107 protein-coding genes, 2 tRNA genes, 1 pseudogene and 2 riboswitches (1 of these 112 running past the window's edge) are annotated in these 115,343 nt (G+C 49.3%); of the genes and pseudogenes, 16 read left to right on the forward strand and 94 right to left on the reverse strand.

Going from position 1 to position 115,343, the window contains the following annotated elements; translation table 11 throughout:
* Nucleotides 1-200 precede the first annotated feature (200 nt).
* The 3 genes from VGK02_04415 to VGK02_04425 all read right to left on the reverse strand — a co-directional run bounded on the left by VGK02_04415 (nt 201) and on the right by VGK02_04425 (nt 3,397).
* Nucleotides 201-1,253 (reverse strand): flippase-like domain-containing protein, encoded by a 1,053-nt coding sequence (locus VGK02_04415; GenBank protein ID HEY3374291.1) that lies wholly within the window; start codon nt 1,251-1,253, stop codon nt 201-203.
* A 143-nt stretch (nt 1,254-1,396) separates the two neighbouring features.
* Complete coding sequence (locus VGK02_04420; GenBank protein HEY3374292.1) at nt 1,397-1,831, reverse strand: ferritin-like domain-containing protein; 435 nt, start codon at nt 1,829-1,831, stop codon at nt 1,397-1,399.
* A 123-nt stretch (nt 1,832-1,954) separates the two neighbouring features.
* On the reverse strand, nt 1,955-3,397 hold the full coding sequence (locus tag VGK02_04425; protein HEY3374293.1) for an HD domain-containing phosphohydrolase: 1,443 nt from the start codon (nt 3,395-3,397) through the stop codon (nt 1,955-1,957).
* A gap of 224 nt (nt 3,398-3,621) precedes the next feature.
* Here VGK02_04425 and VGK02_04430 point away from each other — a divergent pair, with 224 nt between their 5' ends.
* A complete protein-coding gene (locus VGK02_04430) occupies nt 3,622-5,541 on the forward strand; it encodes a SpoIIE family protein phosphatase (GenBank protein HEY3374294.1) in 1,920 nt (639 codons plus the stop codon).
* A 57-nt stretch (nt 5,542-5,598) separates the two neighbouring features.
* Here VGK02_04430 and VGK02_04435 read toward each other — a convergent pair whose 3' ends face one another.
* From VGK02_04435 to VGK02_04445, 3 genes are all read right to left on the reverse strand, one after another.
* Nucleotides 5,599-7,419 (reverse strand): APC family permease, encoded by a 1,821-nt coding sequence (locus tag VGK02_04435; protein HEY3374295.1) that lies wholly within the window; start codon nt 7,417-7,419, stop codon nt 5,599-5,601.
* 241 nt (nt 7,420-7,660) lie between these two features.
* Nucleotides 7,661-7,737, reverse strand: a tRNA-Glu gene (locus VGK02_04440).
* Nucleotides 7,738-8,042: 305 nt separating this feature from the next.
* Nucleotides 8,043-8,486 carry a hypothetical protein gene (locus tag VGK02_04445; protein HEY3374296.1) on the reverse strand — a complete coding sequence of 148 codons (444 nt, stop codon included), beginning with the start codon at nt 8,484-8,486 and terminating at the stop codon, nt 8,043-8,045.
* A 1,126-nt stretch (nt 8,487-9,612) separates the two neighbouring features.
* Here VGK02_04445 and VGK02_04450 point away from each other — a divergent pair.
* From VGK02_04450 to VGK02_04460, 3 genes are all read left to right on the forward strand, one after another.
* Nucleotides 9,613-9,957 (forward strand): general stress protein, encoded by a 345-nt coding sequence (locus VGK02_04450; GenBank protein ID HEY3374297.1) that lies wholly within the window; start codon nt 9,613-9,615, stop codon nt 9,955-9,957.
* Nucleotides 9,958-10,082: 125 nt separating this feature from the next.
* On the forward strand, nt 10,083-10,736 hold the full coding sequence (locus VGK02_04455) for a class E sortase (protein ID HEY3374298.1): 654 nt from the start codon (nt 10,083-10,085) through the stop codon (nt 10,734-10,736).
* Nucleotides 10,737-10,846: 110 nt separating this feature from the next.
* Complete coding sequence (locus tag VGK02_04460; GenBank protein ID HEY3374299.1) at nt 10,847-11,224, forward strand: hypothetical protein; 378 nt, start codon at nt 10,847-10,849, stop codon at nt 11,222-11,224.
* Nucleotides 11,225-11,287: 63 nt separating this feature from the next.
* On the opposite strand, the gene VGK02_04465 is transcribed toward VGK02_04460, so the two are convergent.
* Nucleotides 11,288-11,773 (reverse strand): GNAT family N-acetyltransferase, encoded by a 486-nt coding sequence (locus VGK02_04465; GenBank protein HEY3374300.1) that lies wholly within the window; start codon nt 11,771-11,773, stop codon nt 11,288-11,290.
* Between the two features lie 161 nt (nt 11,774-11,934).
* Here VGK02_04465 and VGK02_04470 point away from each other — a divergent pair, with 161 nt between their 5' ends.
* The 3 genes from VGK02_04470 to VGK02_04480 all read left to right on the forward strand — a co-directional run bounded on the left by VGK02_04470 (nt 11,935) and on the right by VGK02_04480 (nt 13,637).
* Nucleotides 11,935-12,567, forward strand: coding sequence for an MEDS domain-containing protein (locus VGK02_04470; protein HEY3374301.1), 633 nt, complete (start codon nt 11,935-11,937; stop codon nt 12,565-12,567).
* 166 nt (nt 12,568-12,733) lie between these two features.
* On the forward strand, nt 12,734-13,207 hold the full coding sequence (locus tag VGK02_04475; protein HEY3374302.1) for a rhodanese-like domain-containing protein: 474 nt from the start codon (nt 12,734-12,736) through the stop codon (nt 13,205-13,207).
* A gap of 223 nt (nt 13,208-13,430) precedes the next feature.
* Complete coding sequence (locus tag VGK02_04480) at nt 13,431-13,637, forward strand: cold shock domain-containing protein (GenBank protein HEY3374303.1); 207 nt, start codon at nt 13,431-13,433, stop codon at nt 13,635-13,637.
* A gap of 116 nt (nt 13,638-13,753) precedes the next feature.
* Here the strand turns inward: VGK02_04480 and VGK02_04485 are convergent.
* The 13 genes from VGK02_04485 to metK all read right to left on the reverse strand — a co-directional run bounded on the left by VGK02_04485 (nt 13,754) and on the right by metK (nt 28,377).
* Nucleotides 13,754-13,827: transfer RNA gene (locus tag VGK02_04485), tRNA-Gln, on the reverse strand.
* A gap of 71 nt (nt 13,828-13,898) precedes the next feature.
* A complete protein-coding gene (gene gltX / locus VGK02_04490) occupies nt 13,899-15,398 on the reverse strand; it encodes a glutamate--tRNA ligase (GenBank protein HEY3374304.1) in 1,500 nt (499 codons plus the stop codon).
* A gap of 206 nt (nt 15,399-15,604) precedes the next feature.
* The gene (ribE, locus tag VGK02_04495) at nt 15,605-16,066 is read right to left on the reverse strand and encodes a 6,7-dimethyl-8-ribityllumazine synthase (GenBank protein HEY3374305.1); all 462 of its coding nucleotides are present in this window, start codon (nt 16,064-16,066) and stop codon (nt 15,605-15,607) included.
* 38 nt (nt 16,067-16,104) lie between these two features.
* Nucleotides 16,105-17,328, reverse strand: a complete 1,224-nt coding sequence (locus VGK02_04500; GenBank protein HEY3374306.1) for a bifunctional 3,4-dihydroxy-2-butanone-4-phosphate synthase/GTP cyclohydrolase II — start codon at nt 17,326-17,328, stop codon at nt 16,105-16,107.
* 24 nt (nt 17,329-17,352) lie between these two features.
* The gene (locus tag VGK02_04505; protein ID HEY3374307.1) at nt 17,353-17,997 is read right to left on the reverse strand and encodes a riboflavin synthase; all 645 of its coding nucleotides are present in this window, start codon (nt 17,995-17,997) and stop codon (nt 17,353-17,355) included.
* Between the two features lie 99 nt (nt 17,998-18,096).
* Nucleotides 18,097-19,206, reverse strand: a complete 1,110-nt coding sequence (ribD, locus tag VGK02_04510; protein ID HEY3374308.1) for a bifunctional diaminohydroxyphosphoribosylaminopyrimidine deaminase/5-amino-6-(5-phosphoribosylamino)uracil reductase RibD — start codon at nt 19,204-19,206, stop codon at nt 18,097-18,099.
* A 119-nt stretch (nt 19,207-19,325) separates the two neighbouring features.
* A riboswitch (FMN riboswitch) is annotated at nt 19,326-19,499 on the reverse strand.
* An 86-nt stretch (nt 19,500-19,585) separates the two neighbouring features.
* On the reverse strand, nt 19,586-20,254 hold the full coding sequence (gene rpe / locus VGK02_04515) for a ribulose-phosphate 3-epimerase (GenBank protein HEY3374309.1): 669 nt from the start codon (nt 20,252-20,254) through the stop codon (nt 19,586-19,588).
* Nucleotides 20,255-20,377: 123 nt separating this feature from the next.
* The gene (locus tag VGK02_04520) at nt 20,378-21,328 is read right to left on the reverse strand and encodes a hypothetical protein (protein HEY3374310.1); all 951 of its coding nucleotides are present in this window, start codon (nt 21,326-21,328) and stop codon (nt 20,378-20,380) included.
* A gap of 143 nt (nt 21,329-21,471) precedes the next feature.
* Nucleotides 21,472-22,812 carry a 16S rRNA (cytosine(967)-C(5))-methyltransferase RsmB gene (gene rsmB / locus VGK02_04525; GenBank protein HEY3374311.1) on the reverse strand — a complete coding sequence of 447 codons (1,341 nt, stop codon included), beginning with the start codon at nt 22,810-22,812 and terminating at the stop codon, nt 21,472-21,474.
* Nucleotide 22,813: 1 nt separating this feature from the next.
* Nucleotides 22,814-23,761 carry a methionyl-tRNA formyltransferase gene (gene fmt, locus VGK02_04530; GenBank protein ID HEY3374312.1) on the reverse strand — a complete coding sequence of 316 codons (948 nt, stop codon included), beginning with the start codon at nt 23,759-23,761 and terminating at the stop codon, nt 22,814-22,816.
* Nucleotides 23,762-23,871: 110 nt separating this feature from the next.
* Complete coding sequence (gene def / locus VGK02_04535; GenBank protein HEY3374313.1) at nt 23,872-24,372, reverse strand: peptide deformylase; 501 nt, start codon at nt 24,370-24,372, stop codon at nt 23,872-23,874.
* Between the two features lie 49 nt (nt 24,373-24,421).
* Complete coding sequence (gene priA, locus VGK02_04540) at nt 24,422-26,866, reverse strand: primosomal protein N' (protein ID HEY3374314.1); 2,445 nt, start codon at nt 26,864-26,866, stop codon at nt 24,422-24,424.
* 269 nt (nt 26,867-27,135) lie between these two features.
* On the reverse strand, nt 27,136-28,377 hold the full coding sequence (metK, locus tag VGK02_04545) for a methionine adenosyltransferase (protein HEY3374315.1): 1,242 nt from the start codon (nt 28,375-28,377) through the stop codon (nt 27,136-27,138).
* A gap of 92 nt (nt 28,378-28,469) precedes the next feature.
* A riboswitch (SAM riboswitch) is annotated at nt 28,470-28,611 on the reverse strand.
* 564 nt (nt 28,612-29,175) lie between these two features.
* On the opposite strand from metK, the pseudogene VGK02_04550 reads away from it, so the two are divergent.
* Nucleotides 29,176-30,150: pseudogene (locus VGK02_04550) on the forward strand (sensor domain-containing diguanylate cyclase).
* Nucleotides 30,151-30,206: 56 nt separating this feature from the next.
* Here VGK02_04550 and coaBC read toward each other — a convergent pair.
* From coaBC to VGK02_04625, 15 genes are all read right to left on the reverse strand, one after another.
* Nucleotides 30,207-31,430 (reverse strand): bifunctional phosphopantothenoylcysteine decarboxylase/phosphopantothenate--cysteine ligase CoaBC, encoded by a 1,224-nt coding sequence (gene coaBC, locus VGK02_04555; GenBank protein ID HEY3374316.1) that lies wholly within the window; start codon nt 31,428-31,430, stop codon nt 30,207-30,209.
* Between the two features lie 238 nt (nt 31,431-31,668).
* Complete coding sequence (gene rpoZ, locus VGK02_04560; GenBank protein HEY3374317.1) at nt 31,669-31,911, reverse strand: DNA-directed RNA polymerase subunit omega; 243 nt, start codon at nt 31,909-31,911, stop codon at nt 31,669-31,671.
* The gene (gene gmk / locus VGK02_04565; protein ID HEY3374318.1) at nt 31,911-32,498 is read right to left on the reverse strand and encodes a guanylate kinase; all 588 of its coding nucleotides are present in this window, start codon (nt 32,496-32,498) and stop codon (nt 31,911-31,913) included. Before gmk ends, rpoZ begins: the two co-directional genes overlap by 1 nt.
* 15 nt (nt 32,499-32,513) lie before the next feature.
* Nucleotides 32,514-32,825, reverse strand: coding sequence for an integration host factor, actinobacterial type (gene mihF / locus VGK02_04570; protein HEY3374319.1), 312 nt, complete (start codon nt 32,823-32,825; stop codon nt 32,514-32,516).
* A 472-nt stretch (nt 32,826-33,297) separates the two neighbouring features.
* Nucleotides 33,298-34,023 (reverse strand): orotidine-5'-phosphate decarboxylase, encoded by a 726-nt coding sequence (gene pyrF, locus VGK02_04575; protein HEY3374320.1) that lies wholly within the window; start codon nt 34,021-34,023, stop codon nt 33,298-33,300.
* Between the two features lie 228 nt (nt 34,024-34,251).
* Nucleotides 34,252-35,166, reverse strand: coding sequence for a dihydroorotate dehydrogenase (locus tag VGK02_04580; protein HEY3374321.1), 915 nt, complete (start codon nt 35,164-35,166; stop codon nt 34,252-34,254).
* A gap of 24 nt (nt 35,167-35,190) precedes the next feature.
* Entirely contained in the window at nt 35,191-35,361 is a 171-nt protein-coding gene (locus VGK02_04585; protein HEY3374322.1) for a hypothetical protein, read from the reverse strand.
* Nucleotides 35,321-36,181, reverse strand: a complete 861-nt coding sequence (locus VGK02_04590) for a dihydroorotate dehydrogenase electron transfer subunit (GenBank protein ID HEY3374323.1) — start codon at nt 36,179-36,181, stop codon at nt 35,321-35,323. The genes VGK02_04585 and VGK02_04590 overlap by 41 nt, the downstream gene beginning before the upstream one ends.
* A 75-nt stretch (nt 36,182-36,256) precedes the next feature.
* On the reverse strand, nt 36,257-36,607 hold the full coding sequence (locus VGK02_04595; protein HEY3374324.1) for a DUF3784 domain-containing protein: 351 nt from the start codon (nt 36,605-36,607) through the stop codon (nt 36,257-36,259).
* Between the two features lie 33 nt (nt 36,608-36,640).
* On the reverse strand, nt 36,641-39,898 hold the full coding sequence (gene carB / locus VGK02_04600) for a carbamoyl-phosphate synthase large subunit (protein HEY3374325.1): 3,258 nt from the start codon (nt 39,896-39,898) through the stop codon (nt 36,641-36,643).
* 4 nt (nt 39,899-39,902) lie between these two features.
* A complete protein-coding gene (gene carA / locus VGK02_04605) occupies nt 39,903-41,075 on the reverse strand; it encodes a glutamine-hydrolyzing carbamoyl-phosphate synthase small subunit (protein HEY3374326.1) in 1,173 nt (390 codons plus the stop codon).
* 67 nt (nt 41,076-41,142) lie between these two features.
* On the reverse strand, nt 41,143-42,480 hold the full coding sequence (locus tag VGK02_04610; protein ID HEY3374327.1) for a dihydroorotase: 1,338 nt from the start codon (nt 42,478-42,480) through the stop codon (nt 41,143-41,145).
* Nucleotides 42,473-43,405, reverse strand: a complete 933-nt coding sequence (locus VGK02_04615) for an aspartate carbamoyltransferase catalytic subunit (protein ID HEY3374328.1) — start codon at nt 43,403-43,405, stop codon at nt 42,473-42,475. The genes VGK02_04610 and VGK02_04615 overlap by 8 nt, the downstream gene beginning before the upstream one ends.
* 9 nt (nt 43,406-43,414) lie before the next feature.
* Nucleotides 43,415-43,957, reverse strand: coding sequence for a bifunctional pyr operon transcriptional regulator/uracil phosphoribosyltransferase PyrR (gene pyrR / locus VGK02_04620; protein ID HEY3374329.1), 543 nt, complete (start codon nt 43,955-43,957; stop codon nt 43,415-43,417).
* 240 nt (nt 43,958-44,197) lie between these two features.
* A complete protein-coding gene (locus VGK02_04625; protein HEY3374330.1) occupies nt 44,198-45,154 on the reverse strand; it encodes a hypothetical protein in 957 nt (318 codons plus the stop codon).
* Between the two features lie 94 nt (nt 45,155-45,248).
* Here VGK02_04625 and VGK02_04630 point away from each other — a divergent pair, with 94 nt between their 5' ends.
* Nucleotides 45,249-46,487 carry a PD-(D/E)XK nuclease family protein gene (locus VGK02_04630; GenBank protein HEY3374331.1) on the forward strand — a complete coding sequence of 413 codons (1,239 nt, stop codon included), beginning with the start codon at nt 45,249-45,251 and terminating at the stop codon, nt 46,485-46,487.
* 81 nt (nt 46,488-46,568) lie between these two features.
* Nucleotides 46,569-47,699 (forward strand): hypothetical protein, encoded by a 1,131-nt coding sequence (locus VGK02_04635; GenBank protein ID HEY3374332.1) that lies wholly within the window; start codon nt 46,569-46,571, stop codon nt 47,697-47,699.
* A 68-nt stretch (nt 47,700-47,767) separates the two neighbouring features.
* Here VGK02_04635 and speB read toward each other — a convergent pair whose 3' ends face one another.
* The 11 genes from speB to VGK02_04690 form a co-directional block, all read right to left on the reverse strand.
* Complete coding sequence (gene speB / locus VGK02_04640; protein HEY3374333.1) at nt 47,768-48,682, reverse strand: agmatinase; 915 nt, start codon at nt 48,680-48,682, stop codon at nt 47,768-47,770.
* 257 nt (nt 48,683-48,939) lie between these two features.
* On the reverse strand, nt 48,940-49,290 hold the full coding sequence (gene speD / locus VGK02_04645; GenBank protein ID HEY3374334.1) for an adenosylmethionine decarboxylase: 351 nt from the start codon (nt 49,288-49,290) through the stop codon (nt 48,940-48,942).
* Nucleotides 49,287-50,330 carry a deoxyhypusine synthase family protein gene (locus VGK02_04650; GenBank protein HEY3374335.1) on the reverse strand — a complete coding sequence of 348 codons (1,044 nt, stop codon included), beginning with the start codon at nt 50,328-50,330 and terminating at the stop codon, nt 49,287-49,289. Before VGK02_04650 ends, speD begins: the two co-directional genes overlap by 4 nt.
* Before the next feature lie 243 nt (nt 50,331-50,573).
* The gene (locus VGK02_04655) at nt 50,574-51,554 is read right to left on the reverse strand and encodes an RluA family pseudouridine synthase (GenBank protein HEY3374336.1); all 981 of its coding nucleotides are present in this window, start codon (nt 51,552-51,554) and stop codon (nt 50,574-50,576) included.
* Nucleotides 51,555-52,337: a prolipoprotein diacylglyceryl transferase gene (gene lgt, locus VGK02_04660; protein ID HEY3374337.1), complete on the reverse strand. Its 783-nt coding sequence runs from the start codon at nt 52,335-52,337 to the stop codon at nt 51,555-51,557.
* 29 nt (nt 52,338-52,366) lie between these two features.
* Nucleotides 52,367-52,834, reverse strand: coding sequence for a signal peptidase II (gene lspA, locus VGK02_04665; protein HEY3374338.1), 468 nt, complete (start codon nt 52,832-52,834; stop codon nt 52,367-52,369).
* Between the two features lie 203 nt (nt 52,835-53,037).
* The gene (locus VGK02_04670) at nt 53,038-53,406 is read right to left on the reverse strand and encodes a TraR/DksA C4-type zinc finger protein (protein HEY3374339.1); all 369 of its coding nucleotides are present in this window, start codon (nt 53,404-53,406) and stop codon (nt 53,038-53,040) included.
* A gap of 148 nt (nt 53,407-53,554) precedes the next feature.
* Nucleotides 53,555-56,380, reverse strand: a complete 2,826-nt coding sequence (gene ileS / locus VGK02_04675) for an isoleucine--tRNA ligase (protein HEY3374340.1) — start codon at nt 56,378-56,380, stop codon at nt 53,555-53,557.
* A 189-nt stretch (nt 56,381-56,569) separates the two neighbouring features.
* Nucleotides 56,570-56,911, reverse strand: coding sequence for a hypothetical protein (locus VGK02_04680; GenBank protein HEY3374341.1), 342 nt, complete (start codon nt 56,909-56,911; stop codon nt 56,570-56,572).
* A gap of 32 nt (nt 56,912-56,943) precedes the next feature.
* Entirely contained in the window at nt 56,944-57,258 is a 315-nt protein-coding gene (locus VGK02_04685; protein HEY3374342.1) for a DUF167 domain-containing protein, read from the reverse strand.
* 138 nt (nt 57,259-57,396) lie between these two features.
* Nucleotides 57,397-58,146 carry a DivIVA domain-containing protein gene (locus VGK02_04690; GenBank protein HEY3374343.1) on the reverse strand — a complete coding sequence of 250 codons (750 nt, stop codon included), beginning with the start codon at nt 58,144-58,146 and terminating at the stop codon, nt 57,397-57,399.
* A gap of 82 nt (nt 58,147-58,228) precedes the next feature.
* Here VGK02_04690 and VGK02_04695 point away from each other — a divergent pair, with 82 nt between their 5' ends.
* Complete coding sequence (locus VGK02_04695; GenBank protein HEY3374344.1) at nt 58,229-58,492, forward strand: hypothetical protein; 264 nt, start codon at nt 58,229-58,231, stop codon at nt 58,490-58,492.
* 12 nt (nt 58,493-58,504) lie between these two features.
* Here the strand turns inward: VGK02_04695 and proC are convergent, their stop codons facing one another.
* The 26 genes from proC to VGK02_04825 form a co-directional block, all read right to left on the reverse strand.
* A complete protein-coding gene (gene proC / locus VGK02_04700; GenBank protein ID HEY3374345.1) occupies nt 58,505-59,314 on the reverse strand; it encodes a pyrroline-5-carboxylate reductase in 810 nt (269 codons plus the stop codon).
* Nucleotides 59,315-59,323: 9 nt separating this feature from the next.
* Nucleotides 59,324-59,812 carry a cell division protein SepF gene (gene sepF / locus VGK02_04705; protein ID HEY3374346.1) on the reverse strand — a complete coding sequence of 163 codons (489 nt, stop codon included), beginning with the start codon at nt 59,810-59,812 and terminating at the stop codon, nt 59,324-59,326.
* Between the two features lie 24 nt (nt 59,813-59,836).
* Nucleotides 59,837-60,517: a YggS family pyridoxal phosphate-dependent enzyme gene (locus VGK02_04710; protein HEY3374347.1), complete on the reverse strand. Its 681-nt coding sequence runs from the start codon at nt 60,515-60,517 to the stop codon at nt 59,837-59,839.
* A gap of 141 nt (nt 60,518-60,658) precedes the next feature.
* Entirely contained in the window at nt 60,659-61,309 is a 651-nt protein-coding gene (phoU, locus tag VGK02_04715) for a phosphate signaling complex protein PhoU (GenBank protein ID HEY3374348.1), read from the reverse strand.
* Nucleotides 61,310-61,365: 56 nt separating this feature from the next.
* On the reverse strand, nt 61,366-62,226 hold the full coding sequence (pgeF, locus tag VGK02_04720; GenBank protein HEY3374349.1) for a peptidoglycan editing factor PgeF: 861 nt from the start codon (nt 62,224-62,226) through the stop codon (nt 61,366-61,368).
* A 206-nt stretch (nt 62,227-62,432) separates the two neighbouring features.
* Nucleotides 62,433-63,494, reverse strand: a complete 1,062-nt coding sequence (gene ftsZ / locus VGK02_04725) for a cell division protein FtsZ (GenBank protein ID HEY3374350.1) — start codon at nt 63,492-63,494, stop codon at nt 62,433-62,435.
* A gap of 254 nt (nt 63,495-63,748) precedes the next feature.
* Entirely contained in the window at nt 63,749-64,540 is a 792-nt protein-coding gene (locus tag VGK02_04730) for an FtsQ-type POTRA domain-containing protein (GenBank protein HEY3374351.1), read from the reverse strand.
* Between the two features lie 51 nt (nt 64,541-64,591).
* A complete protein-coding gene (gene murB / locus VGK02_04735) occupies nt 64,592-65,542 on the reverse strand; it encodes a UDP-N-acetylmuramate dehydrogenase (protein HEY3374352.1) in 951 nt (316 codons plus the stop codon).
* A gap of 87 nt (nt 65,543-65,629) precedes the next feature.
* On the reverse strand, nt 65,630-67,024 hold the full coding sequence (murC, locus tag VGK02_04740) for a UDP-N-acetylmuramate--L-alanine ligase (protein HEY3374353.1): 1,395 nt from the start codon (nt 67,022-67,024) through the stop codon (nt 65,630-65,632).
* Nucleotides 67,025-67,060: 36 nt separating this feature from the next.
* Nucleotides 67,061-68,215, reverse strand: a complete 1,155-nt coding sequence (murG, locus tag VGK02_04745; protein HEY3374354.1) for an undecaprenyldiphospho-muramoylpentapeptide beta-N-acetylglucosaminyltransferase — start codon at nt 68,213-68,215, stop codon at nt 67,061-67,063.
* A complete protein-coding gene (ftsW, locus tag VGK02_04750; GenBank protein HEY3374355.1) occupies nt 68,127-69,626 on the reverse strand; it encodes a putative lipid II flippase FtsW in 1,500 nt (499 codons plus the stop codon). Before ftsW ends, murG begins: the two co-directional genes overlap by 89 nt.
* On the reverse strand, nt 69,607-70,980 hold the full coding sequence (gene murD, locus VGK02_04755; GenBank protein HEY3374356.1) for a UDP-N-acetylmuramoyl-L-alanine--D-glutamate ligase: 1,374 nt from the start codon (nt 70,978-70,980) through the stop codon (nt 69,607-69,609). The genes ftsW and murD overlap by 20 nt, the downstream gene beginning before the upstream one ends.
* Before the next feature lie 4 nt (nt 70,981-70,984).
* Nucleotides 70,985-72,031 (reverse strand): phospho-N-acetylmuramoyl-pentapeptide-transferase, encoded by a 1,047-nt coding sequence (gene mraY, locus VGK02_04760; GenBank protein HEY3374357.1) that lies wholly within the window; start codon nt 72,029-72,031, stop codon nt 70,985-70,987.
* 99 nt (nt 72,032-72,130) lie between these two features.
* Entirely contained in the window at nt 72,131-73,528 is a 1,398-nt protein-coding gene (gene murF / locus VGK02_04765) for a UDP-N-acetylmuramoyl-tripeptide--D-alanyl-D-alanine ligase (protein ID HEY3374358.1), read from the reverse strand.
* Nucleotides 73,525-74,988 carry a UDP-N-acetylmuramoyl-L-alanyl-D-glutamate--2,6-diaminopimelate ligase gene (locus VGK02_04770; protein ID HEY3374359.1) on the reverse strand — a complete coding sequence of 488 codons (1,464 nt, stop codon included), beginning with the start codon at nt 74,986-74,988 and terminating at the stop codon, nt 73,525-73,527. The genes murF and VGK02_04770 overlap by 4 nt, the downstream gene beginning before the upstream one ends.
* Before the next feature lie 69 nt (nt 74,989-75,057).
* The gene (locus VGK02_04775; GenBank protein HEY3374360.1) at nt 75,058-76,761 is read right to left on the reverse strand and encodes a penicillin-binding protein 2; all 1,704 of its coding nucleotides are present in this window, start codon (nt 76,759-76,761) and stop codon (nt 75,058-75,060) included.
* Nucleotides 76,762-76,835: 74 nt separating this feature from the next.
* Complete coding sequence (locus VGK02_04780; GenBank protein HEY3374361.1) at nt 76,836-77,300, reverse strand: hypothetical protein; 465 nt, start codon at nt 77,298-77,300, stop codon at nt 76,836-76,838.
* A gap of 3 nt (nt 77,301-77,303) precedes the next feature.
* The gene (gene rsmH / locus VGK02_04785) at nt 77,304-78,242 is read right to left on the reverse strand and encodes a 16S rRNA (cytosine(1402)-N(4))-methyltransferase RsmH (GenBank protein HEY3374362.1); all 939 of its coding nucleotides are present in this window, start codon (nt 78,240-78,242) and stop codon (nt 77,304-77,306) included.
* A 9-nt stretch (nt 78,243-78,251) separates the two neighbouring features.
* Nucleotides 78,252-78,686 carry a division/cell wall cluster transcriptional repressor MraZ gene (gene mraZ, locus VGK02_04790; protein ID HEY3374363.1) on the reverse strand — a complete coding sequence of 145 codons (435 nt, stop codon included), beginning with the start codon at nt 78,684-78,686 and terminating at the stop codon, nt 78,252-78,254.
* A gap of 338 nt (nt 78,687-79,024) precedes the next feature.
* Nucleotides 79,025-79,495, reverse strand: coding sequence for an HAD hydrolase family protein (locus VGK02_04795; GenBank protein HEY3374364.1), 471 nt, complete (start codon nt 79,493-79,495; stop codon nt 79,025-79,027).
* A 15-nt stretch (nt 79,496-79,510) separates the two neighbouring features.
* On the reverse strand, nt 79,511-80,257 hold the full coding sequence (locus VGK02_04800) for an acyl-CoA dehydratase activase (GenBank protein ID HEY3374365.1): 747 nt from the start codon (nt 80,255-80,257) through the stop codon (nt 79,511-79,513).
* Between the two features lie 19 nt (nt 80,258-80,276).
* A complete protein-coding gene (locus VGK02_04805) occupies nt 80,277-81,548 on the reverse strand; it encodes a double-cubane-cluster-containing anaerobic reductase (GenBank protein ID HEY3374366.1) in 1,272 nt (423 codons plus the stop codon).
* 287 nt (nt 81,549-81,835) lie between these two features.
* On the reverse strand, nt 81,836-82,207 hold the full coding sequence (locus VGK02_04810) for a CBS domain-containing protein (GenBank protein HEY3374367.1): 372 nt from the start codon (nt 82,205-82,207) through the stop codon (nt 81,836-81,838).
* A gap of 112 nt (nt 82,208-82,319) precedes the next feature.
* Nucleotides 82,320-82,574 (reverse strand): GlsB/YeaQ/YmgE family stress response membrane protein, encoded by a 255-nt coding sequence (locus VGK02_04815; GenBank protein ID HEY3374368.1) that lies wholly within the window; start codon nt 82,572-82,574, stop codon nt 82,320-82,322.
* A 24-nt stretch (nt 82,575-82,598) separates the two neighbouring features.
* On the reverse strand, nt 82,599-82,769 hold the full coding sequence (locus tag VGK02_04820; GenBank protein HEY3374369.1) for a hypothetical protein: 171 nt from the start codon (nt 82,767-82,769) through the stop codon (nt 82,599-82,601).
* Nucleotides 82,770-82,871: 102 nt separating this feature from the next.
* On the reverse strand, nt 82,872-83,405 hold the full coding sequence (locus VGK02_04825) for a nitroreductase family protein (protein HEY3374370.1): 534 nt from the start codon (nt 83,403-83,405) through the stop codon (nt 82,872-82,874).
* A 159-nt stretch (nt 83,406-83,564) separates the two neighbouring features.
* Here VGK02_04825 and VGK02_04830 point away from each other — a divergent pair, with 159 nt between their 5' ends.
* Nucleotides 83,565-84,143 (forward strand): hypothetical protein, encoded by a 579-nt coding sequence (locus VGK02_04830; GenBank protein HEY3374371.1) that lies wholly within the window; start codon nt 83,565-83,567, stop codon nt 84,141-84,143.
* Nucleotides 84,144-84,156: 13 nt separating this feature from the next.
* Here the strand turns inward: VGK02_04830 and ubiE are convergent, their stop codons facing one another.
* The 15 genes from ubiE to VGK02_04905 form a co-directional block, all read right to left on the reverse strand.
* Nucleotides 84,157-84,888 (reverse strand): bifunctional demethylmenaquinone methyltransferase/2-methoxy-6-polyprenyl-1,4-benzoquinol methylase UbiE, encoded by a 732-nt coding sequence (ubiE, locus tag VGK02_04835; protein ID HEY3374372.1) that lies wholly within the window; start codon nt 84,886-84,888, stop codon nt 84,157-84,159.
* A gap of 131 nt (nt 84,889-85,019) precedes the next feature.
* Nucleotides 85,020-87,278 (reverse strand): ATP-dependent RecD-like DNA helicase, encoded by a 2,259-nt coding sequence (locus VGK02_04840; GenBank protein ID HEY3374373.1) that lies wholly within the window; start codon nt 87,276-87,278, stop codon nt 85,020-85,022.
* A gap of 60 nt (nt 87,279-87,338) precedes the next feature.
* On the reverse strand, nt 87,339-88,553 hold the full coding sequence (locus VGK02_04845) for an FprA family A-type flavoprotein (GenBank protein ID HEY3374374.1): 1,215 nt from the start codon (nt 88,551-88,553) through the stop codon (nt 87,339-87,341).
* A gap of 43 nt (nt 88,554-88,596) precedes the next feature.
* Nucleotides 88,597-90,264, reverse strand: a complete 1,668-nt coding sequence (locus VGK02_04850; protein ID HEY3374375.1) for a peptide ABC transporter substrate-binding protein — start codon at nt 90,262-90,264, stop codon at nt 88,597-88,599.
* 218 nt (nt 90,265-90,482) lie between these two features.
* Nucleotides 90,483-90,722 carry a preprotein translocase subunit SecG gene (gene secG / locus VGK02_04855; GenBank protein ID HEY3374376.1) on the reverse strand — a complete coding sequence of 80 codons (240 nt, stop codon included), beginning with the start codon at nt 90,720-90,722 and terminating at the stop codon, nt 90,483-90,485.
* Between the two features lie 115 nt (nt 90,723-90,837).
* The gene (gene gpmI / locus VGK02_04860) at nt 90,838-92,409 is read right to left on the reverse strand and encodes a 2,3-bisphosphoglycerate-independent phosphoglycerate mutase (protein ID HEY3374377.1); all 1,572 of its coding nucleotides are present in this window, start codon (nt 92,407-92,409) and stop codon (nt 90,838-90,840) included.
* Between the two features lie 12 nt (nt 92,410-92,421).
* Nucleotides 92,422-93,210: a triose-phosphate isomerase gene (gene tpiA, locus VGK02_04865; protein ID HEY3374378.1), complete on the reverse strand. Its 789-nt coding sequence runs from the start codon at nt 93,208-93,210 to the stop codon at nt 92,422-92,424.
* A gap of 60 nt (nt 93,211-93,270) precedes the next feature.
* The gene (locus VGK02_04870; GenBank protein ID HEY3374379.1) at nt 93,271-94,449 is read right to left on the reverse strand and encodes a phosphoglycerate kinase; all 1,179 of its coding nucleotides are present in this window, start codon (nt 94,447-94,449) and stop codon (nt 93,271-93,273) included.
* 124 nt (nt 94,450-94,573) lie between these two features.
* Nucleotides 94,574-95,569 carry a type I glyceraldehyde-3-phosphate dehydrogenase gene (gene gap / locus VGK02_04875; GenBank protein ID HEY3374380.1) on the reverse strand — a complete coding sequence of 332 codons (996 nt, stop codon included), beginning with the start codon at nt 95,567-95,569 and terminating at the stop codon, nt 94,574-94,576.
* A 53-nt stretch (nt 95,570-95,622) separates the two neighbouring features.
* The gene (gene whiA / locus VGK02_04880) at nt 95,623-96,564 is read right to left on the reverse strand and encodes a DNA-binding protein WhiA (protein HEY3374381.1); all 942 of its coding nucleotides are present in this window, start codon (nt 96,562-96,564) and stop codon (nt 95,623-95,625) included.
* 85 nt (nt 96,565-96,649) lie between these two features.
* A complete protein-coding gene (yvcK, locus tag VGK02_04885) occupies nt 96,650-97,588 on the reverse strand; it encodes a uridine diphosphate-N-acetylglucosamine-binding protein YvcK (protein ID HEY3374382.1) in 939 nt (312 codons plus the stop codon).
* A gap of 8 nt (nt 97,589-97,596) precedes the next feature.
* Complete coding sequence (gene rapZ, locus VGK02_04890; protein HEY3374383.1) at nt 97,597-98,472, reverse strand: RNase adapter RapZ; 876 nt, start codon at nt 98,470-98,472, stop codon at nt 97,597-97,599.
* A gap of 129 nt (nt 98,473-98,601) precedes the next feature.
* Nucleotides 98,602-99,099 carry a methylated-DNA--[protein]-cysteine S-methyltransferase gene (locus VGK02_04895; GenBank protein ID HEY3374384.1) on the reverse strand — a complete coding sequence of 166 codons (498 nt, stop codon included), beginning with the start codon at nt 99,097-99,099 and terminating at the stop codon, nt 98,602-98,604.
* Nucleotides 99,099-100,937: an excinuclease ABC subunit UvrC gene (gene uvrC / locus VGK02_04900; protein ID HEY3374385.1), complete on the reverse strand. Its 1,839-nt coding sequence runs from the start codon at nt 100,935-100,937 to the stop codon at nt 99,099-99,101. The genes VGK02_04895 and uvrC overlap by 1 nt, the downstream gene beginning before the upstream one ends.
* Nucleotides 100,934-102,049: an MtnX-like HAD-IB family phosphatase gene (locus VGK02_04905; protein HEY3374386.1), complete on the reverse strand. Its 1,116-nt coding sequence runs from the start codon at nt 102,047-102,049 to the stop codon at nt 100,934-100,936. The genes uvrC and VGK02_04905 overlap by 4 nt, the downstream gene beginning before the upstream one ends.
* Before the next feature lie 278 nt (nt 102,050-102,327).
* Here VGK02_04905 and VGK02_04910 point away from each other — a divergent pair, with 278 nt between their 5' ends.
* Nucleotides 102,328-103,152, forward strand: a complete 825-nt coding sequence (locus VGK02_04910) for a hypothetical protein (GenBank protein HEY3374387.1) — start codon at nt 102,328-102,330, stop codon at nt 103,150-103,152.
* Nucleotides 103,153-103,160: 8 nt separating this feature from the next.
* On the opposite strand, the gene lepA is transcribed toward VGK02_04910, so the two are convergent.
* The gene (lepA, locus tag VGK02_04915) at nt 103,161-104,960 is read right to left on the reverse strand and encodes a translation elongation factor 4 (GenBank protein ID HEY3374388.1); all 1,800 of its coding nucleotides are present in this window, start codon (nt 104,958-104,960) and stop codon (nt 103,161-103,163) included.
* 1 nt (nt 104,961) lies between these two features.
* Nucleotides 104,962-106,605 (reverse strand): murein biosynthesis integral membrane protein MurJ, encoded by a 1,644-nt coding sequence (gene murJ / locus VGK02_04920; GenBank protein HEY3374389.1) that lies wholly within the window; start codon nt 106,603-106,605, stop codon nt 104,962-104,964.
* Nucleotides 106,606-106,780: 175 nt separating this feature from the next.
* On the opposite strand from murJ, the gene rpsT reads away from it, so the two are divergent.
* Nucleotides 106,781-107,047, forward strand: coding sequence for a 30S ribosomal protein S20 (gene rpsT / locus VGK02_04925; GenBank protein ID HEY3374390.1), 267 nt, complete (start codon nt 106,781-106,783; stop codon nt 107,045-107,047).
* A gap of 189 nt (nt 107,048-107,236) precedes the next feature.
* Here the strand turns inward: rpsT and VGK02_04930 are convergent, their stop codons facing one another.
* From VGK02_04930 to VGK02_04950, 5 genes are all read right to left on the reverse strand, one after another.
* On the reverse strand, nt 107,237-107,872 hold the full coding sequence (locus VGK02_04930) for a hypothetical protein (protein HEY3374391.1): 636 nt from the start codon (nt 107,870-107,872) through the stop codon (nt 107,237-107,239).
* 199 nt (nt 107,873-108,071) lie between these two features.
* Nucleotides 108,072-108,629 carry a VanZ family protein gene (locus VGK02_04935; GenBank protein HEY3374392.1) on the reverse strand — a complete coding sequence of 186 codons (558 nt, stop codon included), beginning with the start codon at nt 108,627-108,629 and terminating at the stop codon, nt 108,072-108,074.
* A gap of 21 nt (nt 108,630-108,650) precedes the next feature.
* On the reverse strand, nt 108,651-109,862 hold the full coding sequence (locus VGK02_04940) for a DegT/DnrJ/EryC1/StrS aminotransferase family protein (GenBank protein HEY3374393.1): 1,212 nt from the start codon (nt 109,860-109,862) through the stop codon (nt 108,651-108,653).
* Nucleotides 109,863-110,139: 277 nt separating this feature from the next.
* Entirely contained in the window at nt 110,140-111,153 is a 1,014-nt protein-coding gene (locus tag VGK02_04945; protein ID HEY3374394.1) for a hypothetical protein, read from the reverse strand.
* A gap of 198 nt (nt 111,154-111,351) precedes the next feature.
* Entirely contained in the window at nt 111,352-113,019 is a 1,668-nt protein-coding gene (locus VGK02_04950) for a hypothetical protein (GenBank protein ID HEY3374395.1), read from the reverse strand.
* 252 nt (nt 113,020-113,271) lie between these two features.
* On the opposite strand from VGK02_04950, the gene VGK02_04955 reads away from it, so the two are divergent.
* Nucleotides 113,272-114,444 (forward strand): glycosyltransferase, encoded by a 1,173-nt coding sequence (locus VGK02_04955; protein HEY3374396.1) that lies wholly within the window; start codon nt 113,272-113,274, stop codon nt 114,442-114,444.
* A gap of 23 nt (nt 114,445-114,467) precedes the next feature.
* A protein-coding gene (locus tag VGK02_04960) for an oligosaccharide flippase family protein (GenBank protein ID HEY3374397.1) crosses the window boundary here: on the forward strand, nt 114,468-115,343 show its 5' portion. Its footprint extends 483 nt past the window's final position; 876 of the gene's 1,359 nt are visible here — the first part of the coding sequence; the start codon lies at nt 114,468-114,470; the stop codon falls past the right edge of the window.

A 115,343-nucleotide genomic window follows, 5' to 3' on the forward strand; every position in this document is an offset into this window, starting at 1 on the left:
CACGGCGAATTGCCTCCGGCGAATTCATCTCGGCAACCATCCGCACCGCTTTTTCACGAAACTCTTTCGGGTACTTGTTTGGTATCGGCATAACTCTCCTTGTGGTAGCTTAGGTGCCTCCATTATACCCGGGGCGGTTCAGATCAGATGTGATGCAGTGAAAATAAGCGGATGCCTTCCTGGCGGTAAATAAAGGGTATTTAGGTGTTTTTGGCTGAGGTATTTGCCACGAACGCAACCTTTGCAATAAACCGCACCATAACAATGCCGCCTACAAATGTTAGCAAGTAGTAGGTGATGGCCCGCCACACCAGTACAATGAGGCCAATTATCTCCCCCGGCACAAGACCGAGCAGAAGACCGGTAAATGCGGCTTCGACAACGCCGCTTCCACCGGGCGTCGGTGATACCGGCGCTACACTGAAGATTAGCAAGATACGAAAGGCGAGTTTGCCAAGATTGCTCGCTGCATTAAACCCTATGAGTACAAGCGGTAAGATGGCGAACATTGAGAACCACGCAACTATTTCGCTTACAAAAACCGCTAAAATGGCGGGAGTGTTTCTCACGGCAAAGAGATCTTTTAAGTTAGAGCTAAGATAGTCAATCTCTCGGTAGACACGTGTGCGTATGGATTCGAGGCGCTGTGCGTTTACGCGCGCCACGAGAAAGCGCGCGCCCGTTATGCGCGATACCGCGTTTTTAGCGCTCACGGGTTGCTTGATAAAGAACAATGTAAGTAGCGACCATACAGCTGCGGCAAGAGCGATTCCGAGAAGGCTCGCCTGCACCGAGCTTGAGAGTGATGAGCGAAAAGTGATGAAAATCGTAAAGCCCAACACTGCGAAGAGCCACGATGATATGGTTGCCCTGGTGCTGACCACCGCTGTCGCCTGCCCTATGCTTAAGCCTTCATGCGTCAAAATATAGATTTGTGCGGGCAGCAGCCCGGAGCCGAACGGCGTGATATTGCCAAAAAAGCTGCCGCCGAGGAATACGATGGCGGAGTTAAAGAAGGAGATGGGTTTCTTGACAACTCTGGTCAGTATGTAAAAGGGGAATGAGCTGAATATCCAGCTTATTACGGCCACACCAACAGCAAGCCAGAGGTAGGCGCTGTTGATCCTGGTAAGAGCCCTGAGAGTGCCGGGCTTAAATGTAAGTGCGATGATAACAGCCATCGTAGCGATGCCGATTAACACAACAATTAGTATGCCTTTTTTAGCGCGCTCCAGGTCTACCCGCTCCGACATATCAACTCCACGACTCGTGCTGCAACTTCAACTGAAAAAGTCAAGCTTACCGTGGCAGATTCCAGGTAAGCTTGGAGGGCTTGCTAAGGCATAATTGTACAGCATACCGGTAAAAACGATAAGAGCTGCTTACCTGCGGAAATCTAACTTGCTTGCTCTTCGAACTCTTCGATGCCAAAATCCTCGAGCAAACCCCGAAACTGGCGTCTATGCTGTTGTGCTTGCTTTAAGATAACCTCGGCAAGAGGCCTGATCTGGGGATCCCATATCTCCTGAAGATGCAGCTCGTACTCGCGGACGATTGTCGACTCCATGTCATAGTCTTCGCGAATCACCACTTCATACTCAACCGGTGTCACTATATTTTCGGTGCTCGCAGTTGGGGTTCCCCCAATGTCTTGAATTGCGGTAACCAGCCATTGGACATGCTGGTTTTCGTCATTAATGATGTCTCCGAGGATACTCTGCGCCGGTTCGCGATCGATAAGCGTAAGGTGTAGCTCGTATTGAATCTTGGCTGTACGTGCTAGGCGTAAGAACTCATTACATATGTCGATTAGGTGTTGCCCGGATGCCATATGCCACTCCTCCATAATAAGCCGTAATCAGCTCGAACATCTTTGGATATGATGTTCCCATTACGAGGAGCATTAAAGCAGGACAAAGCGCGGGGTTAACAAGTTTTGCAGGTTGGAAGTACGTTATGATGCTTTGGAATCGGATTCGAGCGTATCGTATACTTCTTGGGCTTGATCGAACGCCGCTATCGATTCGATACGTTGAACTACCTTTAGCATGAGTTCAACAATCTGGGGGTCGAATTGTATGCCTGAACCGGCACTCAAACGTTTTGCACCTTCTATAAGCGGCATTTCCTGGCGATATACTCTGCTTGACGTCATGGCCTCAAGCGCATCGGCGACCGCAAGGATACGGGCGCTTAGCGGAATATCTTCGCCTGCGAGGCCGTCGGGATAGCCGCCGCCGTTAAACCACTCATGGTGGTGTCGAACTATCGGCAAGATATCTTTAAGGAATTCAATTGGTTCGATTATCTCCACGCTCATCACCGGATGACTCTTCATAATCTCCATTTCTTCTTCCGTAAGACGTCCCGGCTTGTTGAGAACGCCTTCATTAATACCGATCTTGCCGATATCATGAAGTAAGCCGGCGTATTCAATCGTTTGAACCTCTTCTTGCGAGAGACCAGCCTCTTGCGCTAGGGCGACCGCGAGCATGCTAACCCGGCCGGAGTGGTGCGCGGTATACGCATCGCGAGCGTCTATTGCGTTTGCAAGTGCTCGGATTGATTCGAGCGCCAAACTTCGATAACCATCGAGGAGGCTTGCGCTCCTTATCAGTACGGATATCTGACCGGCAAACAACTTAACCCGTTTGATCTCCATATTGCTGAACGTACGCTTTGCTTTATACCAGACAACCGTGCTCCCTATCGGTTTTCCTTCCGACATCAATGGAGCAGCGAGCATGGAATGGGCACCCAGACGCTCATACATCTCACGAGCATCCCCGGTAAGCTCGGACTTCTCAAGGTCTTCCAGGCATATAATTTCGCCGGTCGTAATGGCAGGGCAGAAACCGGGGTTTACGGTCTCGCCCTTAAGATTTGCAAAGAGGTGCAGCTTGCCGGCTCTGTCAAAACCGCGCAGGCTTTTAATCTCGATAAGTTCATCTTTGTTAAGAAGCGCCACGCAGCAATAGTCGGCGTTAATCAGCGCGGCCATTCGCTCCGAAATAAGGTCGAAAACCGTTGATACGTCGTAGCCGCTGTGTATTGCCACATTGATATCCGTCAGCAGCTCCAACTCTTCGGCTCTCGTTTCGAATTCATTGATTAAGTTCTCAGTCAAGTCAAACGGATTTATGTGTTCGATCGATTTGGAGATTTTAAAGAGCGGTTCGTGCGTTTTTCTAACGAAGGTCGAGAGCAGAATGAATTCGCACACATTGAGAGCGGCCACAACAACAAAGCCAACGATGGCTTTGCTTGTATCGAGCGCTGTACCGTTAGAAACCGCCCAAGCAGCAATACCGCACATCATAAGCGTTAGCAAGAAGCCCAACAAGCCTATACCTATAAACAATCGCTGTGTGCCCATATATCTAAATGCATTCTTCATAAGGTTCGGACCCCGTTGGAAACACGTAACCTGTTCACGCTAGTAGTATCGGCATAACGTCTACTGGTTTTAAGTATAAAATGCGCTTACCATACTGGTTGCTTGTTGCTGTGTTACGGAGATGCACTCAAGCAATCTATCGCCATTCCGGGCTAACAAAAAGAAAACTGTGGAATATACTGAGATAACCTGTAACGTAATGAAGGCGAGATAGCGGGTGTACGGTGGCACAGCGCAGATATATGAGCATTCGGGTTAAACTCATACTAACTTACCTTCTGGTTTCACTACCACTTGTTGTCTTGCTTGCAGCCTCGTTCTATGGTCTATACCGGGAGCGTATCAACGCCGCTATAAGCGAGCGTACCGAAATCGCCCGCCTTACTTCATCGAGTTTCAATCTCTTCTTAGAACAGACGCTCAACAACGCCTTTGTAGTGGGAACAGCGATTGTCAACCAGGGACTCAGCCGAGAGCACGCTACGGCTCTCCTGCAAAGCATTGCCCGCCGTGAGTTTGCTCCGAGCATCATCGGAAATCGCCCGAGCGCAATTGCCAATGCCGCTTTCTTAAACCCTCAGGGGGTGGTCCTGGCGGCATCCGCAACGGAAACTGTCGGACAAAACCTATCAAACGAATCTGCGGTTCATGCAATCATGCAGGGCAAAGACTCGGCGATAAGCAACCTGCAGCGTAATCCTGGAGGGTCAATCGGCTTCGTGATAACAATGGCTGTCATGCAGCCTCCGCCTGCTAGAGGCCAAATTACATCTGGGGGCAACCGCCCTCCTATCCCTGCTGGAATCATAGGGTTTTTCATCGACGCCAGCAAGCTAAGAAATGTCCTTGATGTTTCAGTCGCTAGCGGTGGAGTCAATATTGTCGATGCGTCAGGCCATTTAATCTATCATAGCCAGCTCGGCAATGCGCCGTTGAGCGCTCGTGATTGGGGCAACCAACCGTTCGTAAAGGCGGCGCTTAGCGGCAAAACATATACATCGGCGGGAGTACCTCTTCCGAACGGTTTGGGCACACGGCTCGGTGCCGAAATACCGATCAAGAATATCGGCTGGGCCGCAGGGGCTTTTGTGCCGGTCAATACCGTGCTGGCACCCATACAACGAGACGCACTGTTAAGTGCGCTTTTAACTCTAGCTATTTTGTTCATCGCCGTACTCTTCGCGTTTGTACTCGGGAACACCTTTGCCGACAATCTGATTGCACTCAAGGAGGAGATGGTCGAAGCGCCCCAGGAAGGCTTCAGCCACCGGATTGACATGAAAACCGGTGATGAGATTGAAGCCCTCGCGAGAAGCTTCAATCAGATGCAAGATGAAATTGTAGCGGCGCAACAAGAACAGCAGCGCTTACAGCAGCAACTGCAAGAACGCAATATTGAACTCGGCTCACTTTATGAAGCTCAGCGCAACGTGGCTTCGATTCTCCAGGAGAACTTATTGCCGAAAATCGTTCGGCGGGTCGATAATCTGGAGGTCGGTTTGAAGTTTCAATCTGCGACCGAAGCGGCGCTTATCGGCGGTGATTTCTACGACTTCTTCGAGATTTCCCCCGATCGGTACGGCGTCATCATTGGGGATGTCTCCGGTAAAGGTATTGAGGCTGCCGCACTTGCCTCTACCATAAGAAATACGCTGCGCGCGTTTGCCTACAATGAGAACTCACCCGGTCGGGCGCTGCAAAAAACAAACAACATCGCAATTATCGAGACCGAGCCGAGCATCTTTGTTACGCTGTTCTACGGTATATTCGACACCGCCCGCAATATACTTACCTACGCGAACGCGGGCCATTGGCCGCCTCTTATGTGTAGGGCGCAGGACAACGCATTTGAAGAGCTTAAAACAGGCGGGATAGCACTTGGTATAGTTGATAATCCCGAGTACGCCGACTACGCGGTAGAGCTCGCGCCCCGCTCGCTCGCAGTGCTCTTTACTGATGGGATTATTGAAGCGCGAGGCGCGGACGGGAGCTTTTTGGGTATTACGGGCCTCAGAGAAGTCGTGCGCGACGAGGCGTCTCTCCCCGCCATCGATATCGCGTCGCATATCATAGATCGCACGCGGTCATTTAGCGGTGGCAAACTGCTTGATGACGCCGCAGCATTAGTTATTAAGATTGGGTGATAAGGCAGCAGGCAAAGGCAGTGGTTCCTTTTAATATGAGCCGGTGCTTGCCGATGGCTATCGCAGATGATACGGGATACTTATGACAACGACGTCTCGCGAGAAGAACAGCAATCCTTTTAAGACAAGCGCCGTCTGGTTATGCAGGAAATTCTCCCACCAATGAGAGACCACAAACTCCGGAATAATAACAGTTACGATATCATCGCTCATCTCAGCTTCAATCTCGCGTAAGCGCTGCAAGAACGGGCTGGCTATATCACGATACGGCGAATCGATAATCTCCAGAGGAACGCCGAAATTGAATTTCTCCCAGCGTTGCCTCACCTTTTCGGTTTGGTCCGAGTCAATATCGATATGGACCGCACGAATAACTGTCGGGTTAAGCGATTTTGCATACTGCAAAGCCTCGACCGTCCCAACGTGAACAGAGGAAATCAGCACAACAACATTGTGTTTGATCTTCGGAACCTCTGTGAGCCTTTCGAGTGTCAGCTGGCTAGCAACCGACTGGTAGTGACGGTGGACCCCTCGGAATATAAGCACGAGAATCAGTGCAAGCACAATGACAATCCAGGCTCCTTGAATGAATTTTGCAATGGCGAGCACCAGCGTAACGATCAGGGTCGCGATACCACCAATGCCGTTTACAAGCGCATTGTGCCACCAATGAGAATCTTGGCTTCGAAGATTATGCCAGTGCTTGACCATGCCGAATTGCGAAAGCGTAAAACCTGTGAATACACCTACCGCATAGAGCGGGATCAGACGGTTAACACTTGCATGAAACACCACGATAAGGATTGCGGCAAATAAGGCAAGTAGCAAAATGCCATTCGAATAGGCGAGGCGGTACCCTCTCGCCTTAAGCTGGCGCGGCATATACCCATCGTTCGCCATAACTGATGCCAGGTTAGGGAAACCCGCAAAACTGGTATTTGCCGCTACGGTTAGAATGAGCATGGTCGTTATCTGTATGTAGAAGTAGAAAGCGCCCCTGCCAAATGTCAGCCTGGTTATTTGCGATAAAACGGTTTCAGCCCCCGGAATAACCTGGTACGCGCGAGCCAAATAGGTTATCCCTAAGAACAAAGTCCCGAGAATGAGAGCCATGATAACGAGTGTGATACGTGCATTTTCGGCTGCAGGCTTTTTGAATGATTGGACGCCGTTGCTAATCGCTTCCACACCGGTGAGGGCCGAACAGCCTGATGCAAACGCCCTTAATATGAGAAACAAAGTTAGCGGCTCGATAGCTTTTACCGCGGGAGGACTAGTTGGTATCGACTGCCCTGTGCAAATTTTGAATAACCCGACAATAATTGTCAACCCAATGCCGAAGACAAACGCATATGTAGGTATCGCGAAAATCTCGCCCGACTCACGTACACCGCGCAAATTTGCAATCGTGATCAGCACAAGCGCAACAAGCGCAAGCTCTACTGTAAATGGTATCAGCTCCGGAAATGCAGAAATTATTGCTGCGATGCCCGCGCTGATACTTACCGCGACAGTAAGGCTGTAATCAATGAGGAGCGACGCACCAGCGAGCAAACTCGGGAACTCACCGAGGTTTTCCCGAGAGACAATGTACGCGCCACCACCGCTCGGATACGCCAAAATAAGTTGCCGGTACGAGATAACAATGATGGCCAGGAGAGCCACAATGGCTATGGCAATAGGTAAAGAAAGGGGCAGCGCCCCGGCGCCAGCCAATACGAGCACAATTAAAATTTCCTCGGTGGCATACGCATTTGACGATAAAGCATCGGGCGAAAAGACCGCAAGCGCATATCGTTTGGGGAGCCTCTCTTCAGCTAAGCGATATGTTTCGAGCGGCCTTCCTATCAGAAAACGTTTAAACGATTGATACGACATCCGGTCTACCTCTCACTACTGATTCCATACCCGGCTTGATGCTATGATTATTACTTACCGGCGTCACTACATCTATGTTCCACTATTTGATTTCTTGTTAATGCAACATACCGGTAGGCGGTTAAAATTAGCCCTCCCGAGATTATAACCGTACGCTTGGCAGGATACCAGAAGCTAAGCTTACAGCGTAATTTTTAGCGGAATGCGGGCGATAAAAAAAGCCGGTTTGCACCGGCTTTCGTGGTAGCGCGTACGGGGGTCGAACCCGTGATCTCCGCCTTGAGAGGGCGGTGTCCTAGGCCACTAGACGAACGCGCCATGCATATAACGAGCAGCTTTCCGCTGCCGATTCCCCATTATACTGAAGAAATATCGCGATGACAAGACTCCTGTGCCGCCCGCTGTCACGAAATCTGTAAAGGCGAGCTTTCCCTGTTAAAACTGATCGGTGACAGGGGTTGCCGAACCCCTGTCACCGTACTTAGTAACATAACTGTTACATTCGTTTTTCAACCATGTTATCTACTGATAACTTGCGAACAGCCGAGAACTCGCACCAGCGCATAATTTATGACAATCATCGTGCTATCGCCCCCAGCGGTTTTCACTACAGGCCCACATTGCTACGGCATAAGGCTGGCGACAGAAAACAGGCCGGAAATTCCGACATGGCGCCGTGGCCCATAAGAACCGTTCCAGTACGGATACGGCGTCTCTCGGCGTACGCCCCCGCGAGATGAGGATTGCTCGAAAGCAATATACCTCGTGCGTTGCCTATTGGCCCACCCGCCAAACAAAACTGCGTGGCCCCTGCTAAGCATAACGTCTCCCGGTTGAAGCGCTGTTTTGCTGATCGGCCGTGTCATGCCATACAACGACGTCGTTGTGGCACCTGGCGCCGGAACTCCCAGCGCATACGATACAAACCCACTGCAATCGGCCCTGTAGCCCAAATAACGGCGAGCTTGACTATACGGAACGCCCGTGTTCGTCCAGGCTTGCGCTCTCTTAACGACTGCTGTCCTCGTCAGCGCAAATGCGTTCCCGCCGGATAGCGTTACGACCAAAAGCAACGCCAGTCCGAACGTAAGTAATACTCGTCTCAGTACAATCACCCCTAACTGATCGATTTTTGCAACTCGTCGTCCGTTATACCGAAGGGATTTTGTGATGTCTAGACAAAATCAATGTGCGAGGTTTCACATTCGTCGCAAAATTATCCAAAATTGGTACGGGTAAGACGATGGCTAAAACCTAAGGACAATTAGGCTATTTGATACTCAACACGAGTACTTCCAAAGGCAGATTCTGACCGTAATAAAAAATATTTCGTATTGTGTTCGTACCCTAGACGGCTGATTCTGCACCCTTAACGCTTCCCCGGCAATCTTAGAAAACTGAAAACACAGGTCTGAGGCAGTGAGACTTCTGTGTCTAAAGTATACACAGACCGCATGCCAGTTAATTTTAATCGGGATGCGGGACGAAGCATTGCCGTCATCAAGAAGGCCGCTTTCTTTTCGGAAATACTCGAGAAAGCCGCCAGCCTCGTTTTCAACCGTATGAAGACCCTGATTGATCTTGGGCTATGTAGAACGATGCAGCTTGCGTGGAGCACCTCGAGACCGCGCCCCCGATATTCGCTCGCATGAAAACCTCGTGAGAACCCGATTGTTACAACAATACCTAAACGCAGCAATTCGAGACGTGTTTCAGCCCATGCTATGACCACTTCAAAAACATGCGCATCGGCTTCTTATGGGATCCGGTGAGAAAACTGAAGGCCGCCGTGGCCGCTGCCCGCCCAGAATACCGCTGTCGAGCGCTCTATCTCCTAATTCCCGACCGTAAGCTTCAAGTTAAGCCTTGGTGTTATGATAAAGGCACGGCCTGCGGCAATCGCTGTGGCCGCCCACTTTGCCAGCCAGCGCTGCAAGTATTCTCGGCGTCTAACGATAAGCGGGTAGATGCCTTAAGTTTCCCCACAAATGAGTCTATGTCGACGCGTTGGGTTGTCCCCGCGCTTGGATTTATGAAAACATTTACGCAAGCGGTACCCGAATACATGGCCGAGTAAACACTAATCTCGCGCTATGTTTTGCATCTACCTCTCGCAGTAATCTACAGGCAGTTTCAAGATGTTTAGGTGGTGGATATGTGGGTATGTAGAACTCCAAAAAGGAGGCGAAACTCATGCCTGAGAACGAAAAGAAGCACGATATTACCGTCAGTGAGGCAGGTCGTAAAGGTGGCGAAACTACCGCAAAGAGCCATGGTCATGATTTCTATGAGCAAATCGGCGAAAAGGGCGGCGAAACTACCGCGAAAAAATATGGTCCGGAATTTTATGAAGAAATAGGCCATAAGGGCGGTGAATCTACCTCCGAGAAATACGGGCCTGATTTCTACAAGGAGATCGGCGAAAAGGGCGGCGAAGCGACTGCTAAATCACATGGACACGAGTTCTATGAAGAAATAGGCCATAAAGGTGGCGAAAAGGTAAAAGATCTCATCGAGAAAGGCAAAGAATCCGAATAGCCACAGCGAAGTTTTAAAATAGCAGGTCTTGTGACCTGCTATTTTATTATGTTGCAGGACGTTTATCCGTCTTCAAACTGCGGAAACTAGGATTATGCATATTATATACTGTGGAGGGCGTATTTATGGTTGCCGGAGACCGCACTACCATTATTTTTAGAATCACAGGACTAATGTGTATCGGACTCTCGCTTTTCATCTGCCTACAGGTTGCATATACCGACATTCGCACGAACTCTGAACAGCAGCAACTTCAGGTTAGATGGAACCAAGAGGCAGCCAGGGCACAATCCGGGGACGCACAGAATCCGCAAGATATTTCGACAAGCAAATACGCTACTGGAAACCTGAACCAAGCCACCGGAAATTATGAGGAACCCCGAGCTATGCATGGCGAAGCTATTGCGCGGCTCGTCATCCCAAAAATCGGCCTAGACGAAATCGTCCTCGAAGGCATTCAACTCGATGTGCTTAAGAATGGTCCGGGGCATATGGAAGGCACGGCATATCCGGGAGAACCCGGGAATATGGTTATCTCGGGGCATCGTGTCACCAACAGCCATCCTTTTTTCTATCTCGATAAACTTGAGCAGGGCGACCCTATCTATATATCCACACAATTAGGCACATACACATACTATGTGATCGATAAAAAGGTCATCGAGCCATCGGACATACGTATAACCCTTCCCACACGAAATACAGTGCTCACACTTACCACGTGCAACCCGCGTTTCAGCGCAGCAACTAGACTGGTTATCGTCGCAAGAATCTGGTAGCGCGAACCCATGGGCTGCCTGCCGCGCAACAATATCGGCTATGTTTAAATGTTTACGCGAATTAAAGAGTGGCAATACTACCCAAACGAAGCGCGAGAGGGGGTGATTTTATGAAACGATATCTGGTCGTTATCGTGCTCGTTGCCGTCTTAATTCTTGCGGTTTATATTGAAGCGTTTGCACAAACCACAACCACAACAGTCCCGACTACAAGCTCTTCATCGACGACGGTGAGCAGCACGACATCGACGACAAAAGCTCCAACAGCATCGACAAGCGGAACGACCTCGACCTCCGTAGCGGGTACAACAAGAACAACGTCACGGCTGCGGCAGCGCAGTACATCAACAACGGTCTTATCGGGCACGACAAGTACCTCGCGCCGCACATTACCGAGAACCGGCGGTTTACCGATCAACCCGTTAATACCGTTTGCAGTGGGTAGTGGCGCTATCGCGCTGTCATTTCTGCGTAACAGGAGGAAATAATCGGAGGCTACATTGGGGCTCTGCAAAACATAGGCGCAAGTAACGAGGCTACAACACTTGCGCCTATAACTTTAATATAAAATTGGTCATTTCCGGGCGCTCGGTCCAACCCATCTTTTTGTAGAACGAGCGCTCGTACGATTCTCTATCCTTCGAATTAACCAACATAAGCCGTGAGCATCCAATTTCTCCGGATTTGTTGATAATATCTGTTAGCAGCGCCCTGCCGATGCCCTTCCCCCGCTCAGATTCAAGAACAAAAAGCTCGGACACGTACCCTTCCGGGCCCTCGAGGAATAGATAGGGCAGCCAGTGTGCGGCGGCATATGCGACGACACGCCTGCCTGCATCCTCGGCAACTACAATGTAATGGCTGGCGTCTTTGGCACAGAGTTCAAGATGATGAGCAATACGCGTTTTAGCAATATCAAACGGCTCTTTACACATGTGGTCGTGCCAGCCAAGATCGCGCAAGAGCATAGCCAGCGATCCTGCATCCTGTTGGCTTGCACATCGTATGTGAAATGCTGTTTCTGTTGGTTTCTGCATGCTGTGATCTCCTTAAGCACCGAGGCTTTCTACGCAATACACGTCTTATAACTGCTTATACACTATGTGTTCACCCGCTTACCGTACGACCCCCAGCTTAATAAGTAAGGTTTTCGATTTTTGGGTATACTATATATATTAACTGAAAGCATGGTGTTTCTATGAAAATAATTAAAGCAACCGATTATATAGACTACGATCTGCGTCTGGGCGATCATATAATCCACTTTTATGATGATGACGACCAGCGTGCCGGGTTGCTGACCGATTTTATAAAAGAAGGGTTTCTGCAAAACCAGAAATGTTTATGCGTGTTTAATAGAGATATCGCTGATGCGGAACAAGACAGATTAGTGAAGGACAACCTTGATCTCGGATACTATCTCCTTGAAGGACAGCTCGTATTTATAACACACGAAGCGTTTTTTTCGACCGCCGGCCATTTCGACGATCAAAAGCTGCTGGCATTAATCGTAGAAACCGTTGAAGTTGCGGCCAAGCAAGGCTGGGCAGGCGTCAGAATAGCAAACGAGCTAACATGGGCAGTAACCAACGGCCAGGATACCGATGCCTGGCTGCAGTTTGAGGCAAAAATCAACAACTACATCGGAAACCTCCCCGTTATTATGCTCTGCCAATATAACCAGCGCAGAATTTCAGGCCAGGTTGTAACCGGTCTTTTCAAAACCCACCCTTATGTCATTCTCGGGGAAGAGATGCGTCAGAACCCTTACTTCGTTGAACCTGAGAAGTTCCTGCAAGGATGCCAATCGGAAAAACGGCTCTACATGTAGTTTATGCAGCAAGCAATGCATGTGTATTGCGATTAATTTTAGAGATATTTTTTTCGGTCTACGGCGAGCGTATAGGAATAAATCCGTGTTATACTGGCAAATGTATGTAAAAACCTTTGTCAGTGGCTCGCACTTGCTTCTGGCAGCCGGCCTTAAGGAGGTTATAGTGCCTTACCTGCGGAAATACTTAGCTATCTTTGTCGCACTCACATTCATACTTATAGCTGTTGGATGCTCGTCAAACCAAAACGCGCAAGATGTAAGTGTGGCGGATAGCCAAGAACAACAAACTACAACAACAGAGCCATTTATGACGCCGGTAACAACAACGGCTCCATACAAAAATATCAATGCTCAGCAAGCGGAACAACTTATAAACAACGGCGGTATCCAAATCCTGGATCTCAGAGACACATACCTTTACAGTAATAAGCACATTTTGGGTGCAGACTCTCTCCCATACACGTATTTGACAGAACAAATGACCAAACTCGACAAATCAAAGCCGGTTTTGGTCTACGATGACCAAGATAAGATTAGTAAGAACGCGGCAATGACGCTTATTCAGAATGGGTTCCCGCAGGTATATAACCTCGCAGGCGGTATGGTCACCTGGGTAGGCTCTGTCGAGCCCAACTAACGATACCCTAGTAATGCACCTGGACACGACCGGCCCGACAATAAACGCTTTACAAAATCCGAAAAGTAGTCGATACTATAAATAGCTAAGACGTGAATTCGTAAATGGGAACCCGTTATTAGATGGGTTCTTTATTTTTTGGTCTATGTCGTAAACTTTACTGAGTACCTCATTAACCTAGCGTCGCAAGCGTAAAGTCTTTAGACGCTAGGAGGTGGCAATTTTGTCAAAAGGTACTGTAAAGTGGTTCAACGACGGCAAGGGCTTCGGTTTTATCAGCCAGGAAGATGGCGGTCCGGATGTCTTTGTACACCATTCAGCAATCACCGGCGATGGGTTTAAAACCCTTGCTGAGGGCGCAGCAGTTGAGTATGAGGTCCAAATGGAGGCCAAGGGTGCTCGTGCAGCCAACGTGACTGTTATTGGATAACAGAAAAACGTAAAACAAAAACCTGCTAGTGATAGCAGGTTTTTTTATTTTAGGAACATTCTCGAATTTCTAAGTTCTCTGGCAAAGATGTAAGCCCGCTTTCGCGAGCTTACTATTGGCTGGGGGAGAAGGATTCGAACCCTCACGGACGGTGCCAGAGACCGTAGTCCTACCATTAGACGATCCCCCAATACGAAATCATCTCTACATGAGAGATTAACAGATGAAATAGTATCATGAAACAGCAACATTATCAAGATTCTAGCCGGCCGCCATCTCGAGCAAACTGATCGCCTCACTAAGGCGCTCAAGTGTAGTTTCGCGCCCTAGCAGCTCTATTGTTTCAAACAACGGCGGGCTTATGGTGCGACCGGTTACGGCAACGCGTATCGGCTGCAAAACAAACCGTGCTTTCATCCCCGTTTCTTCGGCAAACCCGCGCAAGTGCTTTTCGATCTCTTCAGAAGAAAACTCGAACGAGGTGTCGGCCAGCACCTCAAGTGATTTGCGCAGGATATCCGGCACGCCCTCTTTTTTCAGGACTTTCTCCACCGCTTCCGGCTGGTATTCCACCTTGCGGAAGAAGAAATCCGCCAAGCCGACGATTTCACTTAACTTCACCATTCGTTCCCGGACGATCTCCGCGAGACGTCTGTACCAGGCATCGTTGTATCTGCCGAGGTCGAGGCCTCGATCACCCTTGAGCGCGTAATCTTCCTCTTCAGAAACCGGTGCTTGCGGGATGATTCCAGCGTTCTTTAGGAACACTTTAAGCTTTTCAGCCAGTTCGTCCACAGAAAGCTCGCGGATATACACGCCGTTCAACCAATCGAGTTTTGCCGGGTCAAAAACAGCCGGTGATTTGCCGACGCCTTCAAGACTGAACTTCTGGATAAGTTCATCTTCCGAAAAAATCGTTTGGTCTCCAAACCCCCAGCCAAGCAGCGCTAGATAGTTGATGAGCGCGTATGGCAGATAACCGTCATCGCGATACGACTCGACTGCGGTCGCCCCGTGACGTTTGCTGAGACGCGTTTTATCGGACCCGAGAATCATCGGCAGATGGCCGAATTCGGGCACCTCATAGCCGAGCGCCTGGTATACGAGAATCTGGCGCGGTGTGTTTGAAAGATGGTCGTCCCCCCTGATCACATGGCTGATATTCATATCGTGATCATCGACGACAACGGCGAAGTTATATGTCGGGATGCCGTCGGTTCGAATCATTATAAAATCATCGAGATTTATGTTTTCGAACGATACCGCACCTTTTACCAGGTCATTAATGATGGTAGTGCCTTCATTCGGCGAATAGAACCGGATAACGGGTTTGCGCCCTTGCACTTCGAACGCTTGTTGCTCTGCTTCGGTCAGCGTGCAGCAAGTGCGGTCGTACCTCGGTGCTTCTTTGCGCTCAAGCGCGGCCTTTCTTCTCTCTTCCAGCTCTTCAGGGGTGCAGTAGCACTTGTATGCCTTACCCATTGCGAGCAACCTCTCGGCCTCTTCACGATAGCGGTCGAGCCGGTCCATTTGCCGGAACGGGCCTTCGTCCCACGTGAGACCGAGCCAATCCATCGATGCAATAATGGCGTGAATCGCCTCCTCGGTGGAACGCTCGCGATCGGTATCCTCAATGCGTAAAACAAAAACGCCGTTATTGTGGCGGGCGTATAGCCAGTTAAAAAGCGCCGTCCGGGCTCCGCCGATATGTAAGTAACCGGTCGGGCTTGGCGCAAAACGAACCCTTATCTTGCCTTCCATACATCCTCCAGGCATCTTGAATTTAGCCAACCCATATATAGTATCAAATTATACCACCCTTTATGAAGTGCCCTATCAGGGTAAAAGAAAAACCCGGTCAATCCGGGGCACCATAAACTACTAGGGATCAGTCCATGCACGGTACCTAAGGAAATGTAGAACTCTTCACCCATAACTTAGTTTTAACCTGCGTTATTACCTACCGGCTACATGCTTTTTACCAGATTGGCCATTTCTATAGCCGATACCGCCGCTTGCCAACCCTTGTTGCCGCTTTTCGTCCCCGCGCGCTCAATGGCTTGCTCAACATCATCGGTTGTCAAAACACCGAAGATAACCGGGACGCCGGTATCAAGACTTGCCTTAGCAACACCCTTGGAAACCTCATTTGCAACGTAGTCGAAATGCGGCGTTGAACCGCGAATAACGGCGCCAAGACACATGACTGCATCATAGCGACCGCTTGCGGCAAGCTTCTTTGCGACGAGCGGTATCTCAAACGCCCCCGGTGTCCAGGCAATATGGATATCATCCTCCGAAGTGCCATGGCGCTTCAACGCATCAATCGCGCCATCGAGCAGCCGTGTGCCGATAAATTCGTTGAAACGGCTCACCACAATCGCAAACTTCAAATCCTTTGCTATTAAATTACCCTCATAGATATGCATATCTAACCTCCTAATTACTTATCGCATCTATAATTTGTCTATGTATCCTCGGAAACAAAACACTGGTCGATCAGGTGGTCCATCTTCTCTTTCTTGGTTTGCAGGTAGTGGATGTTATGATCTGTCGGTTTTACCTGGATTGATACCCTTTCGACGATATTGAGGCCATAGCCCTCCAGGCCTATGATTTTTTTCGGGTTGTTAGTCATCAGGCGAATCGAGGTTAAACCGAGATCCGCAAGAATCTGCGCACCAATACCGTAATCTCTCAGATCGGCAGGAAAACCAAGATCTGTGTTTGCCTGCACGGTGTCCCGACCGCATTCTTGCAGCTCATATGCACGTAGCTTGTTAAGAAGGCCGATACCGCGCCCTTCGTGCCCGAGGATGTAGAGGAGTACGCCCCTTCCTTCACTCTCAATCACCTTCATCGCCGTCTCAAGCTGTTCACCGCAATCACAGCGAAGCGAGTGGAATATATCGCCCGTCAAGCACTCGGAATGGACGCGAACCAACACGTTCTCCTGATTCGCAACTGCGCCCTTTACCATTGCGAAATACTCTTTTCCGTCGAGTAAGCTCCTATAGCCGAGTGCCTTGAATTCGCCGTACTGTGTCGGCAAGGTTACCTCGGCGATACGCTCGACCAATTTCTCATTTCGGCGACGGTATTTTATTAGGTCGGCGACGCTTATGAGCTTAAGCCCATGCTCTTTTGCAACCTCTTGGAGCTGCGGAAGCCGGGCCATTGTCCCATCCTCGTTCATAATCTCGCAAATGACACCCGCGGGAAATAGCCCTGCTAGCCGGGCTAGGTCGGCTGCCGCTTCCGTGTGGCCTGCGCGCTCAAGTACGCCGCCCTTGCGCGCCCGCAACGGAAAAACGTGACCGGGCCGGGAAATGTGCTCAGGTGTACTATTCGGGTCGATAACCGTTTGTATTGTAACCGCCCTGTCGTGCGCCGAGATACCGGTAGTAATTTTCCCCTTCGCCCCGATTGAAACGGTAAAGGCCGTTCCCTGCTCGGAAGTATTATCACACACCATTGCCGGTATCTTCAGCTCATCAAGCCGCTCTCCTATACACGGCATACAGATAAGCCCGCGGCCGTATCTTGCCATAAAATTAACCGCCTCCGGAGTCACCTTCTCGGCCGCCATTAAGAAATCGCCCTCGTTTTCCCTGTCTTCATCGTCAACGACGATAATAATCATTCCTTCTTTTAAATCGCCTATGGCGTCTTCAACTCGATCTAACATCATATCTCTCCTCCCCTGCTTGAGGGTTTATTCAAAACCGTTCTCTCGAAGTGCATCCATTGTAATACCTGGTCTCGGCCCCTGGTGCTGAGCCACAAACTTTGCAACGTATTTTCCTATCATGTCTGCCTCAAGGTTTACTTTATCTCCACTCTTCTTGAAGCCAAGCGTTGTCATCTTGGCGGTATGCGGAATAATCGATACCGTAATGTGCCCTTGCCCATAGTCAATCACCGTGAGGCTGATGCCATCTGCTGCAACCGAACCGCGATCAACCAGATACCGGGTTACCGCCTCCGGCGCGGACATTTTAATGATAAGAGCATTCTTTTGCACGGTTTTTGATCGTATAGTGCCGACACCGTCGACATGACCCGCTACCATATGTCCGCCGAGCCTGCTGGAAAGCGTCAGCGCCCGCTCAAGGTTAACCGCTTCTCCGGGCTTAATTTCATCCAGGTCGCTCTTTGCGAGCGTTTCAGGCATAACATCAACGGTAAAAGCGCCGCTCGTTTTCGATGCCGCAGTCAGGCAAATGCCGTTTACGGCAATCGAATCACCGAGCGTAACCTCAGGCGTGAGCTTCGGCGCCGCAATTTCGATTATGAAATCATCGGTCCCGCGTTTTATCGATTTTATCGTGCCCAGTTCCTCTATGATTCCGGTAAACATAAACAATCCTACCTATCTTTTACGCTCGCTTTTTAAACCTTGTTCGTGCAAAGTCGATCGTGCTGAAGTGAAGGGCCTAGGCGAATGCATCGCTCAGCACTACCTAGGATACGCTTCGATCAAGATATCTTCTCCTAGCCGCTCAACACGCTCGATGCGAAGCTCGCGCACCGCATCGAGCTTATCCCCGATTACATCAACGCCCTGCTCCCCAATCAGCTTTGGCGCCACAAAAAGCATATATTTATCGACCAAGCCGGCTCGTGCAAACGATGCGATAAGCTTACTGCCGCCTTCAACCATAATACTTGAGATGTGCCGTTCACCGAGCTCTTCCAGTAGCATTTCGAGGTCGACCGAACCATCCCACGCATCGATTTTTAGTACATCGATACCACGCGCTGCCAGGTCTTCCCTGTTCTGGCGCGGCGCAAACGCAGTGGTGGCAAGAATCGTCTGTACGTCGTTCGCTGTTCTTACGATATTGCTGTCCAACGGCAGCTTGGCCCGCGAATCGACGATAATGCGAATCGGGTTCCTGGTATCTTCAATGTCCAACCTGGTAGTAAGCTTGGGGTTGTCGGTACGTGCGGTGCCGACTCCAACCATGATCGCGTCATACTCGTTTCGCAGTTCGTGCGCTCTTCTTAATGCTTCTTCACCGGTAATAGCGGTCTGCTTGCCTTCCTGTGCGGCTATCTTACCATCGAGGCTCATCGCCGCTTTGACGATGATAAACGGGCGTCCGGTGGTTATGAACTTGATAAATACCTCATTCTGCCGCGCAACAACATCGGCAAGAACTCCGTGTTCGACTTCGATGCCGGCATCGCGCAATTGTTTGATGCCGCTACCGGCGCACTGCGGGTTGGGGTCGATCATCCCGACGATGACCTTCTTAATGCCGGCGTTGATTATCGCTTCGGTGCATGGCGGTGTACGCCCGAAGTGGTTGCAAGGTTCAAGCGAAACAACCATAGTCGCTCCGGCCACGTCTTCCGTAGAGGCCATAAGTGCATTTACCTCGGCATGCGGATTGCCCGCTTTTTTATGGAAGCCTTCACCGATAATGCGGTCGTCCTTAACAATGAGCGCTCCAACCATAGGGTTAGGACTTGTTGTACCGCGACCTTTCTCCGCAAGGTCAATCGCCCGCCGCATGAGCTCTTCAACCGTATAGGTGTTGTGTGTAGCCGTATCCTCGTACATGAACCATCCAACCTTACGACCTTCGACCGGCAAAAACCATTTTTGTGCAAATAAAAAAGCGCCCGGAGAAAGCCAGGCGCAAACATGAAGCATACAGTTAAATAATTCACACGTTTTGCCAAAACCTTCTCCCATCCAGACTGTACTGTCGGCTCCGGAATCACACCGGATCTGCTTCGGTTGCACCTAGCAACTTTAATCTTTAGCTTTTTGGCGCTTGAAGCTCGCGGGCTAACCTGAGAAACCTCAGGATTACCGCCGGTCGGGAATTTCACCCTGCCCCGAAGGTCGATATTTAATTAACAACCATTTTAGCAGATAATTGCCCAAAAGCGCAAACTGGACAGCTAAAAATGCAGACAATATCGGCTAATAGATCCTACTCCGATATTGATTTTCGAATATCACGTACTGCTTGCGGTATATCCTCTGCACAAAACACCGCAGAGCCGGCCACCAGAATATCGGCGCCTTTTAGGACAACTTTATCTGCGTTATCGGCCGATATACCGCCATCGACTTGTATCATGATATCCAAGCCCTTTGAATCGATCATGTGCCGGATGACTTCGATCTTCTCCAGCGCGTTCGGGATAAACTTTTGTCCCCCAAAGCCAGGGTTAACCGACATAACCAGGACAAAGTCTATATCGTCAAGAACATGATGCAGATGCGTTACCGGGGTTGCGGGATTAAGCGCAATACCGGCTTTGACCCCTGGATACTCTTTGATTTTCTGTACGATGCGGTGCGCGTGGTGTGTGGCCTCAACGTGAAACGAGAGCCATGATGCGCCGGCCTCGATAAACGCATCTATGTGGAGCTCGGGGTTTTCAATCATAAGATGCACGTCGAGCGGTATGTTGGTAGTGCGTTTGAGCGCCTCCACCACTAACGGCCCGATAGTGATATTCGGGACGAAGTGCCCGTCCATAACATCGATATGTAGCAAGTCGGCGCCGCCTTCACCGGCCAGCGCAACCTGCTCGGCCAGGCGTGAAAAATCAGCAGACAGTATCGATGGTGCCAGAAGTATATCTCGTTTCATTCTCATCCTTTTTTATCTCTGCACTGCAATTACTTAACGGCCGGTCACAATGCGGCGCGTAACATCACGCCACATCATACACTATCGCATAGTATCGGAAGAAACTTGTAGCCGGATAAGAAGCTATAACGGTTCACGGCTTTTCTTAACCATCTCGAATATCTTGATCGTGGTCGCTTCAGGGGGCTCGCTGTTAACTTCGGTGACCGCAAATTTATCTTCGGAAAGCCACGTTATCGGTGATTCATAAAACATATTAGGCCGTAAGAGCTTCTTGTATGCGATCCGCGTCACGTTGTAGATGTCAAAAATGGCAACAGTGTTATTCCCGGTTGTTGGATTTGATTCTATACATGCCAACATGTCGCCTTTTGGCGATAGAGACGGTGAATTGTGGTCGCTTAAAATGAGCCGAGGCGTTGCATCTGTTTCATCAAGCTTAAGCGAATACACGTTATGCGGCAATCCATCAGGGTCATTGAGTGTGGCATAGTTGACGCTCGCATCGAAAAACAGCTCATCCTCGGAAGCCCATGACGGATTATCAGGATTGAGTTCTTTTGGCAGCTCAAGCTTAGTAAGCTTAGTCATCTTCACATCGTAGAGGTACAGCGCATTAACACCATCGCTGACCGGCTTAACCAGCATTAGCCTATCTCCTGATGGCGAAGCGGCCACTGAGTAAAACTCGTTATTAAGCCTAAGCCTGTGTACTTTTTTAAACTCGTCTTGAACGCATACACCGTCCGGGGTAATAAAGTAAAGACCGATTTCTGATATCGATGGCGAAGTGCCGGCAAAAAGCAGTATCTCTACGCCATTTTTCAGCGAGTAAATTGATGAATCGGATGTTAAGGTATCGGCACGCTCGAATACCAGCGTATGCTGATCCTTCAGATATTGCGACGTGAGACCCGCGATTGAATTAGTCTCACGAAGGACTTTTGTCTCTTGACCCTTTATGCCGCGTTTTCCACCTAGTAGCTGCTTGTCATCCGCCTGGGCACATCCATTGAGCAGTGGTAGAAGGGCAAGCATTACTACAAGTGCGCTCCCTAAGAGTACCTTCTTCATATGTTCTATCCTGCAGTTAATCGAACCTATGTAACCCGGGTTACATTTCACCGGTTACATAATAATATAGCGCTCTTAGCTAAATTTAACAATTGATTTGGTGGAGATTGTTTACAATTTGTTAAACTTTTAACATTTGCGGGTTACTCGAAGCGCTTAAGCCGGGCGATAAAGAGCCCGTCTATTCCTTGCGTGGGCATGAGTTGGATCATGCCGTCTCGTACGTGCGGTTTTATGCTCTCAGAAAGATATGGTGCAATATCATCGATAAAGAAGTCGTCCCGCGTCCGCAAGAAATGCTCGACGACGAGGCTTGTTTCCTGCTTGGTTAACGTGCATACCGAATAGACGATAATCCCGCCGGGCCGAACATGATCGGCGACAGCGCTGAGTATCTGCGTCTGGATATTTGACAGTTCGATGATCTGTTCCGGCGTTTTTGTCCACCTGGCATCCGGCCGCCGGGCAAGAACCCCGAGGCCTGAGCACGGGGCGTCAACAAGTATCTTGTCGACCGGCTCTTTGATTACGGATTTGAGTTTGGTCGCATCACCTTGCAGCGCGAGCGTGTTTTTCACACCCATGCGATTGATGTTTTGCTTGAGAAGGTTGACGCGGTTGGGGCTAAGATCGACCGCGACAATTCTGCCCTTATTCTGCATGAGCTGGGCCATGTGGGTGGTCTTACCTCCGGGTGCGGCCGCCACATCAAGTATCGATTCGCCCGGGTGCGGGTCGACTACGTGGGCTATCATCATCGAGCTCTGGTCTTGCACGTAGAATAACCCCTCTTTAAACTGGGGCAGCTGGCTCAAATCACCGGTTCCCTTAACTGCGAGCGCTTCGCTTAAATACCTGCCGGGTTCAACCGTCCAGCCGGCTTCTCTCAGACTCGCGGCCAGCTCGTCCGGTGTGGTCTTTAGCGTATTGACTCTAATTGTGAGCTGCGGCGGTTGATTATCAGCTCTACAAAGCGCTTCGGTCTCTTCAAGACCGAACTCTTCGACCCACATTTTAACCAGCCATAACGGGTGAAAGTACTTCAGCGAGATGTAATCAAGCGGATCGGTCTCGATACTAGGCCAGGGCAATGAATCTCTCTCACGCGAAATGGTTCGCAGCATACCGTTAACGAACTTCGGGATGCCCGGGTGGAAATGCTTCTTCGCGATGTTAACCGATTCATTTATTACCGCATGGTCGGGCACATCCATATAAAAGATCTGGTAAACCGACATACGGATTAGGTCGAGCACAAGCCCGGGAATCTTACCGAGTTTTTGCTTTGAGAACTGTTTGATGATCCAGTCGAGTGTCCCGCACGCCCTGAGCGTGCCGTAGGTAAGCTCGGTTACAAACGCCTTGTCACGGCGGTCGAGGTCACTCTCCTGAAGCTTCTTGGGTAGAAGCAGGTTTGCATAGCTCCCGGTTTTATGAACCCGGTGGATGACCTCAAGCGCAATCTCTCGTGAGGATTTTGCCATATTAACCTAACCTATCGCCGACAGCCAAGCGGTATCCCCGCACGAACTCGGCGCCGGTCATCTTCTTCTTATTTGCCGGTTGTACTTCAACCAAAAGAAGCGGTTCGGTGCCTGTTGCGATATATGGACCACGATTTTTGTCTATATAAACAATCGTGCCGGGTTCCGGCTGATCGAACCCAACATTAACATCTTCGGACGGCCGGACGGCCCGCCAGACCTTAAGCATCATGCCGTTTACGTGCGTGTGCGCCCCCGGTTTAGGATTGAGCGCCCGCACCTGGTTCCGGATTACGTCAGCCGGCTTTTCCCAACGGATCTCCTCGTCATCATCGGTAATTTTACCGGCATAGACAACCCCCGTCTCATCTTGTTTGCGCGGTGTTATTTCTCCACGCTCTAAGCCGTCTAACGTTGCCAGAACGAGTTTGCCTGCTATATTTGAGAGCTGTAAAGCTAGGGTCTCAGCGGTATCTTCCGGCTTGATAGGCGTTTCTGCTTGCATGAGTATATCGCCTGCATCGAGCTCCGGTGACAGCTGGATTATTGAGACACCGGTGATTTTATCGTCCGCCATAATCGCGCGTTGGATTGGGGCCGCGCCTCGCCAGCGCGGAAGCAGCGATGGATGCACGTTAATAATGCCGTACCTGGGCAGATCAAGCAACCATATGGGAATAATTTTGCCGTATGCAAAAACAACGCCGATATCCGGCCGCATATCCTGTATTTGTATTCTAAAGCTCTCATCTTTTAAAGTTGGTGGTTGCACTACCGGAATGCCTTCTTCCAGGGCGAATAGTTTTACCGGGGGTGGGGTTAGTTTCTGCTGGCGGCCAGCCGGCTTATCGGGTATTGTCACTACAAGCAGCAACTCATGTTTCGATTCAATGATATTTCTCAAAACGGGTATCGCCAGCTGGGGCGTCCCCATAAAGAATACGCGCATATCAATTCCCTTCTAAGACGCTATATATCTACAAAGAGCAAACCATTTCACAGGGGTTCCGGGCTGTCTTAATTCGGGTTTGTACCCAATTTTGAACGAACTGCACCTCATTAGAGCAATGGAACGCTGCGCGTGATTTCTTTAAGCACGCGTTTCTTCTCTTCCGCTGTCGTCCGGTCGAGAATCAAAATCCCATTCAAATGATCGACCTCATGCTGCAAGACCCGTGCCTTAAGCCCTTCCGCATCGAACTCAACGGGCTTACCGTCTTGATCGAGCGCTTTGAAATGGATTTTATCTGCGCGAGACACCATCATATAGATGACCTTAGCGCCGACGCTCAAGCAGCCCTCTTCCATATCATCTGTTTCTTCGCTCATCCAGGTAATCTCGGGGTTAATAAAAACCATCAACTTCTCGTCGACTTCCACGACTATGACGCTTTTAAGCACGCCGACCTGGTTTGCGGCCAATCCCATACCGGGCGCCGCATACATAGTATCGATCATGTTCTTAATGAGCTTATGCAGTTCATCATCGATTGTTTCAACCGGCCGCACTTTTTCCTTAAGTACGGGGTCTGGAAATTTTCTAATCGGCAAAATCGCCACGTCTATTCCTCCAATACTTCTACGGGCCATGCTCGACCCGACTTATATCTTACAGAACCCAATTGGGGTCAACATCTATAGATAAGCTTACTACGTTTTGATATGAAGCTGGTACGAACCGTGAAAAATTATCTTCCAAAAAGCTTTTCGCTGTCAAGGTATCCCGTACTTTAAGCAGTATATGCCACCGGTAATCGCCTTTGACCTTGAGAAGCGGTGCGGGCGACGGCCCGACAATGTCGACGGCGCTATCCAGGCCGGCGGCCTCCATTATCTTTGCCGCCCTGCGCGTTAAGCCGACCACAGCCTGTGGGTCTGCACTGCTAAACAGCAATCTGATAATGGTTGTAAACGGCGGATAATAAAGCTCGCGCCGGTGTTCGACTTCCTCTTTATAGAACTCGTCATAATCCCCGGCAAGAACAGCTTGCAGGGGGTAACTGCCCGGTGAGTAAGTCTGAATTACCACCGTGCCAGGCCGCTCACCGCGACCGGCGCGACCGGCGACCTGCATGAGCACTTGAAAGGTATGCTCACCGGCCCTAAAATCCGGCAGGTGAAGTGACGTGTCGGCGTTAATAACGCCCACCAGTGTAACTTCGGGAAAATCCAACCCTTTTGCGATCATTTGGGTACCCAATAGTATCGCAGAGCTTTCGGCCTCAAAGCGTACCAGGCGTTTCTGGTGTGCGCCCTTGCGCGCTGTCGTATCGGCATCCATCCTGATTACGGGAATATCCGGGTAGAGGCGGCTTAGCTCGGCTTCAACGCGTTGCGTACCCACGCCTGGATATTGAATATCTTGAGCGCCGCATTTGGGGCATGCATCAGGGGCTTTAGCCGCAAAATTACAGTGGTGACACCGCAGGCTATGGTTTACTGAATGGTACGTCAGCGATACCGCGCAGTTCCTGCATTTCGGCACAAAACCGCACTCTTCGCAGATGATGAAGTTGGAAAAGCCGCGCCGGTTCAAGAACAGGATGGCTTTGCCGCCGTCATCGAATGTCTCCACGAGCCTGTTTGCTAATACACCGCCGATAATCGGGCGTGTTTCCCCTTTCGGTTCTTCGCGCATATCGACAATCTCAATTCTCGGCAACGAGCGCTCTTGCACCCTTTTATGCAAGAAAAGTGGCCGGTACAGCCCTGTCTCAGAATGCCATTTTGTCTCAAGAGCCGGCGTCGCGCTCCCTAAAACGGTACATGCGCCTTCTAATTCGGCCCGCTTAATGGCCACATCGCGTGCATTATACCGGGGGCTTCTTCCCTGTTTGTAACTGCCCTCGTGCTCTTCATCAACAACGATGATGCCGAGGTTCGACACCGGTGCAAAAACCGCCGAGCGTGCGCCAACAACAACGCGGTAGCGCCCTTCCTGGATACGCCGCCACTGATCGAAGCGCTCGCCCGCACCAAGGCCGCTATGAAGTACGGCGACCGCATCGCCGAAACGCGCCTTAAAACGCGCCACAACCTGTGCGGTAAGCGCTATCTCAGGTACGAGAACAATCGCACTTTTGCCAAGCTCAAGCGCCAGCCGGATTGCGCGTAAATAAATCTCCGTCTTACCGCTACCGGTCACGCCTTGCAGCAAAAACACGTCATGCGTGCTGTTTTCAATAGAGCCGCTTATCGCCGTTAGCGCCACCTGCTGTTCATCGGTCAGCGTAACAGCGGTATCTGTTTGCTTATACAAGTGCTCGGGCTCACGGTGAACCGGTCGTTCCTCAACTCTTACCATCTCCTTGGAGACAAGCCCCTGTAAAGATGAATATGGTGCCGCAACCTCGGCGAGAAGCTTCGCAACCTCCATATCCCCGCGCCGTACCAGCATATCTATGATGTCTCGTTGCTTCGGCGAGCGTTTCAGCTCACGCTCGATATCAGCTTCAGCGAGTGTCGCCGGAATAAGTAACGCGAAGCGCGCGGTTGCTTCTTTGACTTTCGGGCGTTCAAGCTCGCAGTATCGCTCGATGTAACCGCGCTCGCAGAGCTTTGTGATCGCCTGGGATATATTTGCGCCGCCGCACGCGCTCTTAACCGCATCGGCCGGAGCATTGCCGCCGAGCCGCACCAGCGCTTCATATATCTCGGCCTGACGTGCCGGTAGTTTTTCAACGGACGCTTCGGTGATCTTAAGCGATTGGATAACTTTCGACCCATGTCCGGGAGGCAATGCAAGCTTAAGCGCATCGTTTATCGTTGAGAGGTAGTACCGTGCGATCCATCCACAGAGTTCAACCATGGCATGGTTAAACGCCGGTTTTTCCTGGACAACTGCTTCGATCCCGACAAGATTCGGTACATCTGAAGTCGTAACTCGATCTACGACATAACCAACCTGCTTGGTTTTGCCGAACGGTACGAGCACGACCGAGCCGATCTCAACAGATTCGGCGAGATAATCTGGGATGAAATAATCAAATACGCGATTTATTTCACGGACAGGGAGATCGATGATAACCCTGGCAATAAGCGGTTCCTGTGGCACAAATTCTACTCCTTAGGGCTCCATAATAGTTAGTAACGCTTTACATATTATAGCAAATGAACCCGGAAACAGCGCCGGTTAGTTTTCGACCGATCGGTCATTTTTTGCAGGTGGTACTATCCTAGACGGTGTCGGTAATACAGAGAGGCGGGGACAGTAAGCCCCCGCCTCGTATTTTGTTTCTACTATACTTATCACAGTTACGCTTTTTGCTGTAGATCCGGCTTGAAGTTTTTAGCCGGACGGCATTCGCATATTCTTTCGCCTCTTTAGACTAAGCCCTCCGAAACCTCAACCAATTCCCCTGGGCCTGCTTCTTCGCGCAGCGTTGCTGCTTTATCGGTTTTCTCCCAGGTAAAGTCGGCATCTTCACGACCGAAGTGACCGTATGCCGCCGTCTTTTTGTAAATCGGCCGCCTCAAATCGAGATCGCGGATGATCGCTGCCGGGCGAAGATCGAAGTGCTTGCTTATGAGTTCCTCGATCGTCTCTTTTGCGATCTTCTCAGTGCCGAACGTGTCGATCATGACCGAAACCGGGTGAGCCACACCGATGGCATATGCGAGCTGCACCTGAATACGGTCGGCAAGCCCCGCCGCCACGACGTTTTTCGCCACATAGCGGGCTGCGTACGCCGCCGAACGGTCTACCTTAGATGGGTCTTTCCCCGAGAATGCGCCGCCGCCGTGGCTGGCCGCACCGCCGTATGTATCGACGATAATCTTACGGCCGGTAAGACCGGTATCGCCCTGCGGGCCGCCTATCTCAAATCTACCGGTTGGGTTGACCAGTATTTTTACCGTATTGTAATCAATAAGCTCGGACGGGACCGTCGGCTTGATAACATGCTCGATGAGCGCCGGCCTCAATTGGTTATCGATATCGACTTCCGGTGCATGCTGCGTGGATATGATTATTGTATCGATTTCAACCGGAACACCGTCCTCATAAACGGCGGTCACCTGGGTTTTTCCATCCGGCCGCAAATATGGAAGCGTACCGTTCTTGCGCACTTCGGTTAATCGGAGCGCGAGTTTGTGCGCGAGCGAGATGGGTAACGGCATAAGCTCGGGCGTCTCGTTGCAAGCATAACCGAACATCATACCTTGATCGCCGGCGCCTTGCTTGTCGAGGCTTTCATCGAGCCCACATGCATCTGCGGCGCGGGTTTCATACGCGCACTCCACGCCCTGTGCGATATCAGGCGATTGCGGGTCGATACTTGTAATAATGCCGCACGTATCACAGTCGAAGCCGTACTTAGCCCTCGTGTAGCCCACGTCGCGGATCGCCGCGCGTGCGACGCTCGGGATGTCGACATATGTGTTTGTTGTAACTTCACCGGCAACGACGACGAGACCGGTCGTTACAAGCGTCTCGATAGCGACACGCGCTTGCGGGTCATCTTTGTAGATTGCATCCAAGACCGCATCGGAGATCTGATCAGCGATCTTATCTGGATGTCCCTCTGTTACTGATTCTGACGTAAACAAATACCTTCTACTCGACACAATACATCCTCCTTTAATAAAACAAAAAACCCTCGTTCTGAAAGGAACGAGGGCGAAAATTTATACGGCTTAAAATATTAACGTTTACGCCTCTCTCATCTTTCAGAAACCATAATCTCAGTGCATCTGCTTGCGCATCTGCAGGAATTAGCACCTTAAAAACACCGGTCTTACCGGCGTTTCCAGGTTGCCGAGGCTTCACAGGGCCAGTCCCTCCACCTCTCTGGATAAGAGCCTATTATGAATGCTTGCAATCGAATAACCGATTTACCAGCACATTTCAATGTACGTGCAAGAGCACCCTACTAACATCAGATTACCAAATAATAGCGGCACCCGTCAAGTAGTTATCTACCGTAAACTATTAAAGTAATATCTATGTCTAGTCGATAATACTCAAGTATTTGATTTCATGCATGAGGAGACGTCGTGAAAGCCATAGCTGTTGGCGGGCAACAGCCCGAAGTACCGATTCTTCGAACGCTCGCCGAGTTCATACATATAACATCGATAGTAGTTTCCCGAGACGGACAGGCAATAGCAGACGCCGCAAAAAACCTCGGCATCCCTGTTGCCTATGAATGCAGCGATCTCGGGGGCGGAGACGCCGATCTTATCATCGATTTGTCGGGCTCAAAGTCTATCGCATCCAAAATTCGCAAGGACCGGCCGACAGCCCAAGTTATCGATTTAAAAACCGCCCAGATTATCTGCGATCTCGTACGAACCGAAAGCAAGGCGACACACGATATCATCAACACCCTCACCCGCGAAAATCGAGCACTGTACGAGATTGGAATGAGCCTTGTATCTACCGGCGATCTTTCCGAGGCCTACATAACGATCGTCCAGCAAGCCCTAAAACTAATTGAGGCGCCTGGAGGCAGTATCGGTATTTATGATGAGAGTTCTGGCTCTATAGCCTGCGTCGGATCGCAAGGGTTTGGCAAGAATACGGGCAAGCACAAGATCATACGGGTACCGGCAGGCCATTTTACTCAATATGTGTTAAGCCAAAAGAGCCCTATCGTTGTGCCCGATGTTACACACTACCCCGACTTTGATCACGCTGAAATTGCTCAAGCGGGGATCAGATCACTTATTGCCTGCCCGCTAATATTAGCGGATCGTGCGGTCGGTATCTTATTCGTAGGCGACTACCGGATACGGGAGTTTACAGCCATAGATGTCTCCGTGCTCTTTATGCTCTCAAATTACGCAGTGCTGGCAATAGAAAAGGCCCGCTTGCTGCAAAACTTGACCACCATGGTCGTAACTGATGACCTAACCAAGCTTAATAACTACCGGGGATTAACACAGCAGCTTGAAAAAGAATTTAAGCGTGCTAAACGCTACAAAGAGCAGCTCTCCCTCATCCTTATCGATATCGACCGCTTCAAATGGTATAACGATACTCACGGCCATTTGAAGGGCAACGATTTACTCGTCGAATTTGCGTCAATTCTCAGGCAAGAAAGCAGGGCTTCCGATACGGTTGCGCGCTATGGCGGCGAGGAGTTTATCATCATCTGCCCGAAAACCGACAAGCAAAGCGCGTATCAGCTTGTAGACCGGATTCGCGACAAGATCGATAAGCGAAACTTTACTTGTAGCTGTGAAAACGGCTGAAGCCACATAACCATGAGCGCAGGTGTCGCTTGTTACCCGGATGACACATCCGATCCATATGATCTGATCGAGAAGGCGGATGCCGCACTTTACCTCTCCAAGGAAAACGGCAGGAACTGCGTTACGATGTACAAGTGCAACTAATCCCCTGCCCCGTTGTCTGGCTTAGCGTAGCAGCCGCGATTGAAATCCGTCCGATCTTAGCGCTGTAGCTGCGTTAGCGCATCTTTAATCCAATTGAGAATCTTTTCCGCTAATTCATCTTTACGGTAAGTTGCAGGCTCGCCGATCGGACCGTTATTATCAATCAGAACCGCCAGGTTAAAGTCGCTTCCAAAGCCGACACCGGGTATCGAAATATCGTTTGCAACGATGAGATCGAGACTTTTACGCTGGAGTTTGTCGGTAGCGTGCTCGATCATGTTTTCAGATTCAGCCGCAAAGCCCACGATAAGCCCTCCCGCTTTTTCCGATGCAATCGCGTGCAAGATATCGGGGTTGAGTTCTAAACCAATATTCTTCGGCATACGCTCTTTCTTAATCTTCTCAGACTTCGCTATAGAAGGACGAACGTCGGCAACGGCAGCACTCATAATTACGACTTCAGTTTCTTCCAGATTATCCATTACCGCCTCATACATCTGCTGCGCGGTCTCGACATTGATGCGCGCAACACATGATGGCGTAGCGAGCGCCGTCGGGCCCGAAATAAGAGTCACATCAGCGCCACGTGCGGCTGCTTCTTCTGCAATTGCGTAACCCATTTTCCCGGACGACCGGTTACCGATATAACGAACGGGGTCAATCGGCTCGTGTGTGCCGCCGGCCGTCACCAGAATCGAGGTGCCTTTGAGATCGTTTGCGTGAGCGAATAAGCCGTGCACATAGTCTATGATTCTACTTGTTTCCGGGAACCGCCCCACGGCTGCCTCCTCGCCGCAGGCAAGTCTTCCGATCTCAGGGTCGATGATGTGAAAACCACGGCTTTTTAACACCTCGACATTGTGCTGCATAGCGGCATTTAGCCACATGTGGTTGTTCATGGCCGGCACCATTACCACGGTGCTGCGTGCTGCTAGAATGGTTGTCGAGAGCGCATCATCGGCAATACCATACGCGGTTTTTGCTATGATATTGGCGGTAGCAGGCGCAATGAGCAGGATATCCGCCTCTTCGCTTATGCGAACATGGCCGATATTAGCGGAACTCTCCATGTCGAAAAGGTTAGTCAATACAGGCTGCCCGGTGACTGATTGGAAGGTAATCGGCCCAACAAAACGCGTGGCGTTTTGGGTCATGATTACCTTAACGCCAGCGCCTTCACGAGTGAGTTTACTTGCGAGATCAACGGCTTTATATGCGGCGATACCGCCACATACGCCGAGCGCAATTATTTTCCCTTTGAAGATTCTGTCGTTTTCCATAGTCTATCATCCCTATTATTACGATCATAAATGTTGTGCCGAATTTACAGGCATTATAAGTAATTATAATATATACCGCATGCTTTATCGAGCGGCACCGGTGCTGACCGCTACAACTAATAAACTCATATCTCGCCTGCTGTAACCACGTATCGCCTTGTTCATACTAAGCTCAAACAAAAAAGCGGGACGTGGTGTCCCGCTTTGTCTTAACTATAAGTACATTATTAAACATAACTTACTTGATACTTTCGACAACCCGCTCATATGTGACCAGGTCCTCCGAAATCTCCCCAAGCGCAATTGTTAACGGTTTATTGGAGAGCGCCTCTATTTGCGGCGGGCGTACCCGCACCAGGTCATGGCGCTTTATCGCACTGAAATAGTCGTTAATCTGGCGTGCTCTTTTTGCTGCAGCAATTACCAGCGTATACTTACTATCGACCTTCTCCATCAGTTTGTCGATATTTGGCCTAGCCACTAATTATCACCTTCACCTTTGTTTTTTTGTCGTTCTTGCTGCACGATGTGTATTAACTCATCTGCGGCTCTTTCTATCTCATCATTTATTACCACATAATCGTACATCTTAGCAAGCCTCATCTCGGCTTCAGCATTCTTAAGCCGGTGTTCGAGCTCGGCTTGCGTCTCGGTGTTTCTAACCCTAAGACGGCCTATTAGCTCCGCCATCGACGGCGGTTCGATAAAGATGAGAACTGCGTCCGGCGCTTTTTGTTTGATGCTCGCCCCGCCCTGTACATCAATGACCAGTACAATATCATTGCCTATTTTAAGTTCGTTTTCCACCATCGAGCGCAATGTACCGTAATAGTTGCCGTGAACTTGTGCGTATTCGAGAAAATCCCCTTTTTCAATATGTTTCTCGAACTCTTCCCGCGTTACGAAGAAATAATCGACCCCGCAAACTTCACCGGGGCGCGGATTTCTAGTCGTCACAGAAATTGAGCGAGTAAGAGAGGGGACTCTCTTGAGAAGTAATTCCGTGAGAGTCCCCTTACCTGCGCCTGATGGACCAGATATGACAAAAACCTTTGGATCTATGCCCATCTAATTCACCTATATTTATTTGCTAACTGAACTAATCAGTATTTCTTTCTGCTTGCTGCCGAGGCCTTGTACTCTTCTTGTGGGGCTGATGCCAGCATCCTGCATGATTTTCTGAGCTCTTGCTTTACCAATGCCCGGAAGTGATTCCAGCAAACTACTAACTTTCATTCTGGAGACGATTGGGTCGTCGGTCTTATTGATAATGTCTTTGACGTTAACTTCCCCACCCTTGAGTTTCTTCCTAAGCTCTGCTCTTTTTTGCCTTGCCTCTGCTGCTTTCTTTAAGGCTTCCGCCCTTTGTTCTTCTGTAAGTTTCGGTAACGGCATAACTCCTCCTTAAGTTAGGTAGTTGGACTTTTAACGGTGATTATATGCGATAGCTAGCTGAATGACAAATCTTTGCTAGAAATTGGCGTCGTACGATGCTTCGTATTGTGGTGGGACGTACAGCTGACACATCTTCGCTATGAAATTCGCTCGGCTGTGCCGGTTGCCAAAGATTGCAGTGGTTCATCTAAGGCTATCAGTCCTAGATCTTGAGCTACCTGTCTACCCCTATCAATCTAGCTAGCAACGTGTATTGTGTACTCCCCTCCCTTCCCTTAATTTTTATCCTATTCAAGGTATGCATGAATTTATTTTGTTTAAAGGGTACCGTCTGACCTGCTTCTTTATCTTCAATTCTCTGCTTGTACCCCGTTTTCCTGCTTTTATAAAAATATTTTTCTTAATAATTGTTCGTTTCTCAAGCGTACGGGCTTATTTTGTATCGTACAACCTTTAACAGACTACAATCACCCTACGCGCTTGCTTGCCGTATCTGCGCAATGATACTTGCTGCGGCCTTCGCCGGGTTATCGGCCTCGGTAACAGGACGCCCGACTACCAGGTATGACGACCCCGCGGCAATCGCATCAAGCGCGCTCATGACCCGCTTTTGGTCGTGGACGGCATCGGCGGCCGACCGTATTCCCGGTGTAACGATTATAAAATCGTCACCGAGTTCACATCTCAAGCCTTCAACCTCGTGCGGTGAAGCCACAACGCCATCCAACCCGCTCGTCTTTGCCAGTATTGCCAACCTGGTGACTTGCTCCGATATTGAGCCCGCCACTCCTATTTCCCCAGCTCGCTGTTCGTTTAAACTGGTCAGCATAGTTACACCAAGTAATATTGGCTGCTCAACACCAAATTCTTCAGCCGCACGCTTCGTAGCGGTGGCAGCTTCGCGCATCATATCCGCGCCGCCCATGGTGTGTAACGTGGTCATACTCACGCCCACCCGCACAATCTCACGACACGCGCCGGCTACGGTGTTCGGTATATCGTGCAGCTTTAAATCGAGAAATATATGGTTCCCGAGATTTTTAACCTGATCGACTACATCTCGTCCTGCCGACAAAAACAACTGCAGGCCGACTTTATAGAAACATGCTTGGTCTCCGACTGCCCGGCACATCGCTACGGCATCTGCAGCGGTATCGAAATCCAGTGCGATTATCAGCCGTTCTTTCGGCCCTACCATAGTAACCCCTTTGTGTATAACAAACTACGTTCGGCCTCTAGCAGCAGTCCTCTTTCATACTTCCTGCATACATGTACCGAACCAAATAAAACCAGAATAGAGTACCTCTTGTCAAACGAAATTCACTAATTGTTGCAATTTACTTAGGATGAAACAGGTGGAAAACGGATCTAGCGGCAGTGTTGAAAGCTGTGGCGTAAGCTGTTGACCATAATGTTTTACTTGGGCCTATGCTTGCACCTTGCCGACAAGCTGTCGGACATCCTTGATTTTGCGCTCTTTGCAGAATGCTTCTATGCCGTCGACTATATCGAGCATCGCCCGGGGGTTTGTAAAGTTGGCGGTTCCGACGGCAACGGCGGAAGCTCCTGCAAGGAAGAACTCGATTGCGTCCTCTGCGGTTGTGATGCCGCCGATACCGATAATCGGCACGTTTACCGTCTGCGCTACTTCCCAAACCATCCGTACGGCTACCGGTTTGACGGCAGGTCCGCTCAAACCACCGGTGATATTTGCAAGCTTGGGCTTAAAGGTATTGATATCGATCGACATCCCGACCAGTGTGTTTATGAGCGATATCGCATCCGCTCCCGCGCTCACGACGGCTCGTGCAATTTTCGAGATATTGTAGACGTTCGGCGTGAGCTTTACGATTAGCGGTAAATCGGTGTTATAACGGGCCGCGGCTGTTACCTGCTCGGCAAGCCGCGCCGATGCGCCAAACGCCACGCCGCCTGCTTTTACATTTGGGCAGGAGATGTTTATTTCAATGCCGCTAACGCCTGGAACGCCACGTAAATCGCGGCAGAGCTGGGCGTATTCTTCAAGCCTGTTGCCCGCAATATTGATGATTACCGGCGTTTTGAACTTTCGCAAATACGGCAAGTCGTGCTCGAGAAAGTGGTCGAGACCCTTGTTCTCGAGACCTATTGCGTTAAGCATTCCCGACGTGGTTTCACAGATGCGCGGCGGTAGATTACCGATACGTGGATGCAGCGTCACTGTTTTTGCGACAATCGCTCCGAGTTTATTCAAATCGACAAAATCGCTATACTCACGCCCCGAGCCAAACGTTCCCGAGGCCGGCATTACGGGGTTCTTCATTTTTATTCCAGCTAAACTAACGTTCAAGTTTACCGTCATAGTTGTGTTATGCCTGTTCGCAGGCTATTCCTCTACTTCCTCGTCTACGATAATATTCCGAAGCTCTTCTTTGTCTTTATGTCGATCATAGCCCTCGCCATCGTGGATTCTCTCTCTTGGATTGATCGCCCAGGTTTTCCGGATCTTCTTCGGTTCAACTTTTATGTGAAGCTTTTGCTTTTTCGCTCTCATCACGTCCGGCAGAATGCCCCTGATCGCGTCCTCTCGATAAATCCCAAATTAAATCATTAGCGTTAAAAACAGGGCCGTCTTTACACGTCATTTTGTAACCGTCTTTCGTGGCAACCGCGCAACCCAAACACGCGCCAATACCGCACGCCATCTTCGTTTCAAGCGATACCTGGCAGATGATGGCGAAATCATCCGCGGTCCGAGCGATTTTCTTTAACATCGGCTCGGGGCCACACGCGTAAATGACTTCAGGTCGTATCTGGTGAACCGTCCGGTTAAGCAGTTCGACAACTGTGCCGTGGTGTCCGAAACTGCCGTCATCGGTTGCGGCGTATGTCTTTTTTGACATGCGTTTGAAATCGATATAGCGAAACATCTTATCTCTCGTCTGTGCTCCAAGCATGCTATACATGAGCACATTTCGCTCCATGAGCTCTTCTGCCAGGAATAAAAGAGGTGCTACGCCGAGTCCGCCCCCGATAAGAAGCGCCGAGCGGACGTCCTCGGAATACTTGAAGCTGTGTCCCAGGGGGCCGATCACGTCGACCGTATCGTGCACTTTAAGTTTCGATAGTGCGTCGGTACCCTTGCCGGCAATTTGAAAGAGTATCTCAAAAACCCTGCCGGGAACTACTTTATGGATACTAAACGGCCTTCGCAAAATATAATTAGAATTTGGGTCACTGCACAAGATATGGACAAACTGACCTGGGCGAGCATCTCGCGCGATCTCAGGTGAAACGAGCGTGAGATTGATAACCCCAGGCGCGATCTCTTCTCTTCCTATTATATCTGCTTTTACTTGAAATATTGTTTTCGCCATAAGCACCTAATTACTTAACGAATCGATTAGTTCCCGGTTACGCCCAACTAGGGCTCCTTTTAAGTGTCGAAAGCTTTAGCTATCGTTACTTTGATTCTGTTCTGCACTATCGCCGCGCTTCTCGTACCGTCTGCTCCCGTAAAACGTAATAACGAGCAGTACAAAAAGCGCAAACATTGCGATGGTCGATACGAGCGTCGCCGTGGCTGACGCAAGAAACATCCGCCCCAGCCCGGTAGCAGTCAAAACGAGGCCGATTAAAATAAGATTAAGGCCGTTCCACTTGGCATAACCCTCTTTATCGGCAACCTTGTTAGGGTTAAAACCAATCATAAGCTGCGGCATGTGCCGGAACTTGATCATATACCCTGCGAACATAGCCACGAGCCCTATAATAACCGCTAAAATACTCGAAGAACTACTCATCGACTCTCCTTATTGTGCAGGTGATACGAGCCATTATTCAATACCCACCGGGGCTTCGGTGATTTGTTTCGCTTCCAACGTTGTTTTATGGTAATCCTGGATGGCCTTCACATCAAGGTCTCCGCCAATTAACGCGTCAATCCCTTGTACAACGGCCGTTGCCGCTGCCAGCGTTGTTATGCACGGGACACCGTAGGCCGCCGACGTGGTTCGAATCTCATACCCGTCGACCCTGGCACCGCGACCGGATGGTGTGTTAATGACCAGGTCGACCTCTCTATTCTTAATAAGGTCGATGACGTTTGGCCGCCCTTCCTGCACTTTTTTGAGCGCTTCTGTCGGTACACCGTTTCTCGTAAGCATCGTAGCCGTGCCCTTGGTCGCGTAAATCTTAAAACCAAGCTGATGCAACCGCTGAGCCGGGAATATTATCGAACGTTTATCCTGGTTGCGAACACTGATAAAGACGCTCCCTTTTTTGGTCGGAAGGTTCAGCCCGGCGCTTATCTGCGCTTTCGCAAACGCTATACCAAACGATGTGTCGATACCCATGACCTCGCCGGTCGATTTCATCTCAGGCCCAAGAACAGTATCTACCTCCGGGAAACGCCCGAACGGTAATACCGCTTCCTTGATAGACACATGCTCGATAGTCGGCACTTCAAGACAATCCATCTCCTTGAGCGTCTTGCCAATCATAACCTTTGCCGCGATTTTTGCAAGCGGCACACCGACCGACTTGCTGACAAACGGTACCGTACGTGATGCCCTGGGGTTAACCTCAAGCACATAAACCGTTTGCCCCTGCACGGCGTACTGAATATTTAGGAGGCCCCGTACAGTTAGTTCTTTCGCTAGCTTTATTGTGTATTCCTTTATTTGATTGATAATTTCATCGCTTAATGTATAGGGCGGAATTACGCAGGCAGAATCGCCTGAGTGCACGCCGGCTTCTTCGATGTGTTCCATAATACTGCCGATGAGAACATCGTCTCCGTCGCAGATCGCATCGACATCCACCTCTATAGCTCCCTCGAGGAATTTATCGATAAGGATGGGATGATCCGGCGACGCTTTAACCGCTTTTACAATATAAGCTTCGAGTTTATCCTCCGAATAGACGATTTCCATAGCGCGGCCACCAAGCACGTAACTCGGGCGAACGAGGACCGGGAAGCCGATCTTACGCGCCACTTCGAGCGCCTCTTCGTAGCTCGTCGCCGTACCGTTTGGCGGCTGATTGATTTCCAGGTTGCGAAGGAGCACGTCGAAGCGTTTTCTATCTTCAGCAAGGTCGATACTATCCGGCGACGTACCGATGATCGGAACGCCTGCTTCACCAAGCGATTTTGCAAGTTTAAGAGGCGTCTGGCCGCCGAACTGCACGATAACCCCTTTTGGTTTCTCTTTTTCGACTATGTTCATGACGTCCTCATAAGTCAACGGTTCGAAATAGAGGCGGTCTGATGTGTCGTAATCGGTGGAAACCGTCTCCGGGTTACAATTGACCATAATGGACTCAAAGCCCTCTTCTCTCAGGGCAAATGAAGCGTGGACGCAGCAGTAATCGAACTCGATACCCTGGCCGATTCTGTTCGGACCGCTGCCGAGAATCATAACTTTATCTCTCGTTGACGGCGCAACTTCGCACTCTGACTCATAGGTTGAATAGTAGTACGGTGTGTGGGCCTCAAATTCGGCGCCGCAGGTATCTACCGTTTTAAATGTGACAACAATACCGGCGTCGATACGGCGTTCACGCACCTCAAGCTCGGTTGAACCGGTTAGATGCGCGAGTTGCCGGTCTGAGAACCCGTAGCGTTTTGCCTCGCGCAAAAGCTCATCAGGCATATCGGCCAGGCTAAAACCTGCGATTTCTTTCTCCGCCTCGACGATTTGGCGCATCTGGTCGATGAACCAGGGGTCGATCTTGGTAAGTTCGATAATCTCATCATCGCTCATGCCGTTCTCGAGCGCGTACTTTATATAAAACATGCGGTCCTGATTCGGGATCGCCAGTTTATTATTCAATTGGTCGGGATCGATCTCGTCCTTGCCGTCACCGCTTAAGCCGTAACGGTCGATTTCAAGCGAGCGAATCGCTTTTTGCAGTGATTCTTTAAACGTGCGCCCGATCGCCATGGCCTCACCGACCGATTTCATCTTGGTCGTAAGGGTCGCATCGGTCTCCGGGAACTTCTCGAACGCCCAGCGCGGGATCTTGGTTACCACGTAATCGATAGTCGGCTCGAACGATGCCGGCGTCTCTTTGGTGATATCGTTTGCGATTTCATCGAGTGTGTATCCCACGGCAAGTTTTGCCGCCATTTTGGCGATTGGGAAGCCTGTCGCTTTAGATGCCAACGCCGAGCTACGGCTTACGCGCGGGTTCATTTCAATAACGACAACCCGGCCGTCCTCCGGGTTAACTGCGAACTGGATATTTGAACCGCCGGTTTCAACGCCGATTTCGCGGATGATCTCAACCGACGCATCGCGAAGCACCTGGTATTCGACATCGGTAAGCGTTTGCGCCGGGGCAACGGTGATGGAGTCGCCGGTGTGGATGCCCATCGGGTCAAAATTCTCAATCGAGCAGATGATAACGACATTATCCTTGAGGTCGCGCATGACCTCGAGCTCGTATTCTTTCCACCCAATAACCGATTCTTCGATGAGACATTCCGAGACCGGTGAGAGCATGAGACCGTTTGAAACGATAGCAACATATTCTTCCATATTGAAAGCGATACCACCGCCGGTGCCGCCAAGCGTAAAGCTCGGGCGAACAACGAGCGGGAAGCCAAGTTCGTCGGCAAGCGCTTTTGCGTCGTTGAGGTCGTATGCAAATCCGCTTTTCGGCACTTCAAGGCCGATTTTCTCCATCGCTGCCTTAAACTCGCTGCGATCTTCCGCCTTCTTGATTGCCGGCAACTTAGCACCGATAAGCTCGACGCCATACGTATCGAGTACGCCGCTTTCAGCAAGCGCGACAGCGGTGTTTAAGCCGGTCTGCCCGCCAAGCGTCGGCAAGAGCGCCTGTGGCCTCTCCTTTGCGATGATTTTCTCGACGATCTCCGGGGTTATCGGCTCGATATAGGTGCGGTCGGCAAACTCCGGGTCGGTCATGATCGTTGCCGGGTTGCTGTTGACCAGCACAACCTCAAAACCTTCCTCTCTTAGCACTTTGCATGCCTGAGTGCCCGAGTAGTCGAACTCGCACGCCTGACCGATGATGATCGGCCCGCTTCCGATTATTAAGATTTTCTTGATATCGTTTCTTCTCGGCATAATCCTACCTTTTTGTCGATTTCATCAATTCAATAAACTGCTCGAACAAATATCGGGCGTCGTGCGGGCCTGGGGCCGCTTCCGGGTGATACTGTACTGAAAACGCCGGAATATCGAGGCAGCGTAGTCCCTCAACCGTTCCGTCGTTTAGATTAATATGGGTAACCTCGATGTTGCCGACCTCGCTTTTGCCGGCCCAACCGCCGAGCGGGATTGTTTGACCTACTTGCCACGGCTGTTCGCTGACATCGAGCGAGGCGGGATTCACGGAGAAGCCGTGATTCTGGCTGGTTATCTCCACGCGGCCGTTCAGCAGGTTCTTGACCGGCTGGTTGCCGCCGCGATGGCCGAATTTTAATTTATATGTCTCTCCGCCGATCGCCAGCGAAAGCAGCTGGTGCCCGAGGCAGATACCGAAGACCGGCTTCTTGCCTAAGAGTTCGCGGATGGTTTGTATCGCATAGGTTACCGCGGCCGGATCGCCAGGGCCGTTCGATAAGAAGATGCCGTCAGGATTCATCGCCAGCACTTCATCGGCCGGTGTTGTCGCCGGCACAATATTGATGTTGCAGCCCGCCTCGGACAAGCAGCGGATAATATTCGCCTTAATTCCAAAATCATACGCGACGACTTTATATGCGCCGCCCTGCATGCTGTTCCACGAATACGGTTTCTCGACCGTCACATCCTTTACTAAATCGCGGCCGACCATTGACGGCGAACCCTTAGCCTTATCTATTACAGCCGCCTCAGTGTCACCATCGCCCGAAATCACGCCGCGCATAGCCCCGGCGCTTCGGATGTGTTTTGTGAGCGCGCGTGTATCGACGCCCTCAATACCGACGATTCCGTTTTCGGCCAGATATCCCTGGAGCGATCCTTTTGCACGCCAATTGCTGTGAATATTCGAAGCCTCGCGTACAACAAAGCCCTCGACAAACGGTTTTCTCGATTCGCTATCGTCCTTATTAACCCCATAATTTCCGATAAGGGGATATGTCATCGTAACGATTTGCCCGGCATAGGATGGATCTGTCAATATCTCCTGGTAACCGGTCATGCTGGTGTTAAAGACAACTTCACCGCTCGTTTCACCGGCGGCACCGAAGCCATATCCGTGAAAAACCGTTCCGTCTTCGAGTGCTAATATTGCTCTCTTCTTGTTTAGAATACCCATGCTTCTCCTTTGGCGTCTATTATGCGCAGCGTACCTCTAGCGCCTGCTTCTCTCTCGGTTTCAGTCGCTATCGATCGCTTTTGTATGCGTCAAAAACAACTGGGGTTTCATCACAACCCTCAATTATTACTCTATCCTTAATAATATGCTTTCCACCGCTAAACACGTCCGTTACAACGCCTTTGAGCTGGCGTCTCGCATACGGTGTGTTAATGCTTTTTGATTCAAATTTTAGTGCATTAACCTCTAGTATAGCTTTAGTATCTATGAGTATAATCTCGGCTACCGCGCCTGTCGCGATACTTCCCTTTTTGATCCCTAGTATCTTCGCAGGTCCAATGCTCATCTTAGCGATTGCATCGCCGAGGCTCAGGATTCCTGCTTCAACAAGGTCGGTTAGTATCACGCTGAGCGTAGTCTCTAAGCCGATCATGCCGAACGGCGCGTAATCGAATTCCATTTCCTTCTCATGTCTGGCGTGCGGTGCGTGATCGCTGGCAATTGCATCGATTACACCATCTTTTAGCCCCTGATGGAGCGCATCAACATCTGCTTGCGTGCGAAGTGGCGGGTTTACCTTAAAGTTCGTGTTATATTCTTTCAGGTTCTCATCTGTCAGCGTTAAGTGATGCGGCGTCGCCTCGCAGGTGACGTTAATCCCCTTCTCCTTGGCACGGCGTACCAGCTCGACGCTTCCTGCCGTGCTAATATGCGCAATATGCAATTTGCCGCCGGTTAGCTCGGCGAGCAGGATATCTCGTGCGATGATGACCTCTTCAGCTGCGGCCGGAATACCCTTTAAGCCTAGCACTGTTGACCAGTAACCCTCATGAATCTGACCGCCGTGCGCGAGGTAACATTCCTCGGCGTGCGAAATCACCGGTTTGTCCCACATCTTGGCGTACTCAAGCGCGCGTCTCATGAGCTGGCTGTTCATCACACACTTGCCGTCATCTGAGAAACCGACTACGCCGGCCTGTATGAGCTCGCCCATCTCGGAGAGACGTTCGCCGGCAAGACCATGCGTAATTGCGCCGATCGGGTAGACATTCCCGAAGCCTACGTTTGCAGCCTGGCGCTTTATGTACTCAATAACCGAGGCCGAGTCTGCAACCGGGTCGGTGTTCGGCATACAGGCTATGCTCGTAAAGCCGCCTTTTACCGCTGCTCGTAGGCCTGTTTCTATAGTTTCCTCATCGGTACGCCCGGGATCGCGCAGGTGAACGTGCATATCCACCAAACCCGGTGCAACAACTTTGCCGCCGGCATCGATTTCTTCGGCAACCGCCGTGATGTTTTTATCGACCGCGGTAACTATGCCGTCCTCGATAAGAATGTCGAGCACATCGTCTCTGTTGTTCGCCGGGTCGATTACCCGGCCACTTTTTATAAGATATTTACTCATCCTGAGCGCCACCACCTATCAGCAAGTACAACACGGCCATCCGCACCGCAACACCATTTGTTACCTGGTTTGTTATCACCGATTGCGGCATATCCGCAATCTCGGGCGCTATCTCGACACCCCGGTTTATCGGCCCGGGATGCATCACTATAAGATCGGGTTTTGCCATCAGCAATCGCCGTTTATCGACCCCAAAGAGCGTCGCGTATTCACTTAAGGACGGGAAAAGCGGCTCTCCTTGACGTTCGAGCTGTATTCGTAGAAGATATAAAACGTCGATCTCCGGGATAACCGAGTCCAAATCGTGTGATACTTGCACACCGAGCTCTTCGATGTCTTTCGGGATCAAAGTCGGCGGGCCGACAACAATCACCTTAGCGCCCATTTTTGTAAGCGCCAGAATATTCGACCTGGCCACACGACTGTGCGCGATGTCGCCGACAATAGCAACTTTTAGCCCCTGCAGCGTCCCGAACTCCTGCCGTATCGTAAAGAGATCGAGAAGCGCCTGGGTAGGATGCTCGTGCCAGCCGTCGCCGCCGTTTACCACGCTGCAATCCATGTGCTTCGCCAAAAGCTCGGCCGAGCCGGATGCCGCGTGCCTGATAACCACTAGATCCGCCGCCATCGCCTGCAAGGTCTGAGCTGTATCCTTTATGCTCTCGCCTTTTACGACCGCGCTAGAGCTTTTCGAAATATTGACCGCGTCGGCACTCAGGCGTTTTGCAGCAAGCTCGAATGATGTGCGCGTGCGCGTGCTCGGCTCGAAGAAGAGATTAATCACCGTGCGCCCGCGAAGTGTTGGAACTTTTTTAATCGGACGCGCGGAAACCTCTCTGAACGAATCGGCCATATCAAGGATGAGCGAAATCTCATCGCTTGTAAGCTGGTTTATGCTCACTAGATCTTTATGACGTAATCCCACGTGAACCCCTTACTCTTCCTCACCGATAACGACTGAGTCTTTATTATCAATTTCCGACACGTTGACTTGTACGCGTTCTTTGCGAGCCGTCGGAATATTTTTGCCGACATAATCCGCGCGAATCGGCACCTCTCTGTGCCCGCGGTCGATCATTACCGCCAGCTGAATCGCTGCCGGCCTGCCGTAATCCATAATCGCGTCGAGCGAAGCCCTGGTCGTGCGGCCCGTGAAGAGCACGTCGTCGACGAGGATGATGGTTTTATCCCGCACATCAAACGGGATTTCGGTTTTGTAAATCTTCGGTGTTGCGAAGGTGGAAACATCATCGCGGTACATGCTGATATCGAGCGAACCAACCGGGATGTCGACCATTTCAATCTGTTTGATCTTTTCCGCCAACCTGCGAGCAAAAAAAATACCGCGGTTGCGGATTCCTACCAATGCCAGGTTTTCCGCCCCACGGTTGTTTTCTAAAATTTCATGGGCGATCCTGGTGATCGCGCGCTCCATTGCGGTGCTGTCCATGACGAGTGCTTTTTCTTTAAAGCCCATTTATCGCTCCCTTTTTCGGTGCAAAAAAATACCTTCTCTGCGGGCTGCAAGAAGGTAGGCATGTGGGCGCTTAAGCTTAACATATTCTGTTGCCATCCTTGCCAGCCTCACAGGACTAGATTTAAAGGTCTCAATAACAATAACAGAAAGTCAAAAGCAGTGCAACCATTTTCGCACGCAGATCTGCCAAACTTTTATATCATTTCCGCATGCCTTACATGCGACCGTATAGCCTTAATGCTAAGGCTCACCCGCCTCTTCAGAAATCCGTGCTTCAATTTCTTCCAGGCTTTCCGGCACTTCGTCTTCTTCCATCCGGCGTAAATGCAGGTGCTTGCGTATAGGGGCCCAAATTGCAAGCAGCAGGACCAGAACACCCATGACGTACCATCCGATATCTTGAAGCCATATCAGCCAGATTGTAATTTGCTGCTTGCGCGCGTAGCCCTGCCAATCGCTATTGAGCTGCTTTTGATTGCGCCCTACCGCGCGAAGCAGTGCCGTATCAAAATCCTCACCTGCCTGCATCCTATCGATTGCCCCATAGAGTTTATTGCGGCCGAATTTGTCGGCGACAAAACTGACCATCTGGTACGCTTGCGCGTAATCCTGCTGTGAGCCGGCCCAGCCACTATTGCTATGGTTACCGACTAACTGCGGGATATCCCTCGTCAACATATAACTATCGAGGTTGGCGACATCGACACCGGGTTGAGATTCATACGTCGCAAGCCCTTCGATAAACCATTCGGGCACGGTGTCGATTCTCGGAACGCTGCGCATAAAGATGATATGGTTGATTTCATGGGTTAACGTAATAGTTGCGTTGCCGACGCCATTTAAGATTGAAACCAGGTTCTGCCCAGGAGCCGCGTATCCAGCGGCATTATCAGAGGGGCTATCGCTTAAAAAAGCGGCACGGTCCGTGTAGACGTAAAGTTTTATTTTTTGTTGCTGTTCGAAATGGTAGCGCCCGGCCATATCTATATAGATAGATTCTGCAGTTTGCCCGATACTTCGCATATTGGCACGTTTGGTCGCAAAAATTATAAAATGAGGCGTTTGCAGCGAGGTCCAATCTCTCTGCGATGTAATGGCAACAGCGCTACCAGCGCTACTGGCAAGTATGGCAAGCCCTAGCGTAATAATAACTGCGATATTTTTAATCATAAAACCGGCGCCATTATGGCTCGCCATTGTCTCTTACCTCCTTGACCCTGTTGTTACGCTTCGGTAAACTAGGTCAGTCAGGCATTGTTTTCCCAGTGCAGAGCAACCAATTGGAGCGGACATGAGACTCAGTTACTCGGCAATCTCAACATATCAGAAATGCCCTCTCTCCTACAAATTCCAATATATCGAGAGAATTCCGACAAAACCGTCGCATCATTTGAGTTTTGGAAGCAGCGTGCATGCGGCGCTTGAGTTCTTCTACTCCGTGATCGAGGGAGCCGAGCCGTACAGCCTCGAGCGACTTTTACGGGAACTCGATAACGTCTGGCTGAGTGAAGGATACGAAAGCCTTGCGCATCAGCAAGAATATAAAGATAAAGGCCGCGCTATCCTTACCAAGTTTTACGAGGCAAATGTTGCAGCGTTTGCTAAACCGGTGGCCGTTGAACAACGATTTGCGATCTCGCTCGGCAACGATCTTACGCTCTCAGGTATAATCGACCGTATCGACCGCCGACCCGATGGCGGCTTTGAAATCATCGATTACAAAACCAACGGCAAACTGCCGCCTCGCACAAAAATTAAAACCGACCTACAGCTTCCCATCTACCATATGGCGGTCGAAGATATGTACGGGATTGCACCGAAACAAGTTACGCTGTACTTTCTCGTGCCGGGCGAAAAGATGAGCGCCAGTAAGACGAAGACTGATATAGACAGGGCAAAAGATACGATCTACAAAGTCGCCGACGGTATTAAACGCGATACCGAACACGGCTTATTTGAGCCGCTCGGGAACCCGCTTTGTCCGTGGTGTGATTTCATCGAGCTGTGCCCTATGCACAAAAACGATCCCGTAATCATGGCCAAAGCTGCTGCAAACGGTAAGCTCGCCGGACTTGCAGCCCGCAAAGAGCAAAGCTCTATCCAAAACCAACCGGCGACAAGCGCAATGATAACCGAACTTAAGAAGAGCGCAACTCAAATCGAGCGCGTTGTCGATGAGTATTTTGACCTGGTTAACACGATTGAAGCGGCCCGCACCAGGCTTAACGAGCTTCAGCCGGTCATTCATGAGTACTGCGAGAAAAACAAGCTAGCCTCAATACGCGGCACACACGGGCAACTTTCGCGCAGCGCTCGCAAAACCACTCACTATAATATAGACAAATTGCGGGCGCTTCTTGAGCCTCGCGGCTTATGGGAAAAGGTGCTAGACGTTAACGGCGCGCTGTTGAAACAACTGCTGGAAGACTCGGCTTCCGAGGATGAGCTGAGAAAACTTATCGCCACCGCCAAAGAAGTCGAAGAAATCGGCTACGTCCTTTATATTAAAGATGAACCGGCTGACGAGTAAATTTGTCACCATCTTCATAAATACCACCTACAAGTATCCACCCAGCCGGTATTAGCAGGAATAAGCTGTTAAGGAGCATTTATGAAACGTTTTTCGGCCACTCTGACCTGCCTTCTGTCAATCTTTTTACTTTCGATATTGCTCTCAGCGTGTGAAAAAGCAAATAATAACTCCTCAGCAAAGTCATTAACCGTAAACGTGGTACTTCCCAGAACGATATTTGTGGGTGATTATCAGGCACGTTGCACTCCAAGAAAAATCACGTATCTCAAAACGCTCCCTCTTCTTACTGCGAAAACCGAGCAATTTTCTGAAAAAGAGGTCATCGGGTGGTTTAAGCCGAGCAGTATTACGACATCACAAGCAGTATCAACTGATGTAAGCTGGTCGTTTAGCAGAAACTTATACGGCCTCTATGTAGCAAACCAGATAGCCGCCGACGCGGGACAAAAGGCTTGGGACTTGCAGGGCGAAGAAACGGGCACGCTGGTTATCAGACAAGTTCCTGATAATTTCCTCACGCCGAATATCTCTTTCTCTAACCCAACGGAGTATCATTCATACGGTCTAATACCGAAAGGACCTGAACCACAGCCAAAGGTCATATTTGTTAGGGAGTCGATATCTGAGACGGAAGCTATTGTGAAAGCCGATGCGTATATAAACGCGCACGGAGGCATGCCGGCAGACGCCGTTCGACACGCTGTATCAATCGAAAGCGGTGTTATAGTTAAGGAACAGGGTAAGCGGGTTTATCCTATCAACAGCATATATGGATACTCGGTCAGCTATAGCCAGCGCTACCAGGGTATTCCTGTTTATCTCGACAGTATCGCGGTAACCCTTGATGAGGTGGGCGTTACCAGCTATTCTCGCACGTGGCACAAATTCGAAGCTATAAGCCCGCCAAAACCCATTATTAACCCACGAAAAGCAGTTGATGCAGCTGTGAAATATCTTACGCCAGGCATCAACTCCCGTGAAGGTATCGTGGTAAGCCGAGTACAACTACGGTACTATAACTCGCAATCGCTCGAGTTTCCATGGCGCTCCAGCGTTCCGAAGAATGAGCTGAGCCCATACTGGTATATTCGCGTCAATAACCATGACGTGCGCGTTAACGCTTTAACCGGTAATATCGTTGAGCCTAATCTCGGTTCTAACGCGGAATCGGACGCAACTGTAAAGAAGGTCGATATACATCAACCCTAAAGATTTACCTAAGGACGAGGCAACACGACGCCTGAACTTTACGGATGATGGTTATAATAAGTACCGGTTTACTCAATAATCTCAATTTCGGGACCGGTGTATCCGCGAATCTTATCTCTGAAGCAGTATCCGATTAGTTTATAGATAAGCTTTGCAGCAAAGAAGTCGCTCGCAGGGTTTCCAGAAATCGGTGCAAGCTCTACCACGTCAAATCCGACGACCTTTTTATGGAATGTTATCTCGTCGATTATTCTAAGCAGCTCATACCAGGTAATCCCGCCCGGTTCCGGTGTGCCTACCGCCGGAACCTCCGACGGATCGAAAACGTCCATGTCGATTGTTATGTACACGGTATCGCCCAGGGCGTCAACAATGTCTTCAACGCCGTAATAGCCAAACTTGTACTGCGGGGCGGATACAGAAAATATATTTTTCTCTTTTATAAATGCGGCTTCCTCCGCACTACTGTTGCGTACGCCAAGTTGGGCGAAACTAATTCCCTCGTCGTAAATGCGCCGCATAACGCAAGCGTGACTATATTTTGTTTCCTCGTAGGTATCACGGAGGTCGGTGTGGGCGTCTAGCTGCAGCACGGTAATATCAGGATAACGCTCGCGTAACGCCTGCACGGCTCCGAGCGTGATCGAGTGCTCTCCCCCGATCATTACCGGAAATTTATTTCCCTCGACAACGTTAAGAACAGCCTGTTTAACATCCTTGATCTGTTCTTTCGGCCCTGCCATGTTGGGTAAAAGCTCGTTCATCGTGTGTATGCCGACTTTTTTGTAGATTTCGGTCTCGAACTCCATATCGTAGAGCTCAACCTGACGAGAGGCATTGATTATAGCGAGTGGGCCTTCCCTTGTCCCCGCTTTATACGTTGTGGTTGCGTCATACGGCACGGGCACTATGACGACATCCGCCTCATCAAATGAGCTGTTTTCATCTATTCCAAGAAAATTAAAGGGTAACGACGCGTACATCCATACCTCCGGAAATATTATTGCATGCCAGAACAGGCATAGTATTATCTACCACATTAATTGTAAGTGTTAAGCGTTGTTTTGCAAGCCAAAGATAGGCTTGGCAGCATATTGCACGACGATCGGATGCATTTAGACGGCAGGAGCCGCATGAGAAATGTTACCACTGGAAATGGGTTCTCCCCGCCTTCGAAATTTCGAAGAACGGGGAGATTAATTGAGTAACATAAAATCCGCCTTGTGTCGGTTTACATTTCTTAGAACCGAGGAATGTGCTTAGCTTCTACATCCTCTTTCTTGATACCGAGCTGCCTGCAAATCGATTCGAGTATCTTATCGCAACTCGTAGCTCCACAGGTAAACACATCAAGGGCCATCTTGCCGTCATCGGCATAGGTATGCACGGAAACATGGCTCTCGTCGAGCATGATAAATGCCGTGCAACCCGGCGATGAGTTGTGTCCAAAATGGTACCTGGACTGGTTAATGATGTTCGCACCAACTTCATTCGCCGCGTTAACGATGGTCTGAAGTAGCTTCTTGTCGTCCACAAGCAGGTCAAACGCCTGGTTGTGGACGTCCACAATTAAGTGATTACCCTTGTTCATCTCTCAATCCTTTCTAGTTGATTTCCAACCCAACTAAAGTTTCTTTTCCTATTGAAATCCTTATTGGATTGCATAAACGCACCTATAATGAGCGGCAATCCGATAGTCGCATCTAAGTACACGGTTGCAATTTGGGCATCTTTGGTTATCTTGCCCCAAGATTGCGCTTCCTCGAAAGTGCAACCGCTTAGACCACCCCATTTCGGATCATCCGTAGTAATTTGTATGGCATATTTGTGGCCGGGGATCTTTCGATAGCCCATTGTGTCAAGCATTGGCTCAAGCTGTTGAATATAATTCTTGGGCACGCCGCCTCCAACGTAAATTGCCCCTGTTTCCTCGGCCTTTAGTTTAATCTGAGCGATCTCATAGTTGTCTCGTATCTGGTCGATAATAAGATTTCCCGGACCTCTCCCGTTGTTCTCGCTCTGTGCGTACAGGTGTGTAAGTGCGATACCGATCGCACTGTCGCACAACGCCGGACAAAACGCAGGAACATCTTCCTCATAGGCAGCTCGAAGGATTGAGTTCGGATCTTCGATCCTTGAGCCGAGATATGCTAGAAACTCGCGCGACGAATACGCACGGGGCTCCAGCTCAGAAGCCATGTCTGCTATAGCAAACTCGACGCTCTCAAAATCGTCATTGCTGATATATGTATCGTAAATGCGATCGATTTTGAGGCCCTCTAGAACTCCATCGTTTGCGTGGGAGGATCCGATATAATGATGGAAGCCCAGCGCTTCGATGATGTCATGCGTTAGGTTCGCGCCTGTTGAAACAAGCGCATCGATCATGTGGTTCTTAATCATGTCCCTGACGACTTTTCGTAAGCCCCCAGGAACAATAGCACCAGCTATGCCGAGGAATATTGTAGCCTTTTCGTCCTTAACCATTGTGTCAAGCACGTTTCTTGCTTTAGCAAGATTGCGGCTCTGATACGATGTCGCTTCGAATCCCCGAAGTAGCTGGTCTAATCCTTCGATCTTACTCAGATCGAGGTGCTGTATAGGGTGTTTTAATAAATCCCTTTTTTCCAACTGACCTCCTAGAAGGGCCTGACCTTTTTGAACCCAACCAATCTATAATAACGCTAAATATTTTTTTCCTCAATATATTTTTTAGCTAAACGAGCAGCTGCATAACAAAAGCCTGCCCTAATTCTCGAGAATTATCGCGACATTATCGATTAATTAGTGCAAGCTCATTAAACAAACAATATTAGGATAGTGATATTGTGTTCGGTAGTCAATATTTTGCAGCAAATTTAGGGGCGGGCGACCTTAAATTCGTTCTTCTTCATACATCTTTTTTAGCCGCTCGAGTGTTCCCTGCAGGTCGGCCGGCAGTTGGTCTTCAAAGCACATGCGCTCACCCGTTCTCGGATGCGTGAACTCTAGACGATACGCGTGCAAAAACTGCCTGGCAAGACCGAGATCGCGCTTCGAACCATTCGTGCCGTATACGGGATCGCCCACGACGGGATGGTGGATATACTTCATGTGCACTCGTATCTGATGTGTCCGCCCCGTCTTCAGACTTACCTCGGCCAGGCTATAATCATCATACATCGCGATCAGGCGATAATGGCTGATCGCATCACGTGCGGCTGTGCCCATAACTGACATCTTCTGCCGAAAACGTGGGCTTCTACCTATCGGGGCATCGACCGTACCCTCGATCTCCTTAAAGCGACCGTGCACCAGCGTAAGATAGGTCCGCTTGATTTCGCGGTCTTTGAGCTCTTTGCTTAATGCCTGATGAGCTTGGTCGTTTTTTGCGACGATCATCAGCCCGGATGTATCTTTGTCGAGCCGGTGGATTATGCCCGGGCGCGTCACTCCGCCGATTCCTGATAGGTTTTCAGCATGTGCGAGCAGCGCGTTTACCAGCGTCCCGCTTGAATGACCGTGCGCCGGATGTACGACCATTCCGGCCGGCTTCGACAACACAATTAGATCGTTATCTTCATATTTAATATCGAGCGGGATATTCTCAGGTTGGATTTCGGTTAGCTCCGGCGGCGGAATCGTTACATCGATTATTTGGCCGTTTTGCACACGGTAATTCTTTGCTAAATGTTTACCGTCGACCAGCACTAACCCCCGGTCGATGAGAGTTTGCGCAAAACTTCGTGATGTTATATCCGGGTTTTTCGAGAGAAAGACATCTAACCGCTCACCGGCGTCATCGGCACCGACAAGCAGGGAGAACTCAAACATCTCCTTGTCATCACTAAGTATCTCGTTGTCTTCTTCGCGCATCTACTTGTTTGCCCGTTTAATCTCGAGTTGACCTTGCCTCAGGTAGTATCCAAAGATAACCGTAATACCGGATATAAACATCACGATGCTAAAGGCCTGCGAAGCGCTCATCCCTAACAAAAACGCAGGGTTCGCGCGGAAGAATTCAACAATAAATCTGAACAAGCCATAGAGCGTAATGAATACCCAAAATAGCATTCCGTCGCTTTTTATTCGCGGCCTCAGCCACAGCAGAACGCCCAGAGTTACGATATTATATGCAAACTCATAGAGCTGTGTCGGTTGAAGCGGTATACCGAGCGGGCGGGCGAAGGATTCCGCATTATTAAAAGTAACGCCCCAGGGCAACGTTGTTTCTTTGCCGTAACAACATCCATTGGCGAAGCAACCAAGCCTGCCGATTGCCGAACCGAGCGCCAATGACGGGGCAACCATGTCGGCAATTTTTCCAACGGGAAGTTTGCGCAGCTTAACGTACCCCACAACAGCGAGGGCGCCGCCGATTAAGCCGCCGTAAAATACAAGGCCGCCCTGCCAGATTGCAAATATTTGGGCAACGTTGCTCGCAAATTCAGACCAAAAATCAATAACATAGACGATTCTCGCGCCGAGAATACCGCCGATCATCGCGAACAAAACGATATCGTAGGCAATATCCGGGTTAAACCCTTTCCGCTTGGCTTCACTTCGAATAAGAATTACCGCAACCAAGAATGCGATTGCCATCGCCACGCCGTAGGTGTGAATTGTTAGCGGTCCTATTTTAAAAAGTACTGGTAGCACAAATAATCATCCTTCTATTAATGCGTATTCTATGAACTCGGCTGTTTTGCTTGGACAACTTCCTTTCGTGCGCTGCTGAGCAGCATGAGAATTACCAGGCCGATACCGATAACAATCGCCGAATCAGCCACGTTAAACACCGGCCATATCCGAAAATCGATAAAATCGGTGACTTTACCGAGATACACCCTGTCTATAAGATTACCAAAAGCGCCACCCAGCACAAGGCCAAATGATACCTTGGAAAGCTTGTCAACCGGTCGCGCAAACCAGTAATACGAAAGCGTGATCATAATAACCAGGACGCTCACAATCAGAAATATGAATTGATGGTTTGGCAGCATGCCGAATGCAGCACCGGGATTCTTTACATACGTGATGTGCAACACTCCCGGTATTACGGGAATGGAATCTCCTGACGCCATGGATAAGCGAATGAAAACTTTAGTTGCCTGGTCGAGTACTATAACAACCAATGCTATGATAGCTAGAAACACCGGTGCACCTCTCTAAAACCGGTTGACACGATAATTGTCGGAGCTGCTGAAATCATTACATATAAACATCTCACACGGCAATAGTCGTTATGTGTGCCCTATACATAGTAAAGCTTGCACTTAATTTGGCGCAAGCTTTATATATTATTAGGCTTTTAGTGTCTCAGCGCGTGAACTCCTTGTAGCCTCGAATTGAAGCTAGACTACCAGCTTCGCTCCTCGTTTTTTTTGTCCTCAATACACAAATCCGTATATGGGATCGCTTCGAGACGTTCCCTTTCGATTGGACGACCGCATACCCTGCAGAAACCGTATGTAACGTCTTCGATACGCTTCAAGGCCTCATTTACTTTTACGATCAGGTCGTTTACGTTTAGCGATAGCGAAAGATCCTTTTCGCGCATGAACGTCTCGGTGCCTATATCAGCGAGATGATTCTGGATCATCTCGTCATTGATCCACTCGCTTTGGCTCTGGTCCATTGTGCTATCAACGTACTTCTGCTCGCTCTCAAGACGCTTTTTTTCTGCTAACAGCCACTCCCTGAACTTGTTGAGCTCTTTCTCGTCCACGGGACTTCCCCCTTAACCGCAATTCCTTAACCGTTGTCCTATACGAGAGCCCTGTCCCACAACAACCCATTGCTAATGCAACGACAATTTATTGCTAATGCAACAATTTATAAGGTAATTTTATATACCCGTCGACGGTGGTTTACTATCAAACGTGCACCATGACTGCGGCGCAGCGCGCGCATAAGCTCGGGTGATCCGCCTCCTCGCCGACCGTCTCTTCATAACGCCAGCAACGCTCGCACTTTACGCCCGGTGCCGCCGAGACTTTTACCGCGAGGTTCGGGATGAGTTCGCTCTTGAACGCATCCGCCGGAGCCTCAAAATACGGTAGTAATACCACATTGGACACGATCATGACCTGGGCAAGCGCATCCCCGTAATGGCCGTGTGCGTAACGGTCCAAGAATTCCCTGGTCGCACCATCCACATAAAGCTCAACTTGGGCTTCGAGCGGGCTGCCAATGGCCTTCGCATTTCGGGCCTCTTCCAACGCCTTTGCTACTTCGCCTCTGATTTTGAGGATCTTATTCCACGTTCCATCGAGCTCCGGATTGAGGTAGCTCTCATTTGCAACCGGCCAATCACTTAAATGGACGCTTGCAACATCGCGCGCGCTTTCCGGGATATAGCCCCAGATCTCTTCACACGTGAACGCGAGAACCGGTGCAAGCATTTTCGTAAAGGTCACCAGTATCTCAAACATTACGGTTTGAGCGGCTTTACGTTCAACCGAGTTTGGCGCCGACGCATACAATCTGTCTTTTAATATATCGAGATAGAGCGAGCTCAACTCATTCGTAAAGAAATTGTAGACCGTATGGTACATCGCGTGATAGCGATAATCATCAAAGTTGGTCGTTACCGTTTTTAGCAATGCCGTCATCTCATGAAGAGCCCATTTATCGACCTCAAGCATCTCGTCATATTCGACCGTATCAATGCCGGGCTTAAAATCATACAGGTTTCCGAGCAGGAACCTGAATGTATTCCTGATTCTTCTATACGCTTCACCGACGTGCTTTAAGATATCAGGCGAGATCGCAACGTCAACGCTATAGTCGCTGGATGCGACCCAGAGACGCAAAATATCTGCGCCCGACTGCTTGATGACATCAAGCGGATCGACGGTATTTCCGAGCGATTTGCTCATTTTGCGACCGTCGCCATCAACAACGAACCCGTGTGTTAGAACCGAATCAAACGGGGCTCTATCGTATACGCCAGTCGACGTCATAAGCGACGACTGGAACCAGCCGCGATGCTGATCGCTGCCCTCCAGATACAGATCTGCCGGCCACCGCAAATCGGGCCACACCTTAAGAACAGCCTCGTGACTTACGCCGGACTCAAACCAGACATCGAGAATATCGGTCTCTTTAGTGAGCGTCATGCCGCCGCAATGCGGGCACGCAAAGCCTTGCGGCAAGATTTCCTCCGCACTCTTCGTAAACCAGGCATCCGCGCCTTCGTTCATAAAGAGGTCGATAACCGCATTAATTGTTGTTTTATTGACGACAGCTTCCTGGCAATCGCCACAGTAAAACGCCGGAATCGGCACGCCCCATGCGCGCTGGCGCGAAATACACCAGTCGGGTCTGGTCTCAACCATGCCGTTGATGCGCCGTACGCTCCAATCCGGTATCCACTTAACGTTATTGATCGCTTTCAGCGCTTCACCGCGCAGATTATTGATATCCATCGAGACGAACCACTGCTCTGTCGCCCTGAAGATAACCGGGTTCTTGCAGCGCCAACAGCACGGATAGGCGTGCGCAATTGAAGTTGAATATGCTAATAATCCCTTTTCACGCAAGAAATCTAATATCTTGGGATTGGCATCGTAAATCGACATACCGGCCCATTGCCCTGCTTCTTTTGTAAACATACCGTTGCCGTCAACCGACATCGGCGCCGGTAAATCATATCTTAAGCCGGTCAGATAGTCTTCCTGGCCGTGGCCGGGCGCCGTGTGAACCGCGCCGGTACCTGTATCCAAACCAACGTAATCAGCAAGAACAACAACGCCCTCTTTCTCAGGAAAGAGCGGGTGTTCGTATTTCAAGAACTCCATATCCGAGCCCTTGAAACGTGCAACGATCTCATATTCGCCGATACCGATCTCCGCTGCTACCTCATCAAGGCGTGCTTCAGTAAAAATCAGAATCTGTCCCGCTGTTTTTACCGCGGTATATGAAGCATCCGGATGAACCGCGACGGCGACGTTCGCCGGCAGGGTCCACGGTGTGGTGGTCCAAATCACCACGAATTTTGGCTCGCTATGGGCTGCTATGGGGGCAAACTCGCTCTTTAACGGAAATTTTACATAAATTGACGGGGAAGATTCCTCTTTGTACTCGATCTCCGCTTCTGCGAGCGCAGTATGGTCGTGAATACACCAGTGAATCGGTTTACGACGCTTATAGATAAGGCCGCACTCGTACAGCTCGCCGAATATTTTTACATTTGCAGCTTCATACTCGTGCCGCAATGTCAGATACGGGTCAAACCAATCGCCGGTTACGCCAAGCCGCATGAACTGTGACCTCTGCTTATCAACAAAGCCCATCGCATATTCCTTGCAGAGCGTGCGGAAATCAGCACGTGATATCGTTTTTGCTTTTTCGCCCAGCTGTTTCTCAACATTGTGCTCGATCGGCTGGCCGTGACAATCCCAACCCGGTACGTAAGGGCTATCAAACCCCGCCATAGTCTTATATTTGACGATTATGTCTTTAAGAATTTTATTCATCGCCGTACCGGCGTGAATGTTGCCGTTCGCGTACGGCGGCCCGTCATGCAGAATAAATTTTGGTTTTCCTGCGGATTTTTTGCGGATTTCTCCATAGAGGTGCGTATCACTCCAGTGCTTGAGTGTTTCCGGCTCCCTCTGCGGTAAACCCGCCCTCATAGGAAAGTCGGTTTGCGGCAGATTCAAAGTTGTTTTGTAATCTTGTTTGGGCTGCTCGCTCATTATATCAATCACCCCTAAGCTCGTTGTAAATTATTCCAATTCTATCATTAAAAGAGCCCTCTCTCGAGCTACACGAGAAAGGACCCATATTACATAATAATTAATAGATCAATTATAGGTTCAATGTCTAGCATATTTTAAGATATCTAATTTAATATTCGGCATGTTCTAAATATTATTTCTTATTATTTATTTCCCGAGAACCTCTGAGAGAATCCATAACCTGAGATCTCGGATATCCAGCGCATTTACAAATAGATTGACTTGATTCTTCAGCGCCGGCTCGGGACGATAGCTGAAAACTGTTTCCTCACCATCACTGTTCTTCTCCAACAGCGCGCTGGCGGTGAGAAACTCGACAGCGCGCTCTACGTCTTCCTCGCGACGCCCTAAGTGACGTGCAAGATCTTCAATTCTATCCCGAACACCCGGGTTCTGATGATAAAAAACTATAACCGCCCATGCTACGAGCGAATTGACGTACGAGCGAACAAATGCTTTTAAGCTGTCATCAATAACAGTGCTACTCATTACTTTAGACACCTATAAATCCCCACTACGCGTTATGCTTTCTTTAGCGCGTTCTCAATTGCAGCTATCACCATCTCGGGAGCAACTCCTTTGATGAAAACAGTCTTATGTCTACTCTGCTGACCTGATTTTATCGTAAGTTCGCGTTTAGGCAAAGATAAAATATTAGAAAGCAGCGCAATACACTCCTCATTCGCTCTACCTTCAGCGGGAGGAGCTTGTACGGCAATCTTTATGCTATCCCCATGTACGCCGACAATAGCGGACCTTGACGCTCTCGGCTGTATCCACACATTCAAGAGCGTCCCGTCGCTATAGTCGGTCGCATACGTGCTATTTTCGTCCACGTTCCCCTATCGGCAATCAACGACTTGCATATTTTGCTTGTCACATATTCGATCAGCGACCAGCAATCCCCTGCCGGTTACGGTTTACGACGGATAGATAATACCTATATCGCTAGCTGCCAGGTATAAATAGTCTGACTAAAATGCCAGGTTATCGATATCGAAATTATCTGGCTTATCTAGATCTATATCATCGCCGACCGCTTTTTTGTTTGATGGCTTAAAAGCCTCTTCAAATCCTGTCAACGACTCGAGGTCATCCGGCATATATGTTTCGCCGCTATACGTATTCGGTGCCAGCTTTGGTTCCAAATCAAATTCGATATCAGCAACGTGTTGCGTTTCACCATTTTGTGGCAGCCCCTGGTCTACTGAAGCTTTCTTCTCCAGCTCAAGGGACGGGATATCATTAATGCCGATGATATTGCTGCCAATATCGGCCAGTGCCGCAGTGCTGTCAGCTATTCTCATATATGATTCAAGCATCGACTTAAACTTGCTGCGGAATTCTTCCTCGGCTTGTTTTAAGTGCGTAAGCGTCGATTCATATTTACGCTTCAGATCGTATGCCTCTTGAATGATCTCTTTGCTCTTGAGTTCCGAGTCACGCATTATAAGCTCTGATTCCTTCTTTGCGTGAGACACAATCTCTTCAGCCGATTTCTGTGCCGAAAACAAGGTATTTTGAAGCGTTTTTTCCATACCTGAATAGCCCTCGAGATCCTGCCTTGATTTCTCAATTTGCTCTTTGATCTCAATGTTCTCCTTGAAGAGGTGTTCAAACTCCTCGGCAACCTCGTCCAGGAACCTATCCACTTCTTCTTCATTGTATCCACGAATTGACCTGTGGAACTCTTTGTGGTGGATGTCTAGCGGCGTTAACTTCATCTACGTCCTCCTCTTCAACTAATACGATTGTTGCTTTGACTAAACAAAGAGCCTTAACACAGAAACTATAATTATCTGGATAATGTTCAACAAGATAATCGCAAATATCGGCGATAGATCCAAACCTACTCCACCGACCATGATCGGCGGAATTATGTTTCTAACGAGCCGCATTATCGGCTCGGTTACATCGAAGATAAAATTTAGTATCGGTCGCGTAACGTTGTTTGACGGAATCGTTATGAACGATAGCACGACTCTAATTAAGATGAATATTGTGAGCAGCTGGAACACAATATTCAGTATTTGGATTAACAAGGCAATCCCTGATGCGAGCGGCACGTAATTCTTCCTCCATTTAGGCCAATTCCTCAGCCCGTTTTATTGCAGCATCCACTGCTTCTTGTACTATAATATTAAATTCGTGATTAGAAAATACCTGCAAAGCGGCTGCGGTGGTTCCACCTGGGGACGTTACCCTCTCCCGCAATACGCCGACTTCCTCCCCGGTTTTTTTCAAGAGTTCCGCCGAGCCCGCTATTGTTTGCACAACGAGGGTACGTGCCGCATCCGGTTCAAGCCCCGCCCTGACACCGGCAGCTATTAGCGCTTCCGCCATCAAGAAAACATACGCCGGGCCGGAGCCGCTTACCGCAGTAACTTGATTCTGCAAATTTTCAGGAAGCTCAATCGCTTCACCGACCGCTTTGAACAATTGTAATGCTATTTCCACAGCCTCATCGCCTGCATATTTTCCGCGGCTGACGGCCGACATTCCCATTGAAACCAAGGCCGGCGTGTTCGGCATAACTCTGATAACCGGCAATGCTTTCCCAATGAGATCTTGTATCTTTTCGGTTGGTACGCCTGCTGCAATTGATACCACAAGCTTATCTTCAGTAAACGCGCTTCGCGTTTCGGTTAACATTGCCACAATCTGCTGCGGTTTTACAGCTAGCAAAACTATATCGGCGCGCTCGATCGCCGCTCGATTATCAGTCGTAATATTGACGTGATATTCGGATTTGAGCGCCTCTAAGCGCTCAATATTTACATCGCTTAGGAGAATTTGCTCGGGTTGTACAATACCGGCTGCCAAGAAACCGCGAAATAATGCTTCGCCCATTTGACCGGCCCCGATAACAGCGAGCGTTTTTCTTGCTAGCAACAAAGCCTCCTAGAACTGATTAAAAAACCCTTTTTCCTGCAAACGACGACGTTCTTCCGCCGATACTTCAACGTTACTCGGCGTGAGCAGAAATACTTTCTCTGCGATTTTCTGCATGCCGCCGTTAAGACCATAGGTCAACCCGCTTGCAAAATCGATGAGTCGCTTCGCCAAATCGGCGTCGCTTCGCTGAAGATTGATAATAACCGGGATATCCGTTTTGAACTTATCCGCAATCTGTTGGCAATCGTTAAAATTCGAAGGTTCAACGATATGCACTTTTACTTGCGGTGGTGGGGCGATAGACCGCAAAGATGCCGTGCTGCTTTTGTGCGCCCTATCGAGATCGGGGTACCGCGTGATTTTACGCACGGTCGGCGCCTGGTCAAAATCCTCGTAGCTGTCGTAGTCGTCCAGATCTTCAAAAGTGCTTTCGATTGGTTCTTCCTCTGTTAGTTTGAAGTAGTTCATCGTCTTGCGCCAGATGCTCTCACGCATATATATTCTCCTCCTAAGCTCCTCCTAAGGTGTAAATAAAGCCGTTCCTATGCGTACCATGTTGGCACCGTGTTCTATCGCTATCTCAAAATCATTGGTCATACCCATGGAGAGATAACGCATGTCCAGTTTTTCGCCTTGCTTGCTAGTTAGATTATCGAATATTTCCTTTGTTTTTGCAAAGTGACTCTTTAAAACAGCCGTATCTTCAGTAAAAGGTGCCATTGTCATGAGCCCTTTTACGCGTATATTCGCTAATCCTTCAATGTCCTGAGCTGCTGAGACGATGTCTCTGGGCGCAAAACCGTGTTTGCTCGGCTCTTCAGACGTGTTTACTTCAAGCAAAATGTCCTGCGTTTTTCCGATCGCTTTAGCCCTCATGCTTATCTCCTGAGCCAAAGCCCTGCTGTCTACTGATTGTATCAGGTAGACGTAAGGTATGATATACCTTACTTTATTTCTTTGCAAATGACCGATAAAATGCCAGTTAATCCCCTTCCCTGCTGCCGCTTGCTTAGGAATTAACTCTTGAGACCGGTTCTCACCGATATCAGTAACACCCGCACTGACCACTTCCAATACGGCTGAGAGAGGTTGATTCTTAGTCACAGCGACAAGCGTGATCGTTTCTGGGCTCCGGCCGCTCTTTTGTGCCGCTTCTTCAATGCGTTTTCTTACTGTCAGTACATTTTTAGTTATCGACATAATCTATAAAAATTTCTATATTGGTATGTAGTACTCCTGCTTTCTTACGCTAAATCTTAAAAAAGGCGGAAAAACCCATATTTATCCGGTGTTCCCGCCAAAAATCAACGTGTTATTAAGTTGAGAATGCGTATCAGTCAGCTATAATTCCCCTGGCACGTGCCCTGTGACAAGATATTCAATGCGATCGGCGATATCTACGCAATGGTCGGCTATGCGCTCGAGATATCTGCTTGCCAAAAGTATGCTGCCGATTGATTCAACCGATTCATTGTCTTGATATTTCGCTAACCGTGTAAAAATATTTTTATACATGCGGTCGATTTTATCGTCGAGGCCGCCGAGCTTGCTCGCAAGTTCAAGATCTTTTTCTTCAAAAGCCTTTAGCGCCATGTCAACAAGAATCAGCGTCTCACGCCCCATCTCGTTTATATGTTGCGATACAGGTGCGGCGAACTCATCTTTCGGGCATCGTTTCGCGCCTTTGGCAAGGTTGACAGCAAGATCACCCATCCGTTCTAGATGAAGCGCGATAAACATCGTCGTCCAGCACAGCCTCAAATCTTTTGCCACCGGTGCTTGGCGGGCGATAAGCTCCATGCAACGCTCTTCGATGTTGTAATTCATTGCGTCGATCGTATCGTCGATCGCTATAACCTCATCGGCAAGCTCAATATCGCAATCAACGACAACCTGTACAGCATTACCTATGGCTTGGCGGGTAACACGCCCCATCGCCAAGACATCCGCCGTAAGATCTTTGAGCTCATCGTGGAATGTTTTTCTGAGCATTTATTCTTCCCAACTCGTCTAAGTAGCCTTATTTCAACATATACTACCATTATTCGCTAAAGCTTTGTAGCGCCGCGATAACTTTCTGAAAGAATTGCGGCAATTGCGGCATGCCTGCCCGTTATGCCGCTATCGGCCCGATACGAAAAATAATCTTGGTGCCGACATGCCGTACAAATATCCGCCGATATAATTTGCTGTGGTGAAATTCCGCTTGCCGTTAACTGCAATCTGGCGATCTCCACCAGGTTTATGCGGTTTTCATGGCGCCAGCCGTCAAACCGCATAAAACGATCCTTGAACGCGTCCATTACTTCAGAGCTTACCTCATAACAACAGCCGCATATCGAAGGGCCGATAAATGCAAAAAGATTTTGTGGCGATAGGTTCCAACTCGAAACCATGGCCGCGGTCGTAGATTCAACTATGTTGCCGTAGACACCTCTCCACCCGGCATGCGCGACCGCGATAATCCTCTTCTTCGGCTCGACAACTATGATAGGCACGCAATCGGCAAAAAAGAGCATAAGCGGCAACTCGGCTTGATCCGTAGTGAGCGCGTCGGTACCGGCAATCGTGCCCGTCAGCAAGCGGGCGCCCCTACCGCTTTCGAGCGAACTCACACGCTGTACCCGAGTGCCGTGTACCTGCTCGGCACAAACAGCATCCTCGATGTTTAGATCAAAATGGCTAAGGATTCTCTCGCGATTGGCGATGACGCGCTCCGGATTATCGCCAACGTGCAATCCCAGATTAAGCGATGAAAAGGCACCCTCGCTCACCCCGCCACGGCGCCCGGAAAAGGCCACGAGGATTTTGTCCCGAGCAAGAAGAGGCTCCGCTACAAGAACATTAAAACCGTCTCCCGCTTCAAGCATTAAACTATAATTGGATTGTGCGCACGCTTCTTGGGCCACTGTGCCGTCGCCTCCATTGCGACATCATTGCTTCATGCAAGTATTTTCGAAAAACCTCTCAACTATATTCTGGTATGAAAACCGCGACTGACTATTTATACTTAACAGCATCCGCAATGAAGCTCATTGAAAAACAGATTAACCTATAAAAATAATGCCGCCGGCTTAATGCTCGGCGGCATTTCATCTTAAATATTGTGTTAACCCTAGCGTTTTCTTAAAAACGTTGGGATATCGAGATCTTCCGTATCAAATGTCGGGATATTTGAAACATGTTCCTCGGGTTGCGCTTTCTGAACAAACTCGAGTTTCTCTTGTTTCCTTAAATCAAATCCGGTCGCGATAACCGTAACCCTGACTTCATCGCCAAGTGTGTCATCGATAACCGCACCGAAGATAATATTCGCTTCAGGGTGAGCCGCGTTCGCAACAACCTCTGCCGCCTCATTAACTTCAAACAGACCGAGGTCTGATCCGCCGGAGATGTTCAAGAGAACACCTTGCGCACCTTCAATCGATGCCTCAAGCAGCGGGCTGGATATCGCGCTCTTTGCCGCTTCGACCGCACGGTTTTCACCGCTTGAAACGCCGATGCCCATAAGCGCTGAGCCGGCATTCGACATAATCGTGCGCACATCGGCAAAGTCGAGATTTATTAAGCCGGGGACGGTGATTAAATCGGTTATGCCCTGGACGCCTTGACGGAGAACGTCGTCGGCCATCCGGAACGCCTCAACAATTGAGGTCTTTTTCTCCGCAACATGCAGGAGTCTATCGTTTGGAATAATAATGAGGGTGTCGACTGTTTCACGAAGCTTCATAATGCCTTCGTCGGCTTGCATCGAACGCTTACGACCTTCAAAACTAAACGGTCTTGTTACTACGCCTACCGTTAGGGCCCCGATCTCTTTCGCGATTCCCGCGATAACCGGGGCTGCACCTGTACCGGTGCCACCACCTTTGCCGGCGGTTACGAAAACCATATCCGCGCCCTGCAGAGCTTCTTTGATATCATCTCTGCTTTCTTCGGCAGCCTGAAAGCCGATTTCAGGATCGGCTCCCGCTCCAAGGCCTTTGGTCAGATTAGCGCCTATGTGGACTTTGTAGTCTGCATCAGACATTAGAAGCGCCTGTGCGTCGGTATTGCATGCGATAAACTCTACGCCCCTGAGGCCCGCTTCGATCATCCTGTTAACCGCGTTGGTTCCGCCCCCACCGACTCCGACTACTTTAATAACTGCTAGGTAATTTGCGCCCGCATCTAACACCAAGAAGCCTCCTTCCAACCCTCAACTAGTGATTTAGTGTTGTAGCCTCTATCTCTAGTACATATATAGTGCTACGCATTCTGAATCTCAGCAATAACCTTATCCTATCCAAGCAAAAAAAGCAACCTCATTTCATAAAACTTTTGCATGGAAATGATTGCCATTCTAGCAGCACTTTGCCCCTGAGCAGCTAGAATAAAGCGTGGTAAACGGTGTTCCCCGTCAAAGCTGGCCCTTGGATAGCGAGCTAGCGCTTACGGTACGGAATCCATGCGTTTAATAACGGGATCTGAATGAGGATAACTTCGTATATCAATAAACACTACTTGCTTGCCCTGCTTTTTTAAGATTCCTGCGAGCACTGTATTTTTATCTTCAGCCTGTTTCGCTTCTCCGTAGAGTATCTCAATATTTGCTCGATTGTACAGGGACAACTTATCGATAGATGATGCCGAGAGCAGATTAATTGAATTTCTGAGGGATGCCGGCATTGAGTTCAGGCATAAGATGGCATTTTCAAGCGAGCTATTCACGATACGGTGACCGATTTGCACCTTGGCAACCGGAATATCTGTAATAATCGGTATGGTTACACCGTCAGAATTTGGACGCTCGGCGATTACACACTTATTTGCATCGATCATATAGAACTTATTTGCGTGCGAAATGAGAGCTATCGGTGTTCTCTCAACAATATCAACGCGCAAAGTATGCGGTAAAGCACGCTTGACTTGAGCGTCCTGAACCCATGGGTCTTTGAGAAGTTTCCGGCGAATATCTTTGACCGGCACATTTAAAAGGCTGGTATTCTCGGTCACACCGCACGCGGCAGCTATTTTGGACGATGGGATAAACTTGTTTCCAGCTACGTCTATGTTGGTGATATTGAACAGACTCGAGTTGTAGAGCCAATACACGAGAGTAATAATAATAAAGATTGATCCGAACAAGACCGTGACTCTAAGGCGGCGTTGCCGCTTGATGTGTGCGATTTTTCGATACCGTTCTTCCGCCTTAGAGCGCGCCAGACTTCTGCCTTCAACCATTTGCATCACCTGCTACTTCTTAAACTATGATGTGTGTTATGACTGATTACATCACCGGTCGTTCGTAACTGCAATCAATGCCTCATCGAACTCACCGAGGAACTCTATCTCAGGCTCGAGAATGATACCGTGAATATCAAACACTCGCTTTTGAACAGCTCGTAGGAGCGAATATACATCAAACGCGGTTGCGTTTTCAAGGTTAATGATAAAATTTGCATGCTTCGTCGAGACCTCTGCGCCACCAATCCGCATGCCTTTGCAGCCTGCATCCTCGATAAGCTTTCCGGCAGACGTGCTGATCGGGTTTTTGAAAACGCTTCCGGCATTCGGATATCTAAGCGGCTGGCTGCTTTTGCGTGCGGCGAAGTTGTCTTCCATGCGACGCTTAATACCATCTTCATCCGCCGCTGCGAGCGCCATTGTCGCCTCGACAATGATATCGCCACTGCTAAAACCGCCGTTCCTGTACTCAAACTTAAGCGCATCTTTTTGCAGCGCAATCAGCTCGCCCGCACTTGTATATACTACAACGTCTCGCACGATATCAGCCATACAGCTCCCGTGCGCACCAGCATTCATCACCAGCGCACCACCGAGGCTTCCAGGTATCCCGACAGCGAAACTCAAATCCGCGAGCGAGCATCTTACCGCGGTCTGCACGAGTAAGGGCAATGAAATGGCGGCGCCTGCCCGCAGGTAGGAACCGTCAACTCTTTTACGCATAAAGTCACTGCCAAGACGCATCACGATACCCGGGAAGCCCGCATCTGATACAAGCAGGTTTGAGCCCTTACCTATAATGAAAAGCGGCAGGCCCCACTCTTTTGCTGTGGTCGCCACGATATGGAGCTGCTCTATCGAATCAGCAATCGCGAACAGCCCGGCAGGCCCGCCTACGCGCATGGTTGTTTCTTTCGCGAGAATCTTATCGCGAACTACATTGCCTTTCAGGTGTTTCTCAAGCGTCTCGAACGCCCGGTTGATGTACCTGCCGCTCAACCATGCTCCCTTCACCTATTTAAACGGTTTTATCTGTACGCAGTTGCGAATAATTTCTCGTTCAATTTTCTATTTTAGGGCTTGTTTTTAGTGGTGCGCCACCATGTTGAAGAAATCTTCCCCAATAGCGCTGATATCACCGGCACCCATTGTCAGGACTAGATCCCCCTCTTTTACCGTTTCAAGAAGAAACTTAGGTATCTCGGTCTTTTTTGGTAAATAGACGACATTCTTTCGCGGGCTTTCCGCGAGCACCGCGTCCACAATGACTTTGCCCGTCACACCCGGTATCGGCTCTTCGCCCGCAGCGTATACATCGGTAAGGACAACGATATCCGCATCTTTAAACGCCGCCCCGAATTCCTTGCCCAGGAACTTAGTCCGCGAGTATCTGTGGGGTTGAAATACACATATGAGCCGTTCCCAATCGCCGCCCCGTGCGGCGTTAAGCGTCGCCTTCACTTCGGTTGGATGGTGTGCGTAATCATCTACGAGCGTTAGCTCGGGCGTTTTCCCTATTATTTGGAACCGCCGTTTCACCCCTGCAAATTGATGCAAGGCTGCAAATACGGCGTCCTTATCAAGACTAAGGCTCATGCTGAGGGCTACTGTTGCCAGCGAATTGTATACGTTATGAACGCCCGGGACACCTAAATCGATTGTGCCGATCAAGGTGTCGCCCTGGTAAGCATCGTATGTGCTACCGAGCCGCTTCTGCTGGATATTGCGAGCTATAAAGTCGAGCTTTATCCCATCATTTCCCTCGTACTCTATGCCATAGGTAACAAACCGCTTCTTAGAACGATTCATCAAGCGCCCGACACCAGGGTTATCGGCGCATGCAACTACAAAACCTTGCTCGGGAATCGACTCGACGAAAGTATAAAAAACGTCTTCGATCTCATCGAGCGATTTATAATGATCTAAATGATCCGCTTCAATGTTGGTGATAACAATTACTTCAGGGTTAAGATATAACAGCGAGCCGTCGCTTTCATCGGCTTCGGTGATCAAGAACTCGCCGCTACCGTGTTTGGCATTGCTCCCTATATCATTTAGTTCGCCGCCGATGAGAAACGTCGGATCGAGCGCCGCTTTCTCAAAAGCGCATGAAACCATCGATGTGGTTGTCGTTTTGCCGTGAGTACCGGCTACCGCAATACTGCGTAAATCCCGACCGAGCCACGCAAGCATCTCGGCCCTTCGGATAATCGAAATATCGGCTTGCCTGGCAGCCCGTACTTCCGGATTTGCTTCGGGAATCGCAGTTGAAACGACCACAACGTCAGGATTTTTAATATTGTCGCTGTTGTGGCCTATGTAGATCGTCGCTCCCAGTTCTTTAAGCGCCGCGGTATAGCGTGAGTCTTTCAAATCAGAACCGCTGACTGAATGCCCTTTTTCAAGTAATACTTTAGCGATACCGCTCATACCTGCACCGCCGATACCTATGAAGTGAATATGCATCAAATTTTCAACCATTATTGTGTCTCCTCTAATTTTGCGTCTCTTGGTTCATTAGTAGCTACTTCCCAATTTGTTTTCTATAGGTTGTTCGTTCTTCTTACTCTGCGCTACCTCAAATACCAGATCGGCAAGCTCACCCGCCGCACGAGGCCGACCAAACTCCAGTGATGCGGCAGACATAGCTGCGAGCTTCTCCTTGTCAAAGACGAGCTCTTCTGCCGCGCCGCACAACGAATCGCTCGTAACATCTTGATCCAGGATCACTTTTGCGGCGCCCATACGCTCAAGCTGGCGCGCATTTTCTGCCTGGTGATTATCGGTTGCATAAGGGTACGGGATCAAAATAGCTGGTAGCCCGATAGAGGAAATCTCTGCTATCGTTGTAGCCCCCGAACGACAGACTAAGAGATCAGCCACCGCATAAGCCCCACCCATATCATCTATATATGGATATGTGCTGTAAGCGAGCGAATCTCCTGCCGATCTCAATGCGTCAATCGACTCCCTCACCGGATCATAGTTTATCTTACCCGTAGAGTGGATTATCTGCAAGCCATCGTTGTGTCGCCAATGGTCATACAATCCTACTGCTGATTCATTGATCTTTTGGGCCCCCCGGCTACCGCCAAATATCAGCACGACTTTTCGCGATTCTTCGATCGAATATGCTCGCGCCGCTTCCTGCCTGTCAACCCGCATAACCTCTTCCCTGATGGGATTACCGGTAAACACTATCCGCTTGCCTGTTGGAAAATGGCTTTCCATGCCCGGATACGATACCGCGATTGCCGATACAACCTTCCCGAGCACCCGGTTAACCAAACCCGGAACAGCGTTTTGCTCATGGATAATCGTAGGGATTTTCCGGAGTACGGCGGCACCCACAACGGGCATGCTTACATACGCCCCCATTCCGATGACGACATCAGGTTGAAAGTTTTTCAATATGCCGGCCGCTTCAATTGTGCCCCGGCCCGCCGAGAAAAATGTCGCAAGCGCTTTAACCGATGGTTTTCTTGGTAAGCCTCGGGCATCGACGACTTTAAAATTAAGGCCTGCCTGCGGCACAATCGTCGCTTCAAGACCGTTTGTGGTTCCGATATAGAGTATATCTATATCATTTTTTATTTTTTGAAGTGCTTTGGCGAGGGCTAGGCCTGGATACACGTGACCCGCTGTCCCGCCGCCGCTTATTACTACTCGCATGTGATTTTGTTCTCCCGGTTTGTTTAGTTTCTATTGTGCCTGATTTTGACCTTGAAGTGCTAGTAGACCTGGAATCTCTCGATGTCGAAGCGCTCGAAGCCTTACCCCTCTTGTTTGTTGAACTGCTCTTCTTGGGTTTACCCCGCGTGGCACTGCTACTTGAGCTCCGCTTTTTCGCCCTCGTCCTTCGCTTTGCTACATGCTCATCTTCAAGATCATGGCTGTCGCCGACGATGTGGAGTTCGGGCTTAGACCTGCGGCCACGCGTTGTGCGCTCGTTTTCTAGGGCGATACTAAGAAGAATCCCCACGCACGCAAGATTCACCATAAGTGATGAGCCGCCATAGCTGATGAACGGCATCGGGATACCTGTGACCGGCAATACGGCGGTGACCGCACCCATATTGACCAGGGCCTGCAGTGCGATCATCGAAGTAATACCCGCGCCAAGGTAGCGCGAAAAGGTATTTTTGCTTTGAAAGGCGATCCTGATCCCGTAATATGCAAACACTGTGAAAAGCCCAACTGTGAAGACTGTGCCGATAAGACCGAGCTCTTCCCCAATAATTGCGAAAATAAAGTCGGTATGCGCCGCAGGCAGATAAAAATATTTTTGCCTGCTCATGCTAAGCCCAACGCCAAATAGGCCGCCCGAACCAAATGCTATGAGCGATTGGCGTATGTGGTATCCAGCGCCAAGTGGGTCGGCATTAGGATTTAAAAAGGCGGTAAAGCGTTTAAGCTGATAATCACGAGATAAAATAGAAAATGCGCCAACAATGGCGCCGGCAATTCCGATCACAGCGATCATGCGAAGTTCGAGGCCGGATATAAAAAGCAGCGTAAAAGCGCCCAGGCACATGGTCAACGTTGTACCCAAGTCCGGTTGCAACATTACGAGAACGACAAAAGCTCCGACAATCAAACCATATGGGGAAAATAATTCCTGGATATCTTTAATTTTGCCTTTTTTCTTTGCTAAAAAATCCGCAGTATATAGTATGATCGCAAATTTAGCGAATTCGGATGGCTGAAGGCGAAACCCACCGATAGGGATCCAGCGGCTCGATCCGTCGACCTCGTGGCCGATGCTGGGAATCAAAACACCGACTAACAGAGCTGCAACACAATACAAGGCGGGCTTTGTGAGCTGCTGCAACCGGTGTACCGGAATTCGCGAGAATACAAAAAGAGCAACCGAACCCACAATCATCCACAAAAATTGTTTTTTAATGTAGTAATAACTGTCCCCGGTGCCGGCAAACGCCCGAATCGAGCTTGCCGAGAGTATCATGATGAGCCCGAAAAGCACCATAATATAGACGACGCCGAGCATCCAGTGATAGTTCTTCCTATCCTGGGTTGATTTTCGATTGTGATGTTTTCTACCCTTAGCTTTGCTCGATGTCATTGCCTTCCCCAAGCGCTGTTACGACTCTTTGGAATGCATCACCGCGCTCGGCGTATCCCGAGAATGCGTCGAAACTGGCGCATGCCGGCGAGAACAGTACAATCCAACCGGATTTTGCACGTTCAAATGCCAGCTTAGCCGCACCATCGACGGTCTCCGCATACTGCCTGGCTGTGAAATCGGGCATTTTGCCTACAATTTCGCGCCCGGCTTCACCGAAGCCGATGATTGCTTGTACGTTGCTGTGAATACTTTGGGCAAGGGGCTTAAAACTATTTCCTTTATTTCTTCCGCCAACAAGAAGGATTGTCGGTTCTTTAAACGCCGTGAGCGCCTTAATTGTGGCGTCGACGTTCGTTGCTTTCGAATCATCGTAGTAGCGAACACCGTCAACCGTAGCAACATATTCGATCCGGTGTTTGAGCCCGCCAAAAGCGATGACTGTATCGCGAATCACCTTAGGGCTGATACCGGCGGCACAACAGGCGCCGGCTACCGCCATCACATTATCGAGATTATGGCTCCCAAGAATTTTGAGTTCCTCGGTTCCGCAAATATCTGTATCTATATCATCGCCGAGCCGAACCGTAATTCGTCCGTCTTTTATAAAGACGCCGCACTCCGGTTTGGTAAACTTGCTGGTTGCTATAACGGTTGCACGGATATCGGAAACAAGCCTCGCAACGACGGGGTCGTCTATATTTACGACGGCAAAATCATCCGACTGCTGATTCATAAACAGACGCGCTTTAGCTCTCATATAATCTTCAAAATCCGGGTGCCAGTCGAGATGGTCCTCGGTTACATTAAGAAGCACCGATATTTTCGGTCGAAATTCGTTAATCGTATCGAGCTGAAAACTGCTCACCTCAACGATGAGCGTCTCTATATCTTTATTATCGACAGCGCCTACCAGCGGCGTTCCGATATTGCCGGCGACTGTTGCAGCCTTTCCCGCATTCTTGAATACTTCACCTATGAGCGTTGTCGTTGTCGTCTTGCCGTTTGTACCGCTAATTGCTATGACAGGCACGTCGGTAAGGTTATATGCGAACTCGATCTCGCTTAAGACCGGGATGCCTCGCCTTTTGGCTGTCTCGAGAACCAACACGTTGCTCGGAACACCGGGGCTTACGACAACCGCGTCAACATTATCGAGCAGCTTTTCTCCCTGGTTGCCGAGAACAACTTTAACGCCTGCTTTACTAAGTTCATCTGCGATATCTTGTACAGCTACGCTCGTAGCCGTATCGGAAGCCAACACATCTGCCCCCAATTTCTTAAGGGCAAGCGATACGGCTTTCCCACTTTTTCCTAATCCAAGTACGAGAACATGCTTACTTGCAAAATCCAATGCGCTAACCACCCCGTGTTGCCATCATGAAGTAAATTCCAAAGCCTATGCCTGCAAATACACCGGATATGATCCAAAACCGCATCATAATCTGCGTTTCAGACCACCCCAACATTTCAAAGTGATGGTGTATCGGCGCCATTTTTAAAATTCTTCGTTTAAAATACCTGTAGCTGACGATTTGTCCGATAACCGATAACCCCTCGATCACATAAATACCACCGATCAACACGAGCAGCAGCTCAGTTTTCGTTAAAATCGCCATTATCGCAATGGCGCCGCCAAGACCCAGCGACCCGGTGTCTCCCATAAAAATACTTGCCGGATAGCTGTTGAACCACAAGAAGCCAATGCACGCACCGCCTATCGCCGCGCAGATAATGGCCAGATCAAGGTTGTTTTGCCGGAACGCGATGCCGGCGTAGGCAAGCATCGCTATCATGACGGTGCCGGCGGCAAGTCCGTCCAAACCATCGGTCAAGTTAACGGCATTCGCCCCTGAAACGATGATTAAAACAACCATCGCGATATAGAGCGTCGGCACCACGATATTAATATTTGCGACAGTAAAAGAAAACGAGAGCCAATCTAGCGGAACAACCAGATTGGTAAGTGGAATTTCAACAGATGTCCCAAGATGCGCGAAGTTAACCGCAGCAACTCCCGCGATTACTCCGATGACCACTTGCCAGATGATTTTTGTGCGAGCCTTTATACCGAGCGAGCGTGCCTTAACTACCTTGCGGTAATCGTCTATAAAACCGACAAACCCGCACGCCAATAGCGTCAACAGCGCGACAATGCTTCTGCTATGAAAACTCGCTGTCAATAAGTACGCCACCACGACGGTCAGGATAATAATGACGCCGCCCATTGTCGGCGTTCCCGACTTTATCAGGTGCTGTTGCGGTCCATCGATACGGATGACCTGCCCAACGCCTTCTTTTCTGAGTAACCTGATCCATAGCGGCGTTAAAACTGCCGTTATTACGAGAGCCAGCACAGCTGTCAGGAAAATCTGATACGTCGGATATCTTAGAATATGTACCATCGCTACTACTGTCCCTTGTAAAGTTGCATATCAACTACTTTATTTTTCAACGTGTATTTCAACATATTGCTTCTAGCTAGCTTTACACTTAATTTACATTTAGATTTTTACGAGCGTTCGCACTACCGCCTCTAAGCCCATCCCGCGCGACGCTTTTACCAGTACAACGTCTCCGGGCTCGATGAGCTGGCGTAACAGTTGGGCTGCCGTATCTGCGTCCGGGCACGTAATAACGGTCTTTTGGTTCATGCCTGACTTTAGAGCACTATCAGCCATAACTTGAGATTCCTCACCAACGGCAACTAAGATACTTACGCCGAGCGAAGCGACAATTTCACCAACCTGTTTGTGTGCTTCGTTCGATACCCTGCCAAGCTCTAGCATGTCGCCGAGAACCGCAATATGCCTGCCCTTTGTCCTGACGTCCATTAGCGTTGCCAACGCAGCCTGCATGGACGTCGGATTGGCGTTGTAGGCGTCGTTTAAGATTAGCATATTTTCATCGAGCGCAAAAATCTCCATGCGCATAGCCGATGTTCTGCAATTCGAGAGCCCGATCCTTATATCATCCGGTGTTAAGCCGACCGCGGTTGCAGCCGCTGCAACCGCCAGTGCATTATAAACATTGTGTCTGCCGGGAATCGGTAATCGCACGGTATAGGCAGAGCCATTGTTAACCGTCAGCGAGAATTTTGCCTTTCCAAGCTCGTCGACCTCAATTTTGTTGCCCTTTACATCGCCTTCCATGATGCCATAAGTTACAACACGACCGTGCGCGCGCTGTGCGATATCCGATGTCCAAAGATCATCCGCATTTAGGACTACGACACCATCTTCGGGAATAGCCTCGATAAGCTCCGCTTTGGCGAACGCAGTCGCTTCTTCCGAGCCTAAAAGCTCGATGTGGGCTTGCCCGATATTGGTCACGATTCCGATATCCGGTTGCGCGATATCTGCGAGTTCGCGAATCTGGCCGGGGCCCCGCATAGCCATTTCGACCACCATGGCTTGGGTTTTTTCATCCGCCCGCAAGATGGTCAGCGGGACGCCGATTTCGTTATTATAATTTTTATCCGTACTGATAACCCGCATCTTATATGCAAGCACACAGTTTAGCATGTCTTTTGTCGTTGTCTTGCCGGTACTTCCGGTTATCCCGATTACTTTAACCGACAGCTTTTTTCGATAATGGGTCGCTATTGCCTGAAGCGCTTTAAGCGTATCGCCGACTTCAATCACACACTGCGACCCCACAAGCGACAGATAATATTCTTTGTTACTTGCTTCCTTTTCCACCAAAACACCCGCCGCACCGGCAACAAGGGCATCCTGTATAAACTGGTGCCCATCGCCGTTGCCTTTAAGGGGAATAAATAATTCCCCTCCCTTGATCGTGCGGCTATCGATACTTATGCCTGATATTTTTGTTGTATCCGTACCGTTAAGCAGCACACCTCTGGTGCTCTCAACTAGCTCGCGTACCCTCAGCGGGATCACAATACCATCCCCTTAAGATATTCCCGCGCAATTTTCGCATCATCAAACGGTATTTTATTTCCTGCAATTTCTTGGCCTTGTTCATGGCCTTTACCTGCTATTACTACAAAGTCGCCCTTTCGCGCTCCTTGCAATGCTCTTTCAATCGCTTGTTTTCTATCCTCTTCTATGGTATAATTATTTGTTTTTAGCTCCCTAACGCCTTCTACAATCTCCTCAATAATACCCATTGGCGCTTCGCTGCGAGGATTATCAGAGGTAATTACCACATCATCGCTAATTGTGACGGCGGCCTTACCCATAAGCGGCCGTTTCCCCCGGTCGCGATCGCCGCCGCACCCAAACACCGTAATGAGACGGCCCTGTGTTAGCTGGCGTGCCGCCGTAAGCACCTTTTCCAGGCTGTCCGGAGTGTGCGCGTAATCAACGATGACGCTAAAATCCTGGCCGCAATCAATACGCTCAAATCTGCCCGGGACGCATGTTAGCCCCTCAAGCCCACCCTTAATGACAGGCAAATCGATACCAAGGGCTAAAGCGGCGCCTGCCGCACCCAGAGCGTTATAAATATTGTATGACCCCGGCATCTGGATTCGGATTTCACTCGCACCTGCCGGTGCGTTCAATGTAAAGAACGAGCCGTCCGCGAAAAGTTCGATATTTGCGGCGTTAAGTTCTGCTTCATCCTTAGTGCTATAACGCATTTGCCCTGATCTGTCGGGGCGAACGAGTTTGCGGCCGTATGGGTCGTCAATGTTAATAATATGCGTCGTTTTGCACTGCAACGTCGCATCGAATATCTTTTTCTTCACGTCAAAATATTCGCCGATGGTGTTGTGATAATCGAGATGATCTTGGCTAAGGTTAGTAAAAACAAGCGCGTCAAAATCGCACGCGGCAACCCGCGAAAGATCGATCGCATGCGAAGAAACCTCAATAACGGCAGCCTCCACACCCGTGTCGACCATCTTTTTAAATAGCATTTGCATATCGAGGGATTCCGGGGTTGTTCTATCGACCGGTACCGTCTCATCGCCGATCCGGTACTCAACCGTTCCAAGCAAACCGGTTTTTATGCCGGCCGTGTGAAGGATAGCATCGATCATAAATGCGGTGGTCGTTTTACCGTTTGTGCCGGTTATGCCGACCAACTTAAGTTTTGCCGTGGGAAAATCAAAATAAGCGCTCGCGAGCTGCGCCATCGCTATGCGGCAATCCTCTACGATTACCTGCGGTAGCGAAATATTATCGATGGGTTCTTCGACGATTAGCGCCACAGCTCCCGCCATCTCAGCATTGCCGGCGAATGTGTGGCCGTCAGCCGCGAAACCGCGAATACAGAAGAATAGATCTCCTGCTTCGACTTTTCGCGAATCATATGCCAACCCGGTTATTTCTATATCTGAACTACCCTTGACGCTACGGTAGCTTATGTTCGTGATTAAATCTTTTAGACGCACGCTCTCCTCCGCTCATTATGATAACAGGCTCCAGCCGGAATTTCGAATTGAACTGGTAAAGCCTGTGTTTTAATCCGGCGGTATCTTCAGGTACCGAAGCGCAAATTCCCCGACTTTACTGAATACCGGTGCTGCGACAGAGCCGCCGTAAATATTCGCTTGGGGCTCATCAATAACAACGGCAATCACTAGCTTCGGGTCTTCAATCGGCACCATACCGATAAACGATGCCACATATTTGCCCTTGTCGTAACCGCGTCCGCCCACCTTAGCTTTCTGCGCGGTACCGGTTTTTCCGCCAACGCGGTAGTTAGCTATCTTGGCTTCCCCACCCGTACCTTTCACTACTGCGCCCTCAAGGATCCGTTTCATCTGACGGCAAGTTTCCGGGTCGAGCACCGGCTCTTCCTTCACGATCCGGGCGCTCGCTATAACTCTCCCCCGGCTATTCGTCTCATCAAGTAAAAAATGCGGCCTTACCGGTATGCCGTCATTGGCAATCGCCGCATATGCCGTCGCCATTCGCAGTTGTGTGGTGGATATTCCCTGGCCAAAAGGAATATTCGCTAGCGACATTTTCGACCAATTATCTTCCGACGGGTAAAAACCCCGCGCCTCGCCGGGAAAATCTATCCCACTTTTCTTTCCAAAAGCGAATTTTTCTAAGTATTTTATTATCTTTTCTTTACCCATCAACATGCCAACTTTTACCATTCCGACGTTGCTGGACTGTTGGATAATTTGCGACAGCGTATACGTTACCGCCGGTCTCGGGTGCGAATCTTTTATCCTTTTACTTCCAACACGAATTGTCGGCTCAAGATAAAATGATGTCGATGGGCGGCACACGCTTTCCTGTAATGCGCCACACGCGATCATCGTTTTCAATGTCGAACCGGGCTCATAGAGATCCGTGACTGAAATATTGCGAGCATTTCCATTCTTTATGGTTTTAAGATCGTTTGGGTTAAAGCTCGGAGTTCCAGCCATAGCATAAATCTCGCCCGTTTCCGGGTTCATAACCATAACGTTACCGGATTTCGCTTTATATTTTTGGATGGTGGCGTTAAGCTCGGTTTCCGCACGGTACTGGATTTGCGTATCGATTGAGATCCGAATATTCCAACCGTCTTTCGGCCGGGTAGAGCTCTCAATAGTCTGCGGTATCGGATGACCTTTTGCATCGCGTTCGGCAATTATGCGGCCGGGCGTCCCGTAGAGAACATCGTCGTAATAGTTTTCGATGCCGCCGAGGCCGTGATTATCCATACCGGTAAAGCCGACTACTTGAGCCCCAAGCGTATTATTGGGAAAATAGCGGTCGCTTTCTTTTATGAAGCCGACCCCTTTTATATCTTCTTTCTTTACGACATCTTTAACGGCTTGAACTGTTTTTGAATCGGTCTTCCTGACCAAATACGCAAAGCCGGTTTGCTTTATGAGCTTATTCGTCAGCTCGCGCTCGTCTTGTTTTAAAATGGGAGCGATCTTTCTCGCAAATGCCTCCTTATCGTCAATAAGGTACGGTGTCACATAGATCGTGTCCATCATAACGCTGACGGCAAGCTTGTCGCCGTTTCGGTCGAGTATCGCACCGCGTTTGGGCGGCAACTCAATCGAGCTCATACGCTGCCGCTCCGCCTCTTTACGATACTCAGTAGCCGTTATGGCCTGAATTTGCACTAAGCGAACCGAAACGCTTATGAGGCATATGAAGATGATGATAAATAGGGACCTGAGTCTCCTATCGACAATAGTTCTATTCTTGCCCACATACGCCTCGCTCTTCTAGCGCCTTACCATATCACATGTGTCTTTTCCACCGTATTCCAGGAGTGAATACGCCATCATTGATCGCCCCCCGGGCGTAGGGATACGCTTACGGGACGTGCCGATGCCTGTCCGATGCCTGACTGGACCCCGGCTATTCGAAGATATGACACTTTTGGAGCTTTGACCATGGATAGTTTATTTGTCGCTATAGACTCTACGCGTTGTGGCGATTCAAGAATTGCTTTTTCTGCAAGCAATTTGTCATGTATCTGCTGTGCCACTTGGATATCTTTTTTGAGTAACTCGGTTTGATAGCTCATCTGTGACACCAGTGCCTGTTGGGCGACATTGATTATCATGCCCACCGTAATTATCGATACCGTAATAACGAATACGGGAAACGATATTTCTGGGGCCGACCTGCTTTGACGCCGTTTTTCTTCAACGGATTTAAGATTCCTTTTTGGCTTAGGCTGCTCTTTTTGCCGCACATGCTGCTGCTTAACTGCTACTTTTCGTGCTGCTTGTATTGTACTCACCTCTTATACTTTTTCCGCAGCCCGTAAGCGGGCGCTTTCCGATCTTTTATTATCAGCGATCTCACTTGGTGTTGGTCTTACGGCTTTCTTTGTAATTGCTCGTAACTGCGGTTTACTACCGCATGTACAGATCGGTAAGCCAGGTGGGCACGTGCAGCCTTTAGATAGGTCGTTTATTACGGATTTGGCTACCCTGTCCTCAAGAGAGTGGTAGGAAATAATGACAAGCCTACCACCGGGTTTGAGCCATTTAACAGCGTCGCGAAAGCTTTGCTCGAGAATTTTGAGCTCGCCGTTAACCTCAATCCGTATGGCCTGAAAGGTTTGTTTTGCCGGATGCCCTCCGTGGCGCCTTGCAGGTGCTGGTATTGCCTCCTTGATAACATCTACCAGCTCGAATGTCGTAAGTATTGGACGATTTTGACGTCTTTTTACAATAAAATCAGCAATTCTTCTTGACCAGCGCTCCTCACCATATTCCTTGATGATTCGCTCCAATTCCCCCTTTGGGTAGGTATTTACCACATCGCTCGCCATAAGGTTCTGCGTTTGATCCATGCGCATATCTAGCGGCGCATCGAATCGATAGCTAAATCCGCGCTCCGGTCGATCGAACTGTACACTTGATACCCCAAGATCGTACAGGATGCCATCGATCGCATAGAGGCCGACGCCCGCGATAATGTGATCTAGTTCAGAAAAATTGCCTTTGACTAAAGAATAATTTTGCTGGCTGAAGCGTGCTAATCTAATCCTTGCTGCGTCCAGTGCTACGTCGTCTTGATCGATTCCTAGTAAGAAGCCGTTTGGCATTATTGAATCTAATATTGCCTCTGCATGTCCTGCCCCGCCCAAAGTGCAGTCTATGACTGTGCTACCATCAGTGCAATGTAAGTACTTCAAGACTTCAGCCAGCAAAACTGGTTTATGAAAATATTCCATTGTGATTACCTACACGCCGAATCCTTTTATTGCGTCGGCGATTCCCGGCGCTGATTGATCGACGTTCGCGGTAAATTCCTCGTATTTCTCCTTTGCCCAGATTTCGATTTTATTAGAGAGGCCGACGACCACGATTTCGCGATCAAGCCCCGCAAACTCACGCAAATTTTGTGGAATGGAGATTCTTCCCTGGCGACTAACTTCGCCTTCGATCGCGCTTCCGATAAAAAACCGCTGGAAATTGCGCACATTAACATCAGACAGTGTTGGCAGCTGGTTGATTCTTTCAACCAGTGCAAACCAATCCTGCTTGGTATACACTGTGAGGCACGTATCAAACCCTTTTGTTATGAAGAAACCTTCTGCTAGAGCCTCCCTAAACCTGGCAGGCAAGATTACTCTTCCTTTTTCGTCTAGCGAGTGGTAGTACTCTCCAAAAAACAAGTTATTGTCCCCTTAGCGTTCAAGCTATAAACCACTTTACTCCACTTTATTCCACTTTGCAACTACTTTTCGCCAAAACGATCCAATATCCCTTCTCTTTGCGCCACTTTTTTTCAAGGTACACGCGAACGTAGTTTCGCATTTTTCGTGTATTCATGCTGTGTAGGATTACCGCAGCATCCGCTAATATTTTTCTTAATTTTTCTTAATTTTTTGTAAAAAAGCGCCGGTATTACTCCTTAAGCACCAACAGTCATAAGATTCCGAATGCGAAAAATACACTTATGTAATCATAAACAAGAAAATATTAGAGTGATATATATGCGGGGGTATTCAACCTACTTGCGCAGCGTGGCGATTAATCTGTTGGTGTTGATGAGAAGGTTAAAGGCATCCTCTGCCCGTTTTACGACAAGATCCGCCGCCTGCAGCGTCTCAGAAGCACATCCCTCATCACCTATGACGGCAATTGAAAGCTGCGCCGCTTGAAGCATCTCTGCGTCGTTCGAGCCATTACCTATAGCAATACAAGTCCCTGCGCCAATACTCCGCACATAGCCGGCTTTTTGAGCCGATTCGCCGGGGGTATGCACGCGCTCGAAATGCGCCGGTACTATTTCCATCTGCGACTCGACCCGGCCGTGGGTATCTGCGGTAACGATATGGATATGCACATACCGAGAAAGGACTTTTATAAGGTCGGCTACCATCGGCGATACGAGCCCGTCTACGGCAATCGTGCCGTTCATATCGAGAACCAGGTTATTAAATTCAAAGTCCCCCCTACCGGGGATGCTCACTTTTATCATGGTATCCTCTATAGTCTACTCAGCGTCGCGTGCGGTCAGTGCCGCGCCCAGCGCCCCCGCAAGCTCGGGATGCTCGTATATGTAGACCGGCCGGCCCAACTTCTGCTCAAGCAACTGCCGTATGCACGGGTTTCGTCCGACTCCACCGGAAAGCACTATATCGTCATTGATCCCGACGCGGTGCAGCATAGAATTTATTCTATCAATGATCGACTGATGCAGCCCCAGCCCGATATTGCGTGGATTTTCTTTTTTTGCAAGCAGCGAGATTACCTCGGATTCTGCAAAAACCGTGCACATGCTATTTACCCGTACCGCGTTTTCGGCTAAAAGTGACTCCGGACCAAATTCATCAAGCGTAAAACCCAGTGTTTTCGACATAATCTCAAGAAATTTTCCTGTTCCCGCAGCACAACGGTCATTCATCTGAAAATCGGCGACCCGGCCGGTTGCATCGAGCGAAATTACCTTACTATCCTGCCCGCCGATGTCTACTATCGTGCGGCACTGGGTAAACAGGTACCGGTTGCCTATACCGTGAGCTTTGATTTCAGTTATGACCCCGTCGGCAAAATCTTCACGCGCGAAGTGGCGACCGTAACCGGTCGCCACTATTTTTTCCGCGTTATATGCCTGAACAAGCTCTAGGGAGCGGTCGTGCGGATTAAACCCGGTATCGACTACTTTATAATCCTCAATGCCCTGACCGTTCAAGGCGACCAGCTTAATAGATCGAGACCCGATATCAATCCCTACAAACATTATATGCGCTGCTCCTTTATTACTTTATTGTCTCAAGAAATGCCTCGACTCGAGTTGAGAGCTGCCCCGCATCTTCCATACTATAATCAGTCTCAATCTTTAAGACCGGAATATTCGCGTCTTTGAGAGCCTTCTCAACACTATTATACTCGACCGTAAACGGATCGCAGAACTGCAGGGAGTAATGAATGACGCCGTCTACATTATAATCTTCAACTAATTTCTTGATATTATCAATGCGCTCTTTGTTTGGCGTAAAGCAAGCACAGTCGAGCTTCATATAGCGATCGGCAATTGCCTTGATCTTAGCCTCTTCCGTTGTGGCCGTCGCATCAACCATATCTCTGAAGTAACGATGGCCGATACATGATTCCTCGGCTACGATAATGGCGCCGGCCGATTCCACGATAAATGGCAATTTCCAGTTCGGAACCGCCATCGGACAACCGGACATGAGAATTCTCGGTGCGTTTGCCGGAGCAACGCCTTTACCCTCGACTACCCTTTGCTCGAGCTCTGCGGCGATCTTGTTAACTGAATCGGTAAAGCGTATCGGATCATCATAGAATGCTACCTGCTGGATAAGGAGCGCATCCCTACCGCTGATCGGAGCCGGGTTTGCTTTTCTGGCATCGTTCATGCGCTTAAGCGCGGCACGCTTCGCGTTGACGATCCCAATTCCCTTTGCGAGCGCTTCGGCGTCGATGGTGTTACCGGTGAGCTCTTCTACTTTGTTTTTGAATTTCTCGACCTCTTTGAGCCACAGCTCGTGGCTCGCCTCGTCTTTCATCTGCGGCGTGTGCATAGTATATACATTGGTGTATTCACCAAGCACTTCATAAGCTTTTTTCTTGCCATCGCAAGTGGTCTCGCCGACAATCATGTCGCTCGACTCGAAATACGGACAGACTTTGCCGAGTTTAAAGCTCATAAACGATTTAATGAGCGGACACAGATTTCTTGGTAGAACAGCGTCTGCCTCAGGGCTCGGCCAATCGGCGCCACCGCAGATACCAACACATGCCGCACCACCGGCAAGTGCGATTTCCTCGGGCACATAGAGGCAAAACGTACCCAGCACCTTGCCCCCTGCTTCACGCAGGTCGTTGAGTTCCTTGATTCGAAGCCCATGAATCTCTGACATGACGAAATCAAGGTACCCCATCCCTTCCGGCCTTTTTGCCTGGCTCGTATAAACGTCGCCGTAGGCTTGTGGGATGACCGCTAGGAGCTGATCGTGTGCTTCTAAATCAAGCCCCAGCTTTTGCCACATCTTTCGATAATCGGACATTTCCTACCTCCTGGTCGTCTTTCAAAAAACCGCGAACACAACCGGTTTTGCCTGATACTAATAGTTATAATAGCATTCCGTTATCAATAGGACAAGTTTATAATCATTATTATATTAGCATATTGTTATTAAATGGTAAGTTATTGATGAATCTTGCCGCACAAAAGACAGGATTATAGGAGTATAGCGAAAGTATAGCTTTAGACTTAAAGCATGAGGAAAGACTTAAGAAACCCTGAATCGTGAACTTAGATTAGCGATTTGGATGAAGATTGCACGCCGCCGCTCTACATAAGATCGAGTTTCTCGGCAATATCGGCAAGCGTAACTGACGCAATGAGCTTGCCGTTATCGACCACGGGGAGCCTTGTGAGGCGGTATTTATCCATTATCGAAATGAGCTCGATAATATCCATCTCCGGGTTTGCAACCGGCGGATTAAGCTCCATGAATTCCCACACTTTCCTATCGGTTGGAAAGCCCTGTGCTACAACATCATACAGAATATCGGAATCGGTGATGACTCCAAGTAAACGGTCACCATGGGTGACGAAGAGAAGTGCGGCTCCGCGCTGCAGCATCACTGCCGCAGCGTTTGCAATTGTCGTGGTTGATCTGATTGTTACTAACTCAGCGACCATAATATCTTGAACGTGCATACGACTCCTCCGAGAAAAGACACTGGCATATTATAACTGTAATAATATGTAATTATAGAATCGACAAATATTCCTTTGGTCTTGAGTCGTAAATTGCCGGTAGAGTGTTTGCTTAGTGTTTTCCAAAAATTGCGGCCCAAATGGCAAGAATTACGATCGCGCCAATTACAGCCAACACGATGCTCGTGGTGTTAATACCTGTTATACTGCTGCCGTTGATGGCTTTCCCGATGTAGCCACCGATTACTGCGCCAACAATACCAAGAAATACCGTGGTAATCACACCGCCCGGTTGTTTACCCGGGATAAGAAGTTTGGCAATGGCCCCGGCGATAAGACCGAGAATAATCCAAGCTAGAATACTCAAATAAATCACCCTTTAAAACGAAGCCTACGCTGCTTTGCTCTCGACAATCGAAGCAATCAGGGTATCTATTTTCGCCACAAATAGCTCAGATTCCTTGCTGAAATCCCGATTAATTTTTCTCCCTTCCTCCACCATGGATTCCCAGGCGTGACATTTTGCATTTGAGCGTGCGAGACCACGTCTTCTCGTGCGCATGGTAACTCCTCCAAGACAGGTTATTTCCCAAACAACGTCCAACTAAACATATGTTTGATAGCTTGCTTCCTCATTTTACTGAAGTTGCAGAGGTGCTCTCAATTACGCAATTTCCCGATCGCCGAAGCGGTTGAAATGCACTTTCTCGCGATCGTACTCGCCGGAACGATGCGGTGATTTTTTCTCTGCGGGATAACCCACAGCGATTATGCAGCAAATACCAAAATTATCTGGAATTTGGAGCAACTTTCGCGCGTAGGTTTCGGCATCTTCAGTATTATGTTGCATACCACGGACTTGTATCCATGAACTTCCAAGGCCCATCTTGGCTGCCGCAAGGTTTATGTGCTCGGCCGCAACGGAGGCATCTTCGATCCAGGAATTCGATGCCGTTTTATCCGCCAAGACAAGAATATCTATCGGAGCCGATGCGGCCTGCGCCGAGTATGGTGTCAATGTTCCAATTTCTTTCTTTAAGGGTTCATTGTCAACTACAATGAATTCCCATGATCTCTTACCCCATGCAGACGGGGCGTACATCGCCGCAAGTAATAATTCCGTGATCTGCTGATCGCTTACAGGCTCGTCGGTAAACTTACGAATTGTTCTGCGGGCTTCCATAGAACGCAAAGCCATTGGCTATCCCCCATTTCATGCGCAATGACATCCATAAGTTTGATTTACCGCAACACATTTTTTATAAACACACCCGCAATATGCCGGTTCGGATTACCGAACACCGAGTTATTTGCTATAATAGGGGTAGGTTCGAGCGTTTTAATAAAGGAGTGGGCCTTGAAAAAAAAGCTGACCTTTAAGAACTTGCTCTACTTTATCTCTGCAGCACTTGTTTTTGCCAGCATATATATGTACACCGGTATTGATCACGGCCAAGATCAGCAACTACAATCATCTTCTATCAAATTTACCGATCGCCAGAAGAAAGCGAAAAATACCAAGCGCAACCCATACGTAATCTGGAATGGCTCAAACGAAATGCCTCCCGGTCTGGATAATAAAAAAGAGCTGAAATCGAACTCATCAGACGATCAGAATTCGACAGCGCAGGGTCAAGGCGGTTCACAATCGCAAGCTTCAAGCAGCGGTGGCATCCAACCTCCCACTCAATCAACAGCGCAAGGAGGAAGCTCGTCCGGTATTGATGTTAGTAAAGGCGAGGGTATTACACCGGCTACGCCACCACATGGTGGCAGTTCTCACTCAAGTGGTAGTAGCTCCGGAAGCGATATGAGCTCACCCGGTGTGGGCTCGAGCGCTGCCGGTGGCAGCGTTACCGAGTTGAACCCTGGCGAAAGCGGCGGTACGGGTGGCAGCGGCAGCAGTGCGTACGGTGGAGCGGATATGGGCTTTTAAGCGATAGGAGCTTCTAGGATTTCGTTGCGACATGCATAGCAACCGCACCAAACATGAAATTGCGATAGTTCACTTCAGCCCAACCTGCTTCTTTCATCATCTTCACGAGCTCTTTTTGTGGCGGAAATACCTGAATGCTATCGGATAGATACTTATAAGCCTCGTAATTATTCGACGCAAGCCTTCCTATGAGCGGCACAACAATCGATAGGTATGCGCGGTATCCGGCTCGGAGGAGCGCATCCTCAGGTTGATTTGACTCTAAGCAGACGAGTGTGCCGCCAGGTTTCGTGACCCGGCAAAATTCAGCAAGCACCGCTTTATAACCGGGGGTGTTTCGAAGACCCCACCCTATCGTAATTGCATCAAAAGAATTGTCATCAAAAGGCAGTTGATCGACCGAGGCGGCAATAAAGGTAATGCCCGACTCGATGCCGGCCTTCTCAGCCTTTTCTTTTGCCTTTTCGAGCATATCCTGGCTAAAATCAACGCCGGTAATTTCCGCCCCTGTTATCGACCTGAGTGCGAACGCAAGGTCACCGGTTCCGGTACATGCATCAAGCACTTTAGAACCTGCCGCAGCACCGGTATTTTGCGCGGCGAGCGTACGCCATTTCTTATCCTGGCCGAATGACATAAGATGATTTAGCAGGTCGTAGCGTTGAGCGATGATATCAAACATATCGCGCACACGCTCAGGTGGTTTAATGGCTTTTTTGGCATAAGGTTTCGTGGTTTCAGTCATAAAATCTACTATACCAGAAGTGCGATTGCGGGCAATATAGTATCACCGCTGTAAAAGTGTATCGGAATAATTTGCGCATACCGGTTCATACGTGTAGACAGCGTTGTCATATGCTGTTTACACCGATTAATCTATTGCTCACACGCTATGTTTAACGCAGACAACCGTTCGGATAGATATGTAAAGCGTTCCTGAATCTTATTATTTCTTACCGCTATCGCGAGCGCCTTCTTGCTGCCTACAATTACTACAAGCTTCTTTCCCCTGGTGATCGCGGTATAGAGTAAGTTGCGCTGGAGCATCATGTAGTGCTGGGTGTGAAGCGGAAGAATAACGACCGGATACTCACTCCCCTGCGATTTGTGCACCGAGCACGCGTAGGCCAGAACCAACTCGTCGAGTTCAGAGTGTTCGTACGCCACGCGCCGGTCGTCAAAGTTTACCGTTATGAGCCGTTCAACGTGATCGACCGCTTGGATCGTGCCGATGTCGCCGTTATAGACATCGATGTCGTAATTATTGCGTATCTGCATGACGCGGTCGCCGACACGAAATACTCGGTTGCCCCTGGTAATTGATTCACCGCGCGGGTTTAAAAGCTCCTGGAGCTCTTTGTTCAAGTTTGACGTGCCGACAAGGCCCATATGCATCGGAGTCAGCACCTGCATATCGTGCGGTTTGAACTTAAAGCTCTTCGGTATATTTTTTGCGATCAGGCTTTTGATCGTCCTTAAGACATCCTCCGGGTTCTCCCGCTCGATTATATAGAAATCGCCCTTAGAGCCTTGTGCCGTTTCATACGGCATGTTCCCCGAATTAACCTTGTGCGCATTAGTCACGATCATACTTTCCTGCGCCTGGCGAAAAACTTGCGTGAGGCGGATGACGTCGGTGCTGCCCGACGCAATAATATCGCGCAACACGTTTCCGGGACCCACTGAAGGAAGCTGGTCGATATCACCGACGAGAATTAATTGGGCTTGAGACGGCAGCGCTTTGAGCACATTGTAAAAGAGAACAATATCGACCATCGATACTTCATCGAGAATGAGAATATCGGTTTCCAGGGGATTCTCTCGATTCCGTTCAAAGCTAAACGAGCGCGGGCTAAATTCGAGCAAGCGGTGAATGGTTTTTGCCTCCATCCGGGTGGCTTCGCTCAGGCGTTTCGCCGCACGTCCGGTTGGAGCGGCCAACAAAACGGTGTGCTCTTTCCGTGCAAGAATCTGAATGATACCGTTAATCAGAGTGGTTTTCCCCGTACCTGGTCCGCCGGTAATGACCATGACTTTGGCTTGCATAGCGTGGCGTATCGCCTGCTTTTGCTGCTCGGCTAGATTTATACGAAACTTTTTCTCAAACCACGCTATCGCTTTTTCACTATCGATATCGACGGATTTCCCTTCCGCTGTGAGCAGTCGCTCAATCTGTTGAACCGCACCAACTTCTGAAGCATAAAGCGAGCGCAAGTAGATCAGCTCATTTTGGGAACCTGTCGAAAACCCGGTGTTTACATCACTAAAGCGGGAGTCCGTCTCGGGCACGGGCTCAGCCGCAACAAGCCCCTGGGCAAGCAATTCATCGATTGCCCGATCGATCATGTTCTCATCGATCTCCAGCACTTTCGTGGCGCGCTCGACCAACATACGGCGCGGGCAGCAGACGTGACCGTCCTCACTGACCTCGCCTAACGTATGCAGAATACCGGCTTCCGCGCGTTGTGGCGAAGTGGGTTCGATTCCAAGGTTAGCGGCGATTTTATCGGCGGTCTTAAAGCCGATGCCGAAAATATCAACCGCCAGGCGGTACGGATTATCGCTTACCACATCGATTGCTTTGTTTCCGTAGTATTTATATATCTTAATAGCATAAGTTGTTGTTACGCCATGCGACTGCAAAAAGAGCATAACGTATTTTATCTCTTTTTGCTCCTGCCAGGCGGTACATATCCGGTCGGCGCGGACCGCGCCTATGCCGTCGACTTCAGTGAGGCGTTCGGGTTGCTCTTCGATAATTTCGAGTGTCTCAAGACCAAAGCTCTTTACCATGCGAGACGCCATGACCGGCCCGATACCCTTAATCATGCCGGAGCCGAGATACTTCTCGATGCCGACCAGTGTTGCCGGTTTTACCGTCGTATAGGACTCAACTCTAAATTGCTCACCGTATTTTCGGTCGGTTATCCAGCAGCCGTTCATCCTGATGTTCTCACCCGGTTGAACGCCGATAAGGTTGCCGACTGCGGTGACGAGCTCTCGGTAACCACGAATGGCAACGCGCACAACGCTCCAACCGTTTTCTTCGTTGGCGTAGACGAAGTGCTCCAGGGCACCTTCCAATGTTGTTTTAATTGTGTCTTTACCGTTAAAGGATAACTGATTTTTTTCCATCTTAATGTGTGCTCTTCGATTATTATGGTTAGCGATGATTGGCTTTCATTAGTGGGACCGCTAGAAATTCTGGTGGTACTCTTTTACTTTTTGGGCAAATTCACGGCCCCAGTTGTAGACCTGTTCGTGATCCTCTGCCTGCGGCCTAAACTGGACTTCCATCCCGGGTTCAAATTTCTCAAGACCTATTTTATCGATCTCCTCATAAACGCCCTTAACACCGCCTTTGCCCCAACCGTAGCTGCCAAACGCACCGGCAATCCGGTTCTTCGGCCGCAGCCCTCGCAAGTATGTTAGAAATGCGCTGAGCGTTGGAAACATCAGATTGTTGAGCGTCGGTGTCCCGATTAAAAAGCCCCGTGACTTATAGAGTTCTTTTATTGCAACGCTCATTGCCGTAGCCCTTAGTTTGATGACCTTGCAATCAACACCTTCGTCCATAATGCCCTGTGAAATCGGCTCAATCATGAGCTCGGTACTCTGCCACATGGTATCGTAGATAATCGCGACACGCAGATCGGCTTTGCCGGTAGCAAGGCCAAGGTACCTCTGCAGGATTTTATCCGGGCCTTGGCGCCAGATAACGCCGTGATCTGGCGCGATCATGTCGATTTCCAGCTCGAGCTTTTGTATCTCTGCAATTTTATTCTTTATGAGCTGGCCGAACGGCATAAGGATGTTTGAGTAATAATCGACGATTGCGTCTTCCAGATCAGCCTCGGATTCACTCTCGATATACTCATCGTCGAAGCGCGCGGCTGAAGCGATATGCTGGCCGAATCCATCCTGGCTGAACAGTATCTTATCTTCCTTGATATAGGTCATCATCGAGTCGGGCCAGTGGAGCATCGGGGTTTCCATAAACAGTAGCGTCCGCTTACCGATTGCAAGGGTATCCCCTGTTTTTACGGTTTTTATGTTCCACTTTGAGATGTCGAAGAAGCGAGCAAGGCCGTTTTTACCCTTCTCGGTCATATAAACGGTTGCCGTCGGCGCTATCTCGAGAATCTTATCTATGCTTGTGACATGGTCGTTTTCGATATGGTTAATGACCAGATGTTTGATTTTCACTGGATCGACGATTCTTTTAATATGTGTGATTGTTTCTTTGGCGAAGGTGTACTTTACCGTATCGATAAGCGTGATTTCCTCATCCATAATCAAGTAGTTGTTGTAGCTGGTACCTCGCGGCGTTTCATAGCCGTGAAAATCACGAATCGACCAATCGAGCGCTCCAACCCAGTACACACCATCTTTTAACTCAACAGCACCCATAGACACTCCTTTTAGCATATGCGCAGCAATAATTTCGTTAATCTTATTTTGAAGGAATCCACCAATTGTTTAAATTCCAAAGTGGCCCTTCTAAGGTTGTGTTATTTATTATTCCATGAACCTTGTTATTATATGCAATGAGCTCAATACGCTGATATAGCGGGATTAATACAATATCATTGCTAATTTGCTCTTGTATAGTTCTGAATGCGCTTCGAAGCTTGTCTTGCTCCAGCGTCGTCTGCGTTGCGTAGAGCAATTGCGTTACGTCGGGGTTGGCATAACGATAGTAGTTCTGCCCGGTCGGCGGCACTTGATTCGCTGCGAAAAACGGTGCGAGGTCGAGTTCGGGGTCGGAAAACCAAGCCCATAGCCCCATCTGAAAATCACCGTCTGGAAGTTGCCTGTTCAGAAAATCAGACGCCGGTACACTTCTCACCTTAAGCCGTATGCCGACCCGCTCAAGATCATTTTCTAATACACGAGCAGCCGCTTCTCGAGAGGGGTCGCCGGCGGTCGTGCTCAACGTCACCGTTAGTTCCGTTCCCGCCCGCTCAAATATACCGTCACCGCCTCTATGGTACCCTGCTTTTGTTAGATACTGCTGGGCTAAGGTGGGGTTATAGGTATACTTGCGCCATGCGGGAGTATAAAACGGTTGTTGTTCGGGCATGATCATGCTCTGCAGTACTTCGGGTATGCCTAAAACGGCTTTCGAGAGCTCTCTGCGATCTATAGCATATGCGATCGCTGCACGAACGTTAGGCTCGGTAAGCGGGGGTTTTGATAGATTAAACCCGAGCTGTTCCCATACCAGACCGGTAGAAGCGTCTATCTTGATACTCTTGAGCTTACTTAAACGCTTGCCGGAAGCTTTGTCGAATGCCGGAATAATAACATCAAGCTTGCGTTTGGTAAGTTGTTTGATTTGTTCGGCGGGCTTCGGTATGAATTTAAAGACGACTTTGTCGAGATACGGCTCTTTTTCCCAGTACCCGGGATTACGCTCAAGGGTCAGGTGATCGCCGTGCTTCCATTCGCTAAATCTATAAGGACCGCTCGCGAAAGAAAGTATATCATTGAGGTCCTGGTCTATATTGTGACCCTCTAGTTTATGTTTAGGTAATATCGGGTAGGTTGTGAACAGCTCTTTATAGCGTGCATACGGCTCCTTAAAGACGATTCTGACCGTTTTCTCATACGGTGTATCGATGCGCAAGATCTTATCATAGCCGGAGCGGTCCGCTATCTGCTTATTCGGATCCATGATAACCGCCCAGGTGAACTTAACATCTTCAGGGGTGATCGCAACCCCATCGCTCCACGATGCGTCTTCCCTGATATCGTAAGTAACCGTAAACGGATTCGTGGTAACCAAACCGTTCTCAACCGTAGGAACCCGCTCGGCTATGCGCGGCGCATAGCTCAACTGCGGAGTCTGAGCGAGCAAGCCCCATAAAATGTTTGATGTAACAAGTTTTGTCGCCATCGTAGTGCCCGCCGGCATAAACGGATTGAGCGTTGTTGGTTCTTTCTCAACGCCAATGGTCACCGTGCCCCCTCTTTCAGGGCGAAACGACGACACGCTCTTGCTCGTCTTCTTAACAGACTTTTGGTTGCTTTTGATATCTATATAGCTGCCTACGAGAATCGCAGCGAGCGAGACGACAATTAATAAAACCGGGAGTAGCCGTGATAGCAGTTTTTTCAAAGCAGACATGCCCCCCTTGTGGCTCAGCATTACTAATGATGGCAGAAGCTGCCCGCTACGCAGGCTGCCATAACAGGCTCCAATCAATCTTACAATTAATCGGCGCTAATTTAAACCATACTAAAAAGCGTTCCTCGCAGGGAACGCTTTATTTTAGAGTTATTTATGTAGCGCTGTACAATGCGGCATTACGGCATATATTGCTCGATGCTCGAGATTTACAGACCGCCTTTTTGGCTGACATAGTACAAGATCAGCGATGTAACGCCAAACCCGGATGCAATCCCAACCGTTATGCGGTTTAAGTTCTTCTCGATAATGCTTGTGCCCGAAAAGGTAGTCGGCAACGCGCCGCCAAATGCGCTTGATAAGCCGGTGCCCTTGCCTGAATGAAGCAGAATGGCCACTATAAGCCCTACTGCGAGAATCGCATGGATAATTTCAACTAATACGATCACGTTAGACCCCCTGAGTTAAATAACATTTGAATGATAACATAGCTTCACCGGCTCGGCAACTATTTCAGCACGGCACGTGATGTATTATTATCTATCGTCTCCGGTTAAATATCAATTATTTCCGCTCTATAAGCGACTTGCCGGTCATTTGTCCAGGTTTTTCGACATGCATAACATCAAGAACCGTTGGAGCGACATCCGCCAGAATGCCATCGGCGCGTAACGTAAAATCACCGCTCATAATGGCGTAAAACGGCACACGGTTTGTCGTGTGCGCTGTAAACGCTTGGTGATGTACAAAATCAAGCATCTTATCGGCGTTGCCGTGATCGGCTGTTATGAAAATTACGCCGCCTTCTGCGCGAGTTGTCTCAACAACTCTACCGGCACACTGGTCAACCACCTCAACGGCCCGTATGGCTGCTTCAAACACCCCGGTGTGTCCGACCATATCGCCGTTTGCATAGTTAACAACTATGAAATCATACACGCCCGACTTTATTGCATCAACAACAACATCGGTGACCTCAAATGCACTCATCTCCGGTTTCAGATCATAGGTTGCCACCTTTGGAGATTGTACGAGCACCCGGTCCTCGCCTTCTTTCGGGGTCTCTACCCCGCCGTTAAAAAAGAACGTAACGTGGGCGTATTTCTCGGTTTCGGCTGTATGGAGCTGGCGAAGCTTGTGCGTCGCTAGGACATCGGCAAGAATATTGTCGAGCTCTTGAGGCGGAAACGCGATCGGCGCATTAAATGTGGCATCGTACTGCGTCATGCAGACGTAATGCATGTGAGGGTGTATTCCCCGGTCAAAACCGGTAAAATCCTCATGGATAAAGGCCCTGGTGATTTCCCGGGCACGGTCGGACCGGAAATTAAAAAATATAACCGAATCGTCGTCCTTTATTGTGGCTAGCGGCTCGTTTGTAGCTTTATCGAGAATCACCGTTGGTTCCACAAACTCGTCGACAACGCCCTCATCGTAGGATTGCTGAACGGCTTGAGCTGCGGAATATGCGGCCTTACCCCGCCCGCGCACCATGGCGTCATATGCTCGCTTGACCCTCTCCCAGCGGTTATCACGGTCCATGGCATAGTACCTGCCCATTATGGCTGCTATCTGCCCGATTCCAACTTGGGCCATCTTATCCTCAAGTTCGGCAATATACGTGAGCGCGCTCTGTGGAGGCACGTCGCGACCATCGAGAAACGCATGGACAAAGAGCTTCTCGACGCCACGCATCTTAGCGAGATCGATCAGCGCAAATAAGTGCGTATCCATGCTGTGAACACCGCCGTTCGAGAGTAGACCCAAAAGGTGAACCGCTTTACCTTTATTTTTGGCCTGATCCATTGCCTCAATAAGAACTTTATTGGTAAAGAAATCCCCGTCTCGGATTGACTTGCCGATGCGGGTGATATCCTGGTAGACGACACGTCCTGCCCCGAGGTTTAAGTGCCCTACCTCGGAGTTGCCCATCTGGCCCTCCGGTAATCCTACCGCTTCGCCCGCGGCGCCAAGGGTTGTAAATGGAAACTCGGCGCGGTAACGGTCCAGGTTTGGCGTGTTGGCATCGGCAATCGCGTTGCCCACCTTATCCGGATTTTCGCCCCAGCCGTCAAGAATGCACACGACAACCGGCCTGGGGCGTTTTTGTTCGGCTATATTACTACTTGTTTCCAAGGTGATGCCTTCCTATTTCGCATTCTTAATAATGCCGGCAAAACTCTCCGCATCGAGACTGGCTCCGCCGACAAGTGCACCGTTGATGCCAGGTTGAGCCATAAAATCAGCAATATTGCCGGGCTTTACGCTACCGCCATACAGCACAGGCACCATAGCGGCCACATCATCGCCAAATTTTGCAGCAAGTGTTTTTCGGATCGTATTGATGATGCTTTCCGCATCGTCCGGAAGTGCGGTTTTGCCGGTACCGATCGCCCAAATCGGCTCGTATGCGATGATTACATCCTGCATATCCTCGGCAGTTAACCCATCGGTGCCACCGTTTATCTGCGATCCGATAAACGAGTTAGCCTGCCCTGCTTGTCGCTGCTGAAGCGATTCGCCACAGCACATGATCGGTGTAATGTCGTGCGCGAGGGCCGACTTCACCTTCTTGTTAACCGTCTCGTCGGTTTCCCCAAAATACATGCGACGCTCTGAATGACCGATGATTACATACTTGCAGTCGAGATCTTTGAGCATGAGCGGTGAGATCTCACCCGTATATGCGCCCTCTTCTTCCCAAAACATGTTCTGCGCACCGAGCTTGATCGGCGGTTTATCCTGCCAGAAAACGGTGTATACGCTTTTCAAATCGGTGGACGGCGGGCAGACGATAACCTCTACACCGCTTACCATATCGTTAAACACATCCATCCCGTCGAGCTTATCCTCGAGCGCCTGGACCAGTTCTACAGCTTCCCGAGGTGTTTTATACATCTTCCAGTTGCCAGCTATAATCCTGCGTTTACCCTGCATTCTTTTCCTCCTATTAGTCGGCTCTTCTAATCGGCCGCATTCTGGCATTTCGTGCAAACATTATTTATCCATTAACGCTTCAACGCCCGGTAGCGGCTTGCCTTCAAGCAGCTCGAGGCCGGCACCGCCGCCGGTCGAAACAAATGAAACCCTATCTTCAAGGTGATATTTCTTAAGCGCAGCGACCGAATCGCCGCCGCCGACGATGCCGGTCGCACTCGACTCTGCAATTGCTAATGCAATTTCCTCTGTGCCGCGCGAGAACTGATTGATCTCGAACACGCCCATCGGGCCGTTCCAGAAGATTGTCTGGGCGCTACCGATAATACCCCGGTAGACTGCGATGGTATCCGGGCCGATATCTAAGCCCATCCAGCCATCGGGGATGGAATCGACCGATACTACCCGCGCCTCCGCATCGGGGCTTATCTCTTGCGCAATCACAACATCGGACGGTAAATAAATGGCGATATCCTTCTCGTCGGCTTTTGTGAGCACCTCACGGCAATAATCGAGCTTGTCCTCTTCCAGCAGCGATTTCCCGACATTATAGCCCTTTGCCTTTAGGAAGGTAAAGCACATCCCACCACCAATGAGAAGCGCGTCGACGATATCGATAAACCTATCGATAACACCGAGTTTATCTGAAACTTTGCTGCCCCCGAGGATGGCGACGAACGGTCGCTTTGGGTCTTTGAGGAGCGAAGTAAGCGTGTCGACTTCTTTCCCAAGCAGGAATCCGGCAACCGCCGGCAGATACTGGGCAACCCCTACAACGGACGCGTGTGCGCGATGCGATGCGCCGAACGCGTCATTGACGTAGACATCGGCAAGGCTTGCGAGCTCTTTTGCGAACTCGGGATCGTTTTTCTTTTCGCGTGGATCGAAACGCAGATTCTCGAGAAGCAGTACATCGCCCTGCTTCATTTTCTCGACCGCTTCCCTGACTTGCGGGCCGACAACCTCGTCGACCTTCTCGACTTCTCTGCCGAGTAAATCTGCGAGCGCCTGCGCCACCGGATCGAGCCTAAACTGCTCTTCCTGGCCTTTAGGCCTGCCCAGGTGGCTCATGAGCATAACCTTTGCGTTATGATTTATGAGGTATTCGATGGTTGGCAGCGCCGCTTTGATTCTGCTGTTATCGGTGACGACGCCGTTTTGGATCGGTACGTTAAAATCAACGCGGACCAACACCCGTTTGTTCGTTTCATCAATGTCTCGAACTGTTTTCTTATTCAAGATCAACTCCCCCGTCACTAAAACAAAGTACCTATACGTTGATAGCAGATGACAGCCGGGCGCTCTATATGCCTTCATACGAGTGCCCGCCATCATCTGCTATCATTACGGCAAACTGTTATGTCTATTCGGCGATTATCTTGACAAGATCAACCAACCTGTTTGAGTAACCCCATTCGTTATCGTACCAGGACAATACCTTGGCTGTTTTGCCATGAACCATCGTCAAAAGTCCGTCAAAGATTGACGAGCGTGGGTCGCCTATGATATCAACCGATACAATCGGGTCTTCAGTGTATGCAAGAATATCCATCATTCTGTCTGACTCTGCGGCTTCTGCAATAGCATCGTTGATATCATCGACTGATACCGCTTTTGAAAGCTCAACCGTAAGGTCGACAAGCGAGGCATCTGAAACCGGTACTCTAAGCGCCATACCGTCCATCTTGCCTTGGAGCTCCGGGATGACCAGGCCGATAGCCTTGGCGGCGCCGGTCGAGGTCGGGATGATCGACATTGCTGCAGCACGCGCCCTGCGAAGGTCTGTGTGCGGCATATCCAACAGCGACTGGTCGTTGGTGTATGCGTGAACCGTGGTCATAAAACCGTGCTCAACACCAAACTTATCTACCAGGATCTTCGCAACTGGGGCTAAGCAGTTGGTCGTGCATGAAGCATTTGAGATAATCTTATGTTCTGGTTTTAGCTTCTCATCGTTAACACCGATAACGACGGTGATGTCCTCACCCTTGGCTGGAGCTGAGATTATGACTTTTTTCGCACCCGCTTCGAGGTGTTTTCTTGCATCGTCGGCTTTGGTGAACCTACCGGTAGACTCGATAACAATATCGACGCCAAGCTGTTTCCAGGGCAATGCGGCCGGGTCTCTCTCGGCAATGACCTTAATCTCCTGGCCATCGACCGTAATGCTGCCGTCGGCGGGTTCTACATCGGCATCGAAAATGCCAAAAATTGAATCATACTGAAGCAAGTACGCAAGGGTTTTGGCATCAGTAAGATCGTTTACTGCAACGATTTCGATATCGGGATCATCAAATGCCGCTCTAAATACGTTCCTACCTATCCTCCCGAAACCGTTGATGCCTACTTTAATCGCCATACGTGTGTCTCCTCCTCTTTCTCATAAGTTGACTTAACTTTTCCCTATCGGGCTTAACGCGAAACTTGGTGTAGGCTTTTCGCCAAACTGGATATGCGTCTGGCCCGGTGATAGACGGCTGATTTGCTTAGAGGTGGGTCGAAAAGTTCTCCAAGCTCTCTCAGGCTAACATATGGGTATTCGACACGTACCTTTGCGAATTCCTGCAAACTAGGCGGTAATTTTTCAAGCCCTAGCCTTGAATCGATAAGAGTTATGTCTTCAATTTGCTCGCCCGCAGCGTTAACGACTTTGTTCACATTAGCCGTATCGCAGTTGACAAGACGGTTGACTTGACTGCGGACTTCTTTTATGATGCGCTCGTCCTCCCATTTAAAGAGGGCGTTATACGCACCGATAAGCGCGAGAAATCGGAGTATTTCTTCGCTGTCTTTCATATATACTGCAAAATTCTTTTTGCGATCGCTGATTTTTGAGTGCAACTCAAACCTGTTTACCAGCGCTTGAAGATCGGCTGCAAACTCGGCGTTGTCCGTAGTGAGTTCGAAGTGGTAATCGCCTTTTGGATTGCTTATAAACCCGCCGCCTAAAAAGGCGCCCCGCAAATATGCGAGCGCGCAGCAGTCTTTGCGCACCAGCCGGTGCATAATGCCGGTAGTAACCACCATGTGATCGTCTAGAATACCGAGTTCATTCAGCGCTTGTCCGATCATCTCCTGGTGCGGTACATGAATGAGGTAATTGTTTACTTTGTGGAGTACCGATCTTCGAACGATCGATTCAACGTGAAGACCGAACGTATCGGTAAGATATTTATATAAAAGCCGTGCAACCGCAGCGTTCTCTGTTGATATATCGAGTGAAAAGCGCTCGCTGCCGAGAATATGCAAGCTGCCGTCCATGTGGATAATGGCCGACGTCTCGGCCCGCTGACAGCATGCGTTTTTAGGCGTAAGCTTCGCGAGCTCGCTCTTTACTTCAGCTGAAAACGACAATGTAAGTAATCACCTACCGTTTATAACAGGGCTACGGTACTTGTTAATGAGTTAACGTTGTTGGAAAAGCATTATACCTACGATACTACACAAGCTCTCGTAAGATTGCAGCGAGTTTGCCGGCATCATGGCATGACGGCTTGTTCTCATCAATAACATCAGCCATCACGATGCTTACGCCGAGCGTCTGGATTTTCTCACAATTAACCGATACCGGATACCTGCGCTCTTCGGCATAATCGATAAGCTTATCTTCCGGTATCACCGCGGAATTTACAACAGCGATATCTATCCAGCGAAGCGAACCGTGATCGACAATTGCATCGATGTGATCGCAGGCGGTAAACAAGTCGGTCTCGCCGGGTTGCGTCATCACATTGCACGCATAGATTTTAATCGCCTTCGACTCGGCGAGGGCTTTACCGATACCGGGCACGATCAAATTCGGTAGGATGCTGGTGAACACACTACCGGGGCCGATGATGATCTGATCGGCTTCATGAATTGCCGTTACCGCATCCGGGTAAGCCTGGGCGTCTGCGGGATCGAGGCGTACCTCTTTAAGCGGTTGTGTTGTCTGTGCGATTTTTACTTGGCCGGAAATCGGCTGACCGTCAAACGTGTCGGCATGCAGCGTTACTTTGCCTGTCGTCGACGGAAGCACCCTTCCTTGTACGCCAAGCAGCACGGCGGCTGCATCGACACCCCGGTCGAACTCGCCGTGGATATCGGCAAGCGCGGCGATAATCAAGTTGCCGAGATTATGCCCTTCGATTCCGTCCCCTTGTTTGAACCGGTATTTAAACAGCGAAGCCATATACTCGTCTTGTGCGAGAGCAATCAGGCAGTTGCGAATATCGCCGGGCGGTAGAATGCCCATCTCACGGCGAAGTCTTCCTGAGCTTCCGCCATCATCGGCAACACTTACAATCGCCGTTATATTATTCGTATAGTGTTTTATGCTGCGAAGCGCTACCGGCAGCCCGGTGCCCCCACCGATTGCTACAACCTTAATCCCCGACATGTCTTAACCTACTTCTTCCGACCCGAATCACGGTGACGAACGACCACATTGTAATCTTTTTCTTGTAGGAACTTCACGGTTTCCTCGGCGATAGCAACAGAGCGATGCGTACCGCCGGTGCAACCGATAGCAACCGTCAAATGCGTTTTGCCCTCGACGATATAGCGGGGCAGCAGAAACGCTAAAAGCCCTTTAAATTTACGCAGGAACGTCTGTGTTTCGCTTCGGTTGAGTACGAAATCGCGCACTTTCTCGTTTGTACCGTCAAAATGCTTAAGCGACTCGACATAGTGCGGGTTCGGCATGAACCTCACGTCCATGACCAAATCGGCGTCAAGCGGCATGCCGAATTTGTACCCAAACGACATGACGGTAATCATGACGCCTTTCTTTTGCTTGTCTTTCTTGAGGATGGTTGTGCGTATCTTATCTTTTAACTCAAAAGGCGCAAGATCGCTTGTGTCGATTATGAGATTGGCTTGGCCACGAAGCTGGCCCATCATTTCGCGTTCGCGCTTAATGCCGTCGATAATGGCGCCCTCTTCTGAAAGCGGGTGACGCCGGCGGGTTTCTTTAAACCGCTTAACCAGCACTTCACCGGATGCTTCGAGAAAAACGATCTGGTACTTGATCCCAAGCGTTTTCAGCTTTAATAGCTCTTCGAACAGGTCGTCAAAAAACTCGCCTCCGCGTGCGTCGCACACAACGGCAACCTGTTTCACTTTACTGCCGGGCAGCGTACAGAGTTCCGCCATCTTTGGGATAAGCGACGGCGGCAAATTATCAATACAGAAAAATCCCATGTCTTCAAAGCATTTGATTGCTTCTGATTTGCCCGCGCCCGATAAACCTGTTATTACGGCAAATTCTACGTTCGGATCCACTACCTCTCGCCTCTCTAGCTCTCTAGTAAATTATCTATCCTATCTATATCTTCGTCGTGCGGTTCGCAATCTTGATGGTTTCCTCGTGCTTCTGCGAGATATTTTCGATCGGCTATATCTCGTGAGTCATTATTCCACACCTATGCCTTCCAATGACAGCAGTCTCTCTTTCCAGCCGCGCTTTCCGCTCCAACCGCCGACGCTGCCGTCGCTCTTTAACACCCGGTGGCACGGTACTACAATCGGAACCGGGTTTTTAGCCATCGCGTTGCCTACCGCTCGCGCCGCTTTTGGTCGACCGCACAGCGATGCCAGCCCGGCATATGTCGTCATCTTTCCATAAGGTATAGCTTTAAGGTTATTATACACGGTGCGCTCAAACTCAGTTGCATTGCCGTAATCAACCTGGTAAGCGAATTGCACCGGCTCTCCGGACAAGTATCTACCTATGGTTGAGATTAGGTCATCCCCTATTGTTTCATCGTAGGCACATGCACCGAACTTACGCTCAATTTCCTGTTCAAGCGCCTCCTCGGATTGCTGCGGAAAGATGAGCCCGGCAAGCCCGTTGTCGCTCATTATAATAGCGCCTGTTCCCCATTCGGTCGCATACGTATTAAACCACATTAGTTTAATCCCCCAGTTTGTTGAAAATGCCTATGCACGCGTTCGGCAATAATACTTGGTAGCCCCGGCACATTCTTTAGTTCTTCAAGGCTTGCATCGGCGATAGCGCCCGGTGAGCCAAAATGCTTGACCAGAAGGCGTTTCCTACCGTCACCAATGCCCGGAATCTTGTCGAGCGTCGATTCGACCATCGCCTTTCCGCGAAGCTTCCGGTGATATGTTACCGCGAATCTATGCGCTTCATCGCGTATCCTTTGCATGAGCTGCAATGCGTCCGAGCTCCTGTCGAGCTTAATCGACTCGGCTTCGCCCGGCACAAATATCTCTTCTTCCCGTTTTGCTAAACCCACAACCGGAATGTATTCAAAGCCGAGCTCCTGCATGACCGTAAGCGCCGCGGTAAGCTGCGGTTTGCCCCCGTCGACAATAACGAGGTCGGGCTCGCTGGCAAATGACGGGTCGAACTGGTCGTTATAATGACCGAACCGCCGTTGGATAACCTCTTGCATCATCGCAAAATCATTGATGCTTACATCATAGTCTATCTTAAATTTCCGGTAATCGCCCTTTGCCGCCCGGCCGTGCTCAAATACGACCATCGAACCTACTGAGTTGCTCCCTTGAATTGTCGATATATCAAAGCACTCGATTCGCTCCGGGGGCTCAACTAAGCCAAGTGCGTCAGCGAGCGATTGGAGCACCCGTGCGGAAGCTTCCTTTTGCCATGAATGGCGAACTACCGACATTATTAGCGCGTGCTGTGCGTTAGCGGACGCCATATCGATAAGCTCGCGCTTGTCTCCCCGCTGCGGTACCTTAACCGCAACCTTTGTACCGCGCTGAGTGCTAAGCCATTTCTCGATAACATTCATCTCCTCTATCTCGAAAGGCAGAAGTACTTGTGACGGGATCGACGTTGCGCTCATATAGTGATGCTTCATAAATGCGCTAAGCACGTCTTCCCCGGTCTCGCCTTTATCCATGATAAAGTTCTCACTACCGATAAGCTTGCCGTCACGAACAATCGATAAGTTGGCACATCCCAAAGAGCCATCGAAGCTCAAACCGACGACGTCGAAATCTTCGCCCGTCTCACTAACAATCCTCTGTTTCTGCAACACCAGCAAGGCTGCCTCAAGGCGGTCACGCACGCGGGCGGCACGTTCGAACTCAAGATTCTCCGAGGCCGCGCTCATTTCTTCTTCCAGCTCACTGATGACAATCTCGGGTTTGCCTTCCAGGAACAATTCCACTTCGCCTATCATTGCCCAGTACTCCTGTTTTGAGATTGCGTCAATACAAGGGCCTAAACACCGCTTGATATGGTAATTCAAACACGGTGTGCCGGTCGTCTTACCTGCTTTCGAGCGCTTACACGTGCGAAACGGAAATATCTTGCGAAGCGTATCAAACGTCTCCCGTACGGCACTTACGCTCGTGTACGGCCCGTAGTATTTTGTCCCCTTACGATGCGGTTCCCGGGTAATCATAACCCGCGGATAATCATCTCTCCAGGTAATTGCGATATACGGGTAGCTCTTATCGTCGCGATACGACACGTTAAATGCGGGACGGTACTTCTTTATGAGATTGCACTCAAGCACCAGCGCTTCTAGCTCGCTCGTCGTTACATAAAACTCAAAATCGATAATCCGCTCGACGAGCGCTTTTGTCTTCGGCGTTAAGTCGCCGTTTTGAAAATACGAACGCATGCGCGAGCGCAAGGATTTCGCTTTACCGACGTAAATCACCTTTTCGTCGGCATCTCGATAGATATATACGCCAGGCTCGGTCGGAACGCTTTTTAGTTGTTCAATCAGTCGTGCTTTATTATTCATAGTAAACCTTGTTGCTTTAAATAATCCATTACCTCGTTAAAATTCTGGTATGGGATATACGGAATCCCTTGTTCATCACAGTGCTCGCGCAGCCTGTGTTTTGCAAATACCAGATCCGCATGCTCGGCCGCACACCTGTCGGAGTTGCCATCCCCTATATAGATCACGAAATCGGCGCCCTCGCGCTTGGCATCTATAACCGACTTTTTACAATTTGCACAACGATCGCATTCAGGATGCTGGTTGTTAAACTCGATTACCATAACGCCGTTATCAAAACGCAGGTGGTTGGAGTGGTGCGCAAGATGTGACAACCCGTGGCGGTCCATTATGCGCTCGATGTAGTAGTCAAACCCGTCACTCACTAAATATACCGGTATGCCCGCCTGCCGGCTCGCCTGTACAAACTCGGCGAAGTGCGGATCGATTCCTACGGCATCGACAAATTCTAAAATCTCACCCTCGCTCGCGTCTACGAGCGCCCAACACCGCCGGTAGAGCTCAACCATCGACATGGAACCGTTGTGATACTCGCGGTCGATATCCGCCCATCTTGTGCCCAGCCATTTGGTGAAAATGGAATCGGAAACATCTTTTGTGCTGATCGTACCGTCAAAATCGCAAAATATTATGATATTGCGCGGGACAGCGCCTCTCGTGCCGCGGCTCCCGTTTTTATCGGCAGATTCATCCTGCGGTGCCGGCTCCGAATTTTCAGCGGCACCGGCGACTAAATCAGCTAAACTCGTTTCGCTAAGTTTAGCGCTGATAAATTGCTGAATATCGCTCCATACCGGCTGGAGCGCACAATTCGTCGCAACGCAACTCGCCCCGTTCTCAAGACAATCACCTATTATAACGCTTTCATCAACGGCTTGCGCGATATCGAAAAGACTAATTTCGTGTGAGGCTCTAGCAAGTGAAAACCCGCCGCTCGGCCCCCGCCGGGACGTCAGAATCCCTGCTTTTACGAGATATTGTAGAATCTTCGCGACAAATGTGACGGAGATCTTCTGCGCTGTCGCTATCTCACCGATCTCACAGACGTACCCACGCTTCGCAAGGTAAAGCGTACTTAATATCGCGTATTCGAGCTTTTTTGTAACCTGCATGCTTCTCCTAGCTTCCAGGCGGTTTACCTAAGCCTTCGAGTGCGCCGCAGCCTGCCCGCGTTTAATTCAGGACTAAATTAGTCCTGAATTAAAACTTATACTTCGTCCAGGCGGATGTCAATGTAAAGGATGCCGGTAGGCTGCCGGACAGCCTACCGCAAAACGCTACTATCCTCCGTAGTAATGCCGCATAAAATATGCTACTGTATGGGTAATCAAGCCGAACTCATCGTTGTTGCGGCGCACTGCTTTGTAAAACAATGCATGGAGGAATAATCGTGATAAAGAAGCTGCTGGTCTTTTCCTTTGCACTGCTGATTGGCGCTATAGCTCTACAACCGCTGGCTTTTGCCGCCCCCGTACCGGATAAATTCTACCTCAGAGCTTGGCCTGAATATCAGACCGGGCAGGTATCGCTTCTGGAAACGGTAGTGTACCCGCAAACTACCCCCCTCCCTATAGAGGTAAAAATAGCAATGCCGGAAGGCGCAACTGTTAACTGGGCCGGCGAGATGCTGGGGCAGGTATCACAAGATATTCAAGCCCAACCCACAGTCGTCCACAAAGGCACCTACGATGAAGTAACGTTTGCGCTTACCAAAAGCAGGACCGGACAGGTTGAAACCACGTGGTCGGCCCTCCAAATCAACGGAAACGACAGGGCGCTCAATTTTATCTGGACACAGCAGTACCCGGCCAACCAAACGATCTTTGAATTCCGCGAACCGTCACAGGCGTCCGATATCAAAATGATGCCGCCTGCTGCCACGGTTAATACTTCGTCTGACGGCTCTAAATTTTATGAAACCGCCCCCATAAATCTACCCGTCGGTAAAACGCAAACCTATAGGGTAACGTATAGGCGGCCGGTAAAGGGCCCTTCAGAGAACGCGCAGCAGTCGCAACCAGGCTCTCAACAGCAATCGCCGCAAGGTGCACAACCAAGCGGTCCATCAACCGCTACAAGCATCCTGGTCATGCTTGTAGCCGGTCTCATCGTCTTTATGATTTATGCGCAGAAAAGCAACCAACGCAGATTAATGAGCGAGATCGACGGCGATACCGATAATACTGCAAACGCTGCAGATACAGATGGTGCTTAGCTCTTTTTCTACTTTTCTTCTACCTTCAATACCTGCATGAAGGCTTCTTGGGGCACTTCTACGCGGCCGACCGTCTTCATGCGGCGCTTGCCTTCTTTTTGCTTCTCCAGAAGTTTACGCTTTCTGGAGATGTCGCCGCCGTAGCACTTTGCCAGGACGTCTTTGCGCTTAGCCCGCACTGTTTCGCGGGCGATAACCTTACTTCCAATCGCCGCCTGAATGGCGACTTCAAACATCTGTTTCGGGATGATCTCGCGCAGCCTGTTAACCAGCTCGCGGCCGCGATTGTAGGCTTTGTCTTTCGGCACGATCGACGAGAACGCGTCGACCGGTGTGCCACCCAGCATGATATCGAGCTTAACCAGCTCGGTTGCCTTGTAACCCCTGTGATCGTAATCGAGCGATGCATAACCGCGCGTACGGCTCTTGAGCTGGTTGAAAAAGTCGAGTAAAATCTCGCCGAGCGGCAGGTCGTACTGTAGTTCAACGCGTGTCTCACTGAGATACTGCATATTTTTGAATTCGCCGCGCCTGTCCTGGCAGAGTTCCATGATCGTACCGACATAATCGTTCGGCGTAAGCACGACCGCTGAGACAAACGGCTCTTCCATGAGCTCGATTATATGCGGGTCGGGCATCTCGGACGGATTGCGAATTATTGTCCGCTCCCCGTTGGTTTTCGTAACCCGGTAGGCGACGCTCGGCGCAGTTGCGACAAGCTCGAGATTATATTCACGCTCGAGGCGCTCTTTAATAATTTCCATGTGCAAAAGGCCGAGAAAACCGCAGCGGAAACCGAACCCGAGCGCTGATGACGTTTCGGGTTCATAAACCATGGCCGGGTCATTGATCTGTAGTTTTGCCAAGGCATCCCGCAGATCTTCGTATTGACTGCCGTCAACCGGATAGAGACCGCAAAAGACCATCGGCTTTACCTCTCGGTAACCCGGAAGCTGCTCGGTTGCGCCGTGTTTGGCGTTGGTAATCGTATCGCCGACTTTACTGTCACGCACATCTTTAACACCCGCGATCAGGTAGCCGACCTCGCCCGCCGAAAGCCCGTTTACACGATCCATCTCTGGGCGCAGCACACCGATCTCTTCAACCTCGGCCACACGGCCGGTCGCCATCATTTTGATTTTGTCGCCCTTCCTGATCGAACCGTCGACGACCCTAATAAAGACGATTACACCGCGGTATGCATCGAAGAACGAGTCGAAGATAAGCGCTTTAAGCGGCGCATCCGGGTCGCCTTTCGGCGCCGGGATGTTCTTGACGATGGCTTCGAGAACATCAATCGTCCCCTCGCCCGTCTTGGCGCTCACGCGCAGTGCATCGTGCGCATTGATTGCGAGGCTTTCCTCAATCTCTTTAGCGGCACGATCGGGATCGGCGCTCGGCAGGTCTATCTTATTAATAACCGGAACGATCTCTAAATCGTTTTCAAGCGCTAAAAATGTATTGGCCAGCGTTTGCGCTTCGACCCCTTGAGCGGCGTCGACAACAAGCAGCGCACCTTCGCACGCGGCGAGGCTTCGCGACACCTCATAGGTAAAGTCGACGTGACCGGGAGTATCGATAAGGTTTAGGATATACTCATTGCCGTCTTTGGCCTTGTAGTTGATGCGAACCGCCCGGGCCTTAATGGTAATGCCGCGCTCGCGCTCGAGGTCCATCGAATCGAGGACCTGGTTGGTCATCTCGCGTTCAGTCAGCGTATTCGTAGCCTCAAGCAACCTATCGGCCAGCGTTGATTTGCCGTGGTCTATGTGTGCGATAATACTAAAATTTCTTATATATTCTTGCATCTTACGTTGGATTCACCCTTGCACGAAGAACTCTTCGCGATATCTTTCTAATAAAATCGACCTCTTTTACCCCGAGCAAAAGAGCTACTCCTAAATATGTTACGCCTCCCAGGCCGGCAGCTAGAACTATTTCGAGCAACCACGTTATAAATTGCGGCATACCCAAGCCGCCGATACCGTCATAAACCAGGAAGATTACAAAACCTGTCGGTATCGCAGCAACAATGTGTTTCCCCATAGCTGTAAGAATCGCGCGCGCGCCGATTGTACCGATCTTGTGTCTAAGCACGTAGAGTTGAGCGACGACGGCGAATGTAAGCGCAAGCGCGTACGAAAGCGGCAAACCGCTCGCGCCGAGCCATCCAACAAACAGGAAGTTGAACGCCACCTGCATCGGGACGCTGATGGCGCCTATGATAAGAGGCGTTTTTGTATCCTGCAGAGAATAATAAATCCTGGTCAGCATATTGTAAAGTGAGAATGAGAGCAATGCAAATGCAAAAGCGGTCAACATCGAGGCCGTAGTAGCCGTAGCGCTGGCATCGAATTTTCCATGTTGCAGCGTAAGCGCGATAATCGGCTGGGCCATAATCGCGAGATACACAGCCGATGGGATTACGATAAACGAGGTCGATCGCAGGCCCATCGACAGCGTGCGCTTGAAACTCGTAAAGTCGTTGCTGTTCGCAAAACGTGAGAGTTCCGGAAAGATTGCCGTGGTGATTGAAACGGCGAAGATTGCGTACGGGAGCTGGAAAAATGCGAGCGCCTGCATATATCCGGTCGCGCCGCTCGTATACGATTGCAGGAGCATATAGATGATGTAATTGTTGAGCTGCACCGTCGCCGCGAACCCGAGCATCGGCAAACCCAATTTCGCTACCTGTTTTACCGCAGGATGGCGAAAATTAAGCGCCGGTCGAAACGGAAGCCCTGCTTTGATAACAGATGGTATTTGCACGAGGGCCATTGCGATAACGCCCGTTGTCGTGCCGATTGCAAGCAGCAGCAACGCGAGATCCGGGTTGCTGCCGACCAGCGGTAAGTAGAGACCAAACACGGTCGCAATAACCACAAGGTTGTTCAGGATCGGCGCCGCCATCGGCATTGTGAACTTACGGTGCGAGTTTAACACACCGCTAAAGACTGCGGTGATCGCATAAAACATGATCTGAAACGCGAACACCCTGAAGAACATGATCATAAGCGGCGTCTCTCTTGCCGGCTCGCGCAGGGTCATTAAATGCACAAAAAACGGCGAGAAAATCGCCCCGATGAGGCTTAGCGCTGCGGCCAAGATAAAGATTATGTTGGTGAGGTTGCTGATCATGAAACGGGTCTCGTCATCACTTTTGTCCTGCAGATACTGCACATATACAGGGATAATGACCGAGCCGAGAACACCGCCCATCAGAAGCTCGAAAATGATATTCGGCATGACGTTTGCGGTAAAAAAGGTATCGCTGAGGACGGCACCGCCAAGAGCAAACGCCAAAGCCATATTGCGCATGAAGCCGGTCAGTCGGCTAAATGTCGTTGCGACCGACATCTTGGCCGTAGACTTTGCTAGAGACGGTGCCTTGTCTGTTTTGTTTTGCGCTACGGTTTGTCCTTTGGCGGCCGCTATAGCATCTTCGTTTTGCATGCCGTAATCCTAATCTTTTTATCGCATCTGGTGTTTTAAAATGGTCCTAAAGATTATAGCATAGGTGCGGGAATAATTAGTGAGGCGCCGTATAGGCGAGCACATGACTAATATGTATTGCAGTACGTGCGTCTATGTGATAAAATTCTTGTGTTTTACATGAAGGAGGATAACTTTGGCAAATATAAAGTCGCAGATCAAGCGCATCAAAGTCGCTGCACGCCAACATGATCGTAACAAGAGTTCAAGGTCGGCGCTTAAGACGTACATCACTAAGTTCAACACCGCAGTAGCTGCCGGTGATCGTACAGCTGCGGAAGCTGCTCTCAACACCGCTGTGAAGAACCTCGACAAAGCGGCCGAGAAAGGCATCATTCACAAAAACAACGCAGCAAACAAAAAGTCGCGCTTGACCAAGAAGTTCAACGCAATAGCCAGCTAATAGCGGCTGTCTGCTCTACATCTTAATGTAATCTAATAAACCGATGTATATATCGGTTTATTTTGGTTTATCTGCAAAGTGCCGGGTTGCTTAAGGCGCAGTAATAACGAACGATTGTCTGTTGCATGCGGGCCGATAAGTAATACGAAACTTATTAAAACAAACCGAAACTACATCGGTTTGTTTTTTTTACTCTTTAGACGGAATAATATCGATTTCGAGGGGTACTGAGCGCTGCAGGAAGCCGCCCATAGATTCGAGGATCATAGTACCGCTATAGGTGCCGGGTTTGGTCCCGATTGGAATATCAAGAGATAGGTTTAGCCACACACCGCGCTCGCGCTCTAGAGGAAAATTCACCACACTGAACCGTTCTTTCCCTGTTCCCTGGCTCAGATACGCCGAGCCAATAAACGGTGCAATTGTGCCATCGAAGCGCACTGTAAGACCGATATACTGGTTGATTAGATTCCGTATACTAATCACGCGACGCAGATCGCTCGAAGTACCAGTCGCCATTTTTCCGAAGTCGAGTGCGGCCAGTTGATTATTGGGGAAACTCGAGGCTTCTTGGCTGCGTACCCGTGCTCGGTACACTGTAGGTTTCTTAGCATACCACACATCTTTAGTCACGCCCACGTTAACCCCCAGCACCTTTTCAACATTGATCTGCGGTTTATCGCTCACTTGCGTGATCGTCGGACTGGAAGACAGATGATTGGTCATCACTAGCTTTGCGAATACCATAATAGCTAGAACGGCGAGAGCAAGATACAGTATAACCGGTTGTTGCCCGAGTGCTATCCTTTTTCTATGTTCCCCCACCAGTGTGCTCCGTTTCGATAGTCTAACAAATTCGCCATGCGCTTACTATAGTTATGGTAGCACCACGAGCACTATATTTCAATTATTTTCCAGCTACACAGAATCACTTAAAGCTAAAGTCAAAGCTAGATAATCCAGGTTTACGGGTAGTGGAACTACTCAGTATGTGGTTGGAGTTAATATATATTTCGGGTTTGCTTTACGTATTAGACGCAGGCACAAGGCCTTGAGCTGAGGGTTTCGTCTTGCGCAAAATGATGAACCTTTTGGCCAGGTAGAATGCCAGAGCAAACAAGATAAACCCAGCCAGATCGACCAGTACGTCCCTGAACATTCCGGTTCTATCCCCTACAAACGTTTGGTTGAACTCATCAAATCCGGCAACCAGCGTTACACCGAAACCGGCAGCAAGATAGCGCGTGCGCTCTGTTCTAATATATCGACCGAGCACAAGGAGTAACGACAAACCGAGGATACCGTACATGATAACGTGCGCCCCTTTTCTTATCCAGAAATGGATGAAATTTACGGGGTCTTTGCGGTTATCTGTCGGTTTATGATTGCCGTCGTAATCAAAATGTATTCGCGGCATCGCTTGCACGATATGAACAAGACCGGTATATTCGCGAATTTTTGGGCGCAAATCTTGCTGCTTGAATGTTTGATTTGAGAAATACCAGATGGTTGCAAGGCACACTACAAGCAGCAGCCAGCGCCAGATATTCTGCTTTGAACTGCAGGTGAAAATATTATGCATAGACCATTAATAGCATGAATGCTACCGAGTAGCTACCGCTAAAACCTTTCGCACGGCATTGCAGGTGTCTTTCATATCGCTATCGGTAAGCGTGGGGTGAACGAGAAACATCAAGCTTGTTTCGCCGAGCTCCCGGGCTACGGGAAGTCGCATTGGCGGTCGCATGCCGTCAAATGCCTTCTCAAGGTAGATTTCCGAACAGCTTCCGGTCTGGCACGGGATTCCTTCACCGGCGATTTCCATCATTATTCGGTCTCTGCTCCACTTGGGTTTTAGGGCCTCCGGGCGAACAAAGACGTAATACTTATAGTAAGCGTGTTCGATGCCGGCAGGCGGAACCGTCAATCTAAGGCCGGGGATATCTTTGAGCCCTTCGCTTAATATGGTTGCATTGCAGCGCCTGGCCTCGACCCATTCGGGGAGCTTCCTGAGAATTACGCGGCCGATGGCCGACTGCATTTCGGTAAGGCGCCAATTCGTACCGAACGATTCATGTACCCACCGGAACCCGGTGGGGTGTTCCCGGTTGTACGCGGCATCATAGCATTTGCCGTGATCTTTATACTCCCAGGCTTTACGCCATATATCCTCGTTGTTTGTCGTGAGCATGCCGCCCTCGCCGCCGGTTGACATGATCTTATCCTGGCAGAACGAAAATGCGGCGACATCGCCGAACGAGCCTACCGGCCGGCCTTTATATGTTGCGCCGTGTGCCTGCGCGCAGTCTTCGATAACATAAATGTCGTGTTTTTTAGCGAGGCTGACGATCGGGTCCATATCACACGGCCAACCCGCGAGGTGCACCGCAATGATGGCCCTGGTTTTCTCGGTAATGACTTTTTCTATCGTATCCGCAGTGATATTCTGGCTGTCGCGATCGACATCGGCCATTACCGGGGTTGCTCCGCGCATGACGGCGGCGCTTGCCGAAGCGATAAATGTCCGGGGTGTTACGATTACTTCATCGCCAGGGCCGATACCGAGCGCATAGAGCGCTAATTCAAGTGCAACTGTGCCGTTTGCTAAAGCGATTGCATACTTGCACGAGGTATACGATGCGAATTCCTGCTCAAAAAGCCGCCCTTCTTTTCCGGTCCAGTAATTAACCTTGCCGGATTGAAGTACCCTTCTTGCCGCTTCCAGAGTCTCTTCATCGAAATGCGGCCAAGTGGCAAAAGGCTTGGTTCGCACGGGAGTATTGTGTTTTGCATCGCCATTATCTATCAGTTCCATCGTGACCCGTCTTTATCGCAACAGTTGCTGTCATCACCCTTTTACCCAATCGCGGTGTGGAATCAGACTTTCGCATTAATGCTAGTCGTAAGTTTTACCGTATCGGTGCATTTCATTTGCATGCTTGGCGCAGACTCGTTTAGAAGTGATGTGCTTTCTATAGTTTTTACCGCAAGACTGCCATGTTTAACGCTGTCATAGATAATTAGCTGATATCGCAGATGTCTTCTTGTATGCGCTTGAATACCAAGTGCGGCTTCTATAGATTACCGCGGGTTTACTGTTCGCTCTCTTCCAGCACTTCGTTGATGGTCAAGAAGCGGTGATTTTGCGAGTGTAGTCTTCTTAATGCGGTAAGTGAAAAAGGAGTCAACAACTTGGGGTGTGACATTAGGGTAATGATTGGCTGGTCGATTTGCCGCACCATCGACGTGAGTTTCGATGGCACAATTTTATCTAATGTGCAGGGATAATGCAGCGACGTAAGCCTCTTCAACGCCGAATCGTGAGCTGGAATACCAAATCCATCACCAAATATGGCAAACTGGTCTTTATGTAGGAGCCTTGTTACCGTTCCGGTGATTTTACTAATAAAACTTGGGATATACGATGATATAGGAATCTCAAAAAACGGTCCGTTCTTATCCTCGATTGCCGGATCATCTAAGAACCGATATATGGCTGAATCGGGTGCATCCATAAAGTCATAGCTATGCGTACCGTCGTTGCGCTTAAGCCCCTTTGCGACAGTACTGTCAACCTTAATGCCACTCTTAATAAAACCTTGCTTAAGCTTTTCAAATGGTTGGACACACTGGCCACCTGCCCTAAATGCTATGACCGTGTAAACCGGGTCGACTTCACGCGCAGTAGAATGCAAAAGCTCGACGCAGCTTACAAACAAATCCGTGACCTTCTCGTCGGGTAAGTCGTGCAAACGGTAATACCTGAATGTCGGAAATTCCCACTCTTTGCCGTTTCGCTTCGCATCAAGCCATTGAGGATGAAGATGTAGCTCGATCCTGTTTCCTGTTGAGACAAGGCGCTGCAACTGGTCCTTTAGGAGTTTTGCTTCTTCAGCCGTCTCATTGCTTTCAAGCAAGCGCATATAGTAAAGTGCATCGACGAAATAAGTGCTTTTGATGCCAAAAGAATCGCAACATTTAAGTAGCTCATCCACCGGTTTTATGATGCAATTCTCAAGCGTACCCAGCCTTAGGAGAAACATTTCATAATCAAATGTGAATAATATTGCTTTGTTCGGTTGCATATCTGGTGTGTTTCCGTCCAACGCCTTCCATCCTTAAGACCCCGGCAATATTAATATGAAACTTACCTTTATTTAGAAAACAGTGCGTCAACCAACTTTTCAAACATACTACATAATAACCGATATTATACACTTCGATACCTTAGTAAGAAAGGCTGCCGTTCCGGTTTGCTTTCATGCGTGAGATTCGCGCTCACCTGCTTCTTCGTGCTTTTTATCTTAATATCTATGCCATTTGCGCCGTCTATAATAAGCATCGATTATATGAAGAGAATTCACGCGATTGAACGTATGTATGCGAGTAATGTTCTTATCCCAGTTAGGTTTTGCGCTAGAAACAAGCACTTCGTCGTAGGTGTTTTCGTCAAGTGCCGTTATCTCGTGAATATTGATTCCATAACCATATCTAGTGCTGTTATTTTGCGAAACTCGATAGAGCGATCCGTTATTAAGAAACAGCTTCCCTGCGGGGCGTGAGGTTTTGCAATCCGATATGATGGGGTTTAGCGGATGGGATTGCCACTCGTTGCTAAATAAATCATCGGCATAGAACAAAAACAGTTCATCCCACGAGGAAGCGCCGTCGGTTTCGACAACGTTTGCAAACATCCACCACTTGTTTTTGTGATAGTAAAGCGTAGCGTCGGCGGCCCAGATGTCTTCCATGAGATTCATTTGAAATTCCCATTTATCGGGAAACTTAGTGCATTTATACAATTCCACTGTTCTGTTTGCAGATGATTCAGGAATCATATAATAGTCGTTTTCATGCTCGAACACAAACGGGTAAGAAAGATGGTAGGGCTTTTCTAGCACAATTTCCGGTTCCCCGTAGTTGCCATTGTCATCCATAACAATCAACGAGATGTGTCCTTTTCGTGTGCTATACGGATACTCTTCAACGTATATATAATATTTGTTGTCTTTGTAGATAACGTGCGGGTCCGCCCAAAATCTGTCTTTGGGCGGAATGATTTTTTTGTATCTGTATAAGGACGACGAGAATCCCTCTTTCAGATCGAACATTAATATCCAATGTTGTGTGAAAAGTCTGTTTTCGCAGAATGATCTCGCTCTTTCTTTTAATTTTCTAAGTACGAGTTTGACGAGTTCATAATTTGTGGGATCCGTATATAGTCTCTCCGAATATAGCAACGGATGTCTGTTGTCATAATCAACTTTGGTGAAAAACGCTTCTTCGCCAATTTCATGTAGTTCTTTTATTTTTCTTGTAATAAACGACGGAGACTTCCAGAAGCAATTATTGATAGTATCGGTCACCGACATATTGAAAGTGCACGAGAACGACCTGCATAACACTTTGCTATTATCCGGATCATCCGTCAATATTTGCAGAACGGAACCGGTCTCAGGCCAGTTCTCCATGCTTTCCCAAAAGCCGGGAGGACCTCCCCTGTTAATGCAATTATCGCCATGGTGATAAGACCAAACGCCGTACCTTGCGGCATTTAGAATGCACCCATTAAGCGCACCGAATCCGAGGTTGACCAGAATGTCGATATTGTGGCTCTTTACTTGCTCTATGTCTTCATGGCAGAAATAGTTTGATGACTCTTTCCGCTCCACATTTACATTTAGTGTCGGTGCTCCCGCCAAAAGCTGCTCGCAATTCTCCTTTTTGTTTGCGTTAGCTATAAAGTATTTTCGCTCTATCAATTTTTTATAGATTAATTCGAGACTCTTCCTTGCCAGCAAGCTTGTAACGCCATTAATTCTTGCAGCATTCGGCTTATCCCGTAAACTGTTTTTGATAACAACGAGATCGATACGTGCATAGGCGCTGCCTTTAATGTTCTTTATAACTTGGTATACCCAGGCAGGCGTATCATAGCTATCCAGCAATAAACCGATTCTGAGTTTGTTCATATCCATCCTGGCTTACGCAACTCCGTTCCAATTGCAACCGATATCTATATTCATCGGCAATCGGTTGTAATCATTTGAGGACATTAGGTCCGACTCAGAAAAGATCTGACAATCAACGATCGCCCATATTTCCTCTATTATCAGGACAAACCAATACAGAAGCCGGCAATCTTACCGATATTAAATAATTAAGAGGCTTGCATGTTATGGCTAGATATAAAAGCTGGAAAAACTCTTGAAAGGTCTATTTAAATGCCGAACCGTTTGAATATTTTATTCGTAACATCGTGGTATCCAAACGATCAAGTTCCTATCAGCGCGCTCTTCGTTAAAGAGCATGCGAAAGCAGCAGCCTTACACAATAATGTGGTTGTCTTATCTATTGGAGATAAGTCGCCCGAGGTTAATGGCTTGTTCGATGTCGATATACGCATAGAGGATAATATTAAAACGATCAGGCTGACTCATAGAGCTTTTTCGATATCCAAATTAACCGCAAGCTCGAGCTTTCTTAACTCGCTACGCTATATATTCAAAATAAGAAAAGATGGATTCAAGCCGGATATTATACATGCTAACATTTTCGCGGCCGGAGTCCCCTCTGTTCTGTTTGGAAAGCTGACCGGGACTAAAGTAGTAATTACCGAACATTTTTCGGGGTTTGCACGAGGAACTTTAGGAAGACTGGACATAGCGAAAGCCAAATTCGCATTTAACCATGTGGATATGATTCTCCCCGTTAGCAGTGTTCTGCAGCAGAGCATCGAGAGCTATGGCGTAAGGGGCAACTTCAGAATTGTACCAAACGTAGTCGATACCGACTTGTTTAAGCCTAATCCTGACTGCGAGCCGAACAGCACAACGTCCGTTAAGCAAATACTAATGGTCGCCGAACAAGTACCGGTTAAAGGGATTCCCTACGCACTCGAAGCCATTAAACTCTTAAAGTCGAAAAGAAATGATTTTGTCCTGAACATATTTGGCGATGGCGAAAAAAGAGCTGAATATGAAGAGCTTTCATCATCCCTCGGACTAGAAGACTGCGTAAAATTTCACGGCGCACAACCAAAACCAACAATCGCCGAGTATATGCAAAAAAGCGACTTTATAATGCTGTCCAGTCTATATGAAACCCTATCCTGCGTATTGATTGAGGCAATGGCCTGCGATACCCCAATTGTTGCATCACGAGTCGGCGCAGTACCATCGTTAGTGCCGGAACATGCAGGTATATTAGTTGAGCCGGGTAATATTGCGGAGCTGGCAGACGCCATCGAGCATATGCTCGACAACAGCGATTCATATAAAAAGAACGATATTTCCGACTATGTGAGGTCTAAATTCAGCACTGAAGTAATCGGCGAAGAGCTTAATAGTATCTACCACGAGGTCTTTGCTGCGAAGAAACGTAAGTTTTTCAAGTAATTGCGGTTTACAGGAGGAAAGTTTTGGCTAGCGTCAAAAAAAATGGTGTGATAACGATTGCGGGCCAAGCCTCGCTTTTTATCACAAGCCTACTGATAACGATACTGCTTGCCAGAATTCTCGGCCCTACAGCCCGAGGGGAATACGCTATCTTGACTCTTATTCCGTTTATTATTTTGAGAATAAGCTCACTTGGATTGGAAGAATCAAATACGTACTTCACCGCCAATAAACAGTTCGCGCATAAGGATATCGCTGCCAATTCATTAGTAATGGCCATAATAATTAGTGTTGTTGTAGTGCTGATTTGCTTTGGCTTATTCTCGACCGGCTTCTTTCAAAATTTCCTTAGCCATATAAATGTGAGCGTTCACTATTTTGAGCTTATTTTGATTGCCGTTCCTTTAATCTTGCTCCAAAACTTCTTTGTCAATATATTGCTTGGAAAATCAGACTTCGTAAAATATAATCTAGCGGTCGTTTCGCAAGGCATCGTGCAACTCATAGCTATAGTTATCTTAGTATTGTTGGCGACCCATTCATTGTCTGCGGCGGTCTACTCCTATCTGCTGGCCATCGGCACAGCAGCTATTCTTTCTATGATTTTAGTCTATACAACCACGGAGTTTAAATTCGTACTGAGCAAGAATTATCTCAAAAAGTCGACCAGTTACGGAAGCCGCCTCTACATCGCAAACATTACACAATATCTAAACTATAGATTGGACATGATCTTCGCTGCGATGTTATTAACCACAACATCTGTCGGATATTATGCAATAGCAACGGGTGTTGTCGAAAGATTATGGATGATTCCCGGCGCATTGGGAATCGTTCTTTTCCCGAAAGTATCCAATAGCGCTCATGATGAATCGACAGCTAAGCTAACATCGAGGGTC

The sequence above is a fragment of the Candidatus Aquicultor sp. genome (assembly GCA_036504445.1).
In the GTDB taxonomy this organism is placed as follows: Bacteria; Actinomycetota; Aquicultoria; order Aquicultorales; family Aquicultoraceae; genus DASXVE01.

What these genes read in the sequence shown, in the direction of transcription:
- VGK02_04935 (HEY3374392.1), bottom strand. Translation starts at nt 108,629, where the DNA reads ATGCATAATATTTTCACCTGCAGTTCAAAGCAGAATATCTGGCGCTGG.
- murJ (HEY3374389.1), bottom strand. Translation starts at nt 106,605, where the DNA reads ATGCAAAACGAAGATGCTATAGCGGCCGCCAAAGGACAAACCGTAGCG.
- coaBC (HEY3374316.1), bottom strand. Translation starts at nt 31,430, where the DNA reads ATGGAAAACGACAGAATCTTCAAAGGGAAAATAATTGCGCTCGGCGTA.
- VGK02_04840 (HEY3374373.1), bottom strand. Translation starts at nt 87,278, where the DNA reads ATGGAAAAAAATCAGTTATCCTTTAACGGTAAAGACACAATTAAAACA.
- sepF (HEY3374346.1), bottom strand. Translation starts at nt 59,812, where the DNA reads ATGCGTGAGAGCATCTGGCGCAAGACGATGAACTACTTCAAACTAACA.
- VGK02_04580 (HEY3374321.1), bottom strand. Translation starts at nt 35,166, where the DNA reads ATGACGGTAAACTTGAACGTTAGTTTAGCTGGAATAAAAATGAAGAAC.
- yvcK (HEY3374382.1), bottom strand. Translation starts at nt 97,588, where the DNA reads ATGTCGGGGATTAAGGTTGTAGCAATCGGTGGGGGCACCGGGCTGCCG.
- rsmH (HEY3374362.1), bottom strand. Translation starts at nt 78,242, where the DNA reads ATGGAATATTTTCATAAACCAGTTTTGCTGGCTGAAGTCTTGAAGTAC.
- VGK02_04435 (HEY3374295.1), bottom strand. Translation starts at nt 7,419, where the DNA reads ATGTCGTATCAATCGTTTAAACGTTTTCTGATAGGAAGGCCGCTCGAA.
- tpiA (HEY3374378.1), bottom strand. Translation starts at nt 93,210, where the DNA reads ATGCAGGGTAAACGCAGGATTATAGCTGGCAACTGGAAGATGTATAAA.
- lepA (HEY3374388.1), bottom strand. Translation starts at nt 104,960, where the DNA reads ATGCAAGAATATATAAGAAATTTTAGTATTATCGCACACATAGACCAC.
- VGK02_04690 (HEY3374343.1), bottom strand. Translation starts at nt 58,146, where the DNA reads ATGAAGTTAACGCCGCTAGACATCCACCACAAAGAGTTCCACAGGTCA.
- VGK02_04795 (HEY3374364.1), bottom strand. Translation starts at nt 79,495, where the DNA reads ATGATAAAAGTGAGCATCCCCGGTAGGGGGGACTTTGAATTTAATAAC.
- VGK02_04695 (HEY3374344.1), top strand. Translation starts at nt 58,229, where the DNA reads ATGTTCAACAAGATAATCGCAAATATCGGCGATAGATCCAAACCTACT.
- VGK02_04810 (HEY3374367.1), bottom strand. Translation starts at nt 82,207, where the DNA reads ATGCACGTTCAAGATATTATGGTCGCTGAGTTAGTAACAATCAGATCA.
- VGK02_04590 (HEY3374323.1), bottom strand. Translation starts at nt 36,181, where the DNA reads ATGGCGAAAACAATATTTCAAGTAAAAGCAGATATAATAGGAAGAGAA.
- mihF (HEY3374319.1), bottom strand. Translation starts at nt 32,825, where the DNA reads ATGCCGTTACCGAAACTTACAGAAGAACAAAGGGCGGAAGCCTTAAAG.
- VGK02_04905 (HEY3374386.1), bottom strand. Translation starts at nt 102,049, where the DNA reads ATGCAGGTTACAAAAAAGCTCGAATACGCGATATTAAGTACGCTTTAC.
- VGK02_04455 (HEY3374298.1), top strand. Translation starts at nt 10,083, where the DNA reads ATGGTTGCCGGAGACCGCACTACCATTATTTTTAGAATCACAGGACTA.
- ribE (HEY3374305.1), bottom strand. Translation starts at nt 16,066, where the DNA reads ATGCATATCTATGAGGGTAATTTAATAGCAAAGGATTTGAAGTTTGCG.
- VGK02_04680 (HEY3374341.1), bottom strand. Translation starts at nt 56,911, where the DNA reads ATGAGTAGCACTGTTATTGATGACAGCTTAAAAGCATTTGTTCGCTCG.
- ftsW (HEY3374355.1), bottom strand. Translation starts at nt 69,626, where the DNA reads ATGACATCGAGCAAAGCTAAGGGTAGAAAACATCACAATCGAAAATCA.
- VGK02_04420 (HEY3374292.1), bottom strand. Translation starts at nt 1,831, where the DNA reads ATGGCATCCGGGCAACACCTAATCGACATATGTAATGAGTTCTTACGC.
- fmt (HEY3374312.1), bottom strand. Translation starts at nt 23,761, where the DNA reads ATGCGCGTATTCTTTATGGGGACGCCCCAGCTGGCGATACCCGTTTTG.
- VGK02_04895 (HEY3374384.1), bottom strand. Translation starts at nt 99,099, where the DNA reads ATGTGGTTTAATACGTATGCGACCGAATGGGGAACAGGCGCTATTATA.
- VGK02_04610 (HEY3374327.1), bottom strand. Translation starts at nt 42,480, where the DNA reads ATGAGTAAATATCTTATAAAAAGTGGCCGGGTAATCGACCCGGCGAAC.
- VGK02_04635 (HEY3374332.1), top strand. Translation starts at nt 46,569, where the DNA reads ATGAAACGTTTTTCGGCCACTCTGACCTGCCTTCTGTCAATCTTTTTA.
- gap (HEY3374380.1), bottom strand. Translation starts at nt 95,569, where the DNA reads ATGGCGATTAAAGTAGGCATCAACGGTTTCGGGAGGATAGGTAGGAAC.
- VGK02_04505 (HEY3374307.1), bottom strand. Translation starts at nt 17,997, where the DNA reads ATGTTTACCGGAATCATAGAGGAACTGGGCACGATAAAATCGATAAAA.
- VGK02_04595 (HEY3374324.1), bottom strand. Translation starts at nt 36,607, where the DNA reads ATGAGTAGTTCTTCGAGTATTTTAGCGGTTATTATAGGGCTCGTGGCT.
- phoU (HEY3374348.1), bottom strand. Translation starts at nt 61,309, where the DNA reads ATGCTCAGAAAAACATTCCACGATGAGCTCAAAGATCTTACGGCGGAT.
- VGK02_04950 (HEY3374395.1), bottom strand. Translation starts at nt 113,019, where the DNA reads ATGAACAAACTCAGAATCGGTTTATTGCTGGATAGCTATGATACGCCT.
- VGK02_04425 (HEY3374293.1), bottom strand. Translation starts at nt 3,397, where the DNA reads ATGAAGAATGCATTTAGATATATGGGCACACAGCGATTGTTTATAGGT.
- pyrF (HEY3374320.1), bottom strand. Translation starts at nt 34,023, where the DNA reads ATGGTAGGGCCGAAAGAACGGCTGATAATCGCACTGGATTTCGATACC.
- VGK02_04415 (HEY3374291.1), bottom strand. Translation starts at nt 1,253, where the DNA reads ATGTCGGAGCGGGTAGACCTGGAGCGCGCTAAAAAAGGCATACTAATT.
- rsmB (HEY3374311.1), bottom strand. Translation starts at nt 22,812, where the DNA reads ATGGCAAAATCCTCACGAGAGATTGCGCTTGAGGTCATCCACCGGGTT.
- speB (HEY3374333.1), bottom strand. Translation starts at nt 48,682, where the DNA reads ATGTACGCGTCGTTACCCTTTAATTTTCTTGGAATAGATGAAAACAGC.
- VGK02_04940 (HEY3374393.1), bottom strand. Translation starts at nt 109,862, where the DNA reads ATGGAACTGATAGATAATGGCGATGCAAAACACAATACTCCCGTGCGA.
- VGK02_04520 (HEY3374310.1), bottom strand. Translation starts at nt 21,328, where the DNA reads ATGAAGAAGGTACTCTTAGGGAGCGCACTTGTAGTAATGCTTGCCCTT.
- VGK02_04825 (HEY3374370.1), bottom strand. Translation starts at nt 83,405, where the DNA reads ATGGCTTTGCGTTCTATGGAAGCCCGCAGAACAATTCGTAAGTTTACC.
- carA (HEY3374326.1), bottom strand. Translation starts at nt 41,075, where the DNA reads ATGGGTATTCTAAACAAGAAGAGAGCAATATTAGCACTCGAAGACGGA.
- VGK02_04955 (HEY3374396.1), top strand. Translation starts at nt 113,272, where the DNA reads ATGCCGAACCGTTTGAATATTTTATTCGTAACATCGTGGTATCCAAAC.
- VGK02_04500 (HEY3374306.1), bottom strand. Translation starts at nt 17,328, where the DNA reads ATGATGTTAGATCGAGTTGAAGACGCCATAGGCGATTTAAAAGAAGGA.
- VGK02_04820 (HEY3374369.1), bottom strand. Translation starts at nt 82,769, where the DNA reads ATGCGCACGAGAAGACGTGGTCTCGCACGCTCAAATGCAAAATGTCAC.
- gmk (HEY3374318.1), bottom strand. Translation starts at nt 32,498, where the DNA reads ATGGGCATAGATCCAAAGGTTTTTGTCATATCTGGTCCATCAGGCGCA.
- VGK02_04450 (HEY3374297.1), top strand. Translation starts at nt 9,613, where the DNA reads ATGCCTGAGAACGAAAAGAAGCACGATATTACCGTCAGTGAGGCAGGT.
- VGK02_04710 (HEY3374347.1), bottom strand. Translation starts at nt 60,517, where the DNA reads ATGTCGATAACTAAAAATGTACTGACAGTAAGAAAACGCATTGAAGAA.
- pyrR (HEY3374329.1), bottom strand. Translation starts at nt 43,957, where the DNA reads ATGGGCTTTAAAGAAAAAGCACTCGTCATGGACAGCACCGCAATGGAG.
- VGK02_04730 (HEY3374351.1), bottom strand. Translation starts at nt 64,540, where the DNA reads ATGGTTGAAGGCAGAAGTCTGGCGCGCTCTAAGGCGGAAGAACGGTAT.
- mraY (HEY3374357.1), bottom strand. Translation starts at nt 72,031, where the DNA reads ATGGTACATATTCTAAGATATCCGACGTATCAGATTTTCCTGACAGCT.
- VGK02_04630 (HEY3374331.1), top strand. Translation starts at nt 45,249, where the DNA reads ATGAGACTCAGTTACTCGGCAATCTCAACATATCAGAAATGCCCTCTC.
- VGK02_04470 (HEY3374301.1), top strand. Translation starts at nt 11,935, where the DNA reads ATGAAAATAATTAAAGCAACCGATTATATAGACTACGATCTGCGTCTG.
- rpe (HEY3374309.1), bottom strand. Translation starts at nt 20,254, where the DNA reads ATGAAACGAGATATACTTCTGGCACCATCGATACTGTCTGCTGATTTT.
- VGK02_04460 (HEY3374299.1), top strand. Translation starts at nt 10,847, where the DNA reads ATGAAACGATATCTGGTCGTTATCGTGCTCGTTGCCGTCTTAATTCTT.
- carB (HEY3374325.1), bottom strand. Translation starts at nt 39,898, where the DNA reads ATGCCGAGAAGAAACGATATCAAGAAAATCTTAATAATCGGAAGCGGG.
- ribD (HEY3374308.1), bottom strand. Translation starts at nt 19,206, where the DNA reads ATGTACGAGGATACGGCTACACACAACACCTATACGGTTGAAGAGCTC.
- ileS (HEY3374340.1), bottom strand. Translation starts at nt 56,380, where the DNA reads ATGAGCGAGCAGCCCAAACAAGATTACAAAACAACTTTGAATCTGCCG.
- VGK02_04805 (HEY3374366.1), bottom strand. Translation starts at nt 81,548, where the DNA reads ATGTCCGATTATCGAAAGATGTGGCAAAAGCTGGGGCTTGATTTAGAA.
- speD (HEY3374334.1), bottom strand. Translation starts at nt 49,290, where the DNA reads ATGAACAAGGGTAATCACTTAATTGTGGACGTCCACAACCAGGCGTTT.
- ubiE (HEY3374372.1), bottom strand. Translation starts at nt 84,888, where the DNA reads ATGACTGAAACCACGAAACCTTATGCCAAAAAAGCCATTAAACCACCT.
- VGK02_04655 (HEY3374336.1), bottom strand. Translation starts at nt 51,554, where the DNA reads ATGCGCGAAGAAGACAACGAGATACTTAGTGATGACAAGGAGATGTTT.
- VGK02_04800 (HEY3374365.1), bottom strand. Translation starts at nt 80,257, where the DNA reads ATGTTTGTAGGGATTGATATCGGGTCTCGATCTATTAAGCTGGTCGCC.
- gltX (HEY3374304.1), bottom strand. Translation starts at nt 15,398, where the DNA reads ATGGAAGGCAAGATAAGGGTTCGTTTTGCGCCAAGCCCGACCGGTTAC.
- VGK02_04625 (HEY3374330.1), bottom strand. Translation starts at nt 45,154, where the DNA reads ATGGCGAGCCATAATGGCGCCGGTTTTATGATTAAAAATATCGCAGTT.
- uvrC (HEY3374385.1), bottom strand. Translation starts at nt 100,937, where the DNA reads ATGAATAATAAAGCACGACTGATTGAACAACTAAAAAGCGTTCCGACC.
- murC (HEY3374353.1), bottom strand. Translation starts at nt 67,024, where the DNA reads ATGGTTGAAAATTTGATGCATATTCACTTCATAGGTATCGGCGGTGCA.
- murG (HEY3374354.1), bottom strand. Translation starts at nt 68,215, where the DNA reads ATGCGAGTAGTAATAAGCGGCGGCGGGACAGCGGGTCACGTGTATCCA.
- VGK02_04465 (HEY3374300.1), bottom strand. Translation starts at nt 11,773, where the DNA reads ATGCAGAAACCAACAGAAACAGCATTTCACATACGATGTGCAAGCCAA.
- VGK02_04845 (HEY3374374.1), bottom strand. Translation starts at nt 88,553, where the DNA reads ATGGGTGCTGTTGAGTTAAAAGATGGTGTGTACTGGGTTGGAGCGCTC.